The organism is Pirellulales bacterium (assembly GCA_019636345.1).
Taxonomy (GTDB): domain Bacteria; phylum Planctomycetota; class Planctomycetia; order Pirellulales; family Lacipirellulaceae.
The window spans coordinates 230,258-345,600 of sequence record JAHBXQ010000003.1; the positions used below are offsets into that span (position 1 = coordinate 230,258).

The window sequence follows — 115,343 nt, forward strand, 5'->3', positions numbered from 1 at the left end:
TTCCTTTTTCAGGTACCCATTTGGTGCCTTCTTGCTTCCAGTCGCCGACCGCCGTATCTTTTTGACACTCAGTATCGAATAGGTACTGCGTCACGAGCGAACTATCAAGGGGAAACTGCCCGCGCTCTGAAGCTTCTTTGGCTTGCGCGCGTGTCGTGAGGGATGGGGAATGCTTCAACTCAGGAGGTCGAATGAACGCGGACACTACGACCACGGCTGGTTGAACACCTATCACACATTCTCCTTCGGTGAATACCATGACCCGAAGTTCATGGGGTTTCGTCCACTCCGTGTGATGAATGAAGACTGCGTCAGTCCCGGCGAGGGATTCGGGACTCATCCCCATCGCGACATGGAGATCGTTTCTTACGTGCTGGAAGGCGCGCTGGAACACCGCGATTCGATGGGCAACGGCGAGGTGTTGAGTCCTGGAGAGTTTCAACGGAATACGGCGGGAACAGGCATCACGCATAGCGAGTTCAACCCGTCTGCCAAGGACTTGCTTCACTTCTACCAGATTTGGCTCTTTCCCGAGAAGAAAGGCCTCCCGCCAAGCTACGAGCAGAAGGGCTTTCCTGTGGAGGAGCGTCTCAATCGGCTCTGCCTCGTCGCCGCGCCCGACGGAGCCGACGGGGCTCTGATGATTCATCAAGACGCACGCATCTTTCTGTCGCAGCTCGAAGCAGGCCAGTCGCTGGAGCATCCGATCGCCGCAGGGCGGTATGCATGGTTGCAAGTATTGCGCGGTCAAGTGACGGCGAACGGCGAAGCGCTAACTACGAGCGATGGCGCCGCCGTGAGTGACGAGCGAGCGCTCCGAATCACTGCGGAAGCGCCTGCGGAGATCATGCTCTTCGACCTGGCCTAAGCCAAGGTCGGGTAGCGGTCGTGAAGTGAAGGTTTTGACGCATCGCTTTTGGAGAAAATACCTATGGCAAGCATATTACCGAATACCGACGCTGGCCTGCTGACGGCAGACAATTGCGCTCTGGTCTTCGTCGATCACCAGCCGCAAATGTCCTTTGGCGTCGCAAGCGGCATCGACCGACAGCTGCTCGTGAATAACGTGCTGCTGCTCGGCAAGGGCGCCAAACTCTTCGGCGTGCCGACAATCCTGACGACGGTCGAAACTGAATCATTTAGCGGGCCCATGTGGCCTCAGTTACTCGACGTGTTTCCTGAGCAGCAGCCGATCGAGCGCACCGGCATGAACTCTTGGGACACGCCCGCATTTCGCGAAGCGATCAAAAAGACCGGCAAAAAGAATATCATATTCTCCGGACTTTGGACCGAAGTCTGCATCGCGTGGCCCACGCTCAATATGCTCGCCGAGGGCTACAACGTTTATGTCGTCGAGGATGCCTGCGCCGGCACGTCGCCGGCGGCCCATGACGCGGCGCTGTCGCGGATGACGCAGGCGGGCGCCGTTCGGATGACGACGGTCGGAACGGTGCTTGAGTTCCAACGCGATTGGGCTCACCGCGAGCACTACAACGACCTGATGACATTGTTCCGCGAACATGGCGGCGCGTACGGTATGGGCATTGAGTACGCCTACACCATGGTTCATAAGGCGCCAGCCGCGCGGAAGACGCTCAAGTAGCGAAGAGGACGCTACGCATGAGCCGATACCACGTTGCTATTACGCGCCGCATCAAGCCTGGACGCGAAGCGGAGTTTGAGGCGGCGCTTCGTGAATTCGCCATGCTGTCGCTGCATGCTCCTGGAGTCACTGGCGTTCACCTTCTGGGGCCAGTGCCGGGTAGCAGTTCGAACGAATACGGAATCATGCGTTCGTTTGAAAACGAAGCGGGCAGCCGCGATTTTTACGCGTCGCCTATGTACGCGGAATGGGAAGAGCGCGTCGCGCACATGGTGGAAGGCGTTCCGGTTGTTCGCCAGCTCCATGGACTCGAAGCGTTCTTCAGGGATGCGGGCGTGCAGTCGCCGCCGCCGCGTTGGAAAATGGCGGTCGTCACGTGGCTCGGCGTGTTCCCGACGGTGTGGCTTTGGTCGCGAACGATTCCCGGCCTTCTCGATGGGCTTCATCCGATTGCAGTCATGGCTGTCGTCAACGTCTTTGTCGTCGTGACGCTCGCGTGGCTGGCGATGCCTCTGTTAACCAAACTCTTCAGCCGATGGCTCCGGCCTCCGGCGAAGGCTGTTTAGGAGGATTCACAATGGAACCCGAAGTCATCTTCCATGGAGGAAAGATCACGACGCTTGATGCGTCCAAACCAGAAGTGGAAGCACTCGCGGTGCGAGATGGCGTGATCACGGCCATCGGCAGCGATGATGAAATCTTGCGGCTGGTCGGGACGGCGACGAGGAAAGTCAATCTGCAAGCCAGGCGAGTAATTCCCGGGCTCAATGATTCGCACCTTCATGTCATACGGGCGGGACTGTTCTACAACCTGGAGCTTCGCTGGGACGGCGTGCCGAGCGTCGCCCAAGCGCTGGCCCAACTTCGCGAACAAGCCGCCAACACGCCGCCGCCGCAATGGGTTCGCGTCATTGGGGGTTGGAACGAGTTTCAATTCAAGGAAGGGCGCATGCCCACTTTGGATGAAATCAACGAGGCGGCGCCGCATACGCCTGTCTTCGTGCTGCACCTCTACGACTCAGCGATGCTGAACCGAGCTGCGCTAGCGACCTTGGGCTTCGACAAATCGACTCCCAATCCGCCGGGCGGACTTATTGCCCGCGATAGTCGGGGAAATCCGACAGGCCTTCTGATTGCGGAGCCTAGCGCTCTGATTCTCTATTCGACGATTGCCAATGCGCCCAAATTGTCGTCGGAGGATCAGCTCAACTCGACGCGTCACTACCTCCGCGAATTGAATCGATTTGGCGTGACCAGCGTGGCGGATGCGGGGGGCGGCGGTCAGAACTACCCGGATGATTACGCGGTGGTTAAGCAACTCGATGAGGCGGGGCATCTTACGGTGCGCATTGCCTATAGCTTGTTCGCGCAGAAGCCGGGCGAGGAAGCAGCGGATTACGCGCGTTGGCTGGGAATGACCAAGCCGGGTGAGGGTAGCAGTTTGTTGCGCGTAAATGGCGCTGGCGAGAATCTAGTCTGGAGCGCGGCCGACTTTGAAAACTTCTTGCAGCCGCGTCCCGGCCTTCGGCCCGTCATGGAATCCGAGCTTGAGCCCATCGTCACAAGCTTGGCGGAGAATCGCTGGCCGTGGCGCATCCATGCCACTTACGACGAGTCCATCGGGCGGTTTCTCGAAATCTTTGAGCGGGTTCATCGGCACGCCCCCATCGACAAACTTCATTGGTTCATCGATCACGCAGAAACGATCTCCAACAAGAATCTGGAGCGAATCCAAGCGCTGGGCGGAGGCATCGCCATTCAGCACCGCATGGCCTACCAGGGCGAGTATTACATCCGCCGCTATGGCGTCGACTCAGCGAAGCGCCGGCCGCCGCTTCGACAAATGCTCAAGATGGGGCTGCCAGTCGGGGCAGGAACCGACGGCACGCGGGTCGCGAGCTACCATCCGTGGACCTGCATCTGGTGGATGGTGACGTCAAAGACCGTCGGTGGCTTGACGCTCCATGACGAAGCAGATCGGTTGAGTCGAGAAGAAGCGCTCCGGCTCTATACGCACGGCAGCGCTTGGTTCAGCCGGGAGGAGAATCAGAAGGGCATCTTGGCAGTGGGACGATATGCCGATCTGGCCGTTATGAGCGACGACTATTTTCGAGTGGAAGAGGATGACATTCGCGGCCTCGAAAGCGTGCTGACCGTCGTCGGAGGACGAATCGTCCATGGATCCGCTGAGTTCGCGGCGCTTGCGCCAGAACTTCCGCCCGTCAGCCCGGAGTGGTCTCCCGTCGGGCGATTTGGAGGATACGACAACAAAGCATTCGCTCCACCTATGCACGAGCACGCGCCAATAATGAGCGCCGATGGACGAGTCTGGGACGCAGGTTGCAGGTGTGTGGACTGAGAACGTGGAAACTGCGAGCCTCCCTGGTGCTGCGACTTTGGTTGGGCGCCCTGGACCAACCAGGCGGGTGGAGAAAGGGCTCAGCGCTCGCGCGCACAGGACTGCGCGTGAAATCACTGAAGTTGGACGAACCGCTGTTCCGACTGGTGCGCCCAAACTGGCGGCGGTGAGCGAGACCTCGGCAGCTGCGGTATCACATTGACGACGCCAGCGCCCCGACCACCGACGCCCCGACCTCCCCACCCCGGAGTGCACCATGTGGGCGCGTCCTTGGTCAGTTCGACGGGCTCGCGCCGGACGACAACGCCGCTACGGTCGCGGCAACGGAAGGGTCGAAGCCCGACGACTTTGGCTCGAGGCAGACGGTCGGTTGATGCCGTCACCAGGGATTCGCGAGCATGCGCCGGATTCGCGGGCGCCGGCGGTCCCATGCAGGAATCGAGCGACGTCGCCGAGCGAATCTCCCGGGACTTCCCCCGCCGGGTCCCTCGTCGTGTTCGTCGTGCCGTCTTGGTTCCCTCGCGCAGACTCCTCGGCCCGGCCGCACGGCCGTGGGGGGGAATTGCCCTTCGCAAGGTCGGCCAATTTGGGCAGAATGGGAAATCTGACGGCGGGCTTCCCACGGCCCGGTTGTCTGCGGCCCGGTTCCCAGCAACTCCGTTGCCGACCGCACGGTTTCAACGCTCGCCATCCTGATTGCGGGTCAGCGCTTGAGCACCTCGTCCTCGCCGTCGCCCGTCGCGATCGTTCCCGAGTCGGTCCACCGGGAATCGCCCGAGTCGTTTCTCCGCTGGGCGATCGCCGAGCTGGAATTGCCCGTGATTTCCGAAGCGGCCGGCCAAGTCGCCGTCGGCGTCCCGGAAGCGGACCGCCCGGGGCTGGGGGGACGCGAGGAAATCGCCGGCCCGCTGACCCTGGAGAGCGAACTGGGCCGGTGGCTGATCGACAGGTTGGGGGGCCCCGAGGGCGCCTGCCACGCTCGTCCCGGCGACCAGCCGATGGGGGTCGGCGAAGTGTCCACCAAGCTGTTCGCCGCCTACACGGTCGACGGGGGCCAGTTCCACCTCGCCGGCTGCCAGTTGACCGACCACCCGTTTCTGCGACTCACCTTCCCCGGGACGGCGGCCGATTCGAGCCTGCGGCACGTGTTCGTCGCCCCCGACGGGTCGAGCGTCGGCGAAGAACTGGTCGCCAAACTGGGGCTCGGGGAATTGGTCACGGCCGGCAAGCTCCCCCCGCGGATCGACGAGGCGGCCCTCCGGTCGCTCGTCGGCGCCGGTCGCCGAATCGCGGCCAAGCAGTCGACCGCACGCGATCCCGCGGCCCAAGTCGTCGACCCGCTGGCGGTGACCGTCGTCTGGGTCCGGCATGCCGAGGGACGGCTGCAGTTCGAGATTGGCGACGCGAGCGAATGGCTCGACTTCTCCGGCTGGGCGAAACTGCTGGAGCCGAAACCGTGGACGGCCCGCCGCTCCGGCGCCAGCACGTTCCACCTCGCGGCGACCGACGCGGGGGAGATCGAGGCGGCTGAGCAGATCGCCGTGTGCCAGCAGTCGGGACGCCGCGTCCTGAGGCAGGATCTGGTCGCGTGCAGCGTGACCGGTCGGATGGTGCTGCCTGAGTTCACGCAGACGTGCCCGGTGACCGGCCGACCGGCCCTGCGCAGCGAATTCGCCGAATGCTCGCAGTGTCGGCAGCGGGTGAGCCGGACCGCGTTGGCGGAGGGGCTCTGCCAAGCCTGCCGCGAACTGGCCCCGGCGCGGAAGGACGACCCGCGATTGGCATGGATTTTCGGCGAGCACCGCGGGCTCGACCGCTGGAACAAGTGGCGTCTCGCCGAGACCGAGACGATCTACGTCGCCCGGGCCGACGGGCTGACGAAGCGGTTGTTGGTCGTTGTGGACAAGGAAACGCTCGCAGTGGCCCGCCTGGCCACGGCGAGCCGATTTTCCGGCGGCTGGACCGACGCCAGCGAGTCGGAACAGGCGGACCTCCTGCGGTAGGCGAGACCCGCCCGGGGCGAGGGGCGCCCGGCGCCGGTAGCCAGATCGAGGGGGGGCGAGCCGGGCTCGATGGCCTTGAATGCGAATGTCCTTGTCCGACTAAACGCAAACGTGGGGGAAAAGCTTGGGGCGCGCGGGGGGGCGTTGGCCCACAATTGCAGTCCGGTTGGGCGGGTTGGACCGATTTTTCCTAGACGGGTCCGCCCGTGCGATTATAATTATGGTGCTTGATCACTCCCCCCTCCCAGCCCCCGATCCTCTGAGTCGTACAAGGCACGCGCGGTCCGGCCGGCCTCGTATCTTGCGTCGCGACGACTCTCCCTCTCGCTTGGGGGGCGGTCGGCGGAGCGCAAGATTTCTGAACGCCGGCGACCCTCGCCAATACTGGCAAGCATTCTACGAACGATCGGGCTGAGATTCGGGGCAGCGAATCGCAGGCTGCACTCCATCGATACGCGGTGAACCTCGCGATCAACATCGTGGTTCAGCGCGGATCGACCCCGCCCCGCAAATTTTGACCGTCGCCTGTCGTCGTCGCCGCCGTTCTCGTTGAGCGCGAGAGGCGCGTCCGATCAAGGCGACTTGGACGCGAGGGCAGGGCTCGTGCACTGCGCGCGGGCGATCAAGCCGCGTCGGCGGAGCCGAGCGAAAAGGAGCTAAGCGGGGCGCCGCGGGCGTCGCCGTTTCAAGAAGAGCACGGTCGCGTGTTCGGCGTGCGTTCGTATTGCGGAAGATGTATCGCGGCGCGTCACCGGCGCCGCAGGCGTAATCTTTTGACAAATGCGCGCGTGCCCGAGAAACCCGAACGAGTAGTGTTAGAATTAGTTGTCTTTGACCCCGACGCCCGCACAAGGGGCGTCGCGTCAATTCTGCCCAGCGAGGTTCTGCGAAGGCTGACTCGACTCCCCCTAGCGACTCATCGACGGCGCTTGTCCCCCGATCAACGCCCGGACCCGCTCAGACGACGCAGGCCGGTTGCCCCGTTTGATCCTGCGACGAATCGCTCCAGCGATCGCCGATGATTCCCCCGAGTAAGCTGACCGTCGCCCATGACGCGGCGCCGCGCGACCCTCGCCGCCCCGGCAGACGAGCATAACGACACAGGAGCGTGGAACTTGTACGACGCACTTTTGGATCACGATCTCGAGGATGATTCGCCCGCGGTCGAGTTGGACCTTGACGACAAGAGTCTCGACGACGATTCGGGCGACGACGAGAGTCTCGATCTCGATCTCGGCGACGACAAAGCGGAAGCCGACGATCCCGCGGCCCTCGATTTGGAGAGCGAACTGCCCGACGGCGAGTCGTGGTCCGACGATCCCGTGCGCATGTATCTCACCCAAATGGGCGAGATCCCGCTGCTCACGCGCCAGCAGGAAATCAACCTTGCCCGGCGGATCGAAACGACTCGGGCCGCGTTTCGGCGCCGGTTGCTGGCCTGTGATTACGTGATCCGCGCCGCCTACAAGGTCCTGGGTCGCGTCCACCGAGGCGAGTTGCCGTTCGACCGCACCGTGCAGGTCTCGGTGACCGACCGGCTGGAGAAGGAGCAGATCCTCGGCCGGTTGCCCCACAATCTGGCGACGCTCGAGCTCCTGCTCGATCGCAACGCCGACGACTACCGCATCGCCACCAGCAAGAACCAAAAGCCCGCGGCTCGCAAGGCCGCCTGGGAGCGGCTCGGCAAGCGTCGTCGCCGCGCGGTGATGTTGGTCGAGGAACTCGGTTTGCGCACCCAGCGGATCGAGGCGATGATCGGCACGCTCGAAGAGTTCAGCCAGCGGGTCGACGAGTTGCAGGCGCAGTTCGCCAAGTCGCTCAAGGAGCGCCGTCCCGCGGCTGAGCGCAAGCCGTTGGTGATCGAGTATCGCAACATCCTGCGGCTCACCCAGGAGACCCCCTCCAGCCTGCGTCGTCGGGTGGCCGAGCTCAAGCAGATTTACACCAAGTACCAGCAGGCCAAACGGGGACTCAGCGAGGGGAACCTTCGGCTCGTGGTGTCGATCGCCAAGAAGTACCGCAACCGCGGCTTGTCGTTCCTCGACCTGATTCAGGAAGGCAACGCCGGCCTGATGCGGGCCGTCGACAAGTTCGAGTATCGCCGCGGCTTCAAGTTTTGCACTTACGCCACGTGGTGGATTCGCCAGGCGATCACCCGCGCCGTGGCCGACCAAAGCCGCACGATTCGCATTCCCGTGCACATGGTCGAGACGATGAGTCGCGTGCGCAACGTGTCGCGCTCGCTGCTGCAGAAGCTGGGGCGCGAACCGACGATCGAGGAGACCGCCAAAGCGGCCAACTGCTCGGTCGACGAGGCCCGACGGGTGCTGGCGATGAGCCGCTACCCGATCAGCCTCGACCGCCCCGTGGGCAACAGCGAGGACAGCCACTTCGGCGACTTGCTGCCCGACGCGGGGGCCGAGAGCCCGGCGATCGGCGCCGCGCAGGAGATGCTCCGCTCGCGGATCACCAAGGTCCTCAAGACGCTCAGTTACCGCGAACGCGAAATCATCAAGCTCCGCTACGGGCTGGGCGACGGCTACAGCTACACGCTGGAAGAAGTGGGTCACATTTTCAAGGTGACCCGCGAACGCATCCGGCAGATCGAAGCCAAGGCCGTCCGCAAACTGCAGCAGCCGAGCCGCAGCCAGGAACTCTCCGGGTTTTTGGACTAACGGCGGCTCTGTTTTCGGCGACGTGAGATTATCATCAGGGGCCCGACGATCGCGAGATCGCCGGGCCCCTGGCTTTTTGCGGGTTCGCCGTTGTTTCCTTTGCGTCGGTCGCTGCTGTCATGTCGACTCTTGCCCCCGTTGCGCCGCTCGACTTCCCAAGTGCGCCGGTGCGGATCGACGACGTGCCGCGGCCGACCAAGCCGGCGCGGCGCTTGTGGCGCACTCTTCTGAATCGGCCCCGACCGGCGCGGCGGTTCGCGCCGCGGCTGACGTTCGACCCGACGCTTGCTGGGCTTGATCCGGCCGTGGCCGCGCACTGGGGCGAGTTGCTGCTGATCGAGGACGTCGCGTCGATTCTCCACCGCGACGGCACCGTGACGTGGCTGCGGCACATTGTCGCGTGGCTGTTCGGCGCCGAGAATCTCGCCGATTGGGACGAGATCGTCCGCACCTACGACTCGCGCAAGGAAGTGCACCGCGTGCTGACCGCTCAGCTCTACCCGGTCGAGGGGAAGCCGCGGATGATCAAGCCGACCGTGCAGCAGTTCGCGTACGCCGGGGCGCGCGGCAGTCGCGCCGGCCGATCGCTGCAGTTCAACTTCCACCCGCTGCGGCCGGGGGTGGTCGTCGAGTTCGAGGAGCAGTACGACGAGTTCGTCGCCGATCGTGCGGGTCCGCTGTTGGTCAACCAGTTCTTTCTGCAGACCCGGGCCCCCTGCCTCCGCCGGCGATACACCGCGGCGGTTGCTGCGCCGTACGAGCTCCACTACCGCGTGCACCACAGCGACGTGCAGCCCGCGCTGCGGCGCGACAAGGAGTACTCGATCGCCGCGTGGGAGTTGAGCGACGCCGAAGGGACGGAGTACGACAACTGGAACCCCCCGCCGCGCGATTTTTTGCCGTGGATCGACGTGAGCACGGCGGCCGAGTGGGGCCGATTCGCCCGGCAATTGCGCCAGGAGTTGGTCCGTCCCGCAGGATCGAAGCCGACGGGCGAGACGGAGCGATTGGCGCAGGAGCTGACGGCGGACAAGCCGACGCCGCTCGCCCAGGCCCGCAGCGCATATGCCTACGCGGCGCGAAGCGTCCGCTACGGGCGCCCTCCCGCAGAGCATCAGGCGCGCAACACCCGCGCTGCCAGCCAGGTGTTCGAGGACCTGCGCGGCGACTGCAAGGACAAGTCGTCGTTGCTGGTGCAGCTCTTGCGGCAGATGGGGATGCAGGCCGAGATTGCCGTGCTGCTCACCGCCGACGAAGGACGGACCCCGTTTCTCCCCTCGGCCCGATTCAACCACGCGATCGTCCGCGCGACGGTCGAGGGGGTCGTCCACTGGCTCGACCCGGCCAGCGGGTTGTTCACGTTCGGCCAATTGCCCGAGGGAGACACGGGGGTCGCGGCGATGATCCTCGACGGCGAGACCTTTGCGTTCGATCGCGTCGCGTTTCCTGACAAGGAGCGATTCGACACGATCCGCCGGTGGCAAGGGCGGATCGACGAACAGGGAGACTTCGTCGGCCAGTTGCACGCCGAGTACAACGGCGAATCCGCCGCGCGGCTGCGGCAGGCGTTGATCGACCGCACCGCCGAGCACTGCGAGCGGGCCCTTCGCTCGTGGTTGGGGAACGAGCACCCTGGGTTCGAGGCCGACCAACTGTGCTACACGGCGCCCGACGATTTGGACGGACCGCTATCGGTGTCGTGCCAGATGCGGGCCGAGCGGATCGCACGGCGGGTGCAGGACGCGATCCTCGTGCAGCCGCCGTGGTACGGGGCGATCGACATGAACGGGCCGTTCGCTTCGCCGACGCGGCGGCAGCCGCTGGTCGTGCCGGCGTTCTACCAGACCGACGAACAGTTCACGATCGAACTGCCGCCGGGGACTGAGCCGCTCGCGGCCCCTGAACCGGCGGCCCACGCGTGCGACTGGGCCCGCTACGACTGCCTCCTCAAGGCCGAGGGGAACACGATCCGCTGTCGCCGGCGGTTGCGGCTCGCCGGCCGGGGTGCTCACGTCCCCGCGGAGCGGTTCAACGAGTTCCGCCGTTTCTGGCAACTGGCCTATTGGTCGGATACGAACCCGATCGTCATGAAGCGAGTTTCCGAGACATGACCCCGTCGCGGCGCCGATTCGCCGGTTGCCCTGACGGGTCGCGCACCCCCATAATCATCGCTGCTGAACGACCGTTTACGGCCGAGTCGGGGCCAGGGAAAGTCGGGGGGATCGATCGCGATGCGCGTTCCGTTGTTCTTTTTGGAAACGCTGGTCTACGGCATTTCGTACGCCTGGCTGAAATACCTCATTCGCACGCCGCAGCCGCTGGAGGGCGATTACGCCTGGGACGCAGTCACGCGCGACGCCCCCGCGGCGATCGATTGGTTTCGGCTTCACTGGCCGATCAAGCCGCTGCGGCCGCTCCTGCTGGCGGCGAAAATGCGGCAGGATCACGCCTTGGGGATCCACGCCCATTACGACGTCTCGAACGAGTTCTACGAACTGTTCCTCGACAAGCGATACATGTTTTACACGTGCGCCGATTTTCATCGGCCCGACGAAACGATCGAAGAGGCGCAGCAGCACAAGGCCGACTTCATTCTCAACCTGATCAATCCGCAACCGGGGCAGCGGATCTTGGAACTCGGCTGCGGCTGGGGCGCCATGTTGCGGCGGATCTACGAAGCGACCGGCGACAAGGAGAACCTGTACGGGCTCACGCTGTCGCGCGAGCAGGTCGCCTACAACCAGCAGCACAACCAGTTCCGCGTCGAGTACGACAACTTCGTCACCTGCGAGTATCCCCGCGAACGCTTCGATTGCATCTACTCGATCGGCGCGTGGGAGCATGTCCGGCAGCGCGAGATTCCGCCGCTGTTGGCCAAGCTGTACGCCGCGATCAAGCCGGGGGGAAAGCTCGTCAAACACTTCTTCTGCCGGGTGAACGACGACATGATGGCGCCTGCGGCCTGCTCGCAGATCTATTTTCCCGGGTCGATGGGCTCGTCGTACCGATTCCACGCTCGGGCGTGGGAAGACGCCGGGTTTCGCATCACGCATCGCTCGATCCACGACTACCGACTGACCCTCCGGGCATGGTACGACAACCTCGTGGCCAATCGCGAGCGGGCCCTCGAGCTGGTCGACGTGCCGACGTACAACCGCTATCTCACTTTCTTCCCCACGTCGTGGCGGTACTTCAACGACAACATGGGAATGCTCACCCGCTGGGTGCTTGAGAAGCCGGCGTGAGTCGAGAGATTCTGGAAACGCGACGGCACGACGTCGGAATTCCTGACGCACTGTGCTCGGCGTGTCGTGGGGGGCAATGCCGGCATCCCCGCGGGATTTTCGGCTTTCGCGGTCGCCCGAATCGCGGCGGTCGAAAACTCGCATCCGGTCGACGGGGAGGCCTGTTGTAGAATGAGGGGAGTCCTGTTCGCCGTTGTTTTCGGTTGGGTCCATGCGTCGCTCCTCCCTTGCCGCCGATGATCGCGAGCTGCTGTGGCCGGCGTGGCTTTTCTCGGCGGCGGTGCATGCCGCGGGGTTGATCGTCGCCGCGTCGTGCGGCGTCGCCGCGGTGCTGCGGGGAGGAGCGCTGCCGCCTTTGCAGCCGGCGGGGATCGTGCTCGAACTGGCCCTCGTCGAGGACGTGCCGGCCGTGCTCGACGCCGAGGCGGAGCCGGCGCCGATCGTCGATTCAGCCGCGCCTGCACGACAAGCCGAAGCCGTCGAACTCCCCCCGATCGAGCCGCCGCCGGAGACCGCCTCGGCGGAGACCGACGAGACCGGCATTCCGGCGGTCGTCGAGCCGGCTGGCGAAGCTCAGGCGACGGAACTCGCCCGGCCGAGCGTGTTGGGTTTGGAGGAGCTGGCGCCGGACGACGTCGCCGCGCGGCCCGGGGCGGCGGCCGCCGGGGCGAGGCGTGGCGCCCCGCGCACCAGCTTTCGCGTCGGGCAGATCGGCGGTCGCACCACGGTGCGGGTGTTTGGGGTCGAGGGGACCGGGACGAAGTTCGTTTACCTGTTCGATCGCTCGACGAGCATGGCCGGGGCCCCGCTTGCCGCGGCTCAGATGCAGCTTGTCGGCAGCTTCGCTGCGCTGGAGAGCGTCCACCAGTTTCACGTCATCTTCTTCAATCACCGCGTCCATGCGTGGTCGGGTTCCGACGGGGCGGGGCGGATCGCCTTCGCCACCGACCGCAACAAGGAATTGGCCGCCAAGTTCGTGCAGGCGACCACGGCCAGCGGCGGCACCGATCGGCTGGGCGGCCTGCGCGAGGCGCTGGGCCTGGCGCCCGACGTCGTGTTTTTTCTGACCGACGCTGACGACACGATGCCCGCGGCCGACGTCGCCGAGGCCGTCCAGCGCGCGTCCCGTACCGGGACGACGATCGCGTGCATCGAGTTCGGCACGGGCCCGAGTCGCGGCCGCGAGAATTTCCTCACCGAACTGGCCCGCTCCGCCGGAGGGCAATACGGCTACGTCGACGTGCTGACGTTGCCGCGGTGACAGGCGGCGAGGCTGCTTTGGGAACCGCCGAACCCGCCCTGCGATCCGGTCTGACGTCCGGCAAGGCTCAATTTTTGCGGAAGAGCTTGTCGAGCGCCCGATTGAGCTCGTCGCCGATCGCTTGGCTTGCGGCGCCCTGCAGCAGTTGGCGCGTCAGGTTGGCGACGGCGCGATCCTCGACGCGGGGTCGCGAGAAGGTCCCCTCGATCGGAATCTCGATGATTTGCCCCGCGAGATTCTGGAGCGCCCGTTCGCGCCCCAGCCACTTTTGCTGCACCGGCACTTGGAGGCGGATCGAGAGCGTTTCGTCGAAGCCCACCGATCCGTACGAGCGGACCGGCACGTCGTCGATGAAAAACTCGAGCCCGCGGTGATAGACGCGTCCCTCGACGACGCGGTACTCGATCGTTTGCTCCTTCATTGACAGCAGTTTGTCGGGGGCGCCGGTCGGGGGAGTCTGGCCGCGTGAGACGGCTTCCAGTTGGCTGACGATTCGCACGACGTCGGCCAGCATGGGGCCCGGGCCGATATCAAGCTGGTGGATGACCAGCCGGCCCGTTGCGTCGGTCATCCGCGGGTTGTCGACGGGGACGAGGATCCCCTGCGAGTCCATCGAGAATGTCCCCGCCGAGCGGACCGCGTCGGCCACCATGGGGACGAAATACTTGAGCATCGCGTCGCTCACCTCGGCCGACACGGCGACGCGCGCGGCGATCGGCCCCGGGGCGAACGTGAGCACCTTTGGCGGCGGGTCGAGGGCCAGCCGCGGCGAGAGCGTGAGCCGTCCCTGCCCGACGGCCACGTCGATCGGGCTCACCAGCACCTGCCCGTCGGCGAGCGTGCCGGTGATCTGCGCCGCGCTGAGCGGCAGGCCGTAGAAGTTGGCCGCGGACCAGCCGGTCTCGACCTTCGCCTGCCACCGGCGCGCCCAGGGGGTCGCGACCGTGCTGGCCAGTTGCGTCGGCGGTCCGGCCGAGTCGGCCGCCGCGACGGGGCCAGCCAGCGAGCCGGCCAATTGCAGTCGCGCCTGGTTGGCGCCGTCGATTCGCATCCCCGGCCCGACGTACGCCGTCAGCAGCCGGGCAAGTTGGTTCGCGTCGTACGTGACGTTCACGTCGCCGCTCAGGGCGCCCGTGGTTCGCAGCCGGTCGATCGCCGCCGTGCCGGCCAGTTGTACGGTCCTCCCCTCGACCTGCAGATTGGCGAGTTGCAGCCGATCGGCGGCCCGGTCGTACGCGGCCGCGACGGCGACGCGCAGTTGCGGCTCCTGCCACAGGGAGGTCGTCCCCGCGGTTCGCCCCGGCGCAGCGTCGCCGGCGCGGAGCAGTTCGAGCGGCTCGGCCGTGATCGTCAACTCGGCGGTGGTCGCCGCGGCGTTGCTGGCGAGTTGGATCTGGCCGACCGCCTCGCCTTTGGGCCAGACGGCCCCGGGGCCCGAGGCGAGCCCCAGCCACGTCGCCAGCCGTTCGAGATCTGCGCGGAACGCGGCCGTGCCGGTCAGGCTGGTCGAGGCGGCCTCGTCCCAGCGAAGGGCGAGGTTCTGCATTTGCACGGCCAAGGTGCTGCTGGCGAGCAGCAGTTTCGGCGCGGCGATGGCGCCAGTGGCGCGGTCCCATGCGATTTCGCCGGAGGCTTCCAGCCGCGGTTCGGCGATTGTCGTGTCGCCGATGCGCCCCTGCAGATTGTTGACGGTGAATTTGAGCCGGTTGACGGCGATTCCCGGCGGGCCGAGGCGCATCTCGCCGCCGATCGTCGCCTGCCCCGCGAATTCGCCGGGGAGCGACGTCCAGGGTCGCAGTCGCCCGACCCACGCGGCCAGCGGCCCGTTGCCGGCCGCCTGCACGTGCCACTGCGGGCCGGCGGGGTCGGTCCACTCGGCGGGGGCGAGCAGTTTCGCCTCCAGCGTTTCGCTGGGGCCGCGGAGCGTGGCCGTCGCCGAGGCGAGTCGCACGAGTTGCATCCCTTGGCGTTTGCCGGTCGCTTCGCCGGCGAGCTTGACCTCGGGGTCGGCGTACAGCAGCTTGCCGTCGCGGCCGACGCGCACCCCGGCCAGGTCGGCGTCGAACTTGGTCTCAAACTCCCCATCGCCCAGGTCGCGGATGATGAACTGCCCGCGTCCCGTCCCGGCTAGTTGCCATTGCGACAGGTCGACGAACTGCCCCAGGTCGATCGCCAGTTGGGCCAGGTCGAAGGTCGCCTTGCCGTCGAATCCTGCGGGGGCGGTCACCAGCGTCGCGGCGGCGAAGTTCGATTGGACGAGCGCCTTCTCGAGCGTCGGCCCTTGGGACGAATCGACCAGCGACGCCTCGACCCGAATCGGTTGGTTCCAACGGATCTCGCGCTTGCCGTCGCTGCCGGCCAGGTCCTGCATGGCGGCCACGAGGGTCCACTTGCGGGCATCGTGTTCCAGGACGCTGGCAGCCTCGATTGCAGCCACGCCGGCGTCGATGCGCACCCCGTCGCGCAGCCCGAGCGTTCTGGGGAGCATCGCGGCCAATCGGGCGACGTCGAACTGGGCCCGCGCCCGAGCGTCGGCGTCGGGGAGCGCCTGCGTTCCCGCCGCGGCGAGCGCCCCGAGATTCGCCTGCCCGTCGGCCGACAGCTCGAACCAATCCCCTTTGCCGGCCAATTTCGTGATCGCCACGCGGCTGTTCGCCGCGGCCAGGTCGAACTCCAGCGCCGCGGCGGCCGTGTGCAGGGTGTCGCCGCCAAGCGCGTCGCTCGTGAACCAGCAGTCGACCAGGTCGAGCTTCCCCGCGGCGCGGATCTCGGAGCTTTGCGGCGGCAGCGACGCCGGGCCGACGACCGCCGGCCCAGGGGGCGCGGGGCGAATCGCAAACCGGGCGTCGGCCGAGGTCTCCCCCGACAGCCGGCAACCCGGCGCCCACCGCGTCAGCCAGCCTTCCAGCGGCGCGAGCGGCGCCCGATTGGCCAGCAGCTCGATTTGCACGACTCCGTCGCCCGCTTGTTGGACGCGAAATTTCACTTCGCCTCGCGACGGAACCAGCGCGCCCGGGGCCACCGCCGGACTCTCGGCCGACAACAGCGCGCTCCCCGAGCCTTGCCATGCCTCGGCGTCGCCCGATCGCCCCGCGGCGAGTTGGAACTGAGCGAGCTGCCACCGTCGACCGGTCGCCGTGTCGTACCCTTGCACGACGCCGTCGACGACCTCGATCGCGATTCGCGGAGATTGGTCGGCCGAGGGGGAATCGCCTCCGGGGTTCGAGTCGGTCGGCGTCGCCAGCGCGGCGACGAAGTCCTCGATGTTGCTCCCCCCGGGGCGGGTTTGCACGTGGAGCACCGGCTGCTCGATCCGCACGGTTCCTAGTTGCGAACGATTCGTCGCCAGCGACAACAGCGATCGATCGCTCGCGACCATCGCGATTTCGGCCAGCGGTTCGCCGTTGGCGTCGATCACTTTCACCCCGGCAAGCCGTTGGTCGCTGAGCCAACCGAACTCGGCCGAGTCGCAAGTCAGTCGGCCCGCCTCGCGGGGGAGCGCCCGAGCGAGGACGAACTGACGGACGACCGCGGAACGGGAGAGCAACGTCGGCGCGGCGGCGAGCAAGCCGCCGACCAGAATCGACAGCAACACGAGTCGACGACCCCACCGGCGCGGCGGGGCGCGGCGCTTGCGCGGCGACGGCGTGTCGTCGGCGTACTTGTCCTCGTCCCGAACCCGGCGGGTGCGGCGGCGTGCCAAAGCGAGCCTCGCGGTGGTAAGATGAACGATTCGGGCTTGGCGCCGCGACGGGCGCAACCGCGCGGATTCTAGGCAGACGCCAGCGGCTCTCCTAGAGCGATGTCCGATCGGCGGCCCGATGCTAGCATGGCCAGAGGGCCGCCGGCGGGGAGTTTGAACGCTCGCCCTCCGCACGCCGTCGTTCGGATTCGACTTGCTGTCACTTCCAGTTCTTGGCGCTTGAAGCGATATGACCGCGCTGCCTCCGATGTTTCGCGTGCGACAGCATTTCGACCGGCCGCGGGTCGACGACGTCGTCGCCACGGTTCGCGAGCAGCTGCGCACTCTGCTGTCGCCGTGCAACGTGCAGGCCGGCCAGCGGGCGGCGATCGCGGTCGGCAGCCGGGGGATCGCTGATTTGACCCCGATCGTGCGCACCGTCGTCGGCGAGCTTCGAGCGCTGGGCGTCGAGCCGCTGATCGTGCCGGCGATGGGGAGCCACGGCGGCGGCGCCCCGGAGGGCCAGACGGCGATGCTCGCCACGCTGGGGATCTCGCCCGAGTCGGTCGGTTGTCCGCTCGACGCCGCGATGGAGGCCCCGGTGCTGGCGACTCTCCCCGAGGGGACGCCGCTTCACTTCTCGGCCGCGGCGCTGGCGGCCGACCACGTGCTGATGGTCAATCGCGTGAAGCCCCACACGACCTTCACTGGTCCCTACGGCAGCGGCATGGCGAAGATGCTGCTGTTGGGGCTGGGCAAACACGAGGGCGCCAAGTCGATCCACGCCGCGTCGCGCCGCCTGGCGTTCGAGGCGATCGTCCGCGGCGCTCTGCCGGCGCTGCTTCCCAAGATTCCGCTTCGGGGCGGACTGGCGATTCTCGAGAACGCCTACGAAGAGGTCGCCCGCGTCGTCGCCGTGCCCGCCGAGCGAATTCTCGCCGACGAACCGCCGCTGTTGGAACAAGCGATCGCGTTGATGGCTCGGTTGCCGTTCGACGCGCTCGACGTATTGGTCGTCGATCGGATGGGCAAGAACATCAGCGGCACGGGACTCGACACGAACGTCGTGGGGCGCAAGTTCAACGACAATCACGCAGTCGCCGGCGAGCGGCCGGCGATCGCCCGCATCGTCGCCCGGGCGCTCACCGAGGAAACGCGCGGCAACGCCCTGGGGCTGGGAATTTGCGACTTCGTCACCGAGCGCCTTGCGTCTGCCGTGAACCACGAGTACACCTTCATCAACGCGGTGACCAGCAACCACATCGGCGGCTGCAAGCTTCCCCCGGTGCGGCCGACGGACGAAGCGGCGATCGCCGCGGCGGTCGAATCGCTGTACGACGTCGACCCCGCGGCGATGCGGATCGTCCGCATCGCCAGCACGCTGGAATTGACGGAGTTCGAGTGCTCGGTTGCGCTGGAGAGCGAGGTTCGGGGGAACCCCCGGCTCGAAATCCTCGGCCCGCCCCGCCCCTGGCCGTTCGACCAAGCCGGCGCGCTGGCGTGAGAACGGCAAGGAGCTACAACCCGCGGCGATGGCGTCGGCGGGGGCGTTGGCCGGGGGGAGCCGGCTTCGGGGGCTGCGGCTCGGCGGGGGGCGCGTCGTCGGCGGGGACTTCCTGCGGCGGAGCGGCAGTCGCGACGACCTGGAACCCGTCGATCTCGTCCCGCATCAGCAGTTTGTCGATCAGCATCTCGATCCGCGTCAGTTCGATCCCCTGCTCGGGGGTGACGAACGTGAAGGCGATCCCTTCGCGTCCCATGCGACCAGTGCGCCCGACGCGGTGGACGTAGTCGTCCGACGACTGCGGCATGTCGAAGTTGATGATGTGCGAGATCCCCGACACGTCGATCCCGCGCCCCACGACGTCGGTCGCCACCAGCAGCTTCGCCTCGCCGGCGCGAAACTGCTTCATGACCCGGTCGCGGATGTTTTGGGCCATGTCGCCGTGGATGCAAGTCACCTCGGGGATCTTGTGCGAGATCTTCCGGTGGAGCTTGTCGACCCCGCGCTTGGTGCGGGCGAAGATGATCGCCTGGGCGGGCTGCTCGCGCTCGAGCAGGGCCATCAGCAGGTCGAACTTCCGCGAGTCGTCGACCGAGAAGTACCGCTGCTCGATCGTGTCGACCGTCTTCCCCTTGGGGGAGAAGTCGAGCACCTCGGGATCGATCATGTACCGGCGGGCGAGTCGCTCGACCGGCGGGGCGACGGTGGCCGACAACAGCAGCGTCTGCCGCTTGGCCGGACAGCGGCGCAGGATTTTTTCGATGTCGGGACGGAAGCCGATGTCGAGCATCCGGTCCGCCTCGTCGAGCACGACGAACTCGAGCTGATCGAGAACCAGCGTTCCGCGGGCCAGATGATCGAGCACGCGGCCCGGCGTGCCGATGACGATATCGGCGCCCTTTTGCAGTCGGTCGATCTGCGCACGCAGCGGCTTGCCGCCGTAGACGGCCACGGCCCGCAGCTTGCGCCCGTGGGCGAGTCGTTGGATCTCGTCGCGGACCTGGACGGCCAGTTCGCGGGTGGGGGCGAGCACAAGCGCCCGGGGCTGATGGCCGCGGACCGGCTCGTTGAGCTTCTCCAGGATCGGGATCGCGAACGCGGCGGTCTTGCCGGTGCCGGTGCGGGCCTGCCCCAGCACGTCGCGGCCGGTGAGCGCAACTGGGATGATGCCCGCTTGGACTGGGCTGGGAGTCTCGTACGCCACGCTCTTCAGCGCGGCGAGCATGACGTCCGACAACCCGAGTTCGGTGAATTTGGCGGTGGAAGCGTGTTGAGAGGCCGCGGGCGCGGCGGCAGGATCAGGGGTCAACGTCGGACGACTTTCGTGACAGGAGAGCGCCGCAGCGCGGGGGCGATAGGCCGAGAGTTTGCTTACTTATTTCAGTGCAACACCTTAGCACGCGGAGAGCCGCAAGGTCAACGCTCGGAGCGGGGTGCGGGAATCCCGCGCCAAGGCGCGAGATCTCTCGGCCGCAGCGGCCCGATGCGACCTGGTCGACTTCCTGAAGGGGCGGCGGGTCGAAGGCTCCCCAATCGAGCGGTCGGCTGATAAGCTACGCGGACCGTTTTGTCCGTGTTTTCCCGCCGGAGCCCGCGTTCATGGCCATCCCGTTCGGCACGACCAAGATTCGCCGCGAAGACCTGCCCCCCGGGGGGAACCTGTGCGAACATTGCACGGCCAAGTGCTGTCGGTATTTCGCGTTGCCGATCGACGAGCCGGAGTCGTTCGAGGAGTTCGAGTACCTGCGGTGGTTCTTGCTGCACGATCGGGCGAGCGTCTTCAAGGAGGAGGACGACTGGTACCTGCTCGTGCACACGACCTGCAAGCACCTGCAAGACGACCACCGCTGCGGCATCTACGAAACCCGCCCCCAAATCTGCCGCGACTACACGACCGACAACTGCGAGTACGACGACGAGTGGACGTACGACTTCTACCTGGAAACCCCCGAGCAGGTGTGGGAGTACGAAGAGGCGACGATCCTGCAGAAGGACAAGGGACGAAGCATCCGCAGCCGCAAACCGAACCCGCTGGCGGTGTTGGCGTGAGGGGCTGGCGGCCGCACTCGACCAGAGGAGCGTCGACAATCCCTAGCTGCGATCCCTGGCCGCGACATCCCGCGTCGCCAGCGAGCAAGGGTGCTCGCGGCTGGGGAGCGACGAGCGAATTTGCGATCGCTTTCCCTCACAGCAGCAACCCAGCATTGCACGTCATCGATCCTGCATTATGCCGATTCAACCCCGCACCTTGAAGGGTTTCCGCGATTACCTTCCCGCGCAGGCGATGCCGCGGGAGCGGATCGTCGAGACTGCGCGGCGGGTCTACCGCAGTTACGGCTTTCGTCCGATCGATACGCCGGCGCTTGAGTATCTGGAGATTCTCACCGGCAAGGGCTCCGACGAGACCGACAAGCAGCTCTACCGGTTTCAGGACCACGGCGGGCGAGACGTGGGGTTGCGGTTCGATCTCACCGTCCCCTTGGCGCGGTTCGTCGCCCAGCATTCGCAAGAACTGGGGCTGCCGTTCAAGCGGTATCACATCGCCTCGGTCTGGCGGGGAGAAAATACCCAAGCCGGGCGGTATCGCGAGTTCATGCAGTGCGACTTCGACACGGTCGGCACGACGGCGCTGACGGCCGACATCGAAATGGTCCTCGTCGTGAGCGATCTGCTGACGGCGCTGGAGATCGATGCGTTCACGATTCGCGTCAATCATCGGGCCGTGCTCAACGGGCTGCTCGCCAAGCTGGGGCTCGACGGAAAGTCGGCCGCGGTGCTGCGGGCTCTCGACAAGCTCGGCAAGATCGGCGCCGAGGGGGTGACCGCCGAACTCGGCCGGACTGCCGAGACGACTCCCGCGCAAAACGCCGCGCTCCTATCGCTTGCCGGCTTAGCGGACGAGACGCACGGCAACGACGCGGTCCTCGCCGAGTTGCACGCCCTGGTCGCCGGCAACGAGCAAGGGGAGCGCGGCGTCGCGGAGCTGCGCGAGTTGCTCGCGGCGACCGCCGCGGCCGGGGTCCCGTCGGGGCGGGTGCGAATCGACCCGTCGATCGCTCGGGGGCTCGACTACTACACAGGGATCGTCGTCGAGACGCAACTCGACGACCTGCCGGGGATCGGCAGCGTCGCCAGCGGGGGGCGGTACGACAACCTCGCGTCGACCTTCACCAAGGAACAACTGCCCGGCGTGGGGGCGTCGCTGGGGCTCGACCGGCTGCTCGCGGCGCTCGAGGAATTGGGCCGGTTGCCCGCGGTCGCGACGCCGGCCGATGCGCTGGTCTGCCTGTTCGATGCCGGGCGACGCGACAGCTACCTCGCGCTCGCCGCGCAGTTGCGGGCCTTGGGGATCGGGGTCGAGGTCTACCCCGAGGCGAAAAAACTCGGCAAGCAGCTTCAGTACGCCGACAAGCTGGGGTTCCGCGCCGCCGTGATCATCGGCGGCAGCGAATTTGAAGTGCACCAGGCGCAGGTGAAGCGGCTTGCCACGGGCGAGAGCACAACGGTTGCCTACAACAGGTGCGACGCCGGCGAAATCGCCGCGGCGATCCGGGCGTGTGAGAACAGCCGCGAGCAGACGTAAGCGCTCAGAAAGCGCAACGTCTGTAGCGAACCGCGGATGACCGGCTTGGTCGCCGACGGATTTTGTCAGTGCGGGGCTGGGCGCGCTTGCGGCGGGGCGGCAGGTGCGGAGTAGAATGCGGTATGCTGGGACGCGCCGCGGGCGAGGACGCCGCGGCTCGCCGTCATTGTCACCCCTCGCGTCTTCTCTCATGCTACGCCGAAATCATTATGAGGCCGCGTTCGAAGCGTACCTGCAGGCGCAGTGTGCGCCGTACGTGGCGGTCAACGAGCAGCGGCGAAGCGTTTCGCCGTGGGGGTCGCTCAAGAGCGTCGACTTCGTCGTCACCCCGGCCGAGGGGCGGATGCTGCTGGTCGACGTGAAGGGCCGGCGATTTCCCAGCGGGGTCCGGTCGCCCCAGTATTGGCGCAACTGGTCGACTTGGGACGATTTGCGGAGCATGGCCCGTTGGCAGGACCAGTTCGGCCCCGGGGCGCTGGCGGTGCTCGCCTTCGCCTACGAGGTGATCGGGGAGCGGTCGCCCCTGCCGGTCGACGAACTGTTCTGGTTCCGCGACCGGCGATACGCGATGCTCGCAGTGCCGGTGGCCGATTACGTGCGATTCGCCCGCACGCTATCCCCCAAGTGGCAAACCGTGGCGATGCCGACGGCCCGGTTCCGCGAGTCCGCCGCCCCGTTCGCTGCCCTGCTGCCGCTTGGCACGCCGGCGGGGGGGAATTAGAGTGGTGATTGGCGACTCGTGACGAGCGATCGGCAGGGGCGGATGTCGCCTTGCTCTCTGTCCGTCAATCACGAGTCGTCGACCCGTCACTCACTCTCACCGGCGCCGCCATGCAATGGGCCATCGTTCTCTTGTGCATCATCCTCGGCTCGCTTGGAGCGCTGCGCCCCAGCGGTCGGCAGAAGGACTTTCGGAAGCCGACGGAGTAGGGGAGAAGGCAAGGAGTTGACGCGGCGCGTTCTGAAGGGGAGGACCGGGGACTGCCGTCCGCTCCTCAATCCCTGGCGTCTTGCGCCCTGTCTCGTCATGCCGCGAGTTGTCGCGCTCCGGCACAAAATTCCGCCAGTGCCGCGATGACGGCTTCCTGCTCCGCGGCGGTCATCTCGCCGTAGATCGGCAGGCTCAGCACCTCGCGGGCCGCCCGTTCCGACTCGGGCAGGCTCCCGGGTTGATAGCCGAGCGAGCGGAAGCACTCCTGCAGATGGAGCGGGACCGGATAGTAGATCGCCGCGCCGATTTGCCGTTCGGCGAACAACTGCTGCAACTCGTCGCGACGGCGGCTGGAACCGTCGGGGCTCGTGACGCGGATCGTGAACTGGTTCCAGACGCTGAGGCAGCGGTCGGCGACCGTCGGCAGCGCGATCTGGGGGGCGAAGGCGAACCGATCTCCCGCGGCGAGGTATCGCTCGGCGTTCGCCCGCCGGCCCAGGGCCCAGGCGTCGAGCCGCCGGAGCTTGACGCTGAGCACGGCCGCTTGGATCGAATCAAGCCGGCTGTTGACGCCCACCAGCGAATGGTGGTAGCGCGGATGCTGGCCATGATCGCGGAGGACGCGAAGCTTGGCCGCAAGATCGGCGTCGTTGGTGGTGATCATTCCCCCGTCGCCGCAGCCGCCGAGATTCTTGGTCGGGTAGAACGACAGGCAACCGCACCAGCCGATCGAGCCGGCCCGCAGGCCGCGGTGCTCGGCCCCGATGGCCTGGGCCGCGTCCTCGATCAAGGGGATCGTGCCCGCGACGTCGGCCAGGGCGTCCATGTCGGCGCACTGGCCGAACAGGTGGACGGGGATGATCGCCTTGGTGCGCGCGGTGATCTTGCGGGCCACGTCGGCCGGGTCGATGTTGAACGTGTCGGGCGTCATGTCGGCGAACACCGGCGTGGCGCCGAGTCGCGCCACGGCGCCGGCGGTCGCAAAGAAGGTGAAGCTCGGCAGGATCACCTCGTCGCCGGGGCCGATCTCCAGCGCCATGAGCGGCAACAAGAGCGCGTCGCTCCCCGAGGCGCAGCCGACGGCGTGCTCGGCGCCGCAGTAGTCGGCGATCTCGCTCTCCAACTGCCGGCACGCCGGGCCGTGGACGAACGCGCCCGAACGACAAACCTCGGCGATCGCCGCTTCCATCTCGCCCAGCAGCGGGGCGTTCTGGCGATTGACGTCCAACATGGGCACGGGGGTCGTCGCGAGGATTGCATTCATGGCAAAGGAGCGCCTTCGGCAAGCGGAACAAGGGATCAGGCGACTGCAGCGGCCGGTCGCACCGGGGCGCGGAGGGTAGGATTCGCGTCGCGGGCGGTCAAGTCCGCGCCGGTAGGGGCAAGAGCTCGGCCAAGGCGGCTCAGGAACAGGGCTCGAGACCTCCCCTGCGTGGGGGGAGTGCGGGCCGTTGTCCCGCGAGCCCAGCGGAGGATAATGCAGGCGTCGACGTGGCCGTCGGCCGCCCATGCTAGCATGCCCTCTGTTCCCAGAACCAAGGAGCCTCGTCATGACTCGTCTTGCCGTCCGATTGCCCGCCATGCTGGCGGCCCTCGTCCCGGCGGCGCTCGCGGTCGCCCAATCGGGCATGGTCCCTGCGAGCCCGGCTCACAAACAAATGGCTCGCGACGTCGGCCAGTGGGAAGGCGAGTTCAAGATGTGGATGGACCCCGCCGCGGATCCGATCGTGAGCAAGGCGACCGAGACCAGCAAAATGCTCGGGGACTACTGGCTGCAGACCGAGTTCAGCGGCGAGATCGGCGATCAAAAGTTCGCGGGCCGCGGCATGCTGGGCTACGACCCCGAAAGCAAGAAGTTCGTCGGCACGTGGTGCGACACGATGACCCCCTACATGTCGATCGGCGAAGGGGAGTACGACGTCGACAAACACGCCCTGACGATGACCTACAAAGCTCGCGACCCGATGACCCGCGAGATGCAGTCGAGCAAGATGGTCACGACCTTCGTCGACGACGACACGAAGCAGGCGGTCATGTACTCTGCGCCGGACGACGCCGGCAAGTCGTGGAAGATGATGGAGATCACCTACAAGCGGAAAAAGTGAGGCGAGAGGGCGGAGGTCAGGGGCGCGGCCCAACCGCTCGCGACAGACTCGCCTGACGCCGGCGGCTTGGCGCCGAACGCTCGCCCCGTTCACCGCAACGGCAGTAGCGGCACGTCGTTCTTGTTCGCCTCGATGAACTCGCTGATCGCGCGCTCCTGGTTCGCCAAGGTCTTCTCGACCGCCGCCTTGACGCGGCGGTCGGCGATGCCGTGGGCGAACCAGGGGGCGTCGGTCACGATTTTCTGCTTGAGCGACAGCTCGATTTCGGTCTTTCCCTCTTCGCTGCGACGGAACTGGGTCCGCATCGCGTACCCGGCCAGCCGCTCGCTCCCCTCTTTGAGCTCGACTTTCGAGTCGAGCTCGTCGACCGTGATCGTCACGTCCTGCGCCAGGGCGACGACCTGCTCCCCGACGTAGTCGTCGAGCGTCTTCACCTTGAGCGTGCCGTGCAACTCGAGCCGCCAATCGGGCTCCAGAAGTTTGAGCGACTCGACGTCGCCGCCGATGGCGCTCCATTTCTGCTCGACGAACTCGCTGTCGCCCCCCATCGCGATGATTTGCTTCGCGCCGTCCTTGCGGACGAGCACCTTGCGGACCGTCGTGAAATCGACCGGCAGCGTGAACGAGCGCGTCGAACTTTGTTCGGTCGGGTACTCGCCGCGGAAGATCAGACTGCCTGCGAGGACGACTGCGAAGCAGACTGCCGCGGCGACCGCGAGTTTCTTGGGGCTGGGTTTCATCGATCTCGGCAAACAGGAGGGCAGGGGGGCAAGCGGCCGAAACGACCGGCCGCCTCAAGCGGCAACGCGCCAGTGTAACCCGCCGCAGCGAGTCCCGGCGACCGGCAAAGTCCTCGGGGCGTGGCGCCGGCGCTCGCTTGGTCGAGCAATCGGGAATGCTGCGTCAGGCTTGGTAGTGATACCATTTGCGCACTTGGAAGGGTGGCTGGGGTCGAACGAAATGAGCCCCCAGGGGGATCCTGGGGGCTTCGCTGCGCTGCGACCCCAGCCACCCTTCAATTTGGCAAATGGCATCACTACCTCAGGTTTCGGCGCGTTGCCGGCCCCCTGCCGCTCTGCGTACACTACAGGACTTGTCCGGGAGCGCGGCGGCTCCCAGGCGCCATGACGATTTCTCCGAGGTCCCGACCGTGACGATCCCTGGCCTGCCGTATGCTCTTGTCCTGAGCGCTCTGCTCTGTTCGTCGCTCCCCCTCGGCAGCGGCGCGGAAGCCTTCGCGGCCGATCTTGCGGCGCGGGTCGCCGAACTCCGCGGCCGGATGACCGCCGACGCCGCCGGGGCCGTCGTGGACGTCAACTTCATGGACGCCGAGGCGACCGCCGCCGACGTGGCGCTCGCGGTCGCCCAGCCGCAACTCAAGTCGCTGACCCTGTGGGGCGCCCAGATCGACGACGCGGTCGTCGCCCTGTTGCCGCAGGCGAAGAACCTGCAGTCGCTCGTCCTGGAGAACACCTCGGTCACCGACGCGGGTCTTGCGCCGCTCGCAGAACTCCCGCAGTTGCGGCAGCTCAATCTGCACCGCTCGGCCCAGCTCACCAGCGCCGGCGCGGACCAGATCGCCAAGCTCGCCGACTTGACTCATCTCATGGCCCCGTACACGAAATTCAACGACGACGCGGTCGCCAAGCTGACCTCGCTGAAGAAGCTGCGCCTGTTGGACTTGCGGGGATGCACGCTGTCGGACGGCGCGATGAGCGTGGTGGACGACTTGCCGCTGCTTGTCAGTTTGAAGCTGCGCAGCCCGTCGATCAGCGACAAAGGGCTCGCGACGATCGCCACCCGACGCGGACTTCGCGGACTCCATCTCGAAGACGCGCGGCTCACCAACGACGGCATGCAGCAGCTCGCCGAGCTGACGGAACTCGACGACCTCAACCTGCTGCGCGTCCCCATCGACAACGACGGCTTGGCGCCGCTCGCCAAGCTCTCCAAGATGCGGCAGCTCAACCTCCGCGGCACGTTCGTCTCCGACGACGGGCTCGAGAACTTGGCCGGCATGTCTCAGTTGTTCAAACTCGACCTCAGCGAAACCGAGGTCGAAGGGCCGGGGCTCGCGCACTTGGCCAAGCTCCCTCAACTGCGGTGGCTGAACTTGTGGGCGACCTATGCCGACGACGATGCGCTCGATCATGTCGCCCAGATGGAGGCGCTTGAGCATCTGAATCTCGACAACACGATGGTCGGCGACGCCGGCGTCGCGAAACTCGCGGGTCTCAAGAAGCTCAAGACGCTCGGACTGTCGCAAACGTCAGTCTCGGCCGGGGCGATCGACAAACTCAAAGCGGCGATCCCGGGGCTCAAGATCCAGCGTTAGCGGATTGCGCTTGATTGCGCCTCGCGTCTTTGCACGCAAGCTTCTTGAAGGCGAGTCGCGCTCTGCGCTGCGGGTCGAGAGAGTCGCTGTCGATTCGCCCCCCCCCGATCGCGGCGGAGGTCACAGCACGCTGAAGCGGAGGTCGTAGAAGCCGACCCCTTTGACGGCGTCGGTGTTGAGCGACGAATTGACGACCTTGGCGATCTTTTCGCGGAGGTTGGTCAGTTCGGGGTCCTCGACGTCGGCATGCGTAAGCGTCCGGACGGCGATCAGCATTCGATTGCGGAGCACCGCGTCCCCTTGCTTGATTTCTTTCTCGACCGCCTTGCGATTGCGGTTGGGGACTTGGCCGAAGGCGTGGAAGTCGACGACTCCCCCGACCGGTGCATGGGGGAGCTTGGGGAGCGTGATCCGGTACTTGCCCAGGTCGACGTCTTCGAGCCGCATCCGCTCGGCTTGTTCGCGCTTCGCCTGGGTCAAGGCCTGAGCGTCGTAGCACCCCGCGGCAAGTCCGACCAGCAGGACGCAGGCGACCGCGGTCCGTGGACTGCGGGTCCGGGCGTCGTCGGGCGTCGCTGGGGTGTCGATCATCGCCATAACCGGTGCGGACGGTACGAATGGTACGAGCGCGGTTGCAGGGGGCGCAGCATCCGCTCGCGGTCGCCCCTCCGGCGCCATCGCCCCGCAGAGAAAACCTAGCTTGCCCGTCGCGGGGTCTGGCCGCGACCTATGATTTCCCTGTCGGCGAAAGCCGCGTTCCGCTCCGTACAATCGCGACAAACGGCGCCTTGCCATGACGACCTCCGCGACTGTTCGTTCCGCAGCGACGTCGTCCGGCCTTCGCGCCGTGCGGTTCGGGCTGGTCCTCGCGTGCCTGTCGGCCGTGAGCGGCTGCGGGGGATCGCATGAGACGGTGCTGGGCGACTACCTGCGCGAGCTGGAGTTCGAGGCGCCGCTCGAGTCGGTCGCCCTCGTGCCGCTCGGCCAGTTTCGCGTTCCGATTGCGATCCGGGTCGGCGAATCGGCGCTCGGCGATCCCCCCGTCTGGATGCGCGTGCAGTTCGAGCTGTTCGCCGAGACCAGTCCCGAGAACGAATCCGCCCTTCGCGATGCGCTCGACCGCTACGACGGCCCGTTCCGCGATTCGGTGATCCGCATTTGCCGAATGACGACTCACGAAGAGCTCGCCGACCCGCGACTCTCGGCCCTGAAGTCGCGACTGATGGACATGGCACGGCCGCTGTTGGGCGAGAATCGGGTGCGCGGATTGATCGTCGACAAGTACAAAGAAGACGTGCTGTGACGTCGTCCGGCGGTGCCGGCTTCCAGCGATCTCTAGCCCGCCCAAGACGAATGACACGATCTGTTTGCCCGGCGAATTTGTTGCGGACCTTGCTGCTGGCGACGTTCGCCTGCGCGGCGACGTTCGGCGGGGGAGATCGCTGCGCGGCGGCGCAAACGGCGGCGTCGAACAAACAACAGGGCGCCGGCGAGCAGAACTCCGCTGAAAACCGGCCCAAGCCGTTTACGCTCGACCTGGGGGACTTCCATGTGCGCGATTGGCGCCCGACGCGCAACGAGACGCCCGACCTGCGGTTCTCCGTGGCGGTCGTGTTCGCCCCCGAGACGAGCGAGCTGACCCGCGAGCGGTTGCGGCACTGGACGAACCGGCTTCGCGATCAGGCGATCATCGCCGTCCGGCTCGCCGAAAGCAAAGACTTCGTCGAGCCGACCCTCGATCAGTTGCAGCGTCTGATCCGGGGCCGCATCCGGCGCACGCTTCCCGGCGTCCCGGTGAGCGAGGTGCTGATGACCGACTTCTCGCTCGGCGACGACTGAGCGGGCGGTTCCATGGGCTGCGGTGCGACGAGCGTCGCTACCGCGTCGCCCCGCCGGCACGCTCGGCCAAATTCGGTTCGCCCCCTGCCGCGAGGTAGGCGAACAGGTCGGCGACCTCTTCCAGCGTCAGTGCGTTGAGCAGCCCCGTCGGCATCGCCGAGAGATTGCTCGGCTGGACGTCGTCGATTTCGTCGTGCGGGATCGTCGTTTGCTGGCCGTTGGACAGCAGCACCTTCACTCCTGCGGCGCCAAGGGGCACGACCATCCCCGCGTAGCTCTTGCCGTTGGCGATGACGACTTTGCTGGCGTATTGGTCCGAGATGACGTGCGACGGGTAGACGATCGACTGCAGAATCTCCTTCTGTTGGAACCGACGGGCGACGGCGGTCAGGTCGGGTCCGATCGTCTCGCCCCTTGCCCCGCAGCGGTGACAGCTTGCGCACTGGGCTTTGACGAACGCCGCGGCGCCCCGCTCGGCGCTGCCGGTTTTCCCGGCGTCGCTGGCGAGGAACATCGCCAGTTCGTCGAAGCTCCATTTGTCGCGGCCCGCGTCGGCGGGGAGTTCGGCCGGCGGGGCGTCGGGAAACCGCTTTGCGTACCACTGCTGCCAGGCGACCAAGGCCCGCGCGGGATCCGCCGCGCTCGCCGTGACAACCTGCCCCGCCCAGTGCGCCAACAGCGAATCGGCCGCGGCGGCCGCGTTCCCCTGCAGTCGCATGCCCGTGAGGATCGCGTCACGGTACGGCGGCGCTTCCGTGGGCCGCTCGTCGACCCCGACGAGCGCCTCCATGATCGCTTCGGCCGCGGGACTCTCGGCCGTACGAAGCGACTCGACCAACAGCGGCCAGCTCTCCCCCTGCGGGTGCTGGGTGAGGCTCATTGCCGCGGCGTCGCGATACTCGGGCTCGTCGCGGAAAATACGCCGCAAGTGGGCCAGCGAAGTCGCATCGTCGGCTCCTCCCAGAACGGCGATGATCGCCACCCGCAACCGGCGGTGGGCGTTGCTCTCCGCACAGCGCGGGGCGACCCGGCCGTCGAGCGCCCGGACCTCGGCCAGCACGTCGTCGCCCGGATGCTCGGGCAGGCTGGCCAGGGCCGAGAGCGCCGAGGCGGGCCATTGCTCGCCCTGGGCGATGATCTGCCGCCGCTCGGGCAGGGTGAGCTTGTCGAAAAACTCGCGGGCGAACAGTTCGACGTATGCCGAAACGCTGTAGCCGGCCTCGACCGTGCGCGCCTCCTCCAGACCTCGCATCAGGGCCAGCTTCGACGCGGTGGTCCAGCCGACCGCCAATCGCGGGGCGTAGGCGAGGATCTGCAGCTTGTCCTCGTACGGCTGATCGGGTTGTTCAAGCTGTGCAGCGAACTTGGCCGCGGCCTGCGGCGCCTGCACGTGAACCAATAGCCGCACTAGCTCGCGGTTCGCCCGGACGTCGCTCGTCGGGTACAAGGGCGCGAGCGTCGCGGCGACTTGCTGCGCTTCGCTCGACTCGGGGACGAACTGGCCGAACTCCAGCGCGATTTCGATCAGCCGCAGCACGTTGAGCCGCTGGTCGTCGGTGAGTCGCGAGCCGCGGGTCGAGGGTTCCAGCAGCGGCAGCGCCCGCTGCAACGCCGCCTTGCACGTGGCCGGCGGGTGATCCACGGCCAACAGCGCCGCCACGCCGTAGCAGAACGGCGTCGGTTCGGTTTGCTTGAGCGCCGCGGCGGCCCAGTCCCGGACCGGCATCTGCTGCAGGGCCCGCATCGCGGCGAACCGGACAAACCGATCCTCGTCGGCCAGCAGCGGCAGGACCAGGTCCGGTTGCGCACCGTCCCAACGGGCGATCGCCTCGCACGCGGCCCGCCGGACCAGCGCATCGCGGTCGGAGGCAAGCTGCGCAAGCAGTTGGAAGTCGGCGTTCGCGGCGGCTCCGCTCTGCCGAAACGGCACGCCTTCGCGCACGGTTCGTCGAGCAAGGGCGCTTGCGGAAATGTTCGCCCCCGCGACATGTCGCGCCGCGCGAGCGCGGAGTTCCGGCTCCTGGTCGTGAACCAGCGCGACGAGCAGGTCCTCGTTCGGCTTCGGGCCGAAGAACACCATCAGGTCGATCGCGCGCAGGCGATCGGTCGTTTTGCGACGAGCGTCTCCGGCGACCGCCGCGAGCCCCGGGCCCCACGTGTCGCCGGCGGCGTGCTTGAACCGGGCGATGGCCGCCCGGGCCCAGTCGGCGTCAAGCTGCGGCTGGGCGATCGCCTGCTCGACCGGCGAATCGGAGCCGAGCGCGACGCCCCCGTTCGGGCCCTTGTAACGAACGCGGTACACCCCGCCGTCGGTGCCGCGGCCTCCCGTGCAGAAGTACAGCGCTCCGTCCGGCCCCACGGCGCAGTCGGTTGCGTTCAGCGGCCGGCCTTCGAGGAACTCGACCCCCTCGGCTTCGTACGTCGCCCCTTGGCGTTCCAAGGTCACCGCGTAGATCCGCCCCGTCGCCCAGTCGCAGGCGAACATCACGCCGCGGAACGCCTCGGGATAGGCCGTATGGTCGTAGAATTCGACGCCGGTCGGCGAACCGACCCCCACCTCCCAAGCGGCGGGCAGGCTGTCGAAGTGGTACTCGGGCCACTTCGACCAACCGCTGCGCCAGCCCATCTCGGCGCCCATCGTCACATGGTTGACCCGCGTGGGGCGATACCACGGCGCCCCGCGGTCCCATTCCATGTCGGCGTCGTAGGTGAACAGCTCGCCTGCCGGATTGAACGCGAAGTCGTAGGAGTTGCGCAAGCCCCCGGCCACGGTCTCGACGAAACTCCCCTCGGCGTCGGTGCGGATCACCGTGCCGCCGGGCGCCGGGATGCCGACCGCGTGCCCGCGCGGATCCTCGTGCTTGGGCCGAATCAAATCCCCTTCGTACCAGTTGCGGTAGGGACTGCGCTCGCCGGGGGTCCCCGCGGCGCGAACGAAGTTGCCCAAGAGGACGTAGATCAACCCGTCGGGACCCAGCCGCACCGCGTGGGCGCCATGCTCGCCTCGACTGCCGGCGAAGTCGATCAGCTTGACGATCTCGTCCGCTTTGCCGTCGCGATTGGCGTCGCGCAAGCGGTAGAGCGCCGGGCCCTCCGGCCCCGTGCCGGTGACGAACACCCGCGAGCCAAGGGCGAGGATTCCCTGCACGTTCTCGATCTTGTCGCAGTAGGTGGTCACCTCCTCGGGGACGCCGTTGCCGTCGCGGTCGGCCAGCCGCAGCAGATGGCCCCCTTCGCGCGACACGAGCATCGCCCCCTGGGCGTCGAAGGTCATCGCGATCAGCGAGCCGACCTCTTCGTCGCGGGCGATCCGCTCGATCTCGAACTCTTCGGACAGGATGAACCGGGCGCCCCGTTCGGCGGAGACGACCTCGTTCCCCCAGGGGAGAGTCGCCCCCAGCCGGCCGAAGCTGCGTGCGGAGAGCCAGTCGCGGTCCGGGAACTCGGGGAGGGTCCAATTGGCGAACTCGCGCACACTGGTTCGCCAGGAGCCGTCGGTGGGGAGCGATTCCCACGATCCGCCGAGGTCCTTCACGACCAACTGTCCGGCGAGCCCCGCAGCGCCGGGTTCAAGATTGGACACCCGCACGGCGATGACGTTCATCCCGGGGCGGAGCAGTTTGGCGACGTCCCACTGCTGCATCCGCCGCCAGTCGCTCGACTTGCCGACCAGCCGGCCGTTGACGTAGGCCTCGAGGACGTTGTCGCCGGTCAGTGCGAGCAACGCCCCCTCGGGGGCTTGCACGCGAAACGACTTGCGGAAAAAGCAATCGGACTGCGGGACTTTGTCCTTCTCGTGCGCGGGGGACCAGATCCACTGCGCCTCCGCGGCGTGCAGGACGCCTGCGCCGAGGATCGAGAACACGACGATCGCCGTCGCCAGCGCGCACCATGCCCGCTGTGCACGAAAGACAAGAACCGACATGACGCGCACCGTTGAACCTTCCCTGGAAACGAGCCGAAATCGAGCCCGCCAGCATACCAGCCGCCGCCCGCAACGACCAAGGCGAGGTTCGCAGCCCCTCGCAGGACGCCCCCTCCACTGGAATTGACCCTCCTCGCACGACTGGGATAGGATCACCTGCTTGGGCGGGTCACTTTGCCCAATCGTTTTCCTTTGCCAACTTCGCCGGCTTGACCGCGCCTCTGCCGCAGGAGGCCCCGGGACGTCGGCGACTCGCCCCGCGATTGCATGATGAAGGTTCTCTCTCCCGGCGGCTGGCGCGTGCTAGCTGCCGTCGCTTTACTGGTTTCGACGACGTTGGTCGGCGGCTGCTCCTCGAAGGCGCTCCCGGAAAGCAAAGACCCCCCGAAGACCTCCGCTGACGCTGCTCCCTCCGACGAAGAGCAAGCGGACGGCGCGTCCGAGGGGGATTCCGCGAGCTTCGGCGCCAACGCGGCGGCGGACTTGGCGCAAGCGACGAAAGCCTCAGTCTCGTCGGCCGACGAGAGCATGCCTTGGAACTTGGGCAATGCGCTGGAACCGTTCGATCCGCCGTCGCGGGAGGAACTCGAGAACGTCGAGTGGGTCGAGCATCCCGTCGTCGACCCCGACGCGGCGTTGCGGGCCGCGAAGCAAGAGCAAGGGGCGCCGCTCGTCTCCGCCGCCGAGGCGCTCAAGCTCCGCAACGACTCGCCGGAGAACAATCGAAAGATCCTCGGCGCCCTGAGCCAACTCGCTCCCGAGGACGGGACCGGCGTCGACTACGCCGCCAAGGTGGTGCGGCACGTATCGGGAGACTTGGGGAGCACCAACCCGCTGTTCGCCAGCAGCGTCACCGAAGCCGAGTTCGGCGACTTGACGGGCTTCAGCCCCTTGAACTTCGATCACCAGCTCGAGTTTTTCGCCTCGAAGCACTCGCTCGCGTCGTGGCGCTCCAGCGCCGACGGCATGATGGAAATGATCGTGCTCCGCGACGACCTGACGTGGTCGGACGGCCAGCCGCTCACGGCGCACGACCTCGAGTTCTCGTTCAAGGTGATCATGACCGATCATCCGCTGTTGGTGATCCCCGCGATTCGCCAGGGAGTCGACCAGCTGAGGGCGGTCGTCGCCTACGACGATCGCACGCTGGTCTATTTTCACAAGAACCGCTCGGCGATCGCCTACAAGAACATTCTTTTCCCGGCGCTCCCGAAACATTTGTACGAAGAGTCGTTGAAGGAAGACCCGTCGATGAAGCGGAGCCGGCGCCACTCTGAGCTGGAGGACCGGCCGGTGACGTGCGGCCCCTACGAGTTCGCCAGCCGCCGCAAGGCGCAGGAGTTCGTCGTCCGTCGGCGCGAGAGCTATTACATGCACAACGGCCAGCAGGTGCGGCCCAAGCCTCACTTTGCCGAAGTGCGGGTCAAGGTGATCGAGGATCTCAATACGGCCCTGCTCGCCCTCCGCGAAGGGGACATCCACTCGATGGAATTGCGTCCTGAGCAATGGTCGACGCAAACGACCGACGATCGGTTTTACGCCAAGAACACCAAGATTTACGACACTGAGTGGACCGAGTTCCATTTCATGTGGAATCAGAAGACCCCGTATTTCAACGACCCCCGCGTCCGCTGGGCGATGACGTACGCGGTTGATTACGACGAGCTGCTGAACGTCATTTGTCGCGGCCTGTACGAGCAAAGTCGCGGCAATTACCACCCGTCCTCGTGGATGTTTCCGCAGGACGGCCCCGACCCGGTCGAACAGGATCTTGTGAAGGCGGAGGAGCTGCTCGACGAAGCCGGCTGGATCGATCACGACGGAGACGGCTTTCGCGACAAGATGATCGACGGCAAGCTGGTGCGGTTCGAGTTCGTCCTGATGACCTACACGACCGAAACGGGTCTGCAGGCCGCGACGCTCATGAAGGATTGCCTCGATCAGATCGGCGTCGTCTGCCATGTCAAGCCGACCGAGTTCGCAGCGATGGTCGACGCCACCCAGAACAAAAAGTTCGACGCCTGCATGGGAGGCTGGGGCACGGGAGCCGATCCCGACTCGAACGAGAACATCTTCGCCACAGACCAGCCCCGCAATTACACGAGCTACTCGAATTCCGAGGTCGACGAGCTGTTCAAGCAAGGCCGGATGGAGTTCGATCGCGAGAAACGTGCGGCGATTTACGGACGGATCCACAATCTTCTGTGGGAGGATCAGCCCTATACGTGGCTGTTCTACCGGTCGGGGTTCTTCGCGTTCAACAAGCGCTTGCGCGGCTACAACTTCAGCCCCCGGGGACCGTTCAATTACAGCCCCGGGTTTGACGCGATCTACGCGACGCAAGCGGTTCCGTAACGCGGGCTCGTCGTCCTCGCGGCGAGTGCTTGAGCGCAGCCAAAAAAATTGAACTGACAAAGCACGAGGCTTTCTCCGACGGCGAATCTGGCCGACGGTTGTTTCCCGATCGCTGAGAACGCTCCGGCATGACCGCATACTTGATCCGCCGCATCGGCATCGGGCTGATCACGCTGGTGCTCATCACGGCGCTCATCTACGGGCTGCTCCGGGCGATGCCCGGGTCGCCGATCACGGCCGACCCCGCGAATCTCAACCCGAGCAAGCAGATCACCGAAGAGGCGCGCAAGCTGTACGAAAAACAGTACCACCTCGACAAAGAGTGGTACGTCGCCTACGTCCTGTGGCTGAAGGACCTCGTTCTCCACGGCGATTTGGGGATCTCGTTCAAAAACAACAATCGCGGCGTCACGTCGCTGATCGTCGATCGCATGCCGGCGACCTTGCTGCTGTCGGTCACGTCGCTTGTGCTGGCTTACGGGCTGTCGATTCCGCTGGGGCTATGGGCCACGGCCAAGGACGGCACGCTCGCCGAGCGGAGCGTCAGCGTCGTGTTGTACATGCTCTACTCGCTGCCGGCGTTCGTCGCGGCGCTTTATTTGCAACTGTTGTTTTACGTCAAGCTCGGCTGGCTGCCGCTGTTCGGCATGACGTCCGACAACTACGCCGATCTGTCGACGCTCGGCAAGGCGTTCGACGTGATGCAACACGCCGCGCTGCCCATCGTCTGTTTTACGTACGGGGCGCTCGCGTACGATTCGCGCTTCATTCGCGCGAACATGCAGGAAGTGGTCCGCCAGGACTACATCCGTACGGCCAAGGCCAAGGGGGTCGGGCCCCGGGCCGTGCTGTGGCGCCACGCGTTCCGCAACACGCTCATTCCCCTGGTGACCATGCTGGGAATGACGTTGCCGACCCTGCTGAGCGGGGCGGTCATCCTCGAGCAGGTCTTCGCGTGGCCCGGAATGGGCCAGCTCTACTTCGACGCGATCAAACAGCACGACTACAACGTCGTGATGGGCCTGACGCTCATGTTCAGCGTACTCACGCTCGTCGGGCAACTTCTGGCCGACGTGTTGTACGCCGTCGTCGATCCGCGCGTCAGTTATCAATAACGACATTCGCCCTCGCCCATGAGCAGCCCGACGCATCAGCCGCCGAAGTCGCCCGGTTTTTGGCGCGAGACGTGGTCCCGGTTTCGCCGCCGGCGGCTGAGCATGCTCGCGTTGGGATTCGTCGCCCTGTTGGTGCTGGTTGCGGCCGCGGCCCCGCTGATCGTCGGGACCAAGCCGATCGTCTGTCGGTACAAGGGCGAGCTCTACTTCCCGTTTTTCGGCTACTACGTCGATTCGTGGGAGAACCCCGTCTTTCGCAAGGACCGCGTCTATCCCGTCTATGCCAGCAATTTGCCGCGGCGCGACAAGGAGAGCTGGGCCGTGTGGCCGCTGGTGTATCAGGACCCCTACCGACGGGTCCGCAAGGGAGATTGGCCCGATCACCCGGGCAACCCCTTTGGCGCCGACGGGGCGCCCAGCCGGCTCAACTGGTTCGGCACGACCCGCGAGGGGTACGATGTGTTCGCCCAGATGATCCACGGCACGCAGATCGCCGTGAGCGTCGGGTTCGTCTCGATGGGCATCGCCGCGGCGGTCGGCATCACGCTCGGGGCGCTGGGAGGTTATCTGGGCGGGTGGGTCGACATGCTCGTCAGCCGGCTCACCGAGGTGGTCATGTGCATCCCGACCTTGGTGCTCATCCTAGTGCTGGTGGCGTTTCTCGACAACGTGACGAACTGGCACCTGATGGCGGTCATCGGCTCGGTGAGCTGGACCGGCATCGCCCGACTCACCCGGGCCGAATTTCTCAAACTCAAACAAATGGAGTTCGTCTCGGCCGCGCGGGCGCTGGGCGCCTCGCCGCTGCGGATCATGTTCCTGCACCTGTTGCGCAACGCGCTGGCCCCGGTGCTCGTGCCGATCAGCTTCGGCATCGCCTCGGCGATCCTGCTCGAGTCGAGTCTGAGCTTCCTGGGGTTCGGCGCCTCGCCCCCGAACCCCAGTTGGGGAACGCTGCTGCAGTCGGGCCGCGCCGACATCGAAAAAATGTGGTGGTTGATCGTCTACCCCGGCGTCGCGATCTTCCTGACCGTGCTGGCCTACAACCTCATCGGCGAAGGCCTCCAAGAAGCCACCGACCCCCGCTTGCGGCAAGACAGCCACTGACGCTTCCACGAAGACATCGCCAAGGCGAACATCAGCGCCTGGCGGCGAAACGTACGCTGACGCTCGATCGCCCCCTCCGCGAAACCCAGTCCTCCGTGGTTCTTGCTTCTGGAGTCCTTCGTCAAACGACGTCCTGCCTTTGCGGTCGAAAATTCCGAGCCCTTTGCCGCCAAACCTTTCGTGATTTCCATAATGCCTGCCGTACTTGACGTCGCCGATCTGCGGACCCACTTTCACACCGACGAGGGGATCGTCCGCGCGGTCGACGGGGTGACGTTTCGCATCGACCCCGGGCGCACTCTGGGGATCGTCGGCGAGAGCGGCTCGGGCAAGAGCGTCACCTCGCTGTCGATCATGCAACTGCTCTCCTCCTCGGCGAAAGTCGAGCCCGGCAGCAAGATCGCCCTGCTGGGTCGCGAGCTTGTCGGCCTCCCCGAACCCGCCATGCGCGGCATCCGGGGCAAGGACGTCAGCATGATCTTTCAGGAGCCGATGACCTCGCTCAACCCGGTGTTCACCGTGGGAAGCCAAGTCGCCGAGGCGATCATCCTGCATCAAAAGACGACCAAGTCCGAGGCCCGGGTCAAGACGATCCAGCTCTTCCGCGAGGTGGGCATCCCCGACCCCGAAGAACGCGTCGACGCCTATCCCCATCAGATGTCGGGAGGGCAGAAGCAGCGCGTGATGATCGCGATGGCCCTCTCCTGCAATCCCAAGCTGCTGATCGCCGACGAGCCGACCACGGCCCTCGACGTGACGATCCAGGCGCAGATTCTCGACATCCTCCGCAACCTGCGCGACCAGCGCGGCATGGCGATCTTGTTCATCACGCACGACCTGGGGGTCATCGCCGAGATCGCCGACGACGTGTTGGTGATGTTCCGCGGCGAGGAGGTCGAGTACGGCCCCGTGCTCGAAATCTTCGAGAACCCCAAGCACCCCTACACCAAGGGCCTGCTCGCCTGCCGGCCGCGGCTCGACACCCCCTACAAGCTGCTGCCGACCGTGTCCGACTTTATGGACGTGGCGACTGTCGACGGCAAGCCGGTCGTCACCGAGAAGCAACTCACGGCGGAGCGGCTCGAACAACTCCGCACGCAAGGTCGCGGTCGGTTGCTTCATCCGCTGAGCGAACTGACGGCCATGGGGCATCCCTGGGAGGACGCAGGGCATCCCCCCGACGCGACCGCCGTGGCCGAGGGGACGACGCCGATCCTGGAAGTCGAGAACCTGGAGGTCCACTTCCCTGTGCGCCGCGGGGTGTTCTCGCGCGTCGTCCGGCACATTAAGGCGGTCGACGGGGTCAGCTTTCGCGTCTATCCCGGGCAGACCCTCGGGCTCGTCGGCGAAAGCGGCTGCGGCAAGACGACCACTGGTCGGGCGATTCTGCGACTCATCGACCCGACTGGCGGAGCCGTGCGCTACCACGGCGTCGACCTCGCCAAGCTCTCCCGCAGCGAGATGCGCACGATGCGCAGCAGGTTGCAGATCATCTTCCAGGACCCGTACGGGTCGCTCAACCCGCGGATGACGGTCGAGGCGGCGGTCACCGAGCCGATGGTCATCCTCGGACTGGGCGCCGGCCGGGCCGACCGACGAGCCAAGGCGGCCGCCCTGCTTGATGAGGTCGGGCTGAGCCCCGACTACCTGCGCCGCTATCCGCACGAGTTTTCCGGCGGCCAGCGGCAACGAATCTGCATCGCCCGGGCCCTGGCCGTCGAGCCGGAGTTCATCGTCTGCGACGAATCGGTCTCGGCCCTCGACGTGTCGGTGCAGGCCCAGGTGCTCAACCTGCTGAAGAAGCTGCAGGAGACCCGCAAGCTGACCTACATCTTCATCAGCCACGATCTGAGCGTCGTGAAGTTCATGGCCGACATGATGGCCGTGATGAACGAAGGCAAGATCGTCGAGTTCGGCCCGAGCGAATCGATCTACGCGGCCCCCCGCGAGGAGTACACTCGCAAGCTGATCAGCGCGACCCCGAACGACGACCTGGAGCACATCCGCAAGCTGGCGAAGGCGCGCGAAGCGATGCGACAAGTGCAAGCGACGTGAAGCGGAGCGCGCTGCCGGCGACATGACGTCGGCAGCGGGACCTGCGTGAGCGGGAGTGGACGCCGCCGTGACGACTCAACCCTATTCCGACGATCGATCGCGCAGATTGTTCGCCGCGCTGATCGCGGCGGCGGCGGTTCTGCTGATCTCGGCCGGATCGTACAGCGTGCTCCGGCTCTATGTCGCGTATCACCGCTGGCAGATGGGCCGCGCCTTTCTTGTCGACCACGATCAATCGCAAGCGCATCTCGCTCGCCTGGTTCAAGTCGGGGCGCTCGTCCACTATCGTCGCGAGTTTGCGGCGATCGATTCCGCTTCTCCCGCGGCGGATTTCGTCCGTAGCCGATTCCGCGCCCGGACGACCCCTCCTGCCGAGATCACTTCGGACAGCGCCGCTGAGCACGGCAAACCGCTCGTCATCGCCGCCTGGTGCGAGCCTCAGGACGAAGCCGCTTGGCTGGAATTTGAAGCAGAACTCGAACGCGAGATCGCGGCCAAGTCGCTCGCGCCGAGCCCGCCGAACGTCGGCAAGTCGCCCCCCTCGCCGGTCGGCGACCCGCAGACGCAGGAACCAGAGCACGACCCGTGACCGCCCCGTGCGATCCGTACCGGTCGGCGCCCTCGCCGGGGTAGCCGGCCAAGTCCGCTACGCGCCGCCGTTCGGGATCGAGGCGTAAGGCCGGACAAAGAAAAACGGGCCGCCGATCACAGCGATCAGCGGCCCGTCGTCAGTTTCTGTTCGTCTCGGACTTCGTCGCCGGAAGGGCCTTATGCCCCGCGACGCCGCGCGGCCGCGACGACCAGCGCCCCGGCCAACAGGGCCAAGCCCGCGGTCGCCGGTTCGGGTACCGCCGCAACGACGGCAGTTGCCTGAGGCTGACCGTAGTTGCTCGTCCACGCGGCCAGGTCGTCGGCGTCGACGTCCCCGTCGAGGTCGGCGTCCCCTTGCGAGTTCGTGGCGCCGCTGGTCGTGCCGTTGTTGCGCTGCCAGATCAGGAAATCGGAGCCGTCGACGAGGGTGCTGTCGTCGAAGTCGGCGTCGAGAGGAGGTGCGGCGGGGACGAGGTCGAAGATCGGCGGGCCTGCGGCGGCGTTGTTGGCCCCCGGGACGCCGGTCAGCCCTTCACGGTAGCCCACGTAGAACGTCGCCGCCAGATCGGCGTCGGTCGTGAATGCGTAAGGGTTGTCGCCGAAGCGCGCCGATACGTTGCCGGTCGCGGCGTCGTAGTCGATGCTCAATCGGAACCACCCGGAGGCGAGTCCGGAGACGTCAATCTCTTCGATAATGTTCCATTCGCCCGCCGCGGGTTTGCTGTTCCCGCCGTCGCCGAAGTCGACCAGCATGAGCTTCTGAAAGTTGTTCACTCCCGTCGGCTCTTCGTACCGCTGATAGAGCCAGCCGATCCCCGTGCTGGAATTTCCCGTCACGGTCGTCGGAGCCAGAACTAGATTAGTCGGGTCGGGGGTGACGAAAAACGCGTCGGTCGTGCCGATGCCATAGACGGTCGTTTCAAACTCGGCCGCGTTGGTGATGCCGGTGATGCCGATCGGGGCCGTATCAAAATAGGCCCACAAGTCGAATTTCGAGACGAGTTCCTTCGAGTAAATCGAATTGCCGCCCCCCGTTTCGTCCCATGCGATGATCGCGTTCCCTCCTTGCGGCGAAGCGGGAATCGCGCTGAAGTGAAACGCGTTCGTGGCGGTCGGGTCGACGACCCGCGGCAGCACGAACGAAGCGTGGTATTGAGTCGAGAGTTCCGTCCCCACGCTCATTGCGTCGACGTCGGGAATGTTATGGACTGGAACCAACGGCAGGTTGTTGCTGGCTCCCGGAGTGAGCGGCAGAATGCCGAAGTCGCGACCGTTGCTGTTCGAATCATGTCCGTCGCGGTATCGGCTCCAGCCTTGCGGCACGTTCGGAGTGAGCGCGTTCATTGAAATCAACTGGCCCTGAAACCCGCTTCCGATCTGCGCCAGTTGGTCGGCGGTGGCGCCCGTCAAGCCCGTGGCGCCGAGGCGGAACACCTCGTAGGCCACGGCGTCGACCATGTCCCCGTTGTTGTCGCGCAGCTCGATTGCATTGGCAGCGACATCGGGATACAGCTCGATGCCGGTCGTGCCGGGGGGCGTGTAATTGACGTTGGGCACACCGGCGGCGCCGATCACAAAGTAACCTCCCGGGGCCAGCATCGTGCCTGTGGGAATCACGTCGGAAACCAGCGGCGCGCCCCCTTCCAGGCTGGCGACGACAAGCGACCAGTCGCCGATGTCCACCGCAGTCGGTCCGGGGTTGTACAACTCCACGAATTCACGGTCGTCGGGATTGAACGCCCCGGACCCCGCGGTCCGTTGCTCTTTGACAATTTCGTTGATGACTACCGCCTGCGCGGAGGCGGTGGTCACGACGGCGACCACGGTCAGGATCGCGCACGCGCGATACAAAGGACGGCTGACTCTCATCTGCTGATGCTCCTTGGAAGTGGATACGTCGTCGCGACGAACCGGCCGGCGCGATCGCCGAATCCAGCACAGTCCCGAATCGTAGCAGGCGCCAGTCCGCCGCCTCTCATGCGACTGGCTTGAACGCCCCTCATCGTAGCTGGGGGCCGATCCAGAAAAGAACCAAATCCTGCGCAGCAGGTCCTTGATTTCGCGCAGGCGGACACGACGCATCGTACGGGCGCTCCCGACGGCGCGTGCCGCTGGCTCTGCCACGACAAGCGCGAGCTGTCGTTCACCACTGGCATGGCAGCGGAGCCCGGCAACTGGCAATGCCCGAGAGCGTCGTCCTCAACTCGACGAAGCACGACGAGCCCGGGTCACTCGTCCCCGACCGGAAAGATCGTTCCCAACGGCTCGAACTCGCTGCGCCCCAGCACAAGATCGTCGCGGTTCAGCCCCGCGGCGTGCTGGCCGGCCAGGTTGAGAAACAGTTCGTCGCCGTTCGGGGCCTGGCACCCCGCGACGAACCGCACCGACATGCTTTGGTACAGCACGTTCTGCCCGCAGGGGCCGTGCGGCGTGCTGCGGAAGGCCTGCGTGACGGCGGGGGCGTCGGCCAGCACCGGCATCGAGTCGCTGCCGACGAATCGCACATGGTGCAAGTCGCCCTGCGGGTCGAAATACCCGAAGCGATAGGCGTAGCTCCCTCCCATTCGCTGCCGCAAGGCGATCAGCACCGGACCGTGCGCCCTCCGCAGGTCGGCTTGCGTGGGGACGCGCAGTCGCACGCGACCATTGGCGACGTCTTCGCCCAATTGCGTCGCGGGACAGGAGAGGAGTTCGGCGAACAACTCGCGGTCCATCCCGCATTGGTCGGCCAAGGCGACGGCGTACATCCCGGCGTTTTGGCCCAAGGCGATCGGGGGCAATTGGCGATTGTTTCGCTCGGCGTAAGCGACGAACTCAGCTCCCAAGGCCCGCAGTTTGTTGGCGCAGATCGCGCGTCGCGAGGCTTCGCGACTTTGCAACAGCCCTGGCGACGTGACTGCCGCGATCGCCAGAAAGACCCCGGCCGCGACGGCGAAATCCGCCAGCCGCCAGCGGTGGCCGGTGCGGGGCGGGTCGCACATTAACTCTCGGAGCGAGAACTCGCCGCTCTCGACCAATGAGCAGGTTCGCTGAACGAGATCGACGGGGGGCTCCGGCTCGGCGGTCGCGAGCTTCGCACAGCCGCAATCCTCGGGATCGTTGCCGCCGGAGAAGCACTCCCGCAGCCGCTCGAACTCCTGCCGCCACGCCGGGTCGGTCTCGAGCCGGGTCTCGACCGTCGCGCGGTCGGCCGGCGACAAGTCGTCAAGCAGGTAGGCGAGAAGTTGCTCGGTCATCGCTGCCAGTGGCCGTGCCAATCCCGTCAGGGAGACGCACGCGGTAGCCGGACAGGGTCGGTGGGCGTCGGCGGAAGGGGGGGCCGAGGAATCGCGGCCCCGCTTCCTTCTGTACGCACCTCGATCCGAAACCGTTCAACCGCTTTCAGTCGCGTCAGACAAGTCGTGCCGGTCGTGCCGGCGGGCGGGGCGTCCCCCCGTACAGCTTATCTTAAATGAAACGAGCCTGCCGCGCTGGGCGCGGCAGGCTCGGGGGTTTACCTAATTGTCGGAAACCGGGACAGGTCGGCCTTCGACCGAGCGAGCGTTAGAGGCGGGCCGCCGGCTGGGCGTCTTGCCAGGCTTGCCCCAGCCGCTGGAGCGCGGCATGCATCCGGCTCTTGACCGTGCCGACGGGCACCGACATGACCTTGGCCGCGTCGCCATATTTCATCCCGCGGAAATAGACGAGGTTGACCGCCCGCCGCAGGGGCTCGGGCAGGGCGTCGACGGCCCCCCGGACCCACTCGGCCTGTTCGCCGTGCTCGGCGACGTGGGCCGGGTCGAACTCGCCCCCCTCGACGAAGTCGCGGAGGGTGGCCCCCTGGTCGCCGGGCTGCATGGCCTGTTCGAGGCTCATCCGCCGGTGACGCTTCGTCCGCCGCTGGGAGTCGATCGCTTGGTTCGTGGCGATCGTGTACAGCCAGGGCCGGAACCGGCGTCCCGCTTCGAACGAGCCTCGCTTGACGTGCACCTGGAGAAAGGTCGCTTGGAAGACGTCTTCCGCCTGGGCCGCGTCGCCGAGGTAGCGACGCAAGTAATTGTAGAGCTCGCGCTCGTACCGGGCGACCAGCTCGGTGAAGACCGCGGAATCTTCGCTTTCGCGGTACGACAACAACAGCTGCTCGTCCGATTGCTCGGCGAGAGTGGCGATGGTCGACAGTTCGTCCTTGGGTCGGCTAGTCGTCATGTTACGAACTCCTCGCTGGCGAGAGGTTCGACGTCATGCTCGGGCCAGCCTGATGAGGCAGCGGCCAAAGCATGCATTTACCGGGGAATATCCTACTTCCCGGCCGTCATGGTTACCTTTCGCGACCCCCGCCCCAATCACAAGGGCATTTCCATGGGTCGCGAAATATCGCTTGGCCGCGGTCCGGCGAGCTCATCGGCCCGCCGAGTCGAGGCCAAGCCCCCCTTCCGTGTCTGGGGCGGCTGTGTTGGCAGATGCCGCTTTATTTTAACCGTGCGACATCTGCGGGCCATAACAGTGGCAATTGTCGTACCAAGCCCCCCTCGGAACCGTGCTAGCGAAGCTAGAAATCGCCGTAAGTCGAAGAGAAGCCGGCTGTTAAAGCATAGCCCGGCTTCCCCGATCCTGGGCCGCACAATCCCCCGGGTCTGCCAAAATTGCATTCCGATTCAATGGCGCACCCCTGGCAAGTGTCCCGAAAGGAGACTTTCGCGCGTTCAATTGTGAGACACTTGAGCCGTTCTGCAGGATCGGGGGTACTTCGCCCCGTGGAAGCCAATCTTGCCCGAACTGCCAGGAAGGCGCCTCGTGCAAGCCGAGCAAAAAGGACACGAGAAAAGGTGCAAAAAGCGACGCGGCGCCCCGCGTATTCCTCGGCAAACACAGTCTTTTGGGAAGAACCGTGTGCGAATATTGCTAGCAAAAAGTCACGGGCAGGTGCAAAACTCGCCACGGCGCCCCGTGCCAACGGTTCGGGAGTACTGCGAGGTCGGCTTTGCCGTAAGTCGGCCAAAAAGGCAGGCGGTCTCAGGGCCCCGGGACGCGACTCTCAGAACGAGCGAGACGCTCCCTGGGAGTCTTTTTAGGCCTCTTGGCGGCCAATTCCTAGCTCTGGCAGCCGGGGCTTTCAGGGTTCAAAACCGCACGACCCGGTTGCCTCCCACTTTGCGGACCAGCCGGCGGGCTTCCAGGACGCTCGCCGTCGCCAGCACGCGGTGGATCGGCAGGCCGCATTTCTGGGCGACTTCGTCCAGGGACGAGCCGGTCGGGTCGATCGCCTGCAGGACCTGCTGCTCCTGCTCGCTGAGTTTCAGTTCGGCGACCGAGCGGATCGTCTCCCCCGTGGCGCCCTTGGGGGTCGGTTCGGCCAGCGGGCCCAACTCCTCGAGCACGTCGTCGACGCAAGCGACCAGTTTGGCCCCGTCGCGGATGAGCCGGTTCGGGCCGGCCGACAGGGGACTGTCGATCGGCCCCGGCACGGCGAAGACCTCGCGCCCTTGCTCCATGGCGTGCCGAGCGGTGATCAGGGCCCCCGAGCGATCGCTCGCCTCGACGACGATCACCCCCAGGGCCAGCCCGCTGATGATCCGATTTCGCTGGGGGAACATCCCGGCGAGCGGGGGCATCGTCGGGGCCGCCTCGCTGAGGACGCACCCCGCGGCGGCGATCCGTTCGCACAATTTGACGTTCTCGGGGGGGAAGGGATTCAGCACGCCGCTGGCCAGCACGGCGATCGTTCGCCCGTCGGCCCCCAGGGCGCCTTCATGGGCCGCCGTATCGACCCCCCGGGCCATCCCGCTCACAATCGCCAACCCCGCGCGGGCCAGTCCCGCGGCCAAGCGGCGCGTCTGCTCCGTGCCGTAGCGTGACGACCGGCGGGTCCCCACGATCGCCACGGCGAGCCCGTCGGTCGGTTCCAAGGCGCCGCGCGTGAAGAGCACCCCCGGAGGGTCGGGGATCTCGTGGAGCCCGCGCGGGTACGCCGGCATCGACGGCAGCAGGATTCCCAGACCATGCTCCGCGGCGAGCGCGAGCTGCGCCTCAAGTTGCACCTCGTGCCGAGCGCCGAGGATGCGGCGCGAGATCTTCGGGCCGATCCCCGGCACCTCCTGCAGCGCGGCTTCGCTGGCGGCGAACACCTCGGCCGCGGCGCCGAACCGCTCCAACAGACGAGCGCGGAGCAGGGGCCCCACGTCGGGCGTGAGCGCGAGCAACACCTCGGCGCGGGCCGCCTCGTCGAGAGTCGCGGGGCTCGTCGTCATCGCAGGAGGTTCTCCGCGCAGCAGAGCGGGGCGTCGCCCCTGACGTGCCAGGGAGGGCAGAGGGGTGAAAGACCCGTCGCCTGATCTTGCGCCAAGGACCCCGCCGGGGCAAGTTGTTCCCGTTGCATGCCCAACGCCCCGAGCCGCTTGGCGGGTTGCCAAGGACTGCGGGGCGGCCGGAGAGCCCGGCTGGCGACTAGCGCCGTCCGTTCATGCTTGAACTTGCTTCATCGGCGGCTAGCGCCGTCCGCTCAGGGGCGGGGGGCTGCACCGGCGGCTTGGGGCGTTTACTTCGCCAAGTCCTGCAGCACGGCGATCACGTCCGCGTCGCTGACGCCGCCGACCAGTTCCACATGCCCGATCCGCGTGGGAAGGACGAACCGCAGTTCCCCCTGGGCGACCTTCTTGTCGTGATACATCAGCTCGACGATTTCTTCGTGATCGTACGAGGGGAGATCGAACACGAGCTCGAGCGCCTCCAGCAGCCGATCTTGCCGGGCGACGAACCCCTCGTCGACGCGGCCCAGTCGCCGGGCGAGGCGGGCGGCGCACCGCATGCCGACGGCGACCGCCTCGCCATGGAGCAGGTCGCCGTACTCGCCGGCCGCCTCGAAGGCGTGGGCGAAGGTGTGGCCGTAGTTGAGCACGGCCCGCAGGCCCGTCGTTTCGCGCTCGTCCGCCTCGACGACGTCGGCCTTGAGCCGGCAGCAGCGCTCGACGACGGCGGTCAGCACGTCGGCGTCGCGGTCGTTGATTGCGTCGGCGTTCCGCTCCAAGGAGGCGAAGAACTCCTCGTCGAGGATCACGCCGTACTTGACGACCTCGGCCAGCCCCGCGCGGTACTCGCGCTCGGGAAGCGCATCGAGCACGTCGACGTCGACCAGCACGCCCGCGGGCTGCCAGAACGCGCCGACCATGTTCTTGGCCTCGGGCAGGTTGACCCCGACCTTGCCGCCGACCGAGCTGTCGACCTGGGCCAGCAGGGTCGTCGGCACTTGGAAGAACCGCAAGCCCCGGGCGAAGCAGGCGGCGACGAACCCGGCCAGGTCGCCGACGACCCCGCCGCCGACGGCGACGACGATCGACGTTCGATCGGCGCCCTCGTCGAGCATCGTGTTCCACAGGTCCTCGGCGATGCCGACCGACTTGCTCGCTTCGCCCGCCTCGACGATCAGGACGTGCACCTCCCAGCCGTCGTCGACCAGGGCGTCCCCCAGGGCGTCGGCGAACAGGCCGTCGACGTTCGAGTCGGTGACGAGCACCGCATGGTCGGCGTCGCACCGCTCGCGCAGAAACGCCGACAACCCTGCGAGCGTGCCGCTGCCGATGACGATGTCATAGCCCCGCTCGGCCAGCGCGACGCGAAGAGTCTTGGGGGAAGCGGTCACGCAGGTCCTCGGTCGTGTGGAAGCCAATCCCGCAGGCACGACGAACGCGGAGCGATTGGCTTCGGCTTGCTCGGCGTTCTCGGCGGCGAACAACTCCTCGCCGCCGGCGGTCAGCCCTTGGCCATGACCCGTTCCAGGTCGGCGGGGGTGACGACAATGCGGCGGCAAAAGCCGGTGTGGGTCCGGACGTACTCGACGTGAGCGGCTTCGTCCGGGGCGGCGTGAAGCAGGGCCTCGAGCCGAATCCGCTCGGCCGGCGGCAGGTCGTCCTGCTCGGCGGGCCACTCGGTCTCGGTTTCCATGACGAGCGCTTCGCGGTAAGGATCGAACTTGTCCGCCATGTCGACGCCGGGGCTGGGGGGGAGATTGCGGGCGAAACCGGCAGTATACTGCCCCCCTGCCGGAGCGATAAGTGCCGCGAATTGCCCTTCGCCGCGACGACGCGGAGGATGGCGGGGGGCGTAGCGGTGAGAGTCCCCGGCCGAGTTCCTGGGGGCTTCGCTGCGCTACGACCCCAGCCACCCTCGGCGGCGGATCGCTTGCTTCAGGCGTCGACCTCCTTCCCATTAGTAAAGCCCCCCGATGCAGCTCTCTGGAAAGCACGTCGTTGTTTCGATCTTTGCCTTGGCCTTGGCGATGTCGGGGTGGGCGTGGATGCACCACTACAACGCCACGCGGCGGATGGCCGGGTTCTGGGGGCCGGGGTCGGCCAACCTGCTGGTCCGCGGGGACGAGGTCGACGCCTACCGGCTCGAGTCCGGCGCGGCGTCGCCGGCCGAGGGGGCCTATCCCCATTGGCCCCCGGCCTTCGGCGGGCTTCTCGAGGGAGACGCCGTCGACCATGTCGACCTAGCCGAGGCGAAGGGGCTGATCCATCTCCGGCATGCGCTGACGCAGGACAGCAACTACGACTGGGATGCGCCGGCGGTCGACGGAGCGCCTCGGTGGGGGCTCGCGCTGCGGTTCAGCAACTTTGAGGCGGTCGTGTGGGTCCTGTTGTCGGACGACCTCGCCGTGCTCGGCAAACCGGCCGCCGACGGGTTGAGCGTCTCGACGCTTCCCTGCCCGAAGATGGCTCCCGTCCTTCGCGAATACTTCGAGGACGTCGGCGTCCTCCCCGCGGCGGCCGCCGACGCCGACTGAAACTTGCGCCGTCGCGCGAGATTGTTTCCGCGGCCGGGTCTGCTAGCACGGCCGGGGGACTTGGTCTGTCGACGCGCCGACGGGGGTCCTATACTCCGCGGCCCGTTTTGGCACCCGAGACAGCGAGGTTCCCCGCCGCCATGCGATCGATCGCCATCATCAATCAAAAAGGGGGCGTCGGCAAAACGACGACCGCGGTCAATCTCTGCTCCGCCTTGGCCGCCAGCGGGCAGCGGGTGGGACTCGTGGATCTCGACCCGCAGGCGCATGCGTCGCTCCACTTGGGACTCGGGCCGCAGCGGCAGGCGCCGACCACCTACGACGTGCTGTCGGGCGACCGCCGGCTCGAGGAGATCTGGCAGGCGGCCGCCGAGAACCTGTGGGTCGCCCCGGCCCATATCGACCTGGCCGCGGCCGAGGTCGAGCTGGCCGGCGTCGTGGGGCGCGAGGTGATCCTCCGCGACGAGCTGGCCGTGTGCCGCGAGCGGTTCGATTTGCTGCTGGTCGACTGCCCCCCGTCGCTGGGAATCTTGACGCTCAACGCCCTGTCGGCGGTCGACGACGTGTTCCTGCCGCTGCAGCCCCATTTCCTGGCGCTGCACGGGCTGAGCAAACTGCTGCAGACGATCGAGCTGGTGCGGCGGCGGCTCAACGAGCGGTTGCGGCTGGCCGGGGTCGTGCTCTGCCTGTACGAGTCGGGGACGCGCTTGGCGGCCGAGGTGGCCGGCGACGTCGCCGAGTATTTCCGCACCGGGGCGGCCGCCGAACTGTGGCCGGGGGCGCGGATCTTTGAGACGCACATCCGGCGCAATATCCGGCTGGCCGAGGCCCCGAGCTTCGAGCAGTCGATCTTCGAATATGCTCCCGCGTCGGCCGGCGCCGAGGACTACCGCCGGCTGGCCGACGAGGTGCTGGCATTCTACGGCCTGCAAGCGTCGGCGAACCTCGCCGCGGCCTGAGCCCGTGGCGCCGCCGCGGGAGCTGCGCCCCCCGCTCGCCGGGGGTGTTGTCGCGCGCAGATCGGGCAGTTTGGCGAGACTCTGCGGTCTGCGAAGCCGCTGCGCGTGAAGATTTGCCGGTTGTTCTCACGGCGCCGGTTGCGCCGCAAAGAACTTTTCTCCGGGCTGCGTCTAGGCCCGAACCGTGCGGGTCGTACTGGTCGATCGGTTTAGCAGGGCGAATTTGCGCCCCGACCGAGATCGCACAGAGAGTCTTGCCAGGGCGACTTCTCGCCGTGCCGGCCCCGCCTTGATCCGGCCCGTCGCCCGAACCGCCCCGCATGGATGCGCGTGGCACGAACCATAAAGAGAGGGAGCGAAATGGGAATTCATCGGCACATTCAGGGGCTGCTGGCCGCTGCGGCCGTGCTGCCCTGGGGGGCGCAGGTTCACGGTCAGTTCATCCCGTACAACCAACCGCAGCAGACCGCGCCGCAGGCGCAGTCGAGCTACTCGACCCCGTACCCGGCGTATCAAGCCCCGGCGGCTCAGGTCCCGCAAGCGCCGCACTACGGCTACGGTCAACAAGCGACGAGCTACGGCCAGCAGCCGCAGTCCGGCCAGCCCGTTGCGCAGGTCGCGATGCGCCCCGGCCAGCCGCGCTACGCGATGGCGATGCAAAACGGCGCGACCAACGGCGGGCTGTCGTTGACTCCCCCCGCTGAGAGCGTGGCGCCCGGCACGCCGCAACAAGCCGCGCCGATGCACCAGGGCATGCCGATGCAGCAGACCTATCCCCCGAGCCCGGCGATGCAGCCGACCCCGATGGCGGCCGAAACGTACGGCGGGTACGCCCCCCAAGGAGGGCAGCCGGGCTGCAACTGCAACGGGTCGAGCGTTTACGAAGGCTACCACGACGGCGGATACGCCGGGTACGGAGGCTGCAGCGTCGACGGCTACGGCGCATGCACCGGGTACTCGACTTACGGCGGCGGCTACGGCCCGAGCGGCCATGCCGGCGCCTTGATTCGTCCGCGCGGATGCAACTACTGGTTCGGCGGCGTGTACGGCCTGCTGATGGAGCGCGACAGCTCCGACAAACGACCGCTGGTGTTCGCCGCCAGCGGCCTGACGGCCGGCGACTACCCCGCGTCCAATCAGGTCGTCCTGACGACCCGCAACGTCGATATCGGATACCAAGGGGGCGTCGAATTCCGCTTGGGCCGGACGTTCGGCGGTTACGGCGATCCGTGCAGCGGCTGCTGCTCGCCACCGTGCTGGGGTCTCGAGGCGGTCTACTGGACCTTGTTCGAGGACGACGCCTACGCCCAATACGTGCAGAGCGGCACGCTGCGCGTGTACTCGATGATCGACCCCCGCGGGTTGGAGTACAACCCGGGCTTGGGCTACCGACCGCTGCGGCACTACTTCGACTACGCCCCGCCGGTGGACGATTACACGAACGGGGCCACCCTCGACGAAATTCGCGTCGACTTGGCCCGGGTTCGCAGCACGTTCGAGGTGCAGAACCTGGAGATCAACCTGCTGCGGCTCCCCGTCGGATGCGGCGGGCCGGTCGTCGCCGGCGTCGCGGCAGCCGGATGCACCGGTTGCGACGCGGGGGGGTGTCAGCCGTGCGGTTCGTGCGACGCCCCGTGCGCCGGCGGCTGCGGGTCGCGGTTTTCGTGCGTCACGCTGTGCGGCTTCCGTTACATGCAGTTCGACGAGAGCTTCATGTACGGCGTGAACTTCACCAACGTCACCGCCATGCCCAACACGACCGGGTTCATGAACTACAACGCCCGGACGACCAACGACCTGTACGGGTTCCAGATCGGCTCGAACGGCATGTACCGCATCGGCTGCAAGTGGGGCATCCACCTGGGCTCGGCCTTTGGGCTGTACGGCAACGACATCGACGTCCGGCAGTATTTCGATTCGCCTACCGGGCAGGTTCGCTTCATCCAGTCGGGCGACAATTTCGACGTCTACGCCTCGAAGACCGACGTCAGCATGATCGGCGAACTGCGGCTGGGCGCCAGCTATCAGTACTCCTGCAACTGCCGGCTGTACGGCGGGTGGCGGGCGATCGGCGTGACCGGCATCGCCCTGGCGACCGATCAGATCCCCGTCGCGTTCATCGACGCGGCCCAAATGAACAACTACGTCAACTCGAACGGCTCGCTGATCCTGCACGGTCTGCAAGCCGGCGTCGAATGGAATTACTAAGTCGCGGCCCGCAGGGCTGACGCGGCTCGCTCCGCGGCGGTTCGGCCAAGCGACTTGAAAGCGACCCCATTCCCCCGACCCGATCGGCGCTTCGGCGCCGGTCGGGTTTTTTCGTGCGCAAACGGGGGGCGTCGAAGCGGCGGCGCTACGTCTGCGACGGCCACGCCGTCAGGCACTGGAACAGCGGGTCGGCGCGCATCGGGTCGAAGTCGGGTTCGCTGCAGACGAAGTCCCGGAAGTTGCCGTCGATTTCCAGCGCGGCGGCAAGGTGTTGCAGCGTGCGGCGGCGATCGCGGGCGAGGCTCCAGTAGCACGCCATGTTGTAGTGGAGGATCGCCGATCCCGGCTCGATCTCCAGCGCGTGCTCGAGCGTCTCGATCGCCTGATCGAGCCGCCCGATCCGTTTGCAGCACCAAGCGAGCGCGACGTGGACGTCGACGTCGTCGGGGATCAGATCCAAGCTCCGCCGGAGCGGGTAGATCGCATGCCGGTAGCGGTGCAGCTCGCGCAGCGCTTCGCCCATGAGGTAACATCCGCGGGCGTCGCCGTGGACGAGCTTCCCCTGCCGTTGCAGCGCAGCCAGCGCGTGCCGGGGCATGCCGAGTTCGAGATACCCTTCCGCTTCGCAGCGGGTGCGCATCAAGCGCTGGCGGAGTTGAGGGAGCATGGGAGCGACGGGGGAGGAGTCGCACGGATCGATGCGGCGCACCTGTCCGCAGGCGCCCGGCAGCCGGTCATGCGAGGATCGCGCGGAATCGCGCTGGTGGTCCCGGCTCCGCCAGGACGGACAAGCTACTGGAATTCTACACGCTGATTTCGGCGCGGTCGAAAACCGCGCGCGGATTGCGGCGGTTCGCGCCCCGCGACGGAGCGTGGCGCCGACGACGCGAAGTTGTGCGAACTCGTCGATCGCTCCGTCGAGGCAAACTCTGCCGCCGCACCGCGCAGTTCCGCGCCCGCTCGGCTGACTTGGGGCGTTCGGGCTGACGCTCGTTCGCGGACGAGCTCGGGTTGCGTTTTCGCCACGCGCCGCGCCGTTCGAGGTCGCGGCAACGCCACGTCGGACGGGGCCGGCTCCACCCTCTACGGACGAAAACCTCGGGAAAATCAGGCTTTCCCCGCGTGCTCCTCTCGGCGGGCGCGGTGGTTGCCTTGAGTTCGGGCATCCGCTCGCGGCGTCGGATGACGGCCGCGGGCCCTTGTCTCGCCCCCCTCGTCCGAGCCCTTCTCGCGTGAGCCGCCCCGTGAGCCGCATCGTCGCCATCCTGCTGCTGGTTGCGGGGCTTGCCGCGGCGATCTCGCGGGTCGAGCAGGTCCATGGCCGACGCTCGGCCGGCCTCGGCGTCAACGTCGGCGAGGCCGGTTGGGTGCGGACCGCCGACGGCTGGGAGCCTCGCGAGGCGCTCAGCGTGCCGACCCCGGCGCAGCCCGCGCGACTCCACCCCTGGGTCGTCGCGGCGTTTCTGGGGCTCCTCTCGGCGTTTTTTCTGGTCGCCTTCTCCAGCGACGGGCCCTCGGCGACCGAACGCAAGTAGCTCCGCCGGAGCGAGTTGCGCCGTTTCCGCGGAATTCTGTACGAATCTCGCCGCGCCGCGCCACTATTGCTTGTAGAGAGCGGCTCCGTGCGATTGGCCTGCTCGGCGCTTGCGTTTCCCTCCCCGGCGATACGAAGGTACTTTCCCCATGCGACTCACGCTCCGCACGCTGCTGGCGTACATGGACGACATTCTCGACCCCACGGATCACGAAGAGCTGGGGCGAAAGATCGAGGCGAGCGATTTTGCGACCGAGCTGATCCACCGTTCGCGGGACGCTTCGCGCCGGCTGCGGCTGGGAGCGCCGCCGGTGCTGGCCGACGATGACGACATTCACGGCGGCGGCAGAGAGCTCGACCCCAATACGATGGCCGAGTACCTCGACAACGTCCTGCCGCCGGACGACGTCGCCGAGTTCGAGCGGGCGTGTCTTGCCCCGGGGAATCAAGGGGACATGCTGCTGGCCGAGGCGGTGTCGTGCCACCACGTCCTGACGATGGTGCTGGGCGAGCCGGCCGAGGTCGACGTCGATCTGCGGCGGCGGGTGTACGAGTTGGGCGCCGCGCCGAACCGCCCGGCCCAGTCGCTGCGGATCGAGCCGGCGCGCGTCCCGCGGACGACGATGCCGGAGGCTCCGGCCGCGACGCCCGCGCCGACCCCCGCAGCGGCGGCGGCGAGCCTGGCGCCGGATCACGTACCCGAATACCTGCGCGTGGCCGCGGAGATGCGCCGACGGAAGCGTCGCTTGGCGACGATGACCGCCGCCGCCGTGGTCGCGGGCGCCGTCGTGTGGTGGGCTTGGCCGACCGAGGTGGAGCTCCCCTCGGAAATGGCAGGGCTCGACACCGAGGAGTTTCTCGCGGGGGTGGACGTCGGCCCGGGCGATTCGTCGCCAGCGCCGGTCGCCCCCTCCGGGACTCCCCCCGCTTGGTCCCCTGAGAACGCGACCCCTGCGGCGGACGACGTCGAACCGGCCGCCGAGCCGGAACAGGCCCCCATGACGGCGGACTCGGTCGACCCGACGACTCGAGCGCCCGAGGCGGAGGACGACGCGCCTTTGCGCGCCCCCGGCGCCCCTGAGGACTCGGCCGAGGGCCCGTCGCTCGCCCCGGCGCCGAACGGCGTTCCCTCGATGCCGGACATCCCGCTCGGCCCGACCGAGGAAGTTGCTGACGAGCTTGCGGACGCGCCTGCCGACGCCGAACCCACGATGCCAGCGACTGATCCCGCGACGGCTTCGGCGTCGTCGACCTCTCCCCCGCGACTTGGGAGCGATCTGCCGCCAGTCCCGCCGACCGAGACCGACGAGGAGCCGCTCACCGGGCTGGAGCCGATGACCGAGGACCGGCCGGCCCCCTCCGCCGACGAAGCGACCCGCGTCGCCGGTCCGCGCCCCACCGGGACCTACCTGGGGATGATGGGCGCCTACGACATGCTGTTGGGATACGACGCTGACGGCCGGAAGTGGCGTCGGCTGGCGCCGCGCACGCCGTACGGCGACGGCTCGCGCCTGCTGACGCTGCCGACGTTCCGCACGATGACGAGCCTGCGCGACGCGAACGTCTACCTTGGCGGGGGCGCCGAACTTGAGCTGATCCCCGCAGGGGCGCTGCCGGGGTCGTCTCGGGGCGACTTCGCCGTAAGCGTCCCGCGCGGACGACTGATCATCAACTCGGGAATCAACGGCAATCGGTTCGATTTGGTCGTCGACGATCAGCCGCGGCGGGTCGAGCTCAATCCCTCCTCGACGCTGGCGATCGAGGTGCGGGGCGTATTCGTTCCGGGGCGGGATCCGGCCGACGGGCTGCCGCCGCGGACCATCCGCTGGCTGCTGACGACCGGCGGGGGGACGATCGCCGACGACCAAGGCGAGCAGAAGCTCGTCGCTCCGGTCGAGTGGATTTCCGCTCCTGGCGACTTCTCGGCGCCGCGGCCCATCGGCGAGCTGCCGGAATGGGTCGACCACGAACCGTTGACCGACGTCCAACGCCGCGCTCAGAAGAGCGTCGTCCAGGCGCTGGCGCCCGGAGCGCCGGTGGAGATCAAGCTGTTGGAGCTGACCGACCCCGCAGGCGCCGGACGGTTGCGCGAGGATCGCACCCTGGCCGCCGAGTGTGCGGCCCACGTCGGCTTGTACGAGCCGCTGATCAAGGCGCTCGGCGACGCCGATCAGAAAGCCTATTGGCGGCGGCTGCTGGACGTCATGCGGCAAATGCTGGCCACGGACTCCCAGGCGGCCGAGGCGCTTCGCGCCGACCTTGTCGGCCTGCGGGGCGAACGGGACGCGGCGCTGTTGTTCGAGATGATCCTCGGCTACGACCCGGCGGTCGTCGCCGCGACCCGGGAGGACTTCGAGTCCGGGGTTCTGGCTCGATTGATTCGCCGGCTCGACGGCAAGGACCTCGACGTCCGCGTGCTGGCGCTGGCCAATCTGAACGAGCTGACCGGCACCAACGGCCTGGGGGGGTATCAACCGTGGCAAACCGCATCGCAACGGGCCCGGGCGCTGCGGATCTACGACGACCGGCTCCGCAAGGGGGAACTGGCCCCGGTCGAGTAGCCCGGGGGGCAACTTGTCGTTCCCCCGTGGGAGATTACAGAGACCGCCGAGGCCGAAAGGGGCTCCGGGAACGGTCCGATTCCGCCTGAACGGGGCTTTGGTTCACCCTGAGCAATCTCTCGGGCGGGGGACCTTCCCCCGTTTGTGGCGATTCCGGCGAATCGCTAGAATGCGAATTCTGGTTCGGTTCCCGTGGGGCCGTCCCCCGCCGGCGTCCCCGCTCGGCGAGACGTGCATCGACGATTGACGCATTTCGGAGGCATCCGTGCAGATCAGCATCTCGACCCGACATGGCAGCCTCAGCGAGGCGTCCCGCGAGAAACTTGCGGCCAAGGCGGAGAAGCTGACGCGGTTCTTCGATCGGGTGACCGCGATCGAGATGACGGTCGATCTCAAGGACCAGCAGAAGCCGAAGGTCGATTTGCTGGTTTCGGTCGAGCATTTGCAGGACTTGGTCGCGCACGAGCAGGCGGAGAACCTGTTGTCGGCGGTCGAGTCGGCCGTGCAGAAGATCGAGCAGCAGCTTCGCAAGCACAAGGAACGAATCCACGAGCGCAGTCGCGACCCGGACGCGCGCCGGCACGAGCCGCCGATCGCGGTCGATGACAATGCAGACGAGAACGAGGAGTAGTCGCCCCCGCCGCGAGGCGACCCGCGGGCTGGCCCGGCCGGCAGCCGCGCACCGGTCGGACGCCGCGAATTCAATCACCAGGGGGCGGAGGCCCCCGCTCGCTGAGCCGGGATCTCCGGACTCATGGCAGATCGTTGAAACAAGGTACCCCCAGACATGAAGTTCGTTGACTTTATTTGCCGCGAGGCCATCCGCACGAATATCGAGGCCGATGCGAAGGAGGACGTCATTCGCCAAATGGCCGCGTCGCTCCTGGAAGCCAAGAAGATTTCTCAGGATCAGTTCGAGGGGATCGTCGAAGCGATCCTCAAGCGCGAGGAGTTGGGCAGCACCGGCATCGGCCGGGGCGTGGCCGTCCCCCACACCAAGCATCCCAGCGTCGGGGAGCTGGTCGGCGCCGTGGCGGTGAGCGACGAGGGGGTCGACTTCGACAGCCTCGACGGCGAGAAGGTGCATCTGCTGTTCATGCTGGTTTCGCCCCCCGATCGTCCCGGCGATCACCTGCGTGCGCTGGAGAACATTTCGCGTCAGTTGCGCGACGACACGTTTTGCCGATTCCTGCAGCAGACGAAGGACCCGGCCGACGTGTGGCAACTGTTGGAAGAAGCCGACAACAACCAATTTGGCAAGTGAGAATCGACTTGGCAGGCGTCTCGCCCCGAGCAGGATTCGCGTCAGCGAGGCCTTCCGGCGGTCGTCGCCTGTCGCCGCCGTATCATGTCAACGTCCGTAGCCGAGCAATGCGTGACCATCAAAGGGAAGGAAGGCCTGCACTTCCGCCCCGCGCAACTGCTGGTGCAACTGGCGTTGACGTTTGAATCAGAGATCGAAGTCGCGTACGAAGAGATGCGCGTCGACGGCAAGAGCATCATGCACCTGTTGACCTTGGGCGCCGGCCCGGGGGCCAACGTGCGGCTCATCGCCCGCGGCGCCGACGCCGTCGAGGCGATCGATGCGTTGTCGCGGCTCGTGGAAAGCGACTTCGATCAGCAGCAAGTCACCAGTCGCGACGGCGCGGCGGACGGTTCGTCCTGATTCGCAGGACGATTTCCTCCTCACAAGCCGGCGCCGACGAAACCGTAATCCGTGGAGCAAGCCGCGCCGCCATCCGTGCGACGATGCGGCGGACGCCACGCGCAAAAAAGCCCGTTCTGGAGTCGCCCGCTCGGAGATCCCCCCGGGGTTCCCGCGGACGCCGAGAATCGCATGACCGCCCGCAAGCGCCGCAGACGCCGAGTCGTCGGCTCCCGCGCGGCTCAGGTCGGCATGCGAGGCGCGACCCCGATTCGCGACGCTTCTTCGCGTGGCTCGCCGCCCCCGTGCCGGCGACGCGTTTGCGCCACCCGCGCGAGCGCATCATGCAATCACTCCAGGGCATCGCCGTTTCGCCGGGGGTCGCGATCGGCGAAGCGCTTGTCCTCGACAACGAGGGCTTTCGCATCCCGCGTCGCTTCTTGCCCCGCGACGCCGTGGCTTCGGAGCTCGAGCGGCTCGACCATGCGCTCACAGCGTCCGCCGCCGAGGTCGAGCGCAATCGCGACCGCGTCCAGAGCCAACTCGGCGACGAGTACGCCGCCATCTTTTCCGCTCACCTGCAGATGCTCACCGATCGCCGGCTGCGGCAGGAGATCGACGAGCTGATCCGCACGCGCCACTACTCGCCCGAGTACGCGGTGAGCCGCTCGCTGCGCAAGTACGCCAAGGTCTTTCAGGAGATCAAAGGCGAGTACATGAGCGAGCGGGCGAACGACATTTTCGACATCGAGAAGCGAATCCTGCGCAACCTGCTGGGGATGCGCCGCGAGGAGCTGTCGCAGATCACCTCGCCGGTGCTGGTGCTGGCGCGGAATCTGACCCCCAGCGAGACGGCCAATCTCAACCCGCAGTTCGTCCTGGGATTGGTCACCGAGACCGGCGGTCCCGGCAGCCACACGGCGATCGTCGCCGAGGGGCTCGGCATCCCCGCCGTCGTGGGAGTGGGGGCGTTTCTCACCGACGTCTCGGGGGGCGACACGGTGATCGTCGACGGCGATCAGGGGCTCATCATCCTCGACCCCGACGAGGAGACGCTCGCCCGCTATCGCCACGAGGTCGAGGAGCAGCGGCATCTCGCCGAGAAGCTGGAGCAGCTCCGCGAGCTTCCCGCGGTGACGCTCGACGAGGTCGACGTGCAGTTGCTGGGAAACATCGAGTTTCCCGGCGAGGTGCAGCAGTGTCTCGACCGCGGCGCCGACGGCATCGGACTGTATCGCACCGAGTTTTTGTACCTGGGACGGGACGACGACCCCAGCGAACAGGCCCACTACGAGGCGTACCGCGAGGTCGCCGAGGCGATGGGGGATCGACCGGTCGTCATCCGGTCGCTCGACCTGGGGGCCGACAAGATGCGGACCCTGCCCGATCCCGAGGACGAACGGAATCCGTTCTTGGGCCTGCGCAGCATTCGATTGGCGTTGAAGAACCGCGACCTGTTTCGCACGCAGTTGCGGGCCATCCTGCGCGCCAGTTCGCACGGCGACATCAAGCTGATGTTCCCGCTGATCGGGACGCTGATGGAACTGCGGCAGGCGAAGATGGTGCTCGCCGACGCGATGGAGGATTTGGAGGAGGACGGCATCGCGTTCGATCGCGAGATGAAGGTGGGGATGATGGTCGAGGTCCCCGCCGCCGTGATGATGATGGACATGTTCGTGCACGAGGTCGATTTCTTCAGCATCGGCACGAACGACCTCATCCAGTACTGCCTGGCGGTCGACCGCAGCAACAAGGACGTGGCCGCGCTCTACACGGCGGCCGATCCCGCGGTGCTGCGGATGATTCACATGGCGATTACGACCGCCGACAAGCACGGCGTCCCGATCAGCATGTGCGGCCAGATGTGCGGCAGCCCCATGTACACGATGCTGCTGTTGGGGATGGGGTTGCGCACGATGAGCGTCACCCCCTCGGCCGTGCCGGAAATCAAGCGGGTTTGCCGCAGCGTGTCGATCGACCAGTGCAAGCGGGTCGCCAAGCACGCGTTGAAGCTGGACAACGCCCGCGACATCAAGACGTTTTTGAAAGAAGAGTTGATGAAAGTGTTCCCCGAGTTCCCGGTCTGACGCGACCGGCGAACTCGCGGCAATTGCAATTCAGAACGTTTCGCCACGGAGAAGAGCGAAGAAGGGCGGAGAAGAGCGGCGAACCATGCTTGGCCATGACGATTGAGCACGCACGGTCAACGGCAATTCGTCGTTCGCGTCGGCCAATTTGCGTCTGGCGTCGTTCCTGCGAGTCCTCCGCGCCTCCGTGACGAATCGAAAACCACAAGCTCGCCGACGCTTGGCCGGCTCCTGCGCCGCCGTCGGCTGAAGCCCTCATTCACAGAAAGACATCGTTTCTATGAAGCAAGAAATGTTGATCAACGTCGCGCAGCCGGAGGAATGCCGGATTGCGATCGTCGAGGACGGCTTGCTGGAAGAGCTGTACGTCGAACGGAGCAGCCAGAACAACTTCGTCGGCAACATCTATAAGGGCAAGATCGTCAATCTCGAACCGAGCATCCAGGCGGCGTTCGTCGATTTCGGCGTCGGACGCAACGGGTTTTTGCACATCAGCGACGTCGAGTCGCAGTACTTTCGCCAAGGGGGCTACGACCCCGACAAGGAAATCTCGCGCGGCGGCGGGCGGAGCCATGCCGACGAGGACGACGGGGGGGACGAGGACGAGCTCGACGAGGTCGGCGAGAACGGCCGCAGCAGCTCGCGCAACGGCCACGGCAAGCGGATGCGCCCCGGCGTGCGTCCGCGCGTGAAGCCGCCCATTCAGGAGATCTTTCGCCGCGGCGACGAAGTGCTCGTGCAGGTCATCAAGGAAGGGATCGGCACCAAGGGGCCGACGTTGTCCACCTACATCAGCATCCCGGGGCGGTATCTGGTGCTGATGCCCGCCTTGGGGCGGATCGGCGTGTCGCGCAAGATCGAGGACGAGGACGCCCGCCGCCGGTTGCGCGACATCCTCCGCGAACTGAACCCCCCCAAGGGACTGGGCTTCATCGTCCGCACCGCCGGAACCGACCGCACCAAGCGCGAGCTGTCGCGCGACTTGGCGTACTTGGTGCGGCTGTGGAAGGTGATCGTTCGCCGGATCAAGAAGACCCCGGCGCCGTGCGACGTGTACGAAGAAAGCGACATGATCATCCGCACGATCCGCGACATCTTCACCGCGGACGTCGACTCGATCCAAATCGACCAACCCGAGGCGTTCGAGCGGGCCAAGGAATTTCTCCAGTTCGTCATGCCGCGCTACACCAACCGGCTGCAACTGTACGAAGGTAAGGAGCCGATCTTCCATCGCTATCGGCTTGACGAGGAGATCGCGCTGATCAACCAGCGCAAGGTGCCGCTCAAGAACGGCGGTTCGCTGGTCATCGACCAGACCGAGGCCTTGGTGGCGATCGACGTCAACAGCGGCAACTTCCGCACCGACGGATCGGCCGAGGACAGTGCGTTTCAGCTCAACATGATCGCCGCCCGCGAGATCGCCCGGCAACTGCGGCTGCGCGACCTGGGGGGGGTGGTCGTCAACGACTTCATCGACATGCGCAAGGAACGCCACCGCCGGACGGTCGAGCGGACGTTGCGCGAGGCGGTCAAGCGCGACCGGGCCCGCACGAAGATCCTCCGCACGAGCCCGTTCGGTTTGATCGAGATGACTCGGCAGCGGATTCGCCCCAGCCTGAAGCGCAGCGTCTACAAAGAATGTCCGGCGTGCAACGGCTCGGGGCTCGTGAAGAGCGCCGAAAGCATGGCGATCGAGGTGATTCGCAAGCTGATCATGTGCGCCCATCACGAACGCGTCGCGCGGATCGCGGTGACCGTCGAGGAAGAGGTGGCCAGCTACATCAACAACCGCAAACGCCGCGAGCTGACCCGGCTGGAGGACGAGCACAACGTCCAGGTCCTGGTCCTGAGCCGCGAAGACCTCAGCCCCGAGTTCCTCAAAATCGAATGCGAGGACGCCGCGGGCCGGGAGGTGAAGGTGGAGGGGATGTAGACCTGCTGGGGAACCTGCTGTCTCGGGGGAAGCGGCTCAGCGGTCCGACTTGCCCCCCCCTCGACGGGGCTCGAAAACCTGCTAAACTGCGTGGCTCGCGCAAGCTCCGGGGCTCTTTCTGCAGGGTCTTTTGCTTCGCAAGTCCTTTGACGACAAGATTTTGGGATATTTAGCGATGTACGCGATCATTTCCGACGGCGGGCGGCAGTTTAAGGTGGAAGAAGGTCAGGAGCTGACCATCGATTACCGGGCCGACGCCGCCGCGGGGGAGAAACTTACCTTTGATCAGGTCCTGGCCGTGAGCGACGGCGCCGGGTCCGTGAAGCTCGGTTCCCCCGCGCTGGCCGGGGCGAGCGTGACGGCCGAAGTGATCGGCCCCGCCAAGGGCCCCAAGCTGGTCATCCAGAAACTGCGTCGCCGCAAGAACCACCGCCGCAAGACGGGGCATCGCTCGGTGTTGACCAAGGTGCGGATCAGCGCGATCGCCGGGGGCTGAGTTTCCCTGAACGGCGTCGAGGAACGAATCACTTCCCGCGGCCGCGTCGCACGTGCGATGCGGCCGCGGTTTTTTTGGCGCGATTGCTAGCGGCATGGCGTCGGCGGGACGAGCGCGCCAGAATGAGCGGAGGTCGCCCGCCGCGTCGAGTCCTCTCCCCCCAATTGTCCATGTGCTGTTCGCCACGCTCGTTGCGGATCTTGATGCTTGCCGCCGCGTGGCTGGCCGCGGGGACTGCAGCTTGGGCGCAACCGACGCCGGCGCCGCCGGCGGGCGCGATCGCGCAGCCGTCGACGACTCCGGCGGCAGGTTCCGTCGAGGTCCCCGCGAACGGGACTCCTCCCGCGCCGCCGACCGAGGGCGAGGCCGACGAGGCCGGCGCCGCGCTTTGGGAACCGCACAACAAGGCGTGGCTCGCCGAGCGGATTGCGCGGCTCGAAACGTTGGGACTCGCCGAGGAGGACAAGAAGGCCGCGCTGGCGAGCTATCAGGAAGCGCTTGAGTCCCGCGCGACGACGTTCCGCTTTCGCGACCAGATCAAGGCGTATCGCAAGGAGCTTGAGGAGCGAGACGGGCTGCTGGAGAAGGGCAAGGCGCAGTTTGCGGCGCCGCTGCCGTCGCCCTCGCCGTTGCCGACGACCTTGCCCGAGCTGGAAGCGCGGGTGTTGGAGCTGGAGCAGCAGTCGCGCGATCTGGCGGCTCGTCGCGACGAGGCGGCGGCGAAGTTGAAGGCGCGCGGGGCGATGATCGGGTCGATCCCCAAGCAGATCACCGACACCCAGACGCAACTGCGCAAGCTCGAGGAGCAGATCGCGGGCCTGGCCTCAGGACCAGTCGAGGGGGAGGTCGAAGCGGCGGCGATCGTCGCCTTGGTCAATCGACGGCAGGCGCTGCAGGAGACGATCCTCAAGCTGCAACAGGAGCAACTGGTCGTCGCGAACAGCGAACTGGTCCAACTGGAGTTGGACATGTCGACGCGCGAGCTGGCGGCGCTCGACAAGCAGCTGACGCAGGCCCGGACCGAAAGGAATCGCCTGCAGCAGGCCGAGGCCGATCGCCAAGCCCGCGAGGCGGCGCAGGCGGCCGAGGTCGAGCGTCCCAAGCCGATCGCCGCCTTGGCCGACCGCAACGCGGCGCTGGCGGCTCAGCGGAAAGAGCTGACGGCGAAGCTGACCGCGCTCGCCACGGAGCGGGGACTGCGCGAGTCGCAGCGTGCGGCTTTGCAAAAGGACTACGACAACACTCGGGCGCGGATCGACGCGTCGGGGTTGGGGATCAGCGCCGGCAATCTGCTCTTGCGACAGAAGAACGAGTTGCCGAACGTACGGGATTTGAGGAATTCCGCGGCCGATCGGCTCGACGAGGTCGCGCGGTTGACGTTCGAGAACTACGGGCTGGTCGACGAGCAGGCGGCGCTGGCCAACGTCGACGGGAAGGTCGAATCGCTTCTGGCGGCCCTTGAGGGTCAGCGAGTTCAGGAGGCCGAGGTGCGGCGGCTGCTGGACGATCAGCGAAAGTTCCTGAACGACCTTGTCGAGGACACGAAAAAATACGGCTTCCTTCTCAACACGGTCGCGGCTGAAGAAGAGGCCCTGGCCGCATTGGCCACGGAGTACGGAGAGTACATCGCCCAACGAGTGCTGTGGATTCGCAACGCCCCGGCGATGAATCCGTGGGAGGAGTTGCCGTTGGCGGCGGACGCGGCGCGGTGGAGCCTGGATCCGCGGAAGTGGCGCGAGGCGGGCGACGAGATCGCGGGGTCGTTTCAGCGCCACCCGACGGTCTCGGCCTTGGCGATTCTGGCGATTCTCGTGGTGATGTTTCTCCAGCGTCGCGCCCGGCGCGGGTTGCGCGAAGCGGGAGCCGTCGCCGCCAAGCGGACCTGCGCCGAGTTTCAACCCACGTTGCGGGCCCTGGCTTACACGGTGCTGATCGCGTTGCCTTGGCCCGCGCTGCTGTGGTTCGTCGGGTGGTCGCTGGACAATCCCGGGGGACACTCCGACTTCGTCCAATCGCTGTCGGGTTCAACGCGGATCGTCGCCTGGTGCCTGTTGCTGTTGGAGGTGCTGCGGGCGCTGTGCCGCGGGGCGGGGCTGGCCGACGCCCATTTCGAGTGGCCCGAGCCGTGCCTGGCGCAAATCCGCCGGCATGCGCGGTGGCTGACCGCCGCGGGGCTGCCGCTGGTGCTGTGGACCGCCGGGCTCGATCTGCAGCAGACCGAGCCGCTGTACAGCAGTTCGCTGGGGCGGATGTGCTTCATTGCGCTCATGCTGCTGTTGGCGTATTTGTTGGAACGGATGCTCATGGGCCGCAAGAGCCCGTTTCGGCAACTCCTGAGCGGCGATCGGGGCTGGCTGGCCCCGCTGGAGCATGTGTGGCGCCCGGCGACGGTGCTGCTGCCCGCGGCGCTGGCGGTGCTCGCGGCGACGGGATACTACTTCTCGGCTCAACAGGCGGCGGTACGGTTGGTGCAATCGGTCGTGCTGATGCTGGCGGTGCTCGCAGCCGGGGGGCTCACGCGTCGGCTGTTGCTGGTCAACCGGCGCAGTCTGGCCCGCGAACAAGCCAAACAGCGGCGCGCACAACTCGCGGCGGCGGCCGCCGCGGCCGCCGCGAGCGCGGCCGGCGAGGGGGAATCGTCGTCGCCGGTCGCCCTCGAGCTGCCGACGGCGGATCTCGTCGAGGAGACCGTCGACCTTGCGGCGCTCAGCGAGCAGACCCAGAAGCTCGTTCGCACGTGCCTGGCGCTCGCCACGGCGGCGGGGCTGTATCTCATTTGGCGCGAGCTGTTGCCGGCGGTGGCCTATCTGAGCGAACGATCGCTGCTGCCGGGGTTCGCCCTCACCTGGGCTCAGGCGCTGCAGTGCGCCGTCGTGCTGGCGATTACCTACGTCGCGGTGCGCGACATCCCCGCGCTGTTGGAACTGGCGATCCTGCAGCGGTTGCCGCTCGACAGCGGTTCGCGCTACGCCCTGACGTCGATCACCCGATACTTGCTGTGCTCGATGGGGATCGTCATGGCGTACAAGTCGCTCGGCTACACGGGGGAGAACATCCAGTGGCTGGTCGCCGCGATGGGCGTCGGCCTGGGCTTCGGTCTGCAGGAGATCTTCGCCAACTTCGTCTCGGGCATCATTCTGTTGTTCGAGCGCCCGATTCGCGTGGGGGACGTCATCACCCTGGGCGACAAGACCGGCGCGGTGACGCGCATCCGCATGCGGGCCACTACGATCGTCGATTGGGATCGCAAGGAGTACATCGTCCCCAACAAGCATTTGGTGACGGAGAAGTTGTTGAACTGGACGCTCAGCGACCAAACGAACCGGCTGATGGTGAACGTGGGGGTCGCCTACGGCAGCGACACGGAGCTTGCGTGCCGGCTGCTGGTCGAGGCGGCCCGCGAACAGCCCGCCGTGCTGGTCGAGCCCGCCCCCGTCGCCGCGTTCGAGGGGTTCGGCGACAGCTCGCTCAACCTGTCGTTGCGGGCCTATCTGCCGTCGCTGGAGAACCGACTGGCGACGATCCACGGCCTGCACACGACGATCGATCGCAAGTTCCGCGCGGCGGGCCTGGAAATCCCCTTCCCGCAACGGGATCTGAACTTGCGACACGTCCCCCCGGGCTGGCTGGCGGCCGCTGATCGCGAAGCCCCCGGGCTGGGGCGCGAGCCCGTCGCCGGCCTCGGCAACGGGCTTCCTGCCCAGGGGGGGAACGGCCCAGGCCGCGACTCGGCGTCCGTTTCGGGGGCCTCCGGGAGCGAAAAATAATTTTCGGCAGCGTGACGCAGCCCGCGGAGAGAGTATGGTGAAGGTTCTTCCGCCGGGGGGTCGGACGCCTCGGGGAGAGCGACCCGTTTGAGTGCGCGACGACGCGCCGTTCCCTCCGAACAGAGCAGGCCATGAAGCGACGTGATTTTCTCCGTTGGTCGGCGGCGGCCGCGTGCTCGAGCGCCGGCGCCGCGGCCATCGCCGCCTCGGCCTCCGAAACGAACGAGGCGCCCGCGGCCGACAAGTCGGCCGCGCAGGACGCAGCCGCTGAGCAGCCGAAACCGACGGAGACGCCCCAGGCCGAGCCGCCCGCCGCGTCGTCGCCGCAAACGCTGCTGGAGTGGCGCACCTATCAGGTGAGCGACGAAAAGCAGCAGTCCGTCGTGGCCAAGCACTTGGTCGAGGCGGCTCTCCCCGCGTGGGAGCGGCTGGGAATCGGGCCGGTGGGGGCGTTCACCGAGGTGGGCGACGATGCGCAGCCGTGCCTCCACTTGCTGCTGACGTACGTCGACGCCGCCCAATTCGCGGCGGCCCGCGCCGAGCTTGAGGCCGACGAGAAATACCGAGCCGCCGCGGCCGAGTACTTGGCGTCGGCGAAGGACGCGCCGGCGTTCGTGCGAATCGAGAGCGAGTTGATGCTCAGCTTTGCCGGCATGCCCAAGCCCGAGGCGCCGAAGAAGAAGCCCCGGCTGTACGAGATGCGGACCTACGAGAGCCACAGCGAAACGAAGGCGCGCCGCAAGATCGAGATGTTCAACGACGGCGAAATTGCGATCTTCCGCGATTGCGGGTTCGAGCCGGTGTTTTTCGGCGAAACGCTGGTCGGACCCCGGCTGCCGAATTTGAAGTACATGCTTGCCGCGGCCGACGTCGAGGCGAACAAGATCGGGTGGGAGAAGTTCCAGAAGCACCCCGAGTGGGTCAAGATGCGCGACCTGCCGAAGTACGCCGACACGGTCTCGCAGATCGAGAAAAAGTTCCTGGTGCCGACCGACTTCTCCCAATTGTAGCGACCGCCGAAGCCGAACCGCCGTTTCGATCCGGGTGTGCCGTTTCGCACGCGCCGGCGATCGGGCGGCTGTTTGCAACTCGGAACTCGGGCGAAACGACCGTCTCGTTGCTCGGCACGCGGCTTGCAATCCAAGTCCTGTGCGCAGGTTTCGTTTCAAGAGTCGACCGCCAGCGGCGGGCGCTGATTCCCGGCGAATGACGAAGGGGGCTTTTCGAGGCCTGCCGCGTGCTGCATCGGCGGCTAGCGCCGTCCGCTCGTGGTTTGGGGCAAAGCACTCGTGACTCTGCACACCGCAGAGAAAGGAGAGACGTCATGTCCGTCAGCCATTCACCGGCCGCTGGAATCGCCCTGGAACGAGCCCTAAGGCATTGGCGCGAACGGGGCGTCCTGCTCGAACGCGAATTGGCCGAAGCCGAGCCCGAGCCGCTGACGATCGCCATCAGCCGGCAATGCGGCGCCGGGGCCTTGGCGGTCGGCAACGCCATTGGCGAGCGGCTCGACTGGCCGGTGTACGACCGGCAGCTCGTCGATCGCATCGCCGAAGATGCGGGGGTCCGGGCGACGCTTCTCGGTTGTCTCGACGAGAAGCGGCCCAACTGGTTCGTCACGGGCATCTCGTCGTTCAACCTCGACAAGACGATGTCGCCGGTGGGCTACGCGATGCGGATGCGCGACGTGCTGTTGGGGCTGGCCGGTCACGGACGGTGCGTCGTCATCGGCCGCGGGGCCGCCCAGTTGCTCCCTCCGGCGACGACATTGCGACTGCGGCTGATCGCCCCCCGGGCCTACCGAGTCGCACACGTCGCGGCGCAGTTGTCGCTCGACTCCGCGGCGGCGGGCCGCTACGTCGACGACATGGATCAGGGTCGCGACTCGTTCGTCAGGACCCACTTCCGCCGCGACCCGTGCGACGTCGCCGGTTACGACCTGACGATCGACACCTCGCGGATCGACGTCGCCACGTGCGCCGAACTTGCGATCACTGCGATGGAATCGCTGAGGCGGGCGAAACGCGATTGACGCCGCGCTCTCCGCTTCGAGCTCCGCCGGATTGCCGAACGAGGCTGCGTTGGTCGCTGCTACGTTGGTCGTCGCTGTGCCGATCGCCGTGCATGTCGCGAACGTTCGCGGCGAGTTGAAAACGCCGCACGCGAACTCGCGCCAAGCGTGCGCGCCAGAGCCGAACGAGTCAGAGCCGAACGAGTCAGTTCGGCCGCGCGCGAAGCGAAAAAGCGGGGAGGACATCCGAGTCGCGAGTTTCCTCGCCGACTGTCGATCCAGTCAGTCATCGCCCCCCGATAGCGCTTCGGCCCGCATGATTCGGACCGCTTGTACCGGCGTTTGCGAGCACGGTCGGCTCGCGTTGGAGGACGAATCGGCGCAACGGCGGCGCGAAAGTTTCATCGCAGCGTGCAGCGAAGGAGGGTGCATCGACTGATGCAAGCGCCCCGGCAGCTCGACCAACGTCCGCTCGCAAGACTTCGAGAGTCGAGCCGTTTCCAACGGCGTGCGCTCGCTCTGCCCTGCGACGCTGAAGAAAATCACAACGGCGACGGCTGCCGCGGTTGTGCAAAAGTAGTTACGCGAATCATCTGTTTCCAACTGGCGTCATTTTGCGGAGTTGGCAGGAACTGTCAAGCAACTTTTTTCAAACGAGATGCGTTCCCCAATTGTTCTGGGGATTGCTGAAGCAGCACGACGAACGGCGTCGATTTTTCGCAAGAGAATTGCGCGGTTTTCGACGCGGCGGAAACCGCAGAGGATCACGGATTGCGCGGCGTCGATATGCGCCCGTCGACGTTCGTCCGCAGGGGGTCTCGCGGGGCGTTTGCGCGGTTATCATAAGGTTCCTCCCCGCCGCGGGGTCGTCGATACGGCGCTGCTAGCATGCGGCGTACCGATCGGAGTTCGCGTTGCCCCGTCGCTTTCGTCGCCGTCGATTCGCGCATGACTGCACTTCCGACTGATTCGTCGTTCGCTGGGTTGGCCGTTGCCGCATTCGAGAGTCGCCGCGCCGCCGATACGACCGGCATGATCGAGCGCTTCGGGGGTCGGGCGTTCGTCAGCCCGTCGATGCGCGAGCTGCCGTTGCCCGACGTCCGGCCGGTGGTCGAGTTCGCCCATCGATTGTTGGCGGGGCAGATCGACGCGGTCGTCTTTCTGACAGGCGTCGGCGCCCGGCAGATGATCGACGTCGTCGCCAAGCATGTCGGCCGACAGCGATTTCTCGACACCCTGTCGGACGTGAAGACGATCGTTCGCGGCCCGAAGCCGCTTGCAGCGCTCAAGGAGTGGGGGATCAAGCCGTCGGTCGTCGTCCCCGAACCGAACACCTGGCGCGAGGTGTTGGCGACGCTCGACGCCGAGCCGAGCCTGTCGCTGGCCAATATGCGGATTGCCGTGCAGGAATACGGCGTTCCGAACGTCAGCCTTGTCGCCGGCTTGGAAGCGCGCGGCGCCATCGTCGAATCGTTCCAAGTGTACATGTGGGACTTGCCCGAGGACGTCGAGCCGTTGCGCGCCAACGTGCGGCGGATCATCGCCGGGGAAATCGACGTCGCGATGTTCACCTCGGCGCAACAGGTGAAGCATCTGCTGCAGGCGGCCGGGGAGTCGGGATTGGAGGCGTCTCTGCGCGCGGCGCTCGCGCGCGTCGTCGTCGCCTCGGTGGGACCGACCACCAGCGAGATGCTCGCCGCGTGCAATCTGCCGGTCGACTTCGCCCCGTCGCATCCGAAGCTGGGCCATCTCGTCGCGGAGACCGCCCAGCGCGCCGAGGAGCTCGTGCGGCGCAAGCGGGCCCTGGCCGCGGTCGCCGTTCGTCCTGTCGCGGCGTCCTCCGCCGCCGGACCTGCGCCGGCGTGGCGCGACAGCCCGTTCCTGCGGGCGTGCCGCCGCGAACCGGTTCCGTACACCCCCGTCTGGCTCATGCGCCAAGCGGGCCGCTACATGGCCGAGTACCGCGCGGTCCGCGCGGGGCAGTCGTTCCTCGAACTCTGCAAGAACCCGCAGTTGTGCAGCGAGGTGATGTGCACCGCGGTCGAGAAGCTGGGGGTCGACGCGGCGATCATTTTCTCGGACTTGTTGCCGATCCTGGAGCCGATGGGATTGGACCTGGAGTTCGCCCCCGGCGACGGACCGCAAATACACAACCCCGTGCGCGAGTCGGCCGACGTCGATCGGTTCATGGAGTTGGAGAGCGTCGATGCGCTCCATTACGTGTTCGAGACCGTGGCGCAGACTCGCCGCGACTTGCCGGAGCAGATCCCGCTGATCGGCTTCGCGGGGGCGCCGTTCACGCTGGCCAGCTACGCGATCGAAGGCGCCGGCAGCCGAAACTATCTCCATACCAAGACGCTCATGTACCGCGCGCCCGAGGCGTGGCGCGAACTGATGGGACGGCTGGCGCGATCGATTGCTCGGTACCTCAACGCCCAGATCGCCGCCGGGGCGCAAGCCGTGCAGTTGTTCGACAGTTGGGTCGGCTGTCTGGGTCCCGACGACTATCGTACGTACGTGCTGCCCCACGTGCGCGAGCTGGTGGCGCTGCTGACGCCCGGGACGCCGCTGATCCATTTCGGCACGGGCAACCCCGCGCTGTTGCCGCTGCAGGCCGAGGCGGGGGGCGACGTCGTGGGGCTCGACTGGCGCGTCGACTTAGCCGCGGGATGGGACGCCGTCGGCTGCGATCGGGCCGTGCAGGGGAATCTCGACCCGACGGTGCTCTTGGCCGACCGAGCGACGATCCGCACGCGCGTTCAACGCATCCTCGCCGCCGCGGCCGGCCGCCCGGGGCATATTTTCAACCTCGGCCACGGCGTGCTGCAGCAGACGCCTGTGGAGAACGCCCAAGCGGTGGTCGAGTTGGTGCATGAGTTGAGCGCACGGTGAGGACCATGGCTCACGCGCTGGTCGCCCTCGGCTCGAATCTCGGCGATCGTCGGGGGACGCTCGACGAGGCGCTTGCGGCGTTGGCGGCGCTGCCGGGAACGCGGCTCCTGCGACGAAGTCGGTGGCACGAGACGGCGCCGGTCGGGGGGCCGCCGGGGCAGGGGGAGTTCCTCAACGGGGCGGCGCTCCTGGAGACCCCCCTTTCGCCGCACGACCTGCTGGCGGCGATGACGCAGATCGAGGCCGCGGCCGGCCGGACGCGCGAGACGCCTTGGGGGCCGCGGACTCTCGATCTCGATTTGCTGCTGTACGACGCCCTGGTCAGCGACGACCCGGCGCTGGCGCTGCCGCATCCGCATATGCACCAGCGGCGGTTCGTTTTGGATCCGGCCTGCGAGGTCGCCCCCGGGATGCTCCACCCGAGGAGCGGCTGGACCGTCGGCGCCTTGCGGCGACGGCTTGCGTAGCCGCCCCGCGGGGCGCCATTCCCTCGATCCGGCAAAGGGGCTATCCTCGCCGGGGTGCGCCGCGCTGCGCTTCACGCGTCTTGCGATCCCCGCCCGTCACGCTTGCATGCTTATCGTCGCCGATCCCGCCGAGACCCGCGCCGCCGTCGTCGCCGAGATTGCCGCGGGAAAGACCGTCGGCTTCGTGCCGACGATGGGGGCCCTGCACGCGGGCCACCTCAGTCTGATCGACGCCGCGCGGGCCGAGTGCGATCTGGTCGCCGCGAGCGTGTTCGTGAATCCGACGCAGTTCGCGCCCAGCGAGGACTTCGCCGCCTATCCGCGCCCGGTGGAGCAAGACCTGCAGCTCTTGCAGCAGCGCGGGTGCTGGCTGGCGTTCACTCCGACGGCCGAGGCGATGTATCCGCCGGGAAGCACGACCTCGATCGACGTCGGTCCGGTGGCGCGGCCATGGGAGGGGGCCGAACGGCCGTCCCACTTCGCGGGGGTCGCCACCGTGGTGATGAAGCTGCTGCAGATCGTGCCGGCGACCCGCGCGTACTTCGGCCAGAAGGACTACCAGCAGACGTTGGTCGTGCGGCGGATGGTCGAGGACCTGAACGTGCCGGTCGAGTTGCGAGTTTGCCCGATCGTCCGCGAGCCCGATGGCTTGGCCCTCAGTTCGCGCAACGCCTATCTCAGCGTGGCCGAGCGGACGAAGGCTGCTGCCTTGTCGCAGTCGTTGGAGTCGGCTCGGCAAGCCTGCGCGGCGGGCGAGACCGACGCCGAGCGGCTTCGCGCGCTGATCCGGGATCGTTTGAAGGAGTCGGCCCTGGAGCCCGATTACGTGGCGATCGTCGCCGACGGCACGGTCGAGCCGATCGAAAGAATCGTCGGTCCGGCGGTCGTCGCGATCGCGGTGCGAGTAGGCAGGACGCGACTCATCGACAACTGCCGCATCGGCTGACGCGGCGGCGTTCGGCAACTGCGGATGAGACGGAAGAGAATCGCCGCCGGCGCCAGCGACCAGATCGTGCCGAGCAGATGAAGTCACAAAAAATGGTTGAGTCCCGCATCGTGACAGCACCCAGCACGGGCTGTCAGCGACCGGTCAAATCATGCGAATCGTCGTCGGCCGCGCGATCATCGGCCTCCTGATCCTGTTGCTCTGTCGTCCCATCGTTCCCTTGTCTCCCGCTTGCCGCTGATGTGCTCCGAGTTGTTCCGCATTCCGCTGTCCGTCAACGGCATGCCGCTGTTCGGCGTCGGCGTGTTTTTGTTGTTGTGGCTCGCTGCGACGGGGTGGTCGGCGTGGGGGGCGGTGCGGCAGTTCGGCGCCGGCGCGGGTCTCAAGGCCCACTTGCCGACGATGGCGCTGGGGGCCGCAGTGCTTGTCGGTCTGCCGCGGCTGTTTCCCGACGGGGTCCCGCTGCGCGGCTACGGCCTGCTGGTGGTGACGGGGATGGCCGCGGGGGTGTGGCTCGCCGTGCGTCGCGCCCGGCAGTGCGGACTTGACCCCGAGGAGATCTACGCCCTGGCGATGGTCATGTTCGTGGCGGGGATCGTCGGCGCGAGGCTGTTCTTTCTCATCGAGTACTGGAACGAGTCGATTCATCAACGCACCGCGACCGGCGCGACCGATTGGGGCGGCACGCTCAAAGCGGCCCTCAGCTTCACCGAGGGGGGGCTCGTGGTGTACGGCGCCCTGATCGGGGCGATGCTGGCGTTCGCGTGGCAGATGCGGCGCCGCAAGCTCCCCCTGCTGGCCATGGCCGATCTGATCGCCCCGGGGATGGCGATCGGGCTGGCGCTGGGGCGGATCGGTTGCTTGCTCAACGGCTGCTGTTACGGGGGCGAGTCGACCCTTCCCTGGGCGGTCACGTTTCCGCGCGAAAATGCGCCCCAACGGCTAAGTCCCCCGTACGCCGACCAGGCGCATCGCGGGCGGCTGTTCGGGTTGCGGCTTGAGGCGACAGCCAAGTCGCCCGCCGGCGAGGACGCGACCGGGGCGCCGCGGGTTGCGCAGGTCGACGCCGACTCGCCGGCGGCGCATGCCGGGGTCAAGATCGGCGACGAGTTGGCGATGGTCAACGACGAGCGCGTCGAGTCGCTCGCCGATGCGTGGGACGAGTTCTATCTGGCGATCATGGAGCGTCGGCCCGTCGAGCTGCGCACCCGCGCGGGAGAGGTCCGGACGATCGCCGCGCTCGATCCCCCGCCGGCCCGCAGTCGGCCGATGCATCCCGTTCAGGTCTACAGCGCGATCAACGCGGCGCTCTTGGCTTGGGCGCTCTGGACCCACTTCCCGGTACGGCGCCGCGATGGCGAGACGATCGCGCTGACGATCACGCTCTACCCGATCGCTCGGTTCTGCGAGGAGGTCATTCGCATTGACGAGTCGGCCGTGTTCGGCACGGGGCTCAGCATCTCGCAGAACATCAGCCTGGGGATGCTGGTGCTGGCGGCCCTGCTGTGGCGCTGGCTCGATCGGCAGCCGGCGGGGCAGTGGGGCTTGAGAGTGCGGGAGGAGCAGGTCTGACCGGCGGAGGGGACCACGGGACATCCGGACGTTTGGACCCTAGGATATCGGGGGGGAGGCGAACCTCTGCCGGTGCTGCGGTCCCAGGCCCCGCGGTCCGCTTGTCTGCCAGAAGCGGGCAAAATCAGAAAAAAAACCGCAAGACCCGTCCCGCAGCGGCAACTTTCTTCCCGTGCCGCATGAATCGCGAAGCTTCCCAGGCTGACGCCAGCACGACTCCGGACGACTGCCGGACGCAGGTCGCCACTGCGCTGATCGAGCACGGCCGCTGGATCCGCACGGTGTTGGCGGCCCGGGGAGTCGAGCGGCAGGAGTTGGACGACCTGAGTGGCCGCGTCGCTGCTGCGGCGTTGGCCGGGGCCGATCGGCTGCAGGAGCCCGGCAAAGCAGGGCCGTGGCTCTATCGGATCGCGGTAGGGCAGGCCCTCGAGCACCGTCGCCGGACGGGGCGCCGGCGCAAACTGCACGAACGATACGCGGCCAGCGGGCTGGCGGGAGAGGCGGCGCCCGATCCTGATCCGCTCGAGTGGCTGCTCGCCGCGGAACAGCGGCAATTGGTTCGCCGCGCGGTGGCAACCCTCGGCGGCCAGGACGCCGAGATGCTGCTGCTCAAGTACACCGAAGATTGGAGCTATCGCGAGATTGCCGACCGCCTGGGACTGTCGGTCGCGGCGGTCGAGTCGCGGCTCCACCGAGCCCGCGGCCGGTTGCGCACGGCGTTGGCCCGCGTCGCCCCGGCGCTGGTTGCGCGCGAATGAGAGAGCCCCCCGCGCCGACGCCGGCGCAACCCCCAACGTCACGACCCCCCAACCCCTGCCGATTCCCGATGTCCTCCGCTTGCAACACCCCTGACGACGCCGTGTGGGATCGTCTCGTCGACGGCGAACTGCCGGACGACGAGCGGCGCGCCCTGATCGCCTCGCTCGACGATCGGCCCGACGGGTGGCGACGGTGTGCGATTGCGTTTCTGGAATCGCAAGCGCTGCGCGAAGGCCTCCGGGCGTACGTCGCCGTGCCGGCGACGGCGTTGGCCCCGGCGACGATTCCCCCGCCGGCGATCGACAAGCAACCCGCGGAACCCGCGGCGCCGAGCGAGTCCGTGCCGCGGCACGCGCTCAACTGGCTTGCCGTCGCGGCGACGGTGGCCGTGGCATTCGGGTTGGGCCGATTCGCCGGGCGGCCGGCGACCGAGGCGCCGAGCGAGCGGCTGGTCGCGATCCAGGAACCGGCTCCGAAGGTTGCGCCCGGCGTTGCGACGCCGCTCAATCCGCGCGACGCGGTGACGCTGGTGGTTCGCGACGCGTCGGGAACTCCGCAGCGGCTGCAAATTCCGCTGGTCGACGCCCCGGGCGCCCAGTGGCGTCCCGCCGGGGCGATGCGCGAGCAGCTTCACGATCACGGGCTCGACATGCAGGTGCGGCGGCGTTACGCCCCCCTGTTTTTTGAGAGCGGCGACCAGCTCGCTCCGATGGTCGTCCCGATCGACGACGCCGTCGTGACGCCGGTCCGTCGGGAGATCTACTGAGGCGAGATGCGAGGCGTAGATGTTCGATTGACGATGCGATTCAGCGAAGAGGCGGCGGCAATCTCGCGGACAATCGAACGTCGCGAGCCGACGGCGCTGTTCGCGACTCGTTCCCAGTTAAGTTTTCAAGAGCAGGAGGACTTCGATGTTACGTTCCTGGTTTGCCCGCGGCGTGGATCAGATGTTGATTGTCGCGATGGTGTGCGGGTCGGGACTGTTGTTTCAGATGCAGCAGTCCGCGCTGGCTGACGAGGGCGAGTCGGTCGAGGGGCGGATCGTCGAGATCGCCCCGACCGATGCGGCGGCCCCCGCGAAACCCGCTCCTCCTGCGCCCCCGGCCGCGCCGACGGCTCCCGCACCGCCGCCGACCTATTGGATCGGCGTCGGCGGCGTTCCGATCACCGACGAAGCGCTCCGCACCCATCTGCAACTGGCGGCCGACACCGGCGCCGTGGTCGAGCAGATCATGCCCGGCAGTCCTGCCGAGAAGGCGGGACTGCGGAAGCACGACGTCATCATCGCGGTGAACGGTCAGGCGGCCCACGGCATGCAGGAACTGATCGAAGCGGTCCGCACTGGCGCAGGCAAGCCGGTCGAGCTCAAGATCCTGCGGCTCGCTCAGGAGGCGACGATCACCGTGGCGCCCGAACAGCGCCCGGCCGACGCGATGATTCCGGTCCAACCGGCGGTCCCCGGAATGCCGCGCATCGATGCGCCGTTCGACGCCGACCAACTCAACGCGTTGCTGCAGCAGATGCTCCAGAATCAGCAGATTCCCGGACTGCGTCGCCTGGGGCCCGGGATGGTCATGCCGCGGCAGGCGCTGGCGCTGCCCAACGGCGTGTCGGTCTCGATCCAGCGCCAAAACGATCAGCCGGCGCAGATTACGGTGAAGCGCGGCGACGACTCCTGGACTGTTTCCGAAGGGGACGCCGAGGCGATGGATCAATTGCCCCCCGACGTTCGCGGACTCGTCGAGCGGATGCTAGGTCAAAATGGCCAAGCGGGGTGGGGGGACGTGCTCAATTTCAATTTTGACGCGGGCGACATTTTCCCCGATGCCATGCGAGGCTTCGCCGACGAGGCCGCGGCTGAGCGCGCCAAGAACTTCGAACGACTCCAGCAGCAGGCCGTCAAGGCCGCCGAGGAGGCGCGCTTGCGAGCCGAACAGGCTCGCCAGCGGGCGCGTCGGCAATTGGACGACGGACGCGAGGAGATGCTCCAGCGACTCGAGGAAATGGAGCGCAGGCTCCACGACATGCAGGAGCGGCTTGGCGCCCCGGCCGAAGGGGAAGCGCCCCCGGCCCCGCAGGCCGACGACAAGACGACCTGACCGAATTTGGCTGCGAAGGGACGCAACAGGCACGAGCAAGCGGCGCCGCGTCACTCCCCCAGTTCGTACGGGCTGAGGCCGACGTCGACGATGCTGCACGCGACGATCGGGTTGAGTCCCGCGGCGCGGGCTTGCTCGATCAGGGCGTCGCTTTCGCTGCCCGGGTTGAGCCACAACTCGTCGCAACCCTTGGCGACGATCTGCGGCAACAGCGCCTGGCCCACGGCCGGCGGGACGTACATGCTCACCCGGTCGAGCCGCTCGACCGGGACGTCGGCGAGTTGGGCGTACGCCGGCAGTCCCTCGATCTCCGACTCCTTGGGGTTCACGGGAAACACCGTGTACCCCTGGGCGAGGTGTGCGCGGACGCTCTTGTTGCCGTATTTGTTGCGGTCGGCGCTGGCGCCGACGATAGCGACGGTGGGCATGGGGGGAGGGCGATTCGTGATGGGCGATTGGCGGTTGGCGACGGGGCGGGGCGGCGATTGATTACTCGTCGCGGCGAGCGCTGGCCAGGGCGCGGGCTTGTTCGTTGACGAACCAACTGCGCCAAGCGACTTCGTCGTAATCGAATTCATGCTGGCCGGCGAGCGTCGTCAGGGCCTTGAGGACCTGGGCGTTTTGCAACGGCTGGCGAATGATCTTCGGTCCCTCGCCCCCCGCGGAGAAGCTTGCGTTGCCGTTGACCGACCCGGCGTTGATGCCGGAGCTTCCCTGCTGGACGATGAACTTGTGCTCGGTCACCAGGGCGTCGATCAGCGGGCTGACCGCCTCGGGGTCGCCGATTGCGGCCAAGGCCTTGCCGGCCCGATTGACGACCTTGTTGTCGGCGTTCTTCAGCGCCCGTACGAAGGGAAGCAGGGGAACTTGTCGGCCGTCGCGGGTGAGCAGGTCGAGCGCCAGCTCGCGATGTTCGGCACGGGCGTCGTACAGCGTCGCATTGACCAGCGTGCGGAGCGCGTCGGGATGATCGAAGCGGCTGAGCGTCTTGACGAGCAGGCTCCACGCCCAGTCGTCGGTCTCCTTGTCGAGCAGCCGCACCAGGGCCGGCACGGCGGCCGGGTCGTCGAGCGCATCGAACAGGGCCCGCGCTTCGGCCGATTGCTGCGGCCGACGGCTGTCGAGCCAGCCGCGCCACAGGCGCAGCTTCTGGAACCAGTCGGCGTCGAGGGCGCCGGCCGCGGCGTCGCGCTGCCGCAGGGCGACGTCCTGGGGCGTACGATACTTCCCCTCGTGCAAGATCATGCCGCGCTTGGCCATGATCTCCGCGCGCGTCATCCAGCGTCCGCCGCTCTTCTGATAGCCGAGCCCGACGCGGGCCTCTTCGTCGTCGGGGGCCAGTTGCAGCAGCCGGTCGAAGTGCAGCTCGGCCTGCTCGGCGAGGCCTCGCTCCTTGCACCAGCGGGCCAACTCGCGCTGTCCGTCGGCCGTGTCGGCGATGGAGCGCGCCCGACGACGATACTCGGCCAAGTTGTCGTCGACCTGCACGATCCGCGCGATGTCGCCTTTGGCGAGCGACACCTGGGCCCCGTCCTCGGTGCGGACGACGTAGACCCCCTCGGCGGTCCGTTCGACCAGCGAGCCGCGAACTTCGCCTCCGGCGCTCAACTCGAACACGTCGGCCGTTGCGAGACCCGCGCCAAGCGCGCAAACCGACGTCGCCAGCGCCGCAACGACGCGAACTCGATCAGGCGCAAGCGAGCGGAGGGGCATGGCGAAGGGGGGCGCCAAAGGCGTGACGAAGAGTCAGTCGGCGGCAGCGGCGGGGATCGTTCCATTATACCAGCTTGGCGAGCCTCCCGGGGCCAGAGGACGCGAAATGCCGACTCGCCTGGGGGATTTCGTTGGTAGAATCGATGCGAGCCGTCGTGATTCGCTCGCTCCTGATCCCTCTCTGTCGAACTCCATGTCCGGATCGCCTTCTCCTGCCGACGAGCATCGCCGCGCCGCTGCAGGGAGCGTCGCCTGTGCGGTCGTCACGGTCAGCGATACGCGCACCCTGGCCGACGATCGCAGCGGCGGCGAGATTGTCGTCCAGTTGGAAGCCGCGGGACATCGCGTCGTGGCGCGCGAGATCGTGCCCGACGATCCCGAGCAAGTCGCCGAGGCGGTCAGCCGACTGGCGGCCGACTGGCGCGTGCAGGCCGTGCTGCTCACGGGGGGGACCGGCGTCGCCCCCCGCGATCAGACTCCCGAGGCGCTCGAGGCGCTCTTCACGAAACGGCTGCCTGGTTTCGGCGAGTTGTTTCGGATGCTCAGCTTCGCCCAGATCGGGGCCGCGGCGATGCTCAGCCGCGCGACCGCCGGCATGATCGAGCGAACGGTCGTCTTCCTGATGCCGGGTTCGACGCCGGCGGTGCGGCTGGCCCTCGAAACGCTCGTGCTCCCTGAGCTAGCACACGTCGTGAAGCTGGCGGATAAGCCCGGCTGACGATTCGGTTCGGCGCCGGCGCTGGCGCCGACTGCATCCGACCGCGCAGGGCCGCGATTCGCCCTGGCCTGCTTTCTTCGCTTGCGATACTCTCCCCGCCCCATGTCGCGATCTGCGCGGCGCCCTGCGCAGATGTTGCGCTACGCGGGTTCGCGGACGCCCTCGGTTCGACGGATCGAATTCACGCCAAGCGGGCAAGGAGTGCGCGCGTGCAACGGCTACTTTCGATGGCGACCCTCGCCGTGCTCGGCGGGATGGCGTTCTTGTTTCTGCGCGAGGGAGACTTTGCCCCCGGCGCGGGGCAGGGGCCGATCCCGGCGCCGACCGCGCAGCAATCGGCGCCCGGCGGCGCTCCGTTCGGCACGATCCCGGCGTCGACCAATCCGTTTGGAACGAACCCGTTCGGGACGCCTTCCGGGGCTCAGTCCGGGGGCTTCGCCGGGCAATCGATTCCGGCGACGATCCCCGTCACGACCCCTCCGCCGGCGATCAACGCCCCCGGCGCTCAGCCGGCCAGCGTGTTCCGCCCCGTGTCGTCGACGCCGGTCGTCCCCCCGACCACGGGGCCGACGATTCGCATTGCGTCGTTCAACATCCAGGTGTTCGGCAAGACCAAGGCGTCCAAGCCGTACGTCATGTACACCTTGGCCGAGATCGTGCGGCAGTTCGACGTGGTGGCCATCCAGGAGATCCGCACGCAGGACGACTACCACATTCCCAACTTCGTGAAGTTGATCAACGAAGGAGGGGGAACGCCGCGGCGATACGATCACCTCGTCGGTCCCCGGTTGGGCAATACGACTTCGACCGAGCAATACGCGTTTCTGTACGACGCCGAGAGGATCCTGCTCGATCCCAACGGGCACTACACGGTGCGGGATCCCGACAACCTGCTCCACCGCGAGCCGCTGGTTGCCCGGTTCGCGACCCGGATGAACCCCAACGAGGCGTTCACGTTCACGCTGATCAACGTCCACACCGACCCCGACGTCGTGCCGCAGGAGATGGAGGCGTTGGCCGAAGTGTATCGGGTGGTTCGCCGCGCCGGCGGGGACGAGGACGACGTGATCATGCTGGGGGACTTCAACACCGACGACAAACGGTTGGGCCGGCTGGGCCAGTTTCCCGGGATCCAGCCGCTGATCTCGGGGGTGTTCACCAACATGCGCCAGACCAAGCTGTACGACAACATCATCGTGCATCAGCCCTCGACCAGCGAATACACCGGCCGCAGCGGCGTGTTCGACGTGATGCGGTACTTCAACCTGACGCTGGAACAGGCCGAGCAGGTGTCGGACCACTTGCCCGTGTGGGCCGAGTTCACCGCGTACGAACGCGACTACACCGGGCGCGTCGCGTACCGCGGGACCGTGGCGCGGTAGCGATCGCCGGGTCGATTGGCCTCGCGATTTGAACAGCCCGAACGACTCGAGAGCGGACACTGCGCTCGAACGGCTGGACAGCCTTGCCGGCTGAACTGCGAAGCCCGCCCTGCTCGCCAAGGGGAGATGGCGTCAGCGGCATCTTTTGCGGATTTTCTTGTCGAAATTGGGCCACGCAGTTTTGTATACTACGTGAACTGTCGTCCGGTATTGCGCGGAGCCCCCTGCAGGGCGGTATCCGCAAGAGCCCGCCGCCGAATCATTCGGCGGCGGGCTTTTTTTGTGCGCTGGCTCCGAGGGCGTCGATGCGTTGTTTCGTTTCCCTGGCCGAAGCGGCTCCGTGTGTCCGCGACGGCGATCTGCTGCTGTTTCGCGGTCGCGGGGCGATCGCGCGGATCATCTGCGTCGCGGGGCGCAGCGAATACGCCCACGCGGCCCGCGCCGTCTGGTGGGGACGAGATTTGTTCTGCTGCGAGGTCCGCGAGCTTAAAGGGGGGCGGGCGGTGACGCTCGCCAGCCAGGTGCGCCGCTTCCCCGGGGCGATCGACGTGTTCGAGACGAATCCCGACGACCGTTGGCGACGCTACGATCGCCGCGGCGCGGTCGAGTACATGCGGCGGCTGGCCGGTTGCGACTACGGCTACCGAGGCGTCTGGCAGGCGGCGCTGCGGCATGTGCCGCTGTGGCGATTTCTGCTCACGCCCGAAAGCGATGACAACAGGACCGCAGACCAGCCGCCGTATTGTTCTCACGCCTGCGCGGCGGCCGACCGCGTCGGCGGCGGGGTCGATCCCGTGCCGCAGTTGTCGGACCGCTTGACCGAACCGGGCGACTTGGCCCGCAGCCCGTTTTACCGCTACCGCTTTACGCTCGCAGGAGAGTGACATGCATTCAGCGCCGATCTCGCCAGTGTTCTTCGCGAGCGACCCGCAGCGTCGCCGCGGATGCGTCTTGGTTGCTTGCGCCGCCCTGCTCTTGGTCGCCGCAGCGGCGGACGCCGGCGCCCACGAAGCCTGTTGCCGCGTCACGAATCGGCAGGCGACGCTCACCAGCGCCGGCAGCGGGACGCTCGTCGACGTCGCTCCCGACGGCGTCGCGGGGCTCGTGCTCACCTGCGCCCACTTGTTCGCCGACGGGGCGTGCGAGATGACGGTCGAGTTCGCCGACGGGGCGCGGCATCGCGCGAACCTGATTGCGATCGACCGCGCGGCCGACCTGGCGGCGCTCGAGATCGCTGCGCCGCGTTCGGCGCCGGCGCGGGTGGCGATCGTCGACCAGGGCGAACTCGCGAGCCGGCCGCAGGCGTACCGGGCTTGCGGATTCGGCGGCGATGGCCGCCTGAATTGCGTCACGGGGCGATTCGTCGGTCCCGCGGGGAGCGCGGAGCGAGTGAGTTTTCGGTTCTCCGGGGCCGTGCGGTCGGGCGACTCGGGAGGAGGCGTGTTCGACGACGAGGGCCGATTGGTGGCCGTCGTCTGGGGCGCCGCGGAGGGGACGACCTATGCCAGCGGCGGGGCGCCGTTGCGACGGTTCCTCGATCGCCTGCTGGGAGAACGAACGGAGCGAACGTTCGCCCGTCGCCCGGCGCCGACGGCGCCGTCCGTGTGTCCCGACGGGCGGTGTCCGTTGACGGCGCCTGGTGCAGAACGCGGATCGCCGGCGGGGCAGGGCCCCGCGATTGGCGACGATTCTGGCGCGCGGCAGTGCGTGTGCGCACAGCAGTGGTCGGCGATGGGCGAGCGGCTGCGCTCCCTCGAGGACGACCTGCGACAGGCGGCCCGGCTTGAGCAGTTGCGCGACTACGCCCGCGTCGACGACGTGACGCGACTGGCGGAGGAACATCGCGCCGAGCGCGCGTCGCTGGCCGCGCGGATCCCCGGCCTGCTCGCCGGCGGCCACGCGGGCCGAGCCGCGGGGGCGCTTGCCGTCGGAGCCTTGGGGATCTCGGGGCCAGTCGGCTGGGCCGTCGTCGCCGGGGGAGCCGCGACGGGGCTCTTGATCGGGCGGCTCATGCGCACGCGGAGCCGACGCCGAGCCCGGGCCCGTCGCGACGAGCCGGAGCCGCCGCCGCAAAGGGGCGTTCCCGCCGAACGACCGGAGGCGACCGCCGCCGCGGCGCGTCCGTTTCCCCGGGACGAATCAGCCGCCGACCGCGCCGCCGCGCGGGGCGAGCACGCCGAGTCGCTCAGCCCCGTCGAGCGCGACGACCGTGAGGCTCGCCAACTTTTACGACTTTCGCAGTTGGAGGGACGTGACCCGTTACAAGACGCGGTTGCAGGACGCCTTGCGCTCGACCGGCTCGACGCGATTGCCGACGGCGACGATTCGCCGCGCCGCACATGGGCGGACCAACTGAGACGCGAGCTGCGCGAGCGATTCAACGACATTGCCCCGACAAACTTCCAACCGTTTGTCACCGCGTAACGGGCGCGGCCGCCGACGCGCGGCCGTCGACCGGAACGCGTCAAGTTCGTCTTCCTCGTTCCGACTTCCCCTTCCCCCTTCACAAGGATCCCTCCCATGCCTGCCGGCGACCCTGGAAAGGAACAGTTCCGACGGATCGTGACCGAGTTTCGCAATCTGCACATCCTCGCGGCGCTCGGGCCGTTGTTCGACTTCCGCAGCGAGGTCGTCGCGAACGACGAGTTCGGCGTCCGCGGCGGATTGGACGACACGACCAAGGACCACTACGTCGAGCACCTGCTGGCGTGCGACCGGATGCGGCGGCGCGTCACCTACAACCCCGAGCGGACGCCGCTCGGCGAGCTCATCGAGCAGGCGACCAGCGCCAAGCAAGTCCTCACCGGTTCGCTGGCGCCGTTCGGCGGCGACGACATCCAGGAGGCGCCCGGCGGGTTGGTGGCGCTCCCCTGGGCCGTGGACGGCAGCGATCCGAACATTCCGCTCGCCAGCCAGCTCAACTTCCGGAGCCAGAACGCGCTCGTGCTGCTGGGGGCCGTCGATCGGGCGATCGTCAACTGGACGCGGCTCGAAAGCCGGTTCCGCACGTCGTTCATCTACGTCAAGGATTCGATGCGGATGTACGGCAGTTACGTCCAGGTGCTCGAGTATTTGAAGGCGTTCGCCGGCGACGCGAATCGGGTCGACATGGCCGCCGGGGTGCGACCGACCGAGGAGCCGCTGGGTCCGACCGACTCGCCGAACCTGCGGACCGAGTCGGCCGGAGCGGCGACCGCTTCGGTACGGTAGCTTTGGCGCCTTCGCTCCGGCCCTCTCCCTGCGCGGAGGGGGCCGGGAGGAGGCGAATGCGGCGGCTTCGCACTCCTTGGAACGGTGAAACGTGACGCCCCCTGAGCTTCCCCTGCTTGCCGCCGAGTTGGCTCACCAGGCGCAATTTCTGCGTCAGGAGCTCGGCTACCAGAGCGATCGCCCCGGGCGCCTGCAGCAGCTCATGATCGAGAACCAACAGGTGATCCGCGAGATCGACCGCACGCTGCGGGGCAGCGGCGACGAGTTGGGGCTGGTCGGATGGATCAACGTCATCCGCCGGACGTGGCTCGCCCTGGTTGCGCTCTTGGCCGCGGCGTGCGGGTACGTTCTTAACGACGTGGTCGATGCGCTCGAGCTGCCGGCGCGCGCGCCGCGGCAAGAGGCGGCGAGCCGGCCCGGGCTCGAACGAGGGGGCGGCTTCCTTGACGATCAGCAGGACTTCAAACGACAACCGCTCACCGGCAGAACCCATGCAAATCCGTGACCGAATCAAAGAACTGCGCCGCGTGCGGGCCGGCGATTTGCGCCCCCATCCGCTCAATTGGCGCACGCACCCTGCGGCGCAGCAGGACGCGCTGCGCGGCGTGCTGGCCGAGATCGGCTACGCCGACGCGCTGTTGGTGCGCGAGCTGGAGGACGGCTCGCTGCAGTTGGTCGACGGCCACCTGCGGGCCGAGACGACTCCCGACGCGACCGTGCCGGTGTTGGTGCTCGACGTGTCGGCCGACGAGGCGCGGCAGATTCTGCTGACGCACGACCCGCTCGCCGCGTTGGCCGGGATCGACGAGGCGCGTCTGACCGAGCTGCTCGCCGCGACCGAGTTCGCCAGCGATCAGGTGACCGCGATGCTGGCCGACCTGGCCCGCACAGCCGCGGGGGCTGGCGATCTGCTCGACCAGCCGCCGCATGAGCGCCCCGAGGCGCTGATTCCCGAGTCGTACCAGGTCGTCGTCCATTGCGACGACGAGGACCAGCAGCGCGAGCTGTACCGTCGGATGCGCGAGGAGGGCTACCAATGCCGAGTGTTGACGTTGTCGTAAGCTGCCCGGTGCACGATTCGTTTCGCGTGCAGCAGGTGGCGGGCATGTTCGACGTGCCGCTTGCCGAGAAGGCGACCGAGCGGTTCGCGGTCGAGTTGCCGGGGCTCGACGAGCCGTGGGAGACGGGGCTGATCGTCGGCCCCTCGGGGAGCGGCAAAAGCACCGTCGCCCGGCACGCTTATCGGACCGAACTGTTCGAGAGCGCTGCGTGGCCCGCCGACAAGGCGGTCGTCGATTGCTTCGGCGACTTGCCGGTGCGGCAGGTCGTCGAGCTGTTCACCGCCGTGGGGTTCAGCAGCCCGCCGTCGTGGGTCAAGCCGTACGCAGTGCTCAGCGGGGGCGAGCGATTTCGGTGCGACCTGGCGCGGGCGCTGGGCGCGGGCGTTCAGTGCGGCGCCGGAGCCGGCGGCGCCGATCAGCCGTCGGCGCGGCCGCTGGTCGTGTTCGACGAGTACACGAGCGTCGTCGATCGCAACGTGGCGCGGGCCTGCTCGGCGGCGATCGCCACGGGAATTCGCAAGGGGCGGCTGCCGGTGCGATTCGTCGCGGTCACGTGCCACTACGACGTGGCCGAGTGGCTCCAGGCCGATTGGATCCTCGATATGGCCACGGGACGGCTCGAACGGAGGCGGCTTCGGCGACCGCCGATCCGGATTGAAATCCATCGCTGCGGATTGGCTCCGTGGAAACTGTTTGCGCGTCATCACTATCTGAGCGGTTCGCTGGCGGTCGGGGCGCGGTGCTACCTGGCCACGTGGAACGGCGAGCCGGTGACGTTCCTGGCGACGTTGCCGATGATTGCCAAGCGAAATCATCGGCGATTCACGCGGATTGTCACGCTGCCGGATTATCAGGGGATGGGAATCGGCATGCGCACCGTCGCCGCGGTCGCCGAGCTGCACAAGGTCGAGGGGTTGCGGATCAGCCTGACCAGCAGCCACCCCGCGGTGATCCGCCACTGCCGTGACTCGCCGTTGTGGAAGACGGTGAACGTGCGGACGACCGGCTCGAGTCCCCGCCGAACGAATCGCTTCGCCAACTACCGCAACAGCGCGGGGCGGGCGGTGGCGTCGTTTGAGTATCGGTGACCGGCAGCTTGTTGCCGCAGCTGCCGGGCGACGGGGGGCCGAGTCGTCGACGACCAGAGTCCCTCCGTACGATCGTCACGCGACGCCTTCCCCCCAGACCCCCAGTCACCAGTCACTCTCTCTCCCCCTCTCATGCTCACCGACCAGCAGCAACGCGAGCTCGTCCTTCTGGCGTCGATCGGGTGCGATCGGCAAACCGGCTGCAACTATGTCGGCTGCACGCCGGGAGACTTGCTTGCTGCGTTGCGGCAGCAGGCTTCGTTTGCCGCGCAATTGCTGCGAGCCGAGGCGACTCCCGAGGCGACGCACATGCGGTGCGTGCACGACGCCGCCAAGGACGTCAAGAACTGGCGCGCGAGCGTCTGGTGGCTCGAGCGCCGGGCGCCCGAACGGTTCGCCCGGCGGGCGTCGGCCGGGTTGAGCGCGGCCGAGTTGCAGGGGGTCGTCGACCAACTGTGCGAGACGATCGGCCAGGAAATCGCCGACGTCGCGCTGCGAGAGCGCGTGGGTCGCCGGTTGCGTCAGATCGCGGCCGATCTGACGTGCGCGTACGAACTCCCCGGAGACGCCGGAGCCGGCTTGTCGGGGATCGCTGCCGGAGAGGTCGAGCGCGAGGACGACTTCGATCCGCTGGCCGGCGTGGAGGACTGGCAACCATGAATCAGCCTGACAAGCGCAAGCGGTCGATCGCAGCGGCGACGTGCCACCCGCTGACGCCGTCGGCCCGGGCCGTGGCCCGCGTCGCTGCGACGTTGGCCAGCGGGCTCGCCGGGCGCGACGAGGCTGCGCCGGCGCCCGACAGCCTGATCGCCTGGGGTCGCGCGATGTTGCCCCACTACTTTCGCCAGCCGCCGTCGAAGATGCACCGCTGGCTCGCCGGGCGCCTTGAACGGGCGGTCCGCGACCGCGGGATCAAGCTGAACGTCCTCGGCCCGCGCGGCGCCGCCAAGAGCACGATCGGCACGCTGTGCTACCCGCTGCGGTGCGCGGTCGAGGGGACCGAACCGTACATCTGGATCGTCTCCGACACGCTCGCCCAGGCGCAGACCCACCTGGAAAATCTCAAGGCCGAGCTGGAAGGGAACTCCCTGCTGGCCGAGCAATACCCCGGGGCGGTCGGGCGGGGACCGCGATGGCGGGCCGCGGCGATCGAGTTGCCCAACGGCGCGGTCGTCGAGTCGTACGGCACGGGGCAAAGCCTGCGCGGCCGGCGTCGGCGCGAGCATCGACCCACGCTGATCGTTTGCGACGACCTGCAGAACGACGGCCACATCGCCTCGGCGAGCCAGCGCGAGGCGAGCCGGCAGTGGTTCCACGGCGCGCTGCTCAAAGCGGGCAACCGCGAGACCAACGTCGTCAACCTGGCGACCGCGCTCCATCGCGACGCGCTGGCGATGCAGTTGCATCGCACGCCGGGGTGGACTTCGGCGTTGTTCCGCGCGATCGAGTCGTGGCCCGCGGCGACCGACTTGTGGGACGAGTGGGAACGGCTGTACGTCGACCTGAACGACCAGCGGGCGGCCGCGACGGCCCGGGAGTTCTATGAGCGCAATCGAGCTGCCATGGAAGCCGACGCCGAGTTGTTGTGGCCCGAGGTCGAGGACCTGTACTTCCTCATGCGGCTGCGGGCCGAGGAGGGGCGTACGGCGTTCGCGCGAGAGAAGCAGAACTCGCCGATCGACCCCGCGCGGTGCGAATGGCCGGAGTCGTACTTCGAGGATTCGATTTGGTTTCGCAAGTGGCCGAAGGAGGTGCGGTTGCGGACCATGGCGCTCGACCCCAGCAAGGGGCGCGACGCCCGGCACGGCGATTATTCGGCCTACGTCATGCTGGCCGTCGATCGACGGGGGACGTTGTTCGTCGAGGCCGATCTCGCCCGTCGGCCGACGCCGCAGATGGTGGCCGACGGCGTGACGCTGTGCCGGCGGTTTCAGCCCGACTTGTTCGGCGTGGAATCGAATCAATACCAGGAGTTGCTTGCGGGGGAGTTCGTCGCGGAGTTTCGCCGGCAGAGGCGGCGCGTGCTGCAGCCGATCCCGATCGAGAACCATGCGAACAAAACGACCCGCATCCGACGACTCGGGCCGTACCTGTCGCAACAGCGCGTGCGGTTCCTGGCGTCGAGCCCGTCGACGCGGCTGTTGGTCGATCAACTGCGCGACTTTCCGTTGGGAACCCACGACGACGGCCCCGACGCCCTGGAGATGGCGCTGCAACTGGCCGAGGAGCGGTATCGCCAGGGGCGCGACGACGACGGCTTAGGAGATCGGCTCATTGCGTGACGACGCGCCGATCGTTCTGCATAGTCGTCGTCGGCAGTTCCATTCATTTCGCCGCAACTCACTCTCCTCCGCACAGGAGCCCATGCCATGAACGATTCTTACGCCGATCCCTGGGAGCAGCGCGTCAGCGAGGCGTGCGACGGGATTTGGAACGCGCTGGTCGATCCGCGCGAGGCGTACCTCGACGACGACGGCTTGTGGTGGAACCCCGTGGCCGTCGCCGGCGATTCGCGGGTCGCGGCCGGGGCGGCGCCGCTCGACGAGGCGCAACTGGCCGACGCCCGGGCGCAGTGCCGACGGCTCGTCGCGACGAACGAGTTCGCGATCAACGGGATCGAGAATCGCATCAGTTACTTGGTCGGCCCGGGGCATCGCTACCAAGCGAACGTGCGGTCCGGCGTCGACGCCCCGCCCGGGTTGGCGGCGCAGGTGCAGGAGGTGCTTGACGAGTTCCAGCTTGCCAACCGTTGGCCAGTGCGACAGCAGGAGATCGTGCGCCGCCTGGATCGGGACGGCGAGGCGTTCCTGCGGTTCTTCGTCGACGACCGCGGATCGACCCGCGTGCGGTTCATCGAGCCGGAGCAGGTGGCGACGCCCCCCGAGTTGTCGCGCACTCCCGAGGCGAGCTTCGGCGTCCACTGCGAGTCGCACGACGTCGAGACCGTGCTGGGCTACTACGTCGACGGCCAGCCGGTTCCCGCCGTCGAAGTGCAGCATCGCAAGGCGAACGTCGACGCGAACGTCAAGCGCGGGCTGCCGCTGTATTTCCCGGTGCGGAAGAACCTGCGGCGGGTCGAGAAGCTGCTGCGGAACATGAGTGCGCTGGCCGAGATCCAGTCGGCGATCGCGCTGATCCGCAAGCATCGCGGGACGATGCACAGCGCGGTCGAGCAGTTTGCCGACGCCGACGCGAGGACGAGGGTCGCGGGGGGGCGAACCCGGCGGGTCGTGCAATACGGCCCCGGGACGATCCTCGACGCTCCCGCGGGGCTGGAGTACGATTTTCCCGCCAACGGCGTGCAGGCCGACGGTTTCCTCGGCGTGCTGCAGGCCGAGTTGCGGGCGATCGCCGCGCGGCTGGTCATGCCCGAGTTCATGTTCACCTCGGACGCCTCGAACGCGAACTATTCGTCGACGCTCGTGGCCGAGGGACCGGCGGTGAAGATGTTCGAGCGGTTGCAGGCGACGCTCAAGGGGGACGACGCCGAGGTCATGACGCGGGTCGTCGACAACGCGGTCCGCGCCGGTCGCTTGCCCCTCCAGACGCGACGATTCGTCGAGATCCAGATCGGCTTGCCGTCGCTGCACGTCCGCGATCAGTTGCGCGAATGTCAGGTCGAGAAGATGGCGTACGACAAGGGGATTCTTTCGCCGCAAACGTGGAGCCAACGGATGGGGCTCGACTACGAGCAGGAGCAGAAGAACCTCGCGATGCATCGCGAGACGTCGTGACGCGCATGGCTCCGCAAAGCGCGCCGCGCGAGCAATCGAAAATGGCCCAATAATCGCCGGCGCATTTGCATCGGCAAAATCGTAAAATGCCGGACATGATCACGCACGCTTCGCATGCCGCTCGTCCTGCCGCGACCGACCAGCCCGGCGACCGCCGCGCCCGGGTCGAGCAGGAGTTCGCCCAGTTGTTGCAGGCCGCGTGCACGCGCGGCTACCACGGCACGGCCAGCGTGACCGTGACCCTGCAAGACGGCCACGTGCAAACTTGGCGGCTGGCCACCGAGCGGCTGAGGAGGTGACGCTTTAGTCTCTCGACAATCGATCCGGTATCGTTCGAGCTCGCCGCGTGACGGCGGGTATCGTTCACGAGCCCTGTGCGAGACGACTTGCTCGGCAAGTCGTCTCACGCAGGGCTTTTTTCGTGCCCCTTTGAGTCCGTCGCTCGCACTTTCGCCCACGACATAGGAGCAACCATTCCATGGCAGACATGTTGCAGGAGTTCGTCGATTCGCGCGGCCTTGCGCTGCGGGTCGATCGCGACGCCGGCGTATTGCGCGGCGTCAAACTGATCGGGCTGGAGTCGCGCAACGGTCGGCGGTACAGGCCGCAGGCGCTCGAGCGGGCCGCGGCGCTGTACGAGGGCGCCAAGGTCAACGTGAATCACCCGAAGGACGGACCGCTGGCGCCGCGGGATTATCGCGACCGGCTGGGGGTGATTCGCGAGGTCGAGTTCCGCCCCGACGAAGGGTTGTTCGGCACGCTGCAGTTCAACCCCAAGCACGCCTTGGCCGAGCAACTGGCGTGGGACGCGGTGCACAATCCGCGGAACGTCGGCTTTTCGCACAACGTGCTGGCCCGCGTGGTTCGCGACGGGGACGCCGCCATCGTTGACGAGATCACGCGGGTGCAAAGCGTCGACTTGGTGGCCGACCCCGCGGCGACCGAGGGGCTGTTCGAGCAGGCGGGCGAAGACGTCGCGGTCGGCGCGAGCGAGGTCGACCTGCCGCCGACGTGGGACGCGCTCACCTTGGCCGTCTTGGCGACGCATCGGCCTGATTTGTTGGACGAGATTCGCCGACAGTGCTCGTCGGCGGTCGAGGAGCAGCTCGTTGCAGCTCGCGTCGAGGCCCGCAGCGAGCGCCGGCGGCGCGTCGTCGCGATGGAACTGGCGCGGCGCGGGGCGGCGGTCCCGCACGACGATCGGGAACTGGCGCAGCAGGTCGGCGAGTCGCTGTTGGCGACGCTGCTGGGGCTCGAGGACGAAGCCCGATTCACGGCGCTCGTCGAGGAGCAGGCCGGCCGCCTCGCGGCGAAGCGGCGGGGCGACGGACCGGCCCCGCGGAGCGTCGAGCAGCGGCTGGCTCTGCGGCGGTCCCTCGACAAGGTCGCGACGGTCGCCGATTTCGTGCGTGCGATTCGCGGGCGCTGATTGACCGGCGTCCGATTGTCTCGAGCGCCCGCGAATGCCGCGGAAGGGCGACAGCGAGGCCGGGGCTCGGGTCGCACCTTTCGTGCGCGGACGTTCGCGACGTTCGCGGTTCCCCAAGCGAATGCCAACTCAATCTCGATTCCGTTCTCCCCCTCTCAATTCTAGGAGCAACCGAAGATGGCCAACATCATGCGATGGCGTTACGGCGATACGAACCCGGTGGTGATGCGCGTTCCCGAGGACCTGACGGTGGAAATCGGCGACTTGGTCTACGAGTCGGACGGCGAAGCGCTGCCGGCGACGGCGCTGGCCGACGCGGGGACCAAGGCGGCCAACCAGGAGGCGTTTCACGACGCGTTCGTCGGCGTGGCGATGCAGTGCTCGCCCGCGGGGAGCGTCGACGCGATTCGGATCGCCACGAGCGGCGTCTTCGAGTTCGACGCCGTCGAGGCGCCCTTCGCGGTCGGCGCGCTCGTGGGGATCGACGAAGACGGCTCCGGTTCGCAGCTCGAGTCGCAGCAGGTGATCGCCGTGGCGACGCCGAATCTCGCGATCGGCCGTTGCGCCAAGGCCGCCGTGGAAGCGTCGACGCGGGTGCTGGTCGACGTCGTCAGCACGACGCTCAAGGGAGGGCCGCAGGCGATGGCGTGAGCGCGAGCCGTTGCGCCGTTGGCGACCCGCCCCTTGACCCCTGACGCCCCAACCCCTCCCCCCCTTTCCCAAGGAACCCTGACGGTGAATCTCAATTATCGTGAATTGAAGCGGCGGTACGATCTCGACGGGCCCGACCAGACCGTGCGGCATTTGTCCGAGGCGCTGCAGAACCGGGACCTGGCGCCCGAGGATTTCAGCCTGCGGGACTTGGCCGAGGCGTTGATTGCCGACGGGCGCGAGTGGGTCGGCATGCTCGACCCGCGGCGCGGAGGCTCGACGACGCTGCTTGAAGCAAGCGACGGCGTCGATGCGTCGGCGTTTCTGACCGTCACCGGCCAGGTGATCTACGCCCGCGTGCAGGAGGCGTACGCGCAGGACGCGTTCGTCGCGTCGAAGCTGGTGCAGACGATCCCCACCCGACTCGACGGGGAGAAGATTCCCACGGTCGGGCACGTCGCCGCCGAGATCGACGAGGTGCATCCCGGCATGCCGTTCCCGAATCTTGGTTTCGGCGAGGATTACATCGAAACCCCGGCGACCGCGAAGCGCGGGTTCATCGTGCCGGTCACCAAGGAAGCGATCTTTTTCGATCGTACGCACCTGGTGCTGAGCCGGGCGGCCGAGGTGGGCGAGATCCTGGGGCTCAACAAGGAGAAGCGGCTGCTCGACCTGATCGTCGGCACGACGAACGCCTACCGCCAGAACGGCGAGGCGCTGGACACCTACAACTCCGGCGGAACGTGGACCAACGAACTGGCCGACAACGAGCTGGAGGATTGGACCGACGTCGACGCGGCGGAGCAGTTGTTCGCCGAGATGACCGACCCGACGACGGGCGAGCCGGTGCTGATCAGCGCGACCCACGTGCTGGTGATGCCGGCGTATCGGCACGCAGCGCACCGGGTGTTCAACGCAGCGGAGATCTCGTACGCGGCGTCGGGGAGCGGCACGACGACGACCGCGGCCAACCCGCTGGGCAAGTACCGGGTCGTCGAGAGCCGGCTGGCGTATCGGCGGATCGTGGCCACGGGGGTGCCGGCGGAAGACGCCAAGAAGTGGTGGTTCATCGGCGATTTCCGCAAGGCGTTCGCGTACATGGAGAACTGGCCGATTACCGTCACGCAGGCGCCGCTGGGGAGCGAGGCGGACTTCAACAACGACGTCGTGCTGCGGTTCAAGGCCAGCGAGCGAGGCGCCGCGGCGGTCCTCAACCCGCGGTACGTGGTGAAGTGCACCGGATGACACGGGCGACGGCGCACGGGTCGCTCGGCAAGGCTTGTCGAGCGACCCGTCGCGGCTGCGCGGCGTCATGGTTCCGAATCGAGCTGGCGTCGTTTACGGAGAGGCTCCATGAGATCAGCGACGGCAGAACCGAGAGCGGCCCGCCGGCAGCCTGGGGGCCTCGTCGTCATGGCGCGCGTGACGACGACCAGCGGACGGCCGACGACGGTCGTCGACGTGACGCATGTGCGATACCGGCTGCGACGAATTCCCACTGGAGACGAACGGTGCGCGGACCGCCGCGGAGACGATTGGCGGTTGCTTGTCAGCACGCGCGTGCTGAGCGACGAGCTGCAATGCGATCCGGGATGGACCGTCGATCGGTACGGCTACAACTTCCGTCACGCGATCGAACTGGAGCCGGAGGAGCCCGGCGGCGCGAATCGTGCGAGGTTCGTCGCCGAGTACGAGTTGACGGCCGTCAACGGACGTACGCTGACGATTCGCTTTCACTTCGGGAGATCAACGCGATGACCGTCGACGTCGAGCAATTGCAGACCATCCGCAGCCTCGCCCTGGCGCAGCTTGCCGCGCTGCACGACGATCCGCTGCCGTCGTACGCAGTCGACGGCGAGGTCGTCGCTTGGAGCGCGTTTGTGCAGCGGCTGGAGCGAACGATCGAGTGGTGCGGCGACCAACTCGCCGCGCGACGGCCGTTCGAGATCCGCTCGCAGGGGACGACGTAGACGGACTGCGACCTGCCGGACGCTTCGGCTTGGGATCGCATCGTCAGACGCGCAATTCGCGATCGTTCGCGCCGCTTCGCGGGTTCCTTCTCGCGTTCGGGGGATCCTTGGCGGTTGATTCGGTCGGGGCGAGTTCGGCGCGGCGACGGAGCAGGGCGATGAAGTCGCGCAGGAGGTCGGCCTGGTCGGTTTCCAACAGCAGCGCGACGGCTTGCAGCAACTCGCGACGGTCGTTGAGCGCGGCGGCGGCGGCCAGCGCGCCGGATTCCGTCTGCTCGCCCCCCACCGCGACGCGGCTGAACAGCTCGTCGAACTCGGCCGGGGTCCAATCGCGGAACAGCTCCGGGTGCGCGGCGATCGCCTCGGCGACCGCGGGGTTCGTACGGCGATCGAACGCCGCGGCTGCGGAGGATCGCGGGGCGAACAGTTCGTCGATCGATACGTCGAGCCCCGCGGCCAGCTTCTGCAGCGTGCGCGGGTGAGGGCGCGCCGTTTCCTCGACAATCGACTGCACGGTGCGCGGCGCCACGCCGGTCAGAGCGGCCACGTCGCGCTGCGTGAGCCCCTGCTCGGCCATGAGCCGGCGAAGTTGGCGGCCGTGGAGATAGCCGGAAGACGTTGCGGCGGACATGGCAGGACGGGTGCGCTGGGCCTTTCGGAGGGCGTGCTCGGGCAATCGGAGCGAGCTGACTGCGGCGTGGCGGCCGAGGAAAGCGACGTGCCGATTGACGTTCGAGCGAATATAAACACATGTACACGTAGCGGCGTCGCCCGTCAACTCCCCAAACTACCGGGAGCCGCCATTTCCCCGAGATTTGCGATGCCTGACCCGGACAGTTCCACCGCAGATCGCTTCTGCATCATCGGGGCGGGCAGCTCTGGGCTCGCTGCTGCGAAGAACTTTCGCGAGGCGGGGATTCCGTTCGACTGTCTCGAGCGCGAAGACGACGTCGGCGGAAACTGGTACTACGGCAAGCCGGCCAGCAGCGTCTACGCCTCGACGCACCTGATCTCGTCGAAGACGCTGACCGAGTACGTCGACTTCCCCATGCCGGAGGAGTACCCCGAGTACCCCAGCCATCGGCAGGCCTTCGAGTACTTGCGGGCTTACGCCGATCGGTTTTGTCTCCGAGAGCGCATCGAGTTCAACACGAGCGTCGAACGGGCCGTGCCGCTGGGCGACGCGGGCGCCGGCTGGCTGGTGCGCCTGGCCGACGGGCGCGAACGGCGGTATCGCGGGGTGGTGATCGCCAACGGACACAATTGGGACCCGCGGTTTCCCGACTGCCCGGGCGAGTTTACGGGCGAGGCGCTTCACTCGTGTCAGTACAAGACCCCCGACGCGATGCGCGGCAAGCGCGTGCTGGTCGTGGGCGGGGGCAACAGCGGGTGCGACTTGGCGTGCGAGGCGGCGATCCACGCCGACGCGGCGATCCAGAGCCGGCGGCGCAATTACCACGTGCTGCCCAAATTTTTCCGCGGCAAGCCGATCGACCAGTGCAACGAACTGGTGCTGTGGCTGCGATTGCCGTTGTGGCTGCGGCGTCTGGCGGGGAGCGTCGTCGAGCACGTCGTGCACGGCCCCGCGTGGCGCACCGGCGTGCCGCGGCCGGATCACCCGCTGTTTTCCACGCACCCGGTGATCAATTCGCAGATCCACCACCACGTGGGCCACGGGCGGCTGGTGTTGCGGCCCGACGTGAAGCGGTTCGCCGGACGGCGGGTCGAGTTCGTCGACGGCACGACGGACGAGGTCGACCTCGTGATCTACGCGACCGGGTTCAAGGCGACGATCCCGTTCGTCGAGCCGGACGTGCTGTGCTGGCGCGACGGGGCGCCGCGGCTGTTCTTGAACGTGTTCCACCCGACGAGGGACGACCTGTTCGTGATCGGGCTCATCCAGCCCGACAGCGGGCAGTGGGGGCTTGTCGATCATCAAGCGCGGTTGGCGGCGCGGTACTTGAACGCCGTGCAGCGGGCGTCGCTGAAGCGGGCGCCCGCCGGGCTTGCGCGGTTCGAGAAAGCGCGCGCGGCGAACGCTTGGAACCCCGGCGGGGGAGTGCGATACCTCGACTCGCCGCGGCATCGGCTCGAGGTCGAGCACTACGGCTATCGCCGGCAGTTGCAGCGGTGGATCAAACGGCTCGCGAATGTTTGACGGGGACGTTCGATTGCCGAGGTCCGGGACAGCGGCGACCGCTTCCTGACATCGACAATCGCGCATCACCCATTCCGCATCGTCACGACGCCGCAACCTCGGTCAAATGCTGCCCCATGCGAGCCAGGGCCCGGCGGGTGTCGACGGTCAGGCGCAGCGTGGTGCTCCAGCGGCCGTCGGCGTCGGGGACGACCATCCAATGGGGGACGACCGCCACGGATTGGTGGACCAGTTCGAAGCCTCCTTCGCTCTGGCTGACGGTTTCGACCGGGTAGGTCCAGACCGCGGTCGGGGCGTCGAACGACAGGCCCGCTTCGATTCCCAGCCACTCGTCGACCAGGGCGATCCGGGTGACTCCCTGCAGATCGAGCTGCCGGCCGAGTTGGCCGAGGCGGTTCCCTGCGGCGTCGAGGAAGTAGCGATCGTCGGCGCCGGAGGGGAGGCCGGCGAAGTTGAACTCGGGGCAGAGATGCAAGCCCACGTCTCCCGGGACGTTTTCCAGGTAGTACGCGATATCGAGGGTCGCGTCAGCCATGCCGAGGGTGATCCCCTTGGTCATCTTCACGGGGCGCTCGAACACGCGCCCTTCGCGGGTCAGTTGCACCTGGACCCGATCGTCGCTGCGCCGGAGCTTGGCGTGAAACGGCGCCCGGAGAAAGTCGCCGAACTCCTGGGCCCGGCCCGCGGCGACGTCGGCGTGCGAGACGTCGGCCGCGAAGAAGTGGTCGACGAGGCAGTTCCGCTGGTACGGGTCGTATCCCAGCCGCTGGTCGAGCCCGTCCTGCTTGAACACGACGCGGTCGTGGATGCTCGCCACGTCGCCGCCGGCGGCCGACGGACCGCGCAGCACGGCGCGATGGTAGGCCTCGGGCCGACGGGCGAGAGTCGCCCCCAGGTTATGGCAGATCGTCCGGGCGTCGAGTTCGTAGAGTTGCCCCCCCTCGGCCGGGGCGACCAGGGCGGTCAGCTTGTTGCTGGCGAGGCGCACCTCTTGCCGACCATCGAGGTTGTAGTCTTCGGCGGCGATCTCGACCCAGGGTTGCTGGTCAGCCTGCCAGCCGCGGCCCTCGTACTGGTCGAGCAGGTTCTCGGCGGCGATCAGGTGGTTGTACACCGCGTTGCGGAGGTGAGGCAGGTAGGCTCCCCCGAACGCGCCGTGCCAGTAGCTGCAGTTGCACTGTCCGCGATACAGTTCGCGGCGGGCGTAGTCGATCAGATCCCCCTCGGCGCCGGCGTCGACCATCTCCTGCAGGCGCCGGCTGACCATCTGCTGCCGGGCGTACATGACGTTGGTTTCGGGGTACTTGACCTTGAAGTTGCGCCAGTACCCGCCGCGGACGAACGGAGCGACGGCGTCCCACTTGCCCGCTTCGGCGAGGTCGTGATGGACGTCCTCGAACTGGTTGATCTTGGCCGCAGGGAGGGCCCACTCGGTCATCTCGCGGTAGCTCCCCTCGGGGATGTACATCTTGCCCAAGGGGGGGACGTGCTCGATCGCTTCGCTGGGCGTGGTGACCTTGAGCCAGTCGCCGTTCTCGGCCAGCGCGGTGAAGAACTGGTCGAGCCAGCCGCGGTCGTAGACGTGCTCTTTCGTTCCGGGCCAGGTGCCGAATTTTTCCCCGTCGTCGCCGAAGACCATGACGGCGCCGGGGTGACGCTGGTGGACTTCGCGGAGATAGTTGATCGTCTCGTGGGCGGGCTGGAAGGGGATAAGGTAGCGGAGCCGCTCGCTGCCGGGCAGGACCCGCAGCACGCGGCCGTCGTCTTCGGTGACGAAGTAGCCTTCCAACTGCTCGCTGTCGAACCCGGCCTTCTTGAAGTGGAAGTCGTCGAGAAGCGTGAAATCGATCCCCGCGTCGACGACGTTCGACGTGAGCGCCTGCTCCCAGACGCGCTCGGGCATCCACATGCCGCGGACCTTGGCGCCGAGCCGATCTTCCAACCACTGGGTGTAGAGCCGGATCTGCCCGATACGGTCCCGGGGGGGGATCATCGGCAGAATCGGTTCGTAGTAAGGCCCGCCGACGATCTCCAACCGACCCGCGGCGACGAGTCGGGAGAGTCGGTCGACGTACTCGGGGTGCTTTGCGTCGAGCCACTCCATCAGCGAGCCGCTCGTATGGAGCGCGATCCGCAGCGACTCGTACCGTTCGAATACGTCGAGAAACGGCAGATAACTGTCCTGGTAAGCCTGCTCGAAGACCCCGTCGAAATTGCCGATGGGCTGGTGATTGTGGAGGACCAGGACGAGTCGCAAGGGATGCTGGGACATCGCGGGGCTTTCGGCAGTCGTGGGGCGGACGGCTTGGCGACGGGGGGGCCACGATCGGGGGGAGCGACCGGCGGGGACCGATCGTCGCCGCATCGCGGGGATCGGTCCCGAGGTGCGTCGTTCCGATCCGCTGGACCCTTCGTGGTGCGCAGTTCGGCGCTGTCGTACTAGGATTGCCGGTTTCTCGGTCGGAGGCTAGTCGAGAGCGGGCCTGATTATAGGAAAGAACGGGGCGAGAACGAAGCTGCGCCCGGTCGATCCGGCATAAGCGAGAAGGGTTCCGAAGTCGGCCCAGTTTACGAGATCGGCGCGGCTTGACGCCCTCGCACCCGGGCGCCGGAACCCGCGAATCGCGCGAATGCTCGTTGCGGGCTGCGAGCAACGCGTTGGTCCTGAGTTGTCGTCCGAACCCTCTGCACCCTCTGCGAAGATCCGGGATTCCCGGTGAATCCTGAAACCGGGCAGCGCCGGAGGCGCAAGCGAGCCACGAGACCTTCGCGTTACTTGAGGGCCGCACGCAGTTGTTCGGCGGCGCGTTCGGGGGCGAGGGGGTTGACGTAGACCCCGGTTCCCAGTTCCAGGCCGGCGAAGTGAGAGAGCCGCGGGATCAGTTCCCAGTGCCAGTGGAAGTGCGGCTCCCCGCTGCTGGCAAAGGGCGCCGTGTGGAGGATCAGGTTGTAGGCCGCTCCCGGCGAGACCCGCACGAGCGCCGCGACGAGCCGTTGCAGCGACTCGGCCGCGGCGCGGCAGCCGGCGTCGTCCAGCGCGGCGAAGTCCGCGGCGTGTTCGGCCGGCAGGATCCAGGTTTCAAACGGCTGGCGCCCCGCATACGCGGCCAGCGCCACGAAGCCCTCGTGGCGGCAGAGAAATCGCTCCCCCGCGGCCAGCTCGCGCTCGACGAGGTCGCAGAACAGGCACCGGCCGGTCGCGGTGCGATGGGCCGCGGCTGCGGCGACCTCGACGGCCAGTTGCTCGGGGACCTCGGGGAAGGCGATCAGTTGGCTGTGGATGTGTTCGAGCGACGCCCCGGCCCGGTGGCCCGAGTTCTTGAAAATGATCGCCGCGGCGAGGTCGGACCGCCGCGAGCACGCCCGCAGGCGATCGCGATGCATGGCGAGCGCGGCGGCGAACTGCTCGGCCGACAGCTCGCCGAGTTCCGCGACGTGGTCGGGGGACTCGACGATCACCTCGTGAACGCCGCGCGCCGGGCCGGTCGCGGCCACGGCGGGGTACTTGTTGGGAACCACCCGCACCCGCCATCGTCCGTCGGGTCCCAGGGCCTCGGCTGCGGCGTCGGGGGTGATGTGTTCGTGCCCGGCGCAGAACGGGCAGTGCTCGCGCCGCGCGGCGGGGGACTCGACCCGCTCCTCCCCCGCGGCCTCGTCGTAATCATGCGGCCGGCCGGCGCGTTCCTCGGCGACGTAAACGCGCCGGCCGGTGACGGGGTCGAGGCGAAGGTCAGGCATGGGGAGAGAGGCGAGCGCTAGTTCGTGAGCGGCGAATGGCGGAGAGCAGGTCGGCGCGGAGGCAGCTGATCTACGCCAGTCGCCGGCCGTCCGCTCTCACTCCGCCGCCGCCAGCACCGAACGATCGCGGGTTTCCTGATAGAGTTTGGCGTAGGCGCGGGCGCTGGCGGTCCAGGACCAGTCTTGCTGCATGCCGGTGCGGATCAGTTGGCTCCAGACGACCGGGTCGGCGTACGCCCGGCAGGCGTATTCCAGCGTCTCGGCCAGGGCGAGCGAAGTGTAGTCTTCGAACGCGAAGCCGGTGGCCGTGCCTGCGGCGAGATTCTCGGGGGTTGCGTTGACGACCGTGTCGGCCAGCCCCCCCGTGGACCGAACGACGGGAACCGTGCCGTACTTGAGGCTGTAGAGTTGGTTGAGCCCGCACGGTTCGTACTGGCTGGGCATGAGGAACAGGTCGGCCCCCGCTTCGATGCGGTGGGCCGTCTCGTTGGAAAATTCCAGTCGCACGGCGACCCGATCGGGGTGCGCCGCGGCGAGCTGCGACAGGACTTCGTGATACCGCGGTTCGCCCGTGCCGAGGATGACCCACTGGGCGTCGACCTGGACGGCCCACTGTTTCATCACGCGGGCAATGAGGTCGAACCCCTTTTGGTCGGCCAGCCGACCCACTGCGGCCAAGAGCGGGACCTGCGGCCGCACGGGCAGACCCAAGCGGCGCTGGAGGTCGTCTTTGCAGGCGGCCTTGCCGGCGGTGAACGACTCGGCGTCGTACCGGTGAGCCGGGGCGAGGAACTCGTCGGTTTTCGGGTTCCAGACTTCGTAATCGACGCCGTTGATGATGCCGACCAGCACGTCGCGGCGGTGCTGCAACGCGCCCTCGAGCCCGCAACTGAGCGGCGGATGGAGGATCTCCTTGGCGTAGGTCGGGCTGACGGTCGTCAGCGCGTCGGCGAACACGATGCCCGACTTCAGGAAGTTGAGGTTCCCGTAGTACTCCATCTGCCGCCAGTTGAAGTACTTCCAGTCGAGCCCGGTGAGGGCCATGTCCCAGTGCCAGAAGGTCCCCTGGTAGGCCAAGTTGTGGATCGTGAGCAGCGACGGCAAACCGTCGAACTCGGGCCGGTCGGCGTACAGCGTGCGGAGGTACGCGGGGATGAGCCCGGCTTGCCAGTCGTGGCAGTGGACGAGGTCCGGTTCCAGTCCCAACAGCGGAATCGCCTCGAGCGCCGCCCGGCTGTAGAAGATGAACCGTTCGCAGTTGTCGCGGTAGTCTTCCCCGTCTTCGCGGTACAGTTGCGGCCGGTCGAAGTAGTCGGCGTTCTCGATGAAGTACACGGGGACCTGCGTGCCGGGGAACGTCGCCCGCAGGTAATGGCCGCGAACCGTCTTCTGCCCGACGGGGATGTCGCAGGACACGCCGGTGTGCTCGACGGGGACGCCGGCCTGCCGTACTTGCGGAAAGGCAGGGAGGATGACGGTCGGGTTGTGTCCCAGTCGGGCCAACTCGGCGGGGAGCGCTCCGCAGACGTCGCCCAGTCCGCCGGTTTTGACGAACGGCGCCGCTTCGGTCGTGGCGAAGAGGATGTTCATGGCGGGGGGAGTCGCAGGAGGTCCGGGGTCGGAGGAAATTGGCGGGTGGCCGCGCAAGCTGCCTGTCGCCGCTCGCCCTTTCAAGGCCGATCAACACTCACGCGTCGCTGACTCCGTCACACGACCTTCGCGATGCACTCCGCGACGCGCCTCACGTTGGCAGGGGTGAGCCCGGCGACGTTGATCCGTCCCGAGCCGACGATGTAGATCGCGAAGTCGTCCTTGAGCCGCGCGACCTGCTCCTTCGTGAGCCCCGAGAAGGAGAACATCCCCCGCTGGCGGGTCATGAAGGAGTAGTCCCCCGGCGCGCCGGCCGCCGCCAGGGCGTCGACCAGGGCGTGCCGCATGCCGTTGATTCGGGAACGCATCGCGGCGACCTCCCCCTCCCACTGGGTCCGCAGGTCGGGGTCGCGGAGGATCGTCGTGACGACCTCGGCGCCGTGCGCCGGGGGATTCGAGTAATTCGCCCGGATGACCTTGTTGAGTTGCGACTGGACCGCCTCGGCCGCCTTCGCGTCGGGCGCCAGGGCCATGACCGCGCCGACCCGTTCCTTGTACAGGCTGAAGTTCTTGGAGAACGACGACACCGCCAGCAGCTCGGCGCCGGGGCGGGCAAGCTCCGCCAACCCCGCGCCGTCCTCGGAGATGCCGTCGGCGAACCCCTGGTATGCAAAATCGATCAACGGCAGCACCCCCTGCTTGGCGACCGCGTCGCCGATCGCCTTCCATTGGGCCGGGGTCGGATCGGCGCCGGTTGGGTTGTGGCAGCAGCCGTGCAGCAAGAGGACGTCCCCTGCGGGCATCTGGCCGATGGCCGCGAGCATCGCTTCGAAGTCGAGTCGATTCCCCGCCGCGTCGAAATAGGGATAGGTCTTCGTCGGCACGCCGGCGGCGGCAAAGATGCTGGGATGGTTCGGCCAGGTGGGGTCGCTCAGCCAGACGGTCGCCTGGGGGAGAACCGCGTTGACGAGATCGGCCGCGACGCGCAGTCCTCCGGTTCCCCCCGGCGTTTGGGCCGATGCGATCCGCTTGCCGGCGATCGCCTCGTGTCCCTTGCCCAACGCCAACTCGGCGACTGCCGTGCAGTATTCGGGCGAACCCGAGATCGGCAGGTACGACTTGCTGGAGCTCGTGGCGGCGAGCAGAGACTCGGCGATTTTCACCGTCTCCAGCAGGGGCGTCTGCCCCGACTCGTCCTGATAGACCCCGACGCTGAGGTTGATCTTCTCCGGGCGCGGGTCGTTCTTGAACGCGACGCTGAGCCCGAGGATGGGGTCGGGAGGAGCAAGCTCGACGGATTCAAACATGGGGGGAGAAGTCGGAGGTGAGTGGTCGAAGTTCAGAGGGGGAGAGGCGACTCAATGCGCATCGCGAGCCGGGGCGTCCCCGCCCCCGGCCAGTTCGAGCGTCCCTGCCCCCCGGCCGTGCGATGTCACACCGCCCTTGCGGGATCTGCCCGGTTGACCCTCTGACGCGGGGCGTGCGACAATTTCAGCGGTTAAGCATAGGTCCCCCGCCGGGGCGATAAAAGCCCCGCCCGCGCTCGGCGGAGGGCTTCCGGCGCCCGCGACGGGGGATCATTCTCTCCGTTGGGAGTCTGGTGGTGGTGCAAGCGGGTCTGCCCTCGTCGCGCGTCGGTCTGTGGCTCATCGGGGCCCGCGGCGGGGTCGCGGTGACGACGATCACCGGGTTGGCGGCGCTGAGTCGCGGGCTGACGGGGGGCGTCGGTTTGGCGACCGCCGCGCCGCCGCTGGCCGATTTGCCGTTGCCGGAGTGGGGCGATTTCGTCGTCGGCGGGCACGAAATCCGCGCGACCACCCTCGCCGCGGAGCTGGACCGGCTTCATCGCGACAGCCGTGTGATCGACCCCGCGACGATCGCGCAGGTTCAGGACGACCTGTCCGCCGCGGACCGAGAAATCCGCCCCGGCGTGGCGTGGAACGTCGGCCCGCGGATCGCCGAGTTGGCCGGCCCCGAGATCAATCGGGCCGAAGGGCCCCGCGACGCGATCGCCCGGATTCAGGCCGATCTGGCGGACTTTCGTCGCCGGCACGAGTTGGAGACGGTCGTGGTGTTGAACCTCGCCTCGACCGAAGCGGCGCTTCCCCCGGAAAGCTGGCCGGGGACCTGGGCCGAGGTCGAGACGCTGCTCGACGCCCCGGCGTGTCCGCTGCCGGCCAGTTCGCTGTACGCGATCGCGGCGCTCGACGCGGGGCACCCCTACGTCAACTTCACCCCGTCGCTGGGGGCGACCCCCGCGGGGATCGACGAGCTCGCCCGGCGGCGCGGCACGTGCCATGCGGGGCGCGACGGCAAGACGGGCGAGACCTTGCTCAAGAGCGTGCTGGCGCCGATGTTCGCGGCGCGGCGCCTGGAGGTGATGAGCTGGGTCGGTCACAACATTTTCGGGAACCTCGACGGCCGGGTCCTCGACGACCCGGCCAACAAGGAGGCGAAGCTCAAGAGCAAGGACGCGCTCTTGAGCGAGATCCTGGGCTACGCCCCGCAGACTCATATTTCGATCGAGTACATCGCGAGCCTGGGAGATTGGAAAACTGCCTGGGATCACGTCCATTTCCGGGGTTTTTTGGGGACTCCGATGACTTTGCAGTTCACCTGGCAGGGGTGCGATTCGCTGCTCGCGGCGCCGCTGGTGTTGGACCTGGCGCGGCTGGCGATCCACGCCCGGCGGCGGGGCGAGGTCGGTGCGATCACCCCCCTGGCCAGCTTCTTCAAGAGCCCCCTGGGCGCCGCCCCGCACGCCTTCGCCGACCAGGTCCGCGCGCTGCATGAGTGGGCCGCGGGGAGTCGGTAGGAGGGTCGCGGGTTGTCGGCGGCGGGCGACTCGGCCAGCGGCCGCCATCGGCAAGTCGCGACGCGCGTCGCAGGCGCAAGACTCCTCGCGCGATCGCCGACTCTTCGTCTCAATCGATCGCTTGGCTCCAAGCGACCACTCCCTGCCGACCGCCCGCTCCCCGCTCCTCGCCACAAATCTTCAAACTCCACTTGACGAAAGTTTCAGAAAATTGGTTCAATGCGCGCAATGGAAGCGGACGAATAAGGAATATCGCTTACGGCGAGTTTCCTGACCGCAGCCAGACGAGCCCTGTCGATCGCACCGTTCGTTTCGCTTCATACGATTCGCTTCGAGATTCATACCAATCATTTCGCGACGACCGACGGCTTGTCCTGTTGCCCTTTGGATCCCTTTCTCTCAGGCGTCACTTAACGGAATTGGTGATTGATCGGCCGGCGGAGCTATTCCGCCCTGTTCTGCGGAGCCCGGCCGAACGCCGCCCCCTTTGCCGCAACGCGTGACGCGCACGCGGCGTTTCTGAGGAGTCATCGAAGTCCGCCGATCCGGGCGTATCGCCCCCGCTGCACTTCGACATTTTCTAGTTCTGCTGTTCCCCCGTCTTGCTACGGCGCCCAGGGGGAAGAGCTTGTGTTTCACCCTTGGGCGCTATCAGGGAAGGAGCCGTAAGGCTATGGCTGCGAAGAAAGCTGCGAAGAAGAAGGCCGCCCCCAAGAAGGCCGCGAAGAAGAGCCCGAAGAAGAAGGCTGCCAAGAAGGCCGCGCCGAAGAAGGCTGCCAAGAAGAGCCCGAAGAAGAAGGCCGCCAAGAAGGCCGCTCCGAAGAAGGCTGCCAAGAAGAGCCCGAAGAAGAAGGCCGCCACCAAGAAGGCCGCCCCGGCTGCTCCGGCCGCCAAGTAAGCTTGTCGCTCGCGCCTCGCTGGTCGAGGCGCTGCGAAGGGGAAACGACACAAGCGGTCGACGGCGCTTCCTTGCGAAGCGCCGCGCGACCGCTTTTTCTTTGCGCCCTTCGAAAATGTGGAGCCGCTTGCCGGACGACTCGTGCGGTTTCATGTCCTGCGCACCAGGCACGGCTCAGCGGCCGGCGAGCAGCACGGTCGCTTTGCGGGCCAGCCGCAGGACGCTTTCTTCGTCGGTCGTGGCGACGAGCTCGGCGGCCGTGAACCACCGCACGGCGTGCGACTCGTCGCTCAGGGTCGGCGCCGCGGCTGTCGGACTGACGATCAGGAATCGGACGTCGTGGTGCTCGTGGGCGTCCTCGATCAGCCGGCCTTCGGCGTCGCGCCGCGCGGGGATCTCATGGACGTCGAGATCGAGAGGCACGATTTCGCCCTCGGCGAACAGCTTCAACTCGGCGAGCCCCGATTCCTCGATCGCCTCGCGAAGGGCCACCTGCGGGACGTCGCACTCGCCGTCGGCGTGTCCGCCGGGTTGGAGCCACTTGCCGAGTTTCCGGTGATGCACCAACAGGGCCTGGGATCCGTCGGGGGTCGTCACCCACGCCGACCCCGTGACATGCCCGGGCCGGCAGGTCCGCTCAAAGCAATCGGCGTGCTCCGTGACAAGGGCGTGAATCCGTTGAGCGACGGTGCGCTCCTCCGGAAAGCGAGTCTCGTACCGATCGAGCAACTCCAAGAGATCGCGGCGATGCATGGCGGCGGACGTGAGAGGCGAGAGGTCGGGGGGCAGGGCATGAGCGCGGGCGTCAGGCGATGGTCCAGTCGGGCCGGGCGTAGCGCTCGGCGACAATTGCGGCGGTCCGCTCGCGGGGCCAGTCGGGGAGGGGTTCGACGGCGCCCCACGCCGTGGCGAGCGTTTCGACCAGTTCCGCGCGACTCAGCGGCAGGTTCGTCACGAATTGGTCGTGCGAGCGGCGATTGCGGTACTCCGGCTGACGCGGCGGCTCGGCGAGCCAGCGCCCCATGCAGGCCACGTCGAAATCGTACAACAGCGTGCCGTGGTAGAGGACGGATTGCCGCCTGACGCGGAGACTGTTTCCGGAGACCTTCACCGGCGTTGCGTCGCCGGCGGCGATTGCCAGGTCCGAGGTCCCGGAGCGGCGAATCGCAGGGACCTGGGGCGCGAGCGCCGCCGCGATCCGCTCCAGCACGAGCTTGTGGGCGACGTCGATCGCCGGCAGCCCGGGAGCGGCGGACGCCTCGAGCACGACGGCGTACATGAGGCACCCCGGGCCGGCGACGATCGCGGCCCCGCCGCTCGTGCGTCGCAGCACCGGAATTTCGTCGCGTCGGCAGGCGTCGATCCGCACCTCCTGGTCGACCCGCGACGAGCGTCCCAGGACGACGACCGGGCGGGGCGACTCCCAAACTCGCAACACCCCCTCGCCCTGCAGGCCAGCCTCGACCTCGTCCTGCAGGGCGTCGTCCAGGGCGAGATTCGCCGCGGGCGAGTCGAGCGTGAGGGGCAAATGCCGCATCGGCGAACGCACTCGCGTGCTCTGTGGTGAAGCGTTGTGCCAGGGGCCGGTTGACCCTCTCCGGGCAGCATCTACACTCGACGGATTCCCCGCTCTTGCCAGAAAGCGTCCCTCAGTATGGCCGACGACCCCGAGAAAATCCCCCCCCAAGTCGGCGTCGACGAACTGCTGCCGCCGGTCGAAGCCCCCAGCGGGGCGTTCATCATGCAGTTGTTCATCATCCCGGCGGTGATCGTCGCGGCGATCGTGGGGGCGTGGCTGTTGATCAACTCGCTGGCGCGGCGCGACCAGCTCGCCCCCGACGACGTGGTGGCTCGGCTGCGGTCGCAGAACCCGTCGCGGTTCCAGGTGGCCAACGACCTGGCCGACATGCTGCGGATGCCCGAGCGGTATCCCGACGTGAAGCCCGACGCCGAGTTGGCTGCGGCATTGGGCAAGCTGCTCGATGAAATGGTCGCGGCCGGGGACGACGGCGACGCGAGCGTCAGCATGCGCACTTTGCTGTGCGGATTTCTCGGCGAGTTCAGCGTGACCGACGGGGCGCTCGCGCTTGTGAACGCCGCGAAGAACGATCCCGAGCCGTCGATCCGTCGCAAGGCGATCGGTTCGTTGGCCGTGCTCGCGCAGACGCTCGCCGACCGCCAGCCTCCCGAGGCGCTGGAACTCGACGGTTTGGCCGGCGTGTTGATCGCCGCGGCGAACCAACCGGACGACGACGCGCTGCGGAGCGAGACGGCGTTCGCGCTGGGGGTGCTGGCGAGCGTCCCCGGGGCCGATTCCCGCTACACGGACGAATTGGTGAAGCTGCTCGACGACTTTTATCCCGACGCGCGCTACAACGCGGCGAACGGCTTGGCGCGCACCGGCAACTTGGCGGCGGTCGACACGGTGGCCGAGATGCTCGATCTCGACGCGATCCAGGGAAGCGTCGCGACGCTGCAGCCGTTCAACGATCAGGTGACGCCCGAGGCGCTCGCAGTCGCGCGGGCCGAGAAGCGGGACATGATTCTCATCAACGCGGTGAAGTCGGCCCGAACGCTGCACGAGCAGAACCCGGACGCGAAGTTCGAGAAGCTCGCTTCGGGGCTCGAGACGCTGATCGCCGCAGCGCCGCAGATCCCCGCCCCGGGCCGCGTCTCGCCGACGCTCGTGAAGGCGGCCGAGCAGGTGTTGGGCGAATTGCGGCGGGCGGGGCGGTGATCGGCGGTTGATCGACGCGGAGCGTCGCCCCGCTCGGTCGCCGGTCGCAAGCGACCACTCGCCTTTCCCGCTCTCGATTGCGCGAATCTGTTCCGATTATTCCGCCGGCGCCGGTTGTAGCGGCGCGCGACTTTCGGCTTCTTGAGCCCCGAGAGTTGCGGGGGCGTCGGCGGGGGTGTCCGATGGAACGAGCGCAACGGTTCGCCAGTCGGCGCAACCCGCGCTGCGGAGCCCCTTTGGCCCGGTGCTAGCGATAAAAACGCCCGCTAGGCGAGTTGCCTGGCGCCGCGGGCGAGCAACACTGTGATAGAGGGGAACTTGTCGGGCCGGACGTGCGTAAACGCCAGTGGTGCGTTCACGTCGTTGCGCGGCCGCGTCTCCTCCGCTCATTCACTCGCGCTACCAGTAGGTGACTCGCATGAAAGCCATTTGGGCCCGTCGGCTGGCGCTCGCGGCCACGTTCTGCTCCACGTTCTCGACCCCCGGGGTCGCCTGGTCGCAATGCTGCGGGCAGGAATATCGCATCCAGTACGAGACCGTCTACGAAGAGCGCGAAGCGACCGCGTACAAGCTCGTTAACGAGACCGTGTACGAGGAGCGCACGCTCACCGAGCAGGTTCCCGTCTGGGAGACCGAGACGCGCGAGCGGCGCTACAAGGTCGCTCGACCGGTCCGCGAAACGAACACCCGCGAAGAGCGGTACGTCGTGCAGCGTCCCGTCTATGAGACCGAACTGCGCGACCAAAGCTACAACGTCGTCCGCAACGTGTACGAAACTACGACGCGGCAGGAACGGTACACCGTTCAGCGCCCCGTGTGGGAGACCGCCGAGCGCGAGGAGCGGTACACCGTCATGCGTCCCGTGACCGAGACGGTCGAGCAGGAGCGCCGGTATACGGTGATGCAGCCGGTGACGCGGTACGAAACGCGCTACGTCGACCAGGGTTGCTGGGTCGATCAGGTGTCGTACGTCCAGGCCCCGCCGCAGCGCGCCGGGCTGGTGCGGATGCCCGCCTCGCAGGTTGTCGACCCGGCGAGCGGGCTCGTGCAATACCAACGTCCGGGGCTCGCCTGGGCCAACGTGCAGGCTCCCCCGCAACCGGTGGTGCAGAAGGCGTGGAAGCCGAACGTGGTTCCCGTGCAGTACCCAGTGACGCAGCTCTGCCCGCAGGAGGTCGTCCAGAAGGTCCCCGTGCAAGTTTGCCGGTACGTCCCCGAGGAAGTGTGCCGCAAGGTTCCCGTGCGGACCTGCAAGATGGTCGCCGAGGAACAGGTCCGCGAGATCCCCGTGACGGTCTGCCGACAGGTCGTCGAGCGCGTCGAGAACAAGGTTCCCGTGCAGGTCTGCCGGATGGTGACCGAGGAGCGGGTTCGCCAGATTCCGGTGGTCACCTGCCGGTGGGTCACCGAAGAGCGGGTCGAGCCGGTCGAGGTGCGGGTCTGCAAGATGGTCGAGAAGCAGACCACGGTGCAGGTGCCGCGCACCGTATGCCGCAAGGAACCGGTGACGTACAAGTACCGCGTCCCGCGGACGATCATGCACAAAGTGCCGATCGACCAGCCCTGCTGCGGCGCGAGCGCGGCCGTTGAGGCGCCGACCGACGAGCCCAAGCTCGTGGCGGCGAGGTAAACGTCGAGCGTTCTTGACGATTCCCTTCATCGGCTCCGGGATCGACGGCATCCCCGTCGCGCGACGCGCGGTGCGTTGACTCGCTGCGGGCGGCGCTGGACACTTGTCGGGAGCAGTCCCGAACTTGTCCACTTGTGCGCCTGTGCGTCATGGTCCCCGACGACGCTCCATTCGAAACGCACCCTGACGGCGATTCCGCACAACCGGGCGAGTTGGCTGGCGAGGTCGTGGGGTTCGTGGGCCGGTTGCTGGGGATGACCCACGACGAGGCGGGCCAGTTCGTCGTCTCCGCCGGCGGGGCCGTCGCCGAGCCGCATCATCCGACGACCACCCTGGTCGTCGTCGGCGATCATCAGCGGGACCTGGCCGCCGCGATCGAGCGGCTCAAGCATTGCGACGTCGTCGCCGCCTCGGTCGCGACGGGTCGGGTGCAGTGGGTTCACGAATCGCAATTGTGGCAGCGGCTGGGGCTCGTCGAGGAACTCGCCCAGCGGCGACTGTACACGCCGGTCATGCTTGCCGAACTGCTCGAAGTCCCCGCCGCGGCGGTGCGGCATTGGCATCGGCGCGGGGCGCTTGTCGCCGCGCGGTGCGTGCGACGGTTGCCCTACTTCGACTTCGCCGCGGTCGCCGTGGCGCGACGATTGGCCGAACTGCATCGCGCCGGGTGCTCGCTGTACGTGGTCGATCGCCAATTGGCCTCGCTGGGCAAGCTGGCCGACGCCGACTTGGCGGACGAGTTGGTCGTGGCCGATCGTCGCCTGCTGATGCGGCGGGGGGACGAATTGGTCGAACTGCACGGCCAGCGGCGCTTCGACTTCGCGACCGATGCGGCAGCAGACGAGTCCGAGAACGATGCGCCGACGGTGGTGAGCATCCCGCTCACGGCGGCGGCGCTCGCGGCCTGCGGGTCGAGCGAAGGGGAGCAGTCGCTCGTCGAGCAGTGGGAGCTCGAGGCGCTGGAGCATCAGCGCGCGGGGCGGTTTCGCGAGGCGGCCGAGGCGTATCGCACGTTGCTGCTGGCGGCGGGGCCGACTGCCGAGCGGCAATTCGCCCTGGCCGACATGCTGTACCAGGGGGGCGATTTGTCGGCGGCGCGCGAGCGGTACTACGCGGCTCTCGAACTCGACGAAGAGTACGTCGAGGCCCGGGCGGCCTTGGGGTGCGTGCTGGCCGAATTGGGAGACCTGGAACTGGCCGTCGCGACGTTCGCGGGGGTGCTCGACATGGAACCCGACTTCGCGGACGGGCACTATCATCTGGCCGGGGCGCTGGAGCGACTCGATCGTCACGACGAGGCGCGGCGGCACTTGGCGGCGTTTCTGGCGTTGGCGCCCGAGAGCCGGTGGGCCGACGCGGCTCGAGCGCGTCTCGGCGACGCCCCGCCGCCGACGTAACATCTTGTGCCAATTGCACTTTGCAGTTGACGGCCGGCGCCGAAACCTCGATAAGCACAGGACATCGCTTGACGTAAGTTCGCGAGTTTTCTTGCCCGTTGGCAGTCGATCGGCATGAGCGACATCCTTTTCCATTACGAGAAGGTCAACCCCACCAGTTGGGCGTACTTGTCGTCGCTGCTGATGCTGGCGTTGTTTTTCAAGTTCACGCGGATTTGGAGCCTGCGGAATCTCGATCTGCTGCTCTTGATCGCCCTGGCGCCCGGGCTGCTGTTGACGCAGTACGGGTTGGAGAACGTCGAGGCGACGCGGATCCTCAAGCTGGGGTTCATGTGGCTCCACGCGGTGGGCGTGCTGTTGATGATCCGCCTGCTGGTGGATCCGGCGTTCGTGCGGCGGCCGCTGTTGGAGCCGAACCTGAACTCCGCAGGACTGGGGTTCCTCGGCGGGGCGCTGCTCTTTTTCCTGATGGCGAACATCGTCACCGGCAAGCCGAAGCTCGGCGACGTCTCGCCCGGGCGCACCGCCGCGGCGATTCGCGAGGGGCAGGAGTCGGACGAGCTTGAGGCGACGTTCGATACGACCGGCCCGGGCTATTGGCTCTTGTACCTGATGCCGCGGATCACGACGCAGAAGGTCATCGCCGGCGGGACGTCGCGCCCCGCGCCGCCGACGGAGTCGGACACGGCGGAAGACTTGCAGCAGAACAAGGTGCTTAAGGCCACGGCCCGGGTGATGGCGATCTTGTCGCAGGTGTCGATCGTCACGGGGCTGCTGGTGATCGGGGCCCGGCATTTCGAGAACGGGGCCGCAGGGCTGGCCGCCGCGGCCATGTACCTGCTGTTGCCGTACACGGCCCTGTGGACCGGCGACGTGCGGCACGTGCTGCCCGCGTCGCTGTTGGTGGGGGCGGTGGCGCTCTACCGGCGGCCGATCGCCGCGGGCGTGTTGCTGGGGCTCGCCAGCGGCATGATCTACTACCCGGTGTTTCTGCTGCCGCTCTGGTGCAGCTTCTATTGGCGCCGCGGCGTCAAGCGGTTCGCCGGCGGCGTGCTGCTGGCGATCGCCGTGTTGGTGATCGTGGCCGCGCTGATCGACGGCAGCTTCGACGTGTTCCGCGACCACTTCATGCAAATGTTCGGCCTGCGCGTCCCCACGATTAATCCGACGATGGGGATCTGGCAGTTCTGGGACGGCTGGTACCGGTTGCCGATCCTGGCGTTGTTCGTCGCGCTGGCGTTCAGCTTCATCGCCTGGCCCGAGCCAAAGAACCTGGGGCACTTGGTCAGCGGTACGGCGGCGCTCATGCTGGGGGTCCAGTTCTGGCACGCACACGACGGCGGGTTGTTCATTGCGTGGTACTTGCCGCTGCTGTTGCTGACGATCTATCGGCCGAGCCTTGAGGACCGCGTTGCGCTGAGTCGCGTGGCCGAGGGGTGGTGGCAGGTGCGGCAGCGTCGCCGCGCAGCGGCGGGGTGAGCGGACCGGAGTGGCTCGTCGGGCGACGCCCCGGCAAACGATTCGACGCGTGCTAGCGGCAAGGTTCTCTTGCGGCGGATCGCTGGCGGCGGCTACATTCCGCGGCGCTTGCTCGCGCGGGCCCCGCGCAAGCAGTCGCCCCGTCAGCCCTCAACCGCCAGCGCCGCCATGAACGGATTCGACGCCGCCCAGGGAATCGTCCTCAACGACTCGGCCCAGCAGGTGGTCAACGACGTGCTGACCTGGATCGGATTCGGCACGCTGATCGGCCTGTTGGCCAAGGGGATCATGCCGGGGCGCGATCCCGGCGGGGCGATCGCCACGGTGCTCATGGGGATCGGCGGCACCGTCATGGGGTGCGGCGTCATGAGCTTCTTCAACAACGGGCAGCGAATCGTCCCGGTGAGCCCCTTGGGGATGATCGTCGGCACGGTCGGCACGCTGATCATCCTGTTTTTCTACAAGCTGCTGGGAGGGTACTACTTCATCGAAGGGGAGTACGTAACCCGCACCCACCGCCGCCGCTCGGGCTACGCCCGCCGCCGCCGCTACGACTCGGCGGTGTATGAGGATTAAGCCTTGTCCCCAGGCTTGAGACTGAGCCGCGGGATGTCAGAGCCGAGTCTGGCGAATTGCCGGCGCCGATTTCGTATCACCTGCGGCTAGCGTCGGTCGTTCGAACTGCAGCGTCGCGTCCGCTTCCCAGCGGCGGCCGACAGGCTTGCGATGGTTCAGGACACGTAAACCGTCGACATGCGCTGCCGGCCGCCAGAGGGGAATGTCAGCAGAAGGAGCCGGCCGACTCACTGAAGTCGAGCCCCCCAAGCGATCGAGGCCGCAGGGCGTCCGGGCGGTTCGCCGCGGCGAGTCCCCGCAAACTCCTGCGGCCTCGTTCCCAGCGGCAGCGCTACGGCGCCGACAGCTCGTACACCAGCTTCGCAGGCGGGACCTTCGAGGCGATCTGGCTGAAGGCCTCGAGCAGTTGCGACTCCATGGTCGCCACGGTGCTGCCGCCGGGGACGTTGATGTACACCCCGCCGGCGGCGTGGGCGATCGCTTGCATCAGGTTGCGGTCGGCGTCTTGCCCCACGGCGAGCGTGTGGATGGTAATCCCGCGCTTGATCGCCTCGGTCGCTTCCCAGAACGCGTACTGTTTGTTCACGTCGCTGGTCGTGTAGTCGGCCGTGCCGTCGCCGTCGAAGTCGGTCCAGTCCTTCCACTTGAAGCTGCCGGGCAGGCTCCAGCCCGAGGGCCGCTGGTTGGTTTGGCCGTCCGTCATGACGAGCATCGTCGGGCGGGCGCCGTAGCGGACATGGCCGGTGTCGCTCGGATCGCTGGCGACGCCGACCAACAGCTCGCGTGCCTTCAGGATGCCGTCGCCCATGGCGGTCCAGCCGTTGTACTCGCCCGCCTGATGGCGGCGTTGCATCGCGTCGATCGTGGCATAGTCGGACGTGATGGGGTCGGCCGAGACGTCGATGTTCACCTCGCCGTCGGCGTGGGTCTTCTGCTGCACCGCCCATTGGCCGTAGGCGACCCAGCCGACCTCGTCGCCGAATTCCAGATCATTGAGGAAGTCGAGAAACAGCGACGTGCCGTTCTTCACCGCGTGGAACGGATAGTGGGGCGTACGCCACAGGTCCTCCGACTGACTGGGATCGAACCGCTGGGCCTGCAGATAGTCCATCAGCGTGCGATAGCCGTAGCGGCGGTTGTACGTGCCGCTCAGCCCCTTCACGTAGTTGATGTAGCCGTTCCACAGGGTGTCGCTGGCGGAGTTCGACGGCTTGTTCTTCGGCGAGCCGTTGCTGTACCGCCCTGCTTGCGGGAAGGGGAACTTCCGCACGCCGCTCGCGTTTTGGTTGAGTTGCAGCGTGCTGAGGATCGTCGCGGTGTCGGTGCTCGACACGTACGTGCCGTAGTACGATTTTACTTGTCCGAAGCCCGTGCTGGGGAACTTCGCCTGCGAAGTTCCCGGGAACTTGGGGTTCGCCGCGACCAGCGAATTCCACATGCCGTCGAGCAACTGCTCGGCTTGCGATTGACCAAGCGAGCTGATCAGCGAGCTGTCGTCGTTCATCGAGGCCGATACGTCGAGCACGACGACGATGTCGCGGGCCTCGACGAAGGCGGTCGCGGAGGTCTGCAACGGCACCTGCGAGCGACCGACCGCGAAGCCGAACGCCAGCGGCAACTCGCCGTCCTGGGCGGTCGTGTCCGCGTTGGTCCGCCGCGCGACGACTTGCACCACGTTGAACGGGGAGGCGTTCCACTGGATCGGCCAGGTTCCGGTCCCGGCGTCGTAGACCCGCTTGCCGAAATTGACGTCTCCGTCGGGATCGACGAACACGCCGTTGGCGGCGGCGACGGTCGCGGCCATCTGCCGAGCCGCGGCGACGGCGATCGAGTTGGCGTCGATGTTGGCGGGGCCTTGGCCCTGGCCTGCCGCGTGAACGGCCGCGGTGATTTCCTGCGCGGCGGCCAGCGCGGCTGCGTCGACCGCGTTCTGCATCCGCGTCTCAGTGAGCACGATCCGGCCCGTGTCGACGCTGAGCGCGACGAACGCGAACAGCGCACACAAGCAAAAGCCCGTGAGAACCACGATCACCCCGCGACGCGAGGGTTGCGGCGGAGGTCCGGCAAGGCGAGGGCGAAGGGCGATCATGGCAGCGATCTCCGGGAGCGAAAGAGGGGCCGAGGCGGCGAGGGAGGGACGAGGCAACAAGTCTCGGGGCGTGCGGGCGATCAATCCGACAACGTGGCGCGGCCGTTGCGGAACGTGATCGCCGCCGACAATGCGTAGTCGCTGTCCTGTGCGACGGGGGTGTAGCTAACCTTCGAGTAGGGGATCGACACCTGCACCTTGAACAGTTCCATGTCGTTGGCGGGGTCGTCCAGATCGAACGCTTGCGAGGGATCGCTCGCCCTGACGACGGCCACGGCCACGTCGTTCTTGTCGAAGCCCATCGTGGCGAGAA

The 115,343-nt window shown here is 67.3% G+C and carries 91 protein-coding genes (1 of these 91 cut by a window edge); 68 read left to right on the forward strand and 23 right to left on the reverse strand.

The genetic code is table 11. The features are described 5' to 3' along the window. The first annotated feature begins 169 nt into the window (after positions 1-169). The 9 genes from KF688_08705 to KF688_08745 all read left to right on the forward strand — a co-directional run bounded on the left by KF688_08705 (position 170) and on the right by KF688_08745 (position 13,146). The gene (locus tag KF688_08705) at positions 170-868 is read left to right on the forward strand and encodes a pirin family protein (GenBank protein MBX3425745.1); all 699 of its coding nucleotides are present in this window, start codon (positions 170-172) and stop codon (positions 866-868) included. Between the two features lie 63 nt (positions 869-931). Beyond that, a complete protein-coding gene (locus KF688_08710; protein MBX3425746.1) occupies positions 932-1,603 on the forward strand; it encodes a hydrolase in 672 nt (223 codons plus the stop codon). Positions 1,604-1,620: 17 nt separating this feature from the next. Then, positions 1,621-2,169, forward strand: a complete 549-nt coding sequence (locus tag KF688_08715; protein ID MBX3425747.1) for an antibiotic biosynthesis monooxygenase — start codon at positions 1,621-1,623, stop codon at positions 2,167-2,169. An 11-nt stretch (positions 2,170-2,180) separates the two neighbouring features. Beyond that, entirely contained in the window at positions 2,181-3,962 is a 1,782-nt protein-coding gene (locus KF688_08720) for an amidohydrolase (protein ID MBX3425748.1), read from the forward strand. Between the two features lie 710 nt (positions 3,963-4,672). Further along, the gene (locus KF688_08725) at positions 4,673-5,965 is read left to right on the forward strand and encodes a hypothetical protein (protein ID MBX3425749.1); all 1,293 of its coding nucleotides are present in this window, start codon (positions 4,673-4,675) and stop codon (positions 5,963-5,965) included. Between the two features lie 1,049 nt (positions 5,966-7,014). Next, positions 7,015-8,640: a sigma-70 family RNA polymerase sigma factor gene (locus tag KF688_08730; protein ID MBX3425750.1), complete on the forward strand. Its 1,626-nt coding sequence runs from the start codon at positions 7,015-7,017 to the stop codon at positions 8,638-8,640. 119 nt (positions 8,641-8,759) lie between these two features. Then, positions 8,760-10,751 carry a DUF3857 domain-containing protein gene (locus KF688_08735; GenBank protein MBX3425751.1) on the forward strand — a complete coding sequence of 664 codons (1,992 nt, stop codon included), beginning with the start codon at positions 8,760-8,762 and terminating at the stop codon, positions 10,749-10,751. A 120-nt stretch (positions 10,752-10,871) separates the two neighbouring features. Then, the gene (locus KF688_08740; GenBank protein MBX3425752.1) at positions 10,872-11,885 is read left to right on the forward strand and encodes a class I SAM-dependent methyltransferase; all 1,014 of its coding nucleotides are present in this window, start codon (positions 10,872-10,874) and stop codon (positions 11,883-11,885) included. A 211-nt stretch (positions 11,886-12,096) separates the two neighbouring features. Beyond that, a complete protein-coding gene (locus KF688_08745) occupies positions 12,097-13,146 on the forward strand; it encodes a hypothetical protein (GenBank protein MBX3425753.1) in 1,050 nt (349 codons plus the stop codon). Positions 13,147-13,213: 67 nt separating this feature from the next. Here KF688_08745 and KF688_08750 read toward each other — a convergent pair whose 3' ends face one another. Then, positions 13,214-16,849 (reverse strand): hypothetical protein, encoded by a 3,636-nt coding sequence (locus KF688_08750; protein ID MBX3425754.1) that lies wholly within the window; start codon positions 16,847-16,849, stop codon positions 13,214-13,216. Positions 16,850-17,078: 229 nt separating this feature from the next. On the opposite strand from KF688_08750, the gene KF688_08755 reads away from it, so the two are divergent. After that, a complete protein-coding gene (locus KF688_08755; protein ID MBX3425755.1) occupies positions 17,079-18,332 on the forward strand; it encodes a [Fe-S]-binding protein in 1,254 nt (417 codons plus the stop codon). A 13-nt stretch (positions 18,333-18,345) separates the two neighbouring features. Here KF688_08755 and KF688_08760 read toward each other — a convergent pair whose 3' ends face one another. Further along, on the reverse strand, positions 18,346-19,557 hold the full coding sequence (locus KF688_08760; GenBank protein ID MBX3425756.1) for a DEAD/DEAH box helicase: 1,212 nt from the start codon (positions 19,555-19,557) through the stop codon (positions 18,346-18,348). Positions 19,558-19,931: 374 nt separating this feature from the next. On the opposite strand from KF688_08760, the gene KF688_08765 reads away from it, so the two are divergent. The 3 genes from KF688_08765 to KF688_08775 all read left to right on the forward strand — a co-directional run bounded on the left by KF688_08765 (position 19,932) and on the right by KF688_08775 (position 22,636). Further along, positions 19,932-20,381, forward strand: coding sequence for a YkgJ family cysteine cluster protein (locus KF688_08765; protein ID MBX3425757.1), 450 nt, complete (start codon positions 19,932-19,934; stop codon positions 20,379-20,381). A gap of 178 nt (positions 20,382-20,559) precedes the next feature. Next, complete coding sequence (gene hisS, locus KF688_08770) at positions 20,560-21,915, forward strand: histidine--tRNA ligase (protein MBX3425758.1); 1,356 nt, start codon at positions 20,560-20,562, stop codon at positions 21,913-21,915. 190 nt (positions 21,916-22,105) lie between these two features. Further along, the gene (locus KF688_08775; GenBank protein MBX3425759.1) at positions 22,106-22,636 is read left to right on the forward strand and encodes an HYExAFE family protein; all 531 of its coding nucleotides are present in this window, start codon (positions 22,106-22,108) and stop codon (positions 22,634-22,636) included. Positions 22,637-22,940: 304 nt separating this feature from the next. Here the strand turns inward: KF688_08775 and KF688_08780 are convergent, their stop codons facing one another. Next, the gene (locus KF688_08780) at positions 22,941-24,110 is read right to left on the reverse strand and encodes a DegT/DnrJ/EryC1/StrS family aminotransferase (GenBank protein ID MBX3425760.1); all 1,170 of its coding nucleotides are present in this window, start codon (positions 24,108-24,110) and stop codon (positions 22,941-22,943) included. A 286-nt stretch (positions 24,111-24,396) separates the two neighbouring features. On the opposite strand from KF688_08780, the gene KF688_08785 reads away from it, so the two are divergent. Next, a complete protein-coding gene (locus tag KF688_08785; GenBank protein ID MBX3425761.1) occupies positions 24,397-24,951 on the forward strand; it encodes a DUF1579 domain-containing protein in 555 nt (184 codons plus the stop codon). 89 nt (positions 24,952-25,040) lie between these two features. On the opposite strand, the gene KF688_08790 is transcribed toward KF688_08785, so the two are convergent. Next, complete coding sequence (locus tag KF688_08790; protein MBX3425762.1) at positions 25,041-25,691, reverse strand: hypothetical protein; 651 nt, start codon at positions 25,689-25,691, stop codon at positions 25,041-25,043. 410 nt (positions 25,692-26,101) lie between these two features. Between KF688_08790 and KF688_08795 the strand changes: the two genes are divergently transcribed. After that, positions 26,102-27,286 carry a hypothetical protein gene (locus tag KF688_08795; protein ID MBX3425763.1) on the forward strand — a complete coding sequence of 395 codons (1,185 nt, stop codon included), beginning with the start codon at positions 26,102-26,104 and terminating at the stop codon, positions 27,284-27,286. 120 nt (positions 27,287-27,406) lie between these two features. Here KF688_08795 and KF688_08800 read toward each other — a convergent pair whose 3' ends face one another. After that, the gene (locus tag KF688_08800) at positions 27,407-27,877 is read right to left on the reverse strand and encodes a flagellar basal body-associated FliL family protein (protein MBX3425764.1); all 471 of its coding nucleotides are present in this window, start codon (positions 27,875-27,877) and stop codon (positions 27,407-27,409) included. Positions 27,878-28,079: 202 nt separating this feature from the next. Between KF688_08800 and KF688_08805 the strand changes: the two genes are divergently transcribed. Further along, complete coding sequence (locus tag KF688_08805) at positions 28,080-28,589, forward strand: hypothetical protein (protein MBX3425765.1); 510 nt, start codon at positions 28,080-28,082, stop codon at positions 28,587-28,589. Between the two features lie 50 nt (positions 28,590-28,639). Continuing rightward, the gene (locus KF688_08810) at positions 28,640-29,125 is read left to right on the forward strand and encodes a hypothetical protein (protein ID MBX3425766.1); all 486 of its coding nucleotides are present in this window, start codon (positions 28,640-28,642) and stop codon (positions 29,123-29,125) included. 37 nt (positions 29,126-29,162) lie between these two features. Here the strand turns inward: KF688_08810 and KF688_08815 are convergent, their stop codons facing one another. Next, a complete protein-coding gene (locus KF688_08815) occupies positions 29,163-33,050 on the reverse strand; it encodes a HEAT repeat domain-containing protein (GenBank protein ID MBX3425767.1) in 3,888 nt (1,295 codons plus the stop codon). A 528-nt stretch (positions 33,051-33,578) separates the two neighbouring features. Between KF688_08815 and KF688_08820 the strand changes: the two genes are divergently transcribed. The 5 genes from KF688_08820 to KF688_08840 all read left to right on the forward strand — a co-directional run bounded on the left by KF688_08820 (position 33,579) and on the right by KF688_08840 (position 40,271). Beyond that, positions 33,579-35,405 carry a peptide ABC transporter substrate-binding protein gene (locus KF688_08820; protein ID MBX3425768.1) on the forward strand — a complete coding sequence of 609 codons (1,827 nt, stop codon included), beginning with the start codon at positions 33,579-33,581 and terminating at the stop codon, positions 35,403-35,405. A 128-nt stretch (positions 35,406-35,533) separates the two neighbouring features. Next, complete coding sequence (locus KF688_08825; protein ID MBX3425769.1) at positions 35,534-36,520, forward strand: ABC transporter permease; 987 nt, start codon at positions 35,534-35,536, stop codon at positions 36,518-36,520. Between the two features lie 18 nt (positions 36,521-36,538). Further along, complete coding sequence (locus KF688_08830) at positions 36,539-37,627, forward strand: ABC transporter permease (GenBank protein MBX3425770.1); 1,089 nt, start codon at positions 36,539-36,541, stop codon at positions 37,625-37,627. A 189-nt stretch (positions 37,628-37,816) separates the two neighbouring features. Beyond that, a complete protein-coding gene (locus tag KF688_08835; GenBank protein MBX3425771.1) occupies positions 37,817-39,682 on the forward strand; it encodes an ABC transporter ATP-binding protein in 1,866 nt (621 codons plus the stop codon). A gap of 67 nt (positions 39,683-39,749) precedes the next feature. Beyond that, on the forward strand, positions 39,750-40,271 hold the full coding sequence (locus tag KF688_08840) for a hypothetical protein (protein MBX3425772.1): 522 nt from the start codon (positions 39,750-39,752) through the stop codon (positions 40,269-40,271). A 179-nt stretch (positions 40,272-40,450) separates the two neighbouring features. Here KF688_08840 and KF688_08845 read toward each other — a convergent pair whose 3' ends face one another. The 5 genes from KF688_08845 to aroB form a co-directional block, all read right to left on the reverse strand. Then, a complete protein-coding gene (locus tag KF688_08845; GenBank protein ID MBX3425773.1) occupies positions 40,451-42,142 on the reverse strand; it encodes a lamin tail domain-containing protein in 1,692 nt (563 codons plus the stop codon). Positions 42,143-42,501: 359 nt separating this feature from the next. Then, positions 42,502-43,509, reverse strand: a complete 1,008-nt coding sequence (locus KF688_08850) for a hypothetical protein (protein MBX3425774.1) — start codon at positions 43,507-43,509, stop codon at positions 42,502-42,504. A gap of 307 nt (positions 43,510-43,816) precedes the next feature. Further along, positions 43,817-44,458 carry an RNA polymerase sigma factor gene (locus KF688_08855; protein ID MBX3425775.1) on the reverse strand — a complete coding sequence of 214 codons (642 nt, stop codon included), beginning with the start codon at positions 44,456-44,458 and terminating at the stop codon, positions 43,817-43,819. Positions 44,459-45,372: 914 nt separating this feature from the next. After that, a complete protein-coding gene (dprA, locus tag KF688_08860; GenBank protein MBX3425776.1) occupies positions 45,373-46,500 on the reverse strand; it encodes a DNA-processing protein DprA in 1,128 nt (375 codons plus the stop codon). A 287-nt stretch (positions 46,501-46,787) separates the two neighbouring features. Then, entirely contained in the window at positions 46,788-48,455 is a 1,668-nt protein-coding gene (gene aroB / locus KF688_08865; protein MBX3425777.1) for a 3-dehydroquinate synthase, read from the reverse strand. A gap of 15 nt (positions 48,456-48,470) precedes the next feature. Between aroB and KF688_08870 the strand changes: the two genes are divergently transcribed. The 3 genes from KF688_08870 (at position 48,471) to KF688_08880 (ending at position 52,198) form a co-directional block, all read left to right on the forward strand. Further along, positions 48,471-49,031 carry a hypothetical protein gene (locus tag KF688_08870; protein MBX3425778.1) on the forward strand — a complete coding sequence of 187 codons (561 nt, stop codon included), beginning with the start codon at positions 48,471-48,473 and terminating at the stop codon, positions 49,029-49,031. 140 nt (positions 49,032-49,171) lie between these two features. Further along, positions 49,172-49,990 carry a ParA family protein gene (locus tag KF688_08875; GenBank protein MBX3425779.1) on the forward strand — a complete coding sequence of 273 codons (819 nt, stop codon included), beginning with the start codon at positions 49,172-49,174 and terminating at the stop codon, positions 49,988-49,990. A 360-nt stretch (positions 49,991-50,350) separates the two neighbouring features. Further along, positions 50,351-52,198: a BBP7 family outer membrane beta-barrel protein gene (locus KF688_08880; protein MBX3425780.1), complete on the forward strand. Its 1,848-nt coding sequence runs from the start codon at positions 50,351-50,353 to the stop codon at positions 52,196-52,198. Positions 52,199-52,343: 145 nt separating this feature from the next. Here the strand turns inward: KF688_08880 and KF688_08885 are convergent, their stop codons facing one another. Beyond that, entirely contained in the window at positions 52,344-52,865 is a 522-nt protein-coding gene (locus KF688_08885; protein ID MBX3425781.1) for a tetratricopeptide repeat protein, read from the reverse strand. A gap of 577 nt (positions 52,866-53,442) precedes the next feature. Between KF688_08885 and KF688_08890 the strand changes: the two genes are divergently transcribed. The 18 genes from KF688_08890 (at position 53,443) to KF688_08975 (ending at position 76,967) form a co-directional block, all read left to right on the forward strand. Beyond that, positions 53,443-53,733, forward strand: a complete 291-nt coding sequence (locus KF688_08890) for a hypothetical protein (protein MBX3425782.1) — start codon at positions 53,443-53,445, stop codon at positions 53,731-53,733. Between the two features lie 148 nt (positions 53,734-53,881). After that, entirely contained in the window at positions 53,882-56,293 is a 2,412-nt protein-coding gene (locus tag KF688_08895) for a hypothetical protein (protein ID MBX3425783.1), read from the forward strand. A gap of 265 nt (positions 56,294-56,558) precedes the next feature. Next, positions 56,559-56,924, forward strand: a complete 366-nt coding sequence (gene raiA / locus KF688_08900) for a ribosome-associated translation inhibitor RaiA (protein MBX3425784.1) — start codon at positions 56,559-56,561, stop codon at positions 56,922-56,924. Positions 56,925-57,080: 156 nt separating this feature from the next. Then, complete coding sequence (locus tag KF688_08905) at positions 57,081-57,557, forward strand: PTS sugar transporter subunit IIA (protein MBX3425785.1); 477 nt, start codon at positions 57,081-57,083, stop codon at positions 57,555-57,557. 111 nt (positions 57,558-57,668) lie between these two features. Then, positions 57,669-57,959: an HPr family phosphocarrier protein gene (locus tag KF688_08910; GenBank protein MBX3425786.1), complete on the forward strand. Its 291-nt coding sequence runs from the start codon at positions 57,669-57,671 to the stop codon at positions 57,957-57,959. 323 nt (positions 57,960-58,282) lie between these two features. After that, on the forward strand, positions 58,283-60,025 hold the full coding sequence (gene ptsP / locus KF688_08915; protein MBX3425787.1) for a phosphoenolpyruvate--protein phosphotransferase: 1,743 nt from the start codon (positions 58,283-58,285) through the stop codon (positions 60,023-60,025). A 280-nt stretch (positions 60,026-60,305) separates the two neighbouring features. Next, on the forward strand, positions 60,306-61,958 hold the full coding sequence (locus tag KF688_08920) for an Rne/Rng family ribonuclease (GenBank protein MBX3425788.1): 1,653 nt from the start codon (positions 60,306-60,308) through the stop codon (positions 61,956-61,958). Positions 61,959-62,133: 175 nt separating this feature from the next. Next, positions 62,134-62,454, forward strand: a complete 321-nt coding sequence (rplU, locus tag KF688_08925) for a 50S ribosomal protein L21 (GenBank protein ID MBX3425789.1) — start codon at positions 62,134-62,136, stop codon at positions 62,452-62,454. Between the two features lie 170 nt (positions 62,455-62,624). Further along, positions 62,625-66,221 (forward strand): mechanosensitive ion channel, encoded by a 3,597-nt coding sequence (locus tag KF688_08930; protein MBX3425790.1) that lies wholly within the window; start codon positions 62,625-62,627, stop codon positions 66,219-66,221. 131 nt (positions 66,222-66,352) lie between these two features. Continuing rightward, entirely contained in the window at positions 66,353-67,231 is an 879-nt protein-coding gene (locus KF688_08935) for an NIPSNAP family protein (protein MBX3425791.1), read from the forward strand. A gap of 314 nt (positions 67,232-67,545) precedes the next feature. Beyond that, on the forward strand, positions 67,546-68,253 hold the full coding sequence (locus tag KF688_08940) for a cytidylate kinase-like family protein (protein MBX3425792.1): 708 nt from the start codon (positions 67,546-67,548) through the stop codon (positions 68,251-68,253). Between the two features lie 927 nt (positions 68,254-69,180). Beyond that, on the forward strand, positions 69,181-71,124 hold the full coding sequence (hemE, locus tag KF688_08945) for a uroporphyrinogen decarboxylase (GenBank protein ID MBX3425793.1): 1,944 nt from the start codon (positions 69,181-69,183) through the stop codon (positions 71,122-71,124). Positions 71,125-71,129: 5 nt separating this feature from the next. After that, positions 71,130-71,591 carry a 2-amino-4-hydroxy-6-hydroxymethyldihydropteridine diphosphokinase gene (gene folK, locus KF688_08950; GenBank protein ID MBX3425794.1) on the forward strand — a complete coding sequence of 154 codons (462 nt, stop codon included), beginning with the start codon at positions 71,130-71,132 and terminating at the stop codon, positions 71,589-71,591. 106 nt (positions 71,592-71,697) lie between these two features. Beyond that, a complete protein-coding gene (gene panC / locus KF688_08955) occupies positions 71,698-72,537 on the forward strand; it encodes a pantoate--beta-alanine ligase (protein ID MBX3425795.1) in 840 nt (279 codons plus the stop codon). A gap of 240 nt (positions 72,538-72,777) precedes the next feature. Beyond that, entirely contained in the window at positions 72,778-74,109 is a 1,332-nt protein-coding gene (locus KF688_08960; protein ID MBX3425796.1) for a prolipoprotein diacylglyceryl transferase, read from the forward strand. Positions 74,110-74,288: 179 nt separating this feature from the next. Beyond that, the gene (locus KF688_08965) at positions 74,289-74,867 is read left to right on the forward strand and encodes a sigma-70 family RNA polymerase sigma factor (protein ID MBX3425797.1); all 579 of its coding nucleotides are present in this window, start codon (positions 74,289-74,291) and stop codon (positions 74,865-74,867) included. Between the two features lie 68 nt (positions 74,868-74,935). Further along, positions 74,936-75,634, forward strand: a complete 699-nt coding sequence (locus KF688_08970; GenBank protein ID MBX3425798.1) for a hypothetical protein — start codon at positions 74,936-74,938, stop codon at positions 75,632-75,634. Positions 75,635-75,779: 145 nt separating this feature from the next. Beyond that, the gene (locus KF688_08975; GenBank protein ID MBX3425799.1) at positions 75,780-76,967 is read left to right on the forward strand and encodes a PDZ domain-containing protein; all 1,188 of its coding nucleotides are present in this window, start codon (positions 75,780-75,782) and stop codon (positions 76,965-76,967) included. 50 nt (positions 76,968-77,017) lie between these two features. Here KF688_08975 and KF688_08980 read toward each other — a convergent pair whose 3' ends face one another. Both KF688_08980 and KF688_08985 read right to left on the reverse strand, forming a co-directional pair. Next, positions 77,018-77,395, reverse strand: coding sequence for a CoA-binding protein (locus KF688_08980; protein ID MBX3425800.1), 378 nt, complete (start codon positions 77,393-77,395; stop codon positions 77,018-77,020). A gap of 61 nt (positions 77,396-77,456) precedes the next feature. Beyond that, positions 77,457-78,680 (reverse strand): HEAT repeat domain-containing protein, encoded by a 1,224-nt coding sequence (locus tag KF688_08985; protein ID MBX3425801.1) that lies wholly within the window; start codon positions 78,678-78,680, stop codon positions 77,457-77,459. 193 nt (positions 78,681-78,873) lie between these two features. Here KF688_08985 and KF688_08990 point away from each other — a divergent pair, with 193 nt between their 5' ends. From KF688_08990 to KF688_09070, 17 genes are all read left to right on the forward strand, one after another. Then, on the forward strand, positions 78,874-79,398 hold the full coding sequence (locus KF688_08990; protein MBX3425802.1) for a molybdenum cofactor biosynthesis protein MoaB: 525 nt from the start codon (positions 78,874-78,876) through the stop codon (positions 79,396-79,398). A gap of 209 nt (positions 79,399-79,607) precedes the next feature. Further along, positions 79,608-80,780 carry an endonuclease/exonuclease/phosphatase family protein gene (locus tag KF688_08995; protein ID MBX3425803.1) on the forward strand — a complete coding sequence of 391 codons (1,173 nt, stop codon included), beginning with the start codon at positions 79,608-79,610 and terminating at the stop codon, positions 80,778-80,780. A gap of 305 nt (positions 80,781-81,085) precedes the next feature. Further along, positions 81,086-81,664, forward strand: a complete 579-nt coding sequence (locus KF688_09000; protein ID MBX3425804.1) for a hypothetical protein — start codon at positions 81,086-81,088, stop codon at positions 81,662-81,664. A 1-nt stretch (position 81,665) separates the two neighbouring features. Beyond that, positions 81,666-83,204, forward strand: a complete 1,539-nt coding sequence (locus tag KF688_09005; GenBank protein ID MBX3425805.1) for a trypsin-like peptidase domain-containing protein — start codon at positions 81,666-81,668, stop codon at positions 83,202-83,204. Positions 83,205-83,300: 96 nt separating this feature from the next. Continuing rightward, positions 83,301-83,990: a hypothetical protein gene (locus KF688_09010; GenBank protein MBX3425806.1), complete on the forward strand. Its 690-nt coding sequence runs from the start codon at positions 83,301-83,303 to the stop codon at positions 83,988-83,990. 91 nt (positions 83,991-84,081) lie between these two features. Then, positions 84,082-84,495, forward strand: a complete 414-nt coding sequence (locus KF688_09015) for a hypothetical protein (protein ID MBX3425807.1) — start codon at positions 84,082-84,084, stop codon at positions 84,493-84,495. Next, the gene (locus KF688_09020) at positions 84,482-85,051 is read left to right on the forward strand and encodes a hypothetical protein (GenBank protein ID MBX3425808.1); all 570 of its coding nucleotides are present in this window, start codon (positions 84,482-84,484) and stop codon (positions 85,049-85,051) included. The genes KF688_09015 and KF688_09020 overlap by 14 nt, the downstream gene beginning before the upstream one ends. Then, positions 85,027-86,139: a hypothetical protein gene (locus tag KF688_09025; GenBank protein MBX3425809.1), complete on the forward strand. Its 1,113-nt coding sequence runs from the start codon at positions 85,027-85,029 to the stop codon at positions 86,137-86,139. The genes KF688_09020 and KF688_09025 overlap by 25 nt, the downstream gene beginning before the upstream one ends. Positions 86,140-86,271: 132 nt before the next feature. Next, the gene (locus KF688_09030) at positions 86,272-86,799 is read left to right on the forward strand and encodes a hypothetical protein (GenBank protein ID MBX3425810.1); all 528 of its coding nucleotides are present in this window, start codon (positions 86,272-86,274) and stop codon (positions 86,797-86,799) included. Continuing rightward, a complete protein-coding gene (locus KF688_09035; protein MBX3425811.1) occupies positions 86,796-88,421 on the forward strand; it encodes a hypothetical protein in 1,626 nt (541 codons plus the stop codon). The genes KF688_09030 and KF688_09035 overlap by 4 nt, the downstream gene beginning before the upstream one ends. A gap of 87 nt (positions 88,422-88,508) precedes the next feature. Further along, positions 88,509-89,873 carry a phage portal protein gene (locus tag KF688_09040; protein ID MBX3425812.1) on the forward strand — a complete coding sequence of 455 codons (1,365 nt, stop codon included), beginning with the start codon at positions 88,509-88,511 and terminating at the stop codon, positions 89,871-89,873. Positions 89,874-89,968: 95 nt separating this feature from the next. Continuing rightward, positions 89,969-90,172: a hypothetical protein gene (locus tag KF688_09045; protein ID MBX3425813.1), complete on the forward strand. Its 204-nt coding sequence runs from the start codon at positions 89,969-89,971 to the stop codon at positions 90,170-90,172. Positions 90,173-90,351: 179 nt separating this feature from the next. Then, complete coding sequence (locus KF688_09050) at positions 90,352-91,302, forward strand: hypothetical protein (GenBank protein MBX3425814.1); 951 nt, start codon at positions 90,352-90,354, stop codon at positions 91,300-91,302. 177 nt (positions 91,303-91,479) lie between these two features. Next, on the forward strand, positions 91,480-91,953 hold the full coding sequence (locus KF688_09055; GenBank protein ID MBX3425815.1) for a DUF2190 family protein: 474 nt from the start codon (positions 91,480-91,482) through the stop codon (positions 91,951-91,953). A gap of 84 nt (positions 91,954-92,037) precedes the next feature. Further along, entirely contained in the window at positions 92,038-93,198 is a 1,161-nt protein-coding gene (locus KF688_09060; protein ID MBX3425816.1) for a hypothetical protein, read from the forward strand. A gap of 168 nt (positions 93,199-93,366) precedes the next feature. Further along, a complete protein-coding gene (locus KF688_09065; GenBank protein ID MBX3425817.1) occupies positions 93,367-93,711 on the forward strand; it encodes a hypothetical protein in 345 nt (114 codons plus the stop codon). Then, positions 93,708-93,923, forward strand: coding sequence for a hypothetical protein (locus tag KF688_09070; protein MBX3425818.1), 216 nt, complete (start codon positions 93,708-93,710; stop codon positions 93,921-93,923). Before KF688_09065 ends, KF688_09070 begins: the two co-directional genes overlap by 4 nt. A gap of 43 nt (positions 93,924-93,966) precedes the next feature. On the opposite strand, the gene KF688_09075 is transcribed toward KF688_09070, so the two are convergent. Next, positions 93,967-94,554, reverse strand: coding sequence for a helix-turn-helix transcriptional regulator (locus KF688_09075; GenBank protein MBX3425819.1), 588 nt, complete (start codon positions 94,552-94,554; stop codon positions 93,967-93,969). Positions 94,555-94,743: 189 nt separating this feature from the next. On the opposite strand from KF688_09075, the gene KF688_09080 reads away from it, so the two are divergent. Beyond that, complete coding sequence (locus tag KF688_09080) at positions 94,744-96,081, forward strand: NAD(P)-binding domain-containing protein (GenBank protein ID MBX3425820.1); 1,338 nt, start codon at positions 94,744-94,746, stop codon at positions 96,079-96,081. Positions 96,082-96,163: 82 nt separating this feature from the next. Here KF688_09080 and KF688_09085 read toward each other — a convergent pair whose 3' ends face one another. From KF688_09085 to KF688_09100, 4 genes are all read right to left on the reverse strand, one after another. After that, positions 96,164-98,353, reverse strand: coding sequence for a DUF1926 domain-containing protein (locus KF688_09085; GenBank protein MBX3425821.1), 2,190 nt, complete (start codon positions 98,351-98,353; stop codon positions 96,164-96,166). A 500-nt stretch (positions 98,354-98,853) separates the two neighbouring features. Then, positions 98,854-99,819: a DUF4931 domain-containing protein gene (locus KF688_09090; protein MBX3425822.1), complete on the reverse strand. Its 966-nt coding sequence runs from the start codon at positions 99,817-99,819 to the stop codon at positions 98,854-98,856. 96 nt (positions 99,820-99,915) lie between these two features. Next, on the reverse strand, positions 99,916-101,409 hold the full coding sequence (gene glgA / locus KF688_09095; protein MBX3425823.1) for a glycogen synthase GlgA: 1,494 nt from the start codon (positions 101,407-101,409) through the stop codon (positions 99,916-99,918). 116 nt (positions 101,410-101,525) lie between these two features. Continuing rightward, entirely contained in the window at positions 101,526-102,716 is a 1,191-nt protein-coding gene (locus KF688_09100) for an aspartate/tyrosine/aromatic aminotransferase (protein ID MBX3425824.1), read from the reverse strand. A 311-nt stretch (positions 102,717-103,027) separates the two neighbouring features. On the opposite strand from KF688_09100, the gene KF688_09105 reads away from it, so the two are divergent. Next, a complete protein-coding gene (locus tag KF688_09105) occupies positions 103,028-104,224 on the forward strand; it encodes an inositol-3-phosphate synthase (GenBank protein MBX3425825.1) in 1,197 nt (398 codons plus the stop codon). A 673-nt stretch (positions 104,225-104,897) separates the two neighbouring features. Further along, complete coding sequence (locus KF688_09110) at positions 104,898-105,122, forward strand: hypothetical protein (GenBank protein ID MBX3425826.1); 225 nt, start codon at positions 104,898-104,900, stop codon at positions 105,120-105,122. A 174-nt stretch (positions 105,123-105,296) separates the two neighbouring features. On the opposite strand, the gene KF688_09115 is transcribed toward KF688_09110, so the two are convergent. Together KF688_09115 and KF688_09120 are read right to left on the reverse strand one after the other, a co-directional pair. Next, positions 105,297-105,875, reverse strand: coding sequence for an NUDIX hydrolase (locus tag KF688_09115; GenBank protein MBX3425827.1), 579 nt, complete (start codon positions 105,873-105,875; stop codon positions 105,297-105,299). A 52-nt stretch (positions 105,876-105,927) separates the two neighbouring features. Continuing rightward, positions 105,928-106,659: a lipoate--protein ligase family protein gene (locus tag KF688_09120; GenBank protein MBX3425828.1), complete on the reverse strand. Its 732-nt coding sequence runs from the start codon at positions 106,657-106,659 to the stop codon at positions 105,928-105,930. A 117-nt stretch (positions 106,660-106,776) separates the two neighbouring features. Between KF688_09120 and KF688_09125 the strand changes: the two genes are divergently transcribed. The 5 genes from KF688_09125 (at position 106,777) to KF688_09145 (ending at position 112,941) form a co-directional block, all read left to right on the forward strand. Further along, a complete protein-coding gene (locus tag KF688_09125) occupies positions 106,777-107,859 on the forward strand; it encodes a hypothetical protein (protein MBX3425829.1) in 1,083 nt (360 codons plus the stop codon). Between the two features lie 418 nt (positions 107,860-108,277). Then, the gene (locus tag KF688_09130) at positions 108,278-109,489 is read left to right on the forward strand and encodes a hypothetical protein (GenBank protein ID MBX3425830.1); all 1,212 of its coding nucleotides are present in this window, start codon (positions 108,278-108,280) and stop codon (positions 109,487-109,489) included. Between the two features lie 149 nt (positions 109,490-109,638). Beyond that, the gene (locus KF688_09135) at positions 109,639-110,886 is read left to right on the forward strand and encodes a tetratricopeptide repeat protein (GenBank protein MBX3425831.1); all 1,248 of its coding nucleotides are present in this window, start codon (positions 109,639-109,641) and stop codon (positions 110,884-110,886) included. A gap of 108 nt (positions 110,887-110,994) precedes the next feature. Next, entirely contained in the window at positions 110,995-112,365 is a 1,371-nt protein-coding gene (locus KF688_09140) for a hypothetical protein (GenBank protein MBX3425832.1), read from the forward strand. A 168-nt stretch (positions 112,366-112,533) separates the two neighbouring features. Then, positions 112,534-112,941, forward strand: coding sequence for a GlsB/YeaQ/YmgE family stress response membrane protein (locus KF688_09145; protein MBX3425833.1), 408 nt, complete (start codon positions 112,534-112,536; stop codon positions 112,939-112,941). 331 nt (positions 112,942-113,272) lie between these two features. Here the strand turns inward: KF688_09145 and KF688_09150 are convergent, their stop codons facing one another. Together KF688_09150 and KF688_09155 are read right to left on the reverse strand one after the other, a co-directional pair. Continuing rightward, positions 113,273-115,030, reverse strand: a complete 1,758-nt coding sequence (locus KF688_09150) for a VWA domain-containing protein (protein MBX3425834.1) — start codon at positions 115,028-115,030, stop codon at positions 113,273-113,275. A gap of 80 nt (positions 115,031-115,110) precedes the next feature. Then, positions 115,111-115,343, reverse strand: partial view of a pilus assembly protein gene (locus KF688_09155; protein ID MBX3425835.1) — the 3' portion only. 289 nt of this gene lie beyond the right edge of the window; only the last 233 of its 522 coding nucleotides appear in the window; the start codon falls outside the window, past its right edge; it ends in the stop codon at positions 115,111-115,113.

Excerpts from the sequence above, each read along its gene's own strand:
- KF688_08730 (MBX3425750.1), top strand. The coding sequence starts at position 7,015 with ATGACGCGGCGCCGCGCGACCCTCGCCGCCCCGGCAGACGAGCATAAC.
- panC (MBX3425795.1), top strand. The coding sequence starts at position 71,698 with ATGCTTATCGTCGCCGATCCCGCCGAGACCCGCGCCGCCGTCGTCGCC.
- folK (MBX3425794.1), top strand. The coding sequence starts at position 71,130 with ATGGCTCACGCGCTGGTCGCCCTCGGCTCGAATCTCGGCGATCGTCGG.
- KF688_08755 (MBX3425755.1), top strand. The coding sequence starts at position 17,079 with ATGACCGCGCTGCCTCCGATGTTTCGCGTGCGACAGCATTTCGACCGG.
- KF688_08825 (MBX3425769.1), top strand. The coding sequence starts at position 35,534 with ATGACCGCATACTTGATCCGCCGCATCGGCATCGGGCTGATCACGCTG.
- KF688_08720 (MBX3425748.1), top strand. The coding sequence starts at position 2,181 with ATGGAACCCGAAGTCATCTTCCATGGAGGAAAGATCACGACGCTTGAT.
- KF688_08905 (MBX3425785.1), top strand. The coding sequence starts at position 57,081 with ATGAAGTTCGTTGACTTTATTTGCCGCGAGGCCATCCGCACGAATATC.
- hemE (MBX3425793.1), top strand. The coding sequence starts at position 69,181 with ATGACTGCACTTCCGACTGATTCGTCGTTCGCTGGGTTGGCCGTTGCC.
- KF688_08810 (MBX3425766.1), top strand. The coding sequence starts at position 28,640 with ATGACACGATCTGTTTGCCCGGCGAATTTGTTGCGGACCTTGCTGCTG.
- KF688_08980 (MBX3425800.1), bottom strand. The coding sequence starts at position 77,395 with ATGCCCACCGTCGCTATCGTCGGCGCCAGCGCCGACCGCAACAAATAC.
- KF688_08765 (MBX3425757.1), top strand. The coding sequence starts at position 19,932 with ATGGCCATCCCGTTCGGCACGACCAAGATTCGCCGCGAAGACCTGCCC.
- KF688_09145 (MBX3425833.1), top strand. The coding sequence starts at position 112,534 with ATGAACGGATTCGACGCCGCCCAGGGAATCGTCCTCAACGACTCGGCC.
- KF688_09075 (MBX3425819.1), bottom strand. The coding sequence starts at position 94,554 with ATGTCCGCCGCAACGTCTTCCGGCTATCTCCACGGCCGCCAACTTCGC.
- KF688_08740 (MBX3425752.1), top strand. The coding sequence starts at position 10,872 with ATGCGCGTTCCGTTGTTCTTTTTGGAAACGCTGGTCTACGGCATTTCG.
- KF688_09115 (MBX3425827.1), bottom strand. The coding sequence starts at position 105,875 with ATGCATCGCCGCGATCTCTTGGAGTTGCTCGATCGGTACGAGACTCGC.
- KF688_08880 (MBX3425780.1), top strand. The coding sequence starts at position 50,351 with ATGGGAATTCATCGGCACATTCAGGGGCTGCTGGCCGCTGCGGCCGTG.
- KF688_09085 (MBX3425821.1), bottom strand. The coding sequence starts at position 98,353 with ATGTCCCAGCATCCCTTGCGACTCGTCCTGGTCCTCCACAATCACCAG.
- KF688_08705 (MBX3425745.1), top strand. The coding sequence starts at position 170 with ATGCTTCAACTCAGGAGGTCGAATGAACGCGGACACTACGACCACGGC.
- KF688_08780 (MBX3425760.1), bottom strand. The coding sequence starts at position 24,110 with ATGAATGCAATCCTCGCGACGACCCCCGTGCCCATGTTGGACGTCAAT.
- glgA (MBX3425823.1), bottom strand. The coding sequence starts at position 101,409 with ATGAACATCCTCTTCGCCACGACCGAAGCGGCGCCGTTCGTCAAAACC.
- KF688_08930 (MBX3425790.1), top strand. The coding sequence starts at position 62,625 with ATGTGCTGTTCGCCACGCTCGTTGCGGATCTTGATGCTTGCCGCCGCG.
- KF688_09125 (MBX3425829.1), top strand. The coding sequence starts at position 106,777 with ATGGCCGACGACCCCGAGAAAATCCCCCCCCAAGTCGGCGTCGACGAA.
- KF688_08960 (MBX3425796.1), top strand. The coding sequence starts at position 72,778 with ATGTGCTCCGAGTTGTTCCGCATTCCGCTGTCCGTCAACGGCATGCCG.
- aroB (MBX3425777.1), bottom strand. The coding sequence starts at position 48,455 with ATGGGAAGGAGGTCGACGCCTGAAGCAAGCGATCCGCCGCCGAGGGTG.
- KF688_09090 (MBX3425822.1), bottom strand. The coding sequence starts at position 99,819 with ATGCCTGACCTTCGCCTCGACCCCGTCACCGGCCGGCGCGTTTACGTC.
- KF688_09065 (MBX3425817.1), top strand. The coding sequence starts at position 93,367 with ATGGCGCGCGTGACGACGACCAGCGGACGGCCGACGACGGTCGTCGAC.
- dprA (MBX3425776.1), bottom strand. The coding sequence starts at position 46,500 with ATGACGACGAGCCCCGCGACTCTCGACGAGGCGGCCCGCGCCGAGGTG.
- KF688_09100 (MBX3425824.1), bottom strand. The coding sequence starts at position 102,716 with ATGTTTGAATCCGTCGAGCTTGCTCCTCCCGACCCCATCCTCGGGCTC.
- KF688_08975 (MBX3425799.1), top strand. The coding sequence starts at position 75,780 with ATGTTACGTTCCTGGTTTGCCCGCGGCGTGGATCAGATGTTGATTGTC.
- KF688_09120 (MBX3425828.1), bottom strand. The coding sequence starts at position 106,659 with ATGCGGCATTTGCCCCTCACGCTCGACTCGCCCGCGGCGAATCTCGCC.
- KF688_09020 (MBX3425808.1), top strand. The coding sequence starts at position 84,482 with ATGCAAATCCGTGACCGAATCAAAGAACTGCGCCGCGTGCGGGCCGGC.
- hisS (MBX3425758.1), top strand. The coding sequence starts at position 20,560 with ATGCCGATTCAACCCCGCACCTTGAAGGGTTTCCGCGATTACCTTCCC.
- KF688_09070 (MBX3425818.1), top strand. The coding sequence starts at position 93,708 with ATGACCGTCGACGTCGAGCAATTGCAGACCATCCGCAGCCTCGCCCTG.
- KF688_08985 (MBX3425801.1), bottom strand. The coding sequence starts at position 78,680 with ATGCCCCTCCGCTCGCTTGCGCCTGATCGAGTTCGCGTCGTTGCGGCG.
- KF688_09030 (MBX3425810.1), top strand. The coding sequence starts at position 86,272 with ATGCTCACCGACCAGCAGCAACGCGAGCTCGTCCTTCTGGCGTCGATC.
- KF688_08965 (MBX3425797.1), top strand. The coding sequence starts at position 74,289 with ATGAATCGCGAAGCTTCCCAGGCTGACGCCAGCACGACTCCGGACGAC.
- KF688_09130 (MBX3425830.1), top strand. The coding sequence starts at position 108,278 with ATGAAAGCCATTTGGGCCCGTCGGCTGGCGCTCGCGGCCACGTTCTGC.
- rplU (MBX3425789.1), top strand. The coding sequence starts at position 62,134 with ATGTACGCGATCATTTCCGACGGCGGGCGGCAGTTTAAGGTGGAAGAA.
- KF688_08820 (MBX3425768.1), top strand. The coding sequence starts at position 33,579 with ATGCCTTGGAACTTGGGCAATGCGCTGGAACCGTTCGATCCGCCGTCG.
- KF688_08710 (MBX3425746.1), top strand. The coding sequence starts at position 932 with ATGGCAAGCATATTACCGAATACCGACGCTGGCCTGCTGACGGCAGAC.
- KF688_08885 (MBX3425781.1), bottom strand. The coding sequence starts at position 52,865 with ATGCTCCCTCAACTCCGCCAGCGCTTGATGCGCACCCGCTGCGAAGCG.
- KF688_09055 (MBX3425815.1), top strand. The coding sequence starts at position 91,480 with ATGGCCAACATCATGCGATGGCGTTACGGCGATACGAACCCGGTGGTG.
- KF688_08800 (MBX3425764.1), bottom strand. The coding sequence starts at position 27,877 with ATGATCGACACCCCAGCGACGCCCGACGACGCCCGGACCCGCAGTCCA.
- KF688_09010 (MBX3425806.1), top strand. The coding sequence starts at position 83,301 with ATGCCTGCCGGCGACCCTGGAAAGGAACAGTTCCGACGGATCGTGACC.
- KF688_08775 (MBX3425759.1), top strand. The coding sequence starts at position 22,106 with ATGCTACGCCGAAATCATTATGAGGCCGCGTTCGAAGCGTACCTGCAG.
- KF688_08870 (MBX3425778.1), top strand. The coding sequence starts at position 48,471 with ATGCAGCTCTCTGGAAAGCACGTCGTTGTTTCGATCTTTGCCTTGGCC.
- KF688_08920 (MBX3425788.1), top strand. The coding sequence starts at position 60,306 with ATGAAGCAAGAAATGTTGATCAACGTCGCGCAGCCGGAGGAATGCCGG.
- KF688_08895 (MBX3425783.1), top strand. The coding sequence starts at position 53,882 with ATGCGACTCACGCTCCGCACGCTGCTGGCGTACATGGACGACATTCTC.
- KF688_09000 (MBX3425804.1), top strand. The coding sequence starts at position 81,086 with ATGCGTTGTTTCGTTTCCCTGGCCGAAGCGGCTCCGTGTGTCCGCGAC.
- KF688_09135 (MBX3425831.1), top strand. The coding sequence starts at position 109,639 with ATGGTCCCCGACGACGCTCCATTCGAAACGCACCCTGACGGCGATTCC.
- KF688_08850 (MBX3425774.1), bottom strand. The coding sequence starts at position 43,509 with ATGACCGAGCAACTTCTCGCCTACCTGCTTGACGACTTGTCGCCGGCC.
- KF688_09005 (MBX3425805.1), top strand. The coding sequence starts at position 81,666 with ATGCATTCAGCGCCGATCTCGCCAGTGTTCTTCGCGAGCGACCCGCAG.
- KF688_09110 (MBX3425826.1), top strand. The coding sequence starts at position 104,898 with ATGGCTGCGAAGAAAGCTGCGAAGAAGAAGGCCGCCCCCAAGAAGGCC.
- KF688_08940 (MBX3425792.1), top strand. The coding sequence starts at position 67,546 with ATGTCCGTCAGCCATTCACCGGCCGCTGGAATCGCCCTGGAACGAGCC.
- KF688_09080 (MBX3425820.1), top strand. The coding sequence starts at position 94,744 with ATGCCTGACCCGGACAGTTCCACCGCAGATCGCTTCTGCATCATCGGG.
- KF688_09050 (MBX3425814.1), top strand. The coding sequence starts at position 90,352 with ATGGCAGACATGTTGCAGGAGTTCGTCGATTCGCGCGGCCTTGCGCTG.
- KF688_08745 (MBX3425753.1), top strand. The coding sequence starts at position 12,097 with ATGCGTCGCTCCTCCCTTGCCGCCGATGATCGCGAGCTGCTGTGGCCG.
- KF688_08760 (MBX3425756.1), bottom strand. The coding sequence starts at position 19,557 with ATGCTCGCCGCGCTGAAGAGCGTGGCGTACGAGACTCCCAGCCCAGTC.
- KF688_08735 (MBX3425751.1), top strand. The coding sequence starts at position 8,760 with ATGTCGACTCTTGCCCCCGTTGCGCCGCTCGACTTCCCAAGTGCGCCG.
- KF688_08805 (MBX3425765.1), top strand. The coding sequence starts at position 28,080 with ATGACGACCTCCGCGACTGTTCGTTCCGCAGCGACGTCGTCCGGCCTT.
- KF688_08855 (MBX3425775.1), bottom strand. The coding sequence starts at position 44,458 with ATGACGACTAGCCGACCCAAGGACGAACTGTCGACCATCGCCACTCTC.
- KF688_09150 (MBX3425834.1), bottom strand. The coding sequence starts at position 115,030 with ATGATCGCCCTTCGCCCTCGCCTTGCCGGACCTCCGCCGCAACCCTCG.
- KF688_08830 (MBX3425770.1), top strand. The coding sequence starts at position 36,539 with ATGAGCAGCCCGACGCATCAGCCGCCGAAGTCGCCCGGTTTTTGGCGC.
- KF688_09035 (MBX3425811.1), top strand. The coding sequence starts at position 86,796 with ATGAATCAGCCTGACAAGCGCAAGCGGTCGATCGCAGCGGCGACGTGC.
- KF688_08970 (MBX3425798.1), top strand. The coding sequence starts at position 74,936 with ATGTCCTCCGCTTGCAACACCCCTGACGACGCCGTGTGGGATCGTCTC.
- KF688_08785 (MBX3425761.1), top strand. The coding sequence starts at position 24,397 with ATGACTCGTCTTGCCGTCCGATTGCCCGCCATGCTGGCGGCCCTCGTC.
- KF688_08990 (MBX3425802.1), top strand. The coding sequence starts at position 78,874 with ATGTCCGGATCGCCTTCTCCTGCCGACGAGCATCGCCGCGCCGCTGCA.
- KF688_08790 (MBX3425762.1), bottom strand. The coding sequence starts at position 25,691 with ATGAAACCCAGCCCCAAGAAACTCGCGGTCGCCGCGGCAGTCTGCTTC.
- KF688_08845 (MBX3425773.1), bottom strand. The coding sequence starts at position 42,142 with ATGAGAGTCAGCCGTCCTTTGTATCGCGCGTGCGCGATCCTGACCGTG.
- KF688_09025 (MBX3425809.1), top strand. The coding sequence starts at position 85,027 with ATGCCGAGTGTTGACGTTGTCGTAAGCTGCCCGGTGCACGATTCGTTT.
- KF688_09045 (MBX3425813.1), top strand. The coding sequence starts at position 89,969 with ATGATCACGCACGCTTCGCATGCCGCTCGTCCTGCCGCGACCGACCAG.
- KF688_09040 (MBX3425812.1), top strand. The coding sequence starts at position 88,509 with ATGAACGATTCTTACGCCGATCCCTGGGAGCAGCGCGTCAGCGAGGCG.
- KF688_08875 (MBX3425779.1), top strand. The coding sequence starts at position 49,172 with ATGCGATCGATCGCCATCATCAATCAAAAAGGGGGCGTCGGCAAAACG.
- KF688_08815 (MBX3425767.1), bottom strand. The coding sequence starts at position 33,050 with ATGTCGGTTCTTGTCTTTCGTGCACAGCGGGCATGGTGCGCGCTGGCG.
- ptsP (MBX3425787.1), top strand. The coding sequence starts at position 58,283 with ATGCAATCACTCCAGGGCATCGCCGTTTCGCCGGGGGTCGCGATCGGC.
- KF688_08715 (MBX3425747.1), top strand. The coding sequence starts at position 1,621 with ATGAGCCGATACCACGTTGCTATTACGCGCCGCATCAAGCCTGGACGC.
- KF688_08935 (MBX3425791.1), top strand. The coding sequence starts at position 66,353 with ATGAAGCGACGTGATTTTCTCCGTTGGTCGGCGGCGGCCGCGTGCTCG.